The organism is Candidatus Eisenbacteria bacterium (assembly GCA_016235265.1).
GTDB lineage: Bacteria > Eisenbacteria > RBG-16-71-46 > RBG-16-71-46 > JACRLI01 > JACRLI01.
Genome location: JACRLI010000007.1, coordinates 115,344 through 230,686 on the forward strand (window position 1 = coordinate 115,344; position 115,343 = coordinate 230,686).

95 protein-coding genes (2 of these 95 cut by a window edge) are annotated in these 115,343 nt (G+C 70.5%); 69 read left to right on the forward strand and 26 right to left on the reverse strand.

What is annotated here, in order from left to right:
• The 6 genes from HZB25_04045 to HZB25_04070 all read left to right on the forward strand — a co-directional run.
• Positions 1-194, forward strand: partial view of a hypothetical protein gene (locus HZB25_04045; GenBank protein MBI5836397.1) — the 3' end only. It extends 1,225 nt beyond the left edge of the window; 194 of the gene's 1,419 nt are visible here — the last part of the coding sequence; its start codon lies beyond the left edge, outside the window; it ends in the stop codon at positions 192-194.
• An 82-nt stretch (positions 195-276) separates the two neighbouring features.
• Positions 277-909, forward strand: a complete 633-nt coding sequence (locus tag HZB25_04050) for a hypothetical protein (GenBank protein MBI5836398.1) — start codon at positions 277-279, stop codon at positions 907-909.
• Positions 903-2,042: a GNAT family N-acetyltransferase gene (locus HZB25_04055; GenBank protein MBI5836399.1), complete on the forward strand. Its 1,140-nt coding sequence runs from the start codon at positions 903-905 to the stop codon at positions 2,040-2,042. The genes HZB25_04050 and HZB25_04055 overlap by 7 nt, the downstream gene beginning before the upstream one ends.
• A 25-nt stretch (positions 2,043-2,067) precedes the next feature.
• Positions 2,068-3,054: an NAD(+)/NADH kinase gene (locus tag HZB25_04060; GenBank protein MBI5836400.1), complete on the forward strand. Its 987-nt coding sequence runs from the start codon at positions 2,068-2,070 to the stop codon at positions 3,052-3,054.
• Positions 3,051-3,842, forward strand: coding sequence for a phosphatidate cytidylyltransferase (locus HZB25_04065; GenBank protein ID MBI5836401.1), 792 nt, complete (start codon positions 3,051-3,053; stop codon positions 3,840-3,842). Before HZB25_04060 ends, HZB25_04065 begins: the two co-directional genes overlap by 4 nt.
• An 83-nt stretch (positions 3,843-3,925) precedes the next feature.
• On the forward strand, positions 3,926-4,309 hold the full coding sequence (locus HZB25_04070; GenBank protein MBI5836402.1) for a hypothetical protein: 384 nt from the start codon (positions 3,926-3,928) through the stop codon (positions 4,307-4,309).
• 28 nt (positions 4,310-4,337) lie between these two features.
• Here HZB25_04070 and HZB25_04075 read toward each other — a convergent pair whose 3' ends face one another.
• From HZB25_04075 to pdxH, 3 genes are read right to left on the reverse strand one after another with little or no spacing between them, the layout of a single operon-like run.
• Complete coding sequence (locus HZB25_04075) at positions 4,338-5,705, reverse strand: sigma-54-dependent Fis family transcriptional regulator (protein ID MBI5836403.1); 1,368 nt, start codon at positions 5,703-5,705, stop codon at positions 4,338-4,340.
• Positions 5,702-8,218 carry a hypothetical protein gene (locus tag HZB25_04080; protein MBI5836404.1) on the reverse strand — a complete coding sequence of 839 codons (2,517 nt, stop codon included), beginning with the start codon at positions 8,216-8,218 and terminating at the stop codon, positions 5,702-5,704. The genes HZB25_04075 and HZB25_04080 overlap by 4 nt, the downstream gene beginning before the upstream one ends.
• 58 nt (positions 8,219-8,276) lie before the next feature.
• Positions 8,277-8,876, reverse strand: coding sequence for a pyridoxamine 5'-phosphate oxidase (gene pdxH, locus HZB25_04085; GenBank protein MBI5836405.1), 600 nt, complete (start codon positions 8,874-8,876; stop codon positions 8,277-8,279).
• A gap of 266 nt (positions 8,877-9,142) precedes the next feature.
• On the opposite strand from pdxH, the gene HZB25_04090 reads away from it, so the two are divergent.
• From HZB25_04090 to HZB25_04100, 3 genes are all read left to right on the forward strand, one after another.
• Positions 9,143-10,297, forward strand: coding sequence for a divergent polysaccharide deacetylase family protein (locus HZB25_04090; GenBank protein ID MBI5836406.1), 1,155 nt, complete (start codon positions 9,143-9,145; stop codon positions 10,295-10,297).
• Positions 10,298-10,491: 194 nt separating this feature from the next.
• Complete coding sequence (locus HZB25_04095; GenBank protein MBI5836407.1) at positions 10,492-10,875, forward strand: hypothetical protein; 384 nt, start codon at positions 10,492-10,494, stop codon at positions 10,873-10,875.
• Between the two features lie 893 nt (positions 10,876-11,768).
• Positions 11,769-12,707, forward strand: a complete 939-nt coding sequence (locus tag HZB25_04100; protein MBI5836408.1) for a hypothetical protein — start codon at positions 11,769-11,771, stop codon at positions 12,705-12,707.
• Between the two features lie 801 nt (positions 12,708-13,508).
• On the opposite strand, the gene HZB25_04105 is transcribed toward HZB25_04100, so the two are convergent.
• Complete coding sequence (locus tag HZB25_04105) at positions 13,509-14,240, reverse strand: pyridoxine 5'-phosphate synthase (protein MBI5836409.1); 732 nt, start codon at positions 14,238-14,240, stop codon at positions 13,509-13,511.
• Positions 14,241-14,267: 27 nt separating this feature from the next.
• The gene (locus HZB25_04110; GenBank protein MBI5836410.1) at positions 14,268-14,792 is read right to left on the reverse strand and encodes a DinB family protein; all 525 of its coding nucleotides are present in this window, start codon (positions 14,790-14,792) and stop codon (positions 14,268-14,270) included.
• Positions 14,793-14,965: 173 nt separating this feature from the next.
• On the opposite strand from HZB25_04110, the gene HZB25_04115 reads away from it, so the two are divergent.
• From HZB25_04115 to HZB25_04145, 7 genes are all read left to right on the forward strand, one after another.
• Positions 14,966-16,123 carry a hypothetical protein gene (locus HZB25_04115; protein ID MBI5836411.1) on the forward strand — a complete coding sequence of 386 codons (1,158 nt, stop codon included), beginning with the start codon at positions 14,966-14,968 and terminating at the stop codon, positions 16,121-16,123.
• Positions 16,124-16,130: 7 nt separating this feature from the next.
• A complete protein-coding gene (locus HZB25_04120; protein MBI5836412.1) occupies positions 16,131-16,763 on the forward strand; it encodes a hypothetical protein in 633 nt (210 codons plus the stop codon).
• Positions 16,764-17,033: 270 nt separating this feature from the next.
• Positions 17,034-17,411 (forward strand): transcriptional repressor, encoded by a 378-nt coding sequence (locus tag HZB25_04125; GenBank protein ID MBI5836413.1) that lies wholly within the window; start codon positions 17,034-17,036, stop codon positions 17,409-17,411.
• A gap of 346 nt (positions 17,412-17,757) precedes the next feature.
• The gene (gene secD / locus HZB25_04130; GenBank protein ID MBI5836414.1) at positions 17,758-19,350 is read left to right on the forward strand and encodes a protein translocase subunit SecD; all 1,593 of its coding nucleotides are present in this window, start codon (positions 17,758-17,760) and stop codon (positions 19,348-19,350) included.
• 43 nt (positions 19,351-19,393) lie between these two features.
• Positions 19,394-20,332 (forward strand): protein translocase subunit SecF, encoded by a 939-nt coding sequence (gene secF, locus HZB25_04135; GenBank protein MBI5836415.1) that lies wholly within the window; start codon positions 19,394-19,396, stop codon positions 20,330-20,332.
• Between the two features lie 187 nt (positions 20,333-20,519).
• Positions 20,520-20,984: a hypothetical protein gene (locus HZB25_04140; GenBank protein MBI5836416.1), complete on the forward strand. Its 465-nt coding sequence runs from the start codon at positions 20,520-20,522 to the stop codon at positions 20,982-20,984.
• A 9-nt stretch (positions 20,985-20,993) separates the two neighbouring features.
• Positions 20,994-21,704 carry a class I SAM-dependent methyltransferase gene (locus tag HZB25_04145; protein ID MBI5836417.1) on the forward strand — a complete coding sequence of 237 codons (711 nt, stop codon included), beginning with the start codon at positions 20,994-20,996 and terminating at the stop codon, positions 21,702-21,704.
• On the opposite strand, the gene HZB25_04150 is transcribed toward HZB25_04145, so the two are convergent.
• On the reverse strand, positions 21,705-24,956 hold the full coding sequence (locus HZB25_04150; GenBank protein MBI5836418.1) for a hypothetical protein: 3,252 nt from the start codon (positions 24,954-24,956) through the stop codon (positions 21,705-21,707).
• Positions 24,957-25,059: 103 nt separating this feature from the next.
• On the opposite strand from HZB25_04150, the gene HZB25_04155 reads away from it, so the two are divergent.
• From HZB25_04155 to HZB25_04185, 7 genes are all read left to right on the forward strand, one after another.
• Entirely contained in the window at positions 25,060-25,893 is an 834-nt protein-coding gene (locus HZB25_04155) for a DUF4159 domain-containing protein (GenBank protein MBI5836419.1), read from the forward strand.
• Between the two features lie 47 nt (positions 25,894-25,940).
• Positions 25,941-26,741 carry a PhzF family phenazine biosynthesis protein gene (locus HZB25_04160; protein ID MBI5836420.1) on the forward strand — a complete coding sequence of 267 codons (801 nt, stop codon included), beginning with the start codon at positions 25,941-25,943 and terminating at the stop codon, positions 26,739-26,741.
• Positions 26,742-26,911: 170 nt separating this feature from the next.
• Positions 26,912-30,373 carry a hypothetical protein gene (locus HZB25_04165; protein MBI5836421.1) on the forward strand — a complete coding sequence of 1,154 codons (3,462 nt, stop codon included), beginning with the start codon at positions 26,912-26,914 and terminating at the stop codon, positions 30,371-30,373.
• A 152-nt stretch (positions 30,374-30,525) separates the two neighbouring features.
• Positions 30,526-32,022: a tetratricopeptide repeat protein gene (locus tag HZB25_04170; GenBank protein MBI5836422.1), complete on the forward strand. Its 1,497-nt coding sequence runs from the start codon at positions 30,526-30,528 to the stop codon at positions 32,020-32,022.
• Between the two features lie 89 nt (positions 32,023-32,111).
• Positions 32,112-33,353, forward strand: coding sequence for an asparagine synthetase B (locus HZB25_04175; GenBank protein ID MBI5836423.1), 1,242 nt, complete (start codon positions 32,112-32,114; stop codon positions 33,351-33,353).
• 22 nt (positions 33,354-33,375) lie between these two features.
• On the forward strand, positions 33,376-33,981 hold the full coding sequence (locus HZB25_04180) for a DUF2231 domain-containing protein (protein ID MBI5836424.1): 606 nt from the start codon (positions 33,376-33,378) through the stop codon (positions 33,979-33,981).
• Positions 33,982-33,988: 7 nt separating this feature from the next.
• Positions 33,989-34,495, forward strand: a complete 507-nt coding sequence (locus HZB25_04185; protein MBI5836425.1) for a gamma-glutamylcyclotransferase — start codon at positions 33,989-33,991, stop codon at positions 34,493-34,495.
• A gap of 83 nt (positions 34,496-34,578) precedes the next feature.
• On the opposite strand, the gene HZB25_04190 is transcribed toward HZB25_04185, so the two are convergent.
• A complete protein-coding gene (locus HZB25_04190) occupies positions 34,579-36,720 on the reverse strand; it encodes a protein kinase (protein MBI5836426.1) in 2,142 nt (713 codons plus the stop codon).
• Between the two features lie 90 nt (positions 36,721-36,810).
• Entirely contained in the window at positions 36,811-37,302 is a 492-nt protein-coding gene (locus HZB25_04195; GenBank protein ID MBI5836427.1) for a hypothetical protein, read from the reverse strand.
• Between the two features lie 76 nt (positions 37,303-37,378).
• On the opposite strand from HZB25_04195, the gene HZB25_04200 reads away from it, so the two are divergent.
• The 9 genes from HZB25_04200 (at position 37,379) to HZB25_04240 (ending at position 48,813) form a co-directional block, all read left to right on the forward strand.
• Positions 37,379-37,678 (forward strand): hypothetical protein, encoded by a 300-nt coding sequence (locus HZB25_04200; GenBank protein ID MBI5836428.1) that lies wholly within the window; start codon positions 37,379-37,381, stop codon positions 37,676-37,678.
• A 176-nt stretch (positions 37,679-37,854) separates the two neighbouring features.
• Positions 37,855-38,991 (forward strand): hypothetical protein, encoded by a 1,137-nt coding sequence (locus HZB25_04205; protein MBI5836429.1) that lies wholly within the window; start codon positions 37,855-37,857, stop codon positions 38,989-38,991.
• Positions 38,992-39,159: 168 nt separating this feature from the next.
• Positions 39,160-40,110, forward strand: a complete 951-nt coding sequence (locus HZB25_04210; GenBank protein MBI5836430.1) for a zinc ABC transporter substrate-binding protein — start codon at positions 39,160-39,162, stop codon at positions 40,108-40,110.
• A 4-nt stretch (positions 40,111-40,114) separates the two neighbouring features.
• Positions 40,115-40,939, forward strand: coding sequence for a metal ABC transporter permease (locus tag HZB25_04215; GenBank protein ID MBI5836431.1), 825 nt, complete (start codon positions 40,115-40,117; stop codon positions 40,937-40,939).
• 226 nt (positions 40,940-41,165) lie between these two features.
• Positions 41,166-43,886 carry a carbohydrate binding family 9 domain-containing protein gene (locus HZB25_04220; GenBank protein MBI5836432.1) on the forward strand — a complete coding sequence of 907 codons (2,721 nt, stop codon included), beginning with the start codon at positions 41,166-41,168 and terminating at the stop codon, positions 43,884-43,886.
• A gap of 113 nt (positions 43,887-43,999) precedes the next feature.
• Positions 44,000-44,851 carry a dihydropteroate synthase gene (gene folP / locus HZB25_04225; GenBank protein ID MBI5836433.1) on the forward strand — a complete coding sequence of 284 codons (852 nt, stop codon included), beginning with the start codon at positions 44,000-44,002 and terminating at the stop codon, positions 44,849-44,851.
• Positions 44,841-45,476, forward strand: coding sequence for a hypothetical protein (locus tag HZB25_04230; GenBank protein ID MBI5836434.1), 636 nt, complete (start codon positions 44,841-44,843; stop codon positions 45,474-45,476). Before folP ends, HZB25_04230 begins: the two co-directional genes overlap by 11 nt.
• Before the next feature lie 29 nt (positions 45,477-45,505).
• Entirely contained in the window at positions 45,506-46,318 is an 813-nt protein-coding gene (locus tag HZB25_04235) for a TIGR00159 family protein (protein MBI5836435.1), read from the forward strand.
• Positions 46,319-46,497: 179 nt separating this feature from the next.
• Entirely contained in the window at positions 46,498-48,813 is a 2,316-nt protein-coding gene (locus tag HZB25_04240; protein MBI5836436.1) for a SpoIIE family protein phosphatase, read from the forward strand.
• A gap of 67 nt (positions 48,814-48,880) precedes the next feature.
• On the opposite strand, the gene HZB25_04245 is transcribed toward HZB25_04240, so the two are convergent.
• The 8 genes from HZB25_04245 to HZB25_04280 are packed head-to-tail and all read right to left on the reverse strand — an operon-like array spanning position 48,881 to position 58,854.
• The gene (locus HZB25_04245) at positions 48,881-49,948 is read right to left on the reverse strand and encodes a phosphotransferase (protein MBI5836437.1); all 1,068 of its coding nucleotides are present in this window, start codon (positions 49,946-49,948) and stop codon (positions 48,881-48,883) included.
• Positions 49,929-51,746 (reverse strand): ABC transporter ATP-binding protein, encoded by a 1,818-nt coding sequence (locus tag HZB25_04250; protein ID MBI5836438.1) that lies wholly within the window; start codon positions 51,744-51,746, stop codon positions 49,929-49,931. Before HZB25_04250 ends, HZB25_04245 begins: the two co-directional genes overlap by 20 nt.
• A gap of 25 nt (positions 51,747-51,771) precedes the next feature.
• Entirely contained in the window at positions 51,772-53,235 is a 1,464-nt protein-coding gene (locus HZB25_04255) for a glycosyltransferase family 4 protein (GenBank protein MBI5836439.1), read from the reverse strand.
• Positions 53,232-53,945: a hypothetical protein gene (locus HZB25_04260; GenBank protein ID MBI5836440.1), complete on the reverse strand. Its 714-nt coding sequence runs from the start codon at positions 53,943-53,945 to the stop codon at positions 53,232-53,234. Before HZB25_04260 ends, HZB25_04255 begins: the two co-directional genes overlap by 4 nt.
• Before the next feature lie 8 nt (positions 53,946-53,953).
• On the reverse strand, positions 53,954-55,396 hold the full coding sequence (locus tag HZB25_04265; GenBank protein ID MBI5836441.1) for a PQQ-like beta-propeller repeat protein: 1,443 nt from the start codon (positions 55,394-55,396) through the stop codon (positions 53,954-53,956).
• A 31-nt stretch (positions 55,397-55,427) separates the two neighbouring features.
• Positions 55,428-56,429: a hypothetical protein gene (locus HZB25_04270; GenBank protein ID MBI5836442.1), complete on the reverse strand. Its 1,002-nt coding sequence runs from the start codon at positions 56,427-56,429 to the stop codon at positions 55,428-55,430.
• Complete coding sequence (locus HZB25_04275) at positions 56,426-57,625, reverse strand: glycosyltransferase family 4 protein (protein ID MBI5836443.1); 1,200 nt, start codon at positions 57,623-57,625, stop codon at positions 56,426-56,428. Before HZB25_04275 ends, HZB25_04270 begins: the two co-directional genes overlap by 4 nt.
• Positions 57,622-58,854 (reverse strand): glycosyltransferase, encoded by a 1,233-nt coding sequence (locus HZB25_04280; protein MBI5836444.1) that lies wholly within the window; start codon positions 58,852-58,854, stop codon positions 57,622-57,624. Before HZB25_04280 ends, HZB25_04275 begins: the two co-directional genes overlap by 4 nt.
• A gap of 301 nt (positions 58,855-59,155) precedes the next feature.
• On the opposite strand from HZB25_04280, the gene HZB25_04285 reads away from it, so the two are divergent.
• From HZB25_04285 to HZB25_04295, 3 genes are all read left to right on the forward strand, one after another.
• Entirely contained in the window at positions 59,156-59,461 is a 306-nt protein-coding gene (locus HZB25_04285; protein ID MBI5836445.1) for an MFS transporter, read from the forward strand.
• A gap of 14 nt (positions 59,462-59,475) precedes the next feature.
• Positions 59,476-60,318: an MFS transporter gene (locus HZB25_04290; GenBank protein ID MBI5836446.1), complete on the forward strand. Its 843-nt coding sequence runs from the start codon at positions 59,476-59,478 to the stop codon at positions 60,316-60,318.
• 121 nt (positions 60,319-60,439) lie between these two features.
• Positions 60,440-62,503 carry a hypothetical protein gene (locus HZB25_04295; protein ID MBI5836447.1) on the forward strand — a complete coding sequence of 688 codons (2,064 nt, stop codon included), beginning with the start codon at positions 60,440-60,442 and terminating at the stop codon, positions 62,501-62,503.
• Positions 62,504-62,535: 32 nt separating this feature from the next.
• Here the strand turns inward: HZB25_04295 and HZB25_04300 are convergent, their stop codons facing one another.
• Entirely contained in the window at positions 62,536-63,690 is a 1,155-nt protein-coding gene (locus HZB25_04300; protein ID MBI5836448.1) for an ImmA/IrrE family metallo-endopeptidase, read from the reverse strand.
• A gap of 42 nt (positions 63,691-63,732) precedes the next feature.
• On the opposite strand from HZB25_04300, the gene lpdA reads away from it, so the two are divergent.
• The 6 genes from lpdA to lipA all read left to right on the forward strand — a co-directional run bounded on the left by lpdA (position 63,733) and on the right by lipA (position 70,642).
• On the forward strand, positions 63,733-65,310 hold the full coding sequence (lpdA, locus tag HZB25_04305; GenBank protein ID MBI5836449.1) for a dihydrolipoyl dehydrogenase: 1,578 nt from the start codon (positions 63,733-63,735) through the stop codon (positions 65,308-65,310).
• A 4-nt stretch (positions 65,311-65,314) separates the two neighbouring features.
• Positions 65,315-66,058, forward strand: coding sequence for a lipoyl(octanoyl) transferase LipB (lipB, locus tag HZB25_04310; protein ID MBI5836450.1), 744 nt, complete (start codon positions 65,315-65,317; stop codon positions 66,056-66,058).
• A gap of 122 nt (positions 66,059-66,180) precedes the next feature.
• Positions 66,181-67,263: a thiamine pyrophosphate-dependent dehydrogenase E1 component subunit alpha gene (locus HZB25_04315; protein ID MBI5836451.1), complete on the forward strand. Its 1,083-nt coding sequence runs from the start codon at positions 66,181-66,183 to the stop codon at positions 67,261-67,263.
• A gap of 1 nt (position 67,264) precedes the next feature.
• A complete protein-coding gene (locus tag HZB25_04320; protein ID MBI5836452.1) occupies positions 67,265-68,239 on the forward strand; it encodes an alpha-ketoacid dehydrogenase subunit beta in 975 nt (324 codons plus the stop codon).
• 15 nt (positions 68,240-68,254) lie between these two features.
• Positions 68,255-69,673, forward strand: a complete 1,419-nt coding sequence (locus HZB25_04325) for a 2-oxo acid dehydrogenase subunit E2 (protein ID MBI5836453.1) — start codon at positions 68,255-68,257, stop codon at positions 69,671-69,673.
• Positions 69,674-69,715: 42 nt separating this feature from the next.
• Positions 69,716-70,642, forward strand: coding sequence for a lipoyl synthase (lipA, locus tag HZB25_04330; protein MBI5836454.1), 927 nt, complete (start codon positions 69,716-69,718; stop codon positions 70,640-70,642).
• 79 nt (positions 70,643-70,721) lie between these two features.
• Here the strand turns inward: lipA and HZB25_04335 are convergent, their stop codons facing one another.
• From HZB25_04335 to HZB25_04355, 5 genes are all read right to left on the reverse strand, one after another.
• Entirely contained in the window at positions 70,722-71,108 is a 387-nt protein-coding gene (locus HZB25_04335) for a hypothetical protein (GenBank protein MBI5836455.1), read from the reverse strand.
• A gap of 151 nt (positions 71,109-71,259) precedes the next feature.
• Complete coding sequence (locus HZB25_04340) at positions 71,260-71,820, reverse strand: DUF1287 domain-containing protein (GenBank protein ID MBI5836456.1); 561 nt, start codon at positions 71,818-71,820, stop codon at positions 71,260-71,262.
• Between the two features lie 245 nt (positions 71,821-72,065).
• Positions 72,066-72,695: a carbonic anhydrase gene (locus tag HZB25_04345; GenBank protein MBI5836457.1), complete on the reverse strand. Its 630-nt coding sequence runs from the start codon at positions 72,693-72,695 to the stop codon at positions 72,066-72,068.
• Between the two features lie 22 nt (positions 72,696-72,717).
• Complete coding sequence (locus HZB25_04350; GenBank protein ID MBI5836458.1) at positions 72,718-73,200, reverse strand: DUF1801 domain-containing protein; 483 nt, start codon at positions 73,198-73,200, stop codon at positions 72,718-72,720.
• 3 nt (positions 73,201-73,203) lie between these two features.
• Complete coding sequence (locus HZB25_04355; protein MBI5836459.1) at positions 73,204-73,803, reverse strand: GrpB family protein; 600 nt, start codon at positions 73,801-73,803, stop codon at positions 73,204-73,206.
• Positions 73,804-73,988: 185 nt separating this feature from the next.
• On the opposite strand from HZB25_04355, the gene HZB25_04360 reads away from it, so the two are divergent.
• The 16 genes from HZB25_04360 (at position 73,989) to HZB25_04435 (ending at position 96,713) form a co-directional block, all read left to right on the forward strand.
• Entirely contained in the window at positions 73,989-76,145 is a 2,157-nt protein-coding gene (locus tag HZB25_04360) for a L,D-transpeptidase family protein (GenBank protein MBI5836460.1), read from the forward strand.
• Positions 76,146-76,284: 139 nt separating this feature from the next.
• The gene (locus HZB25_04365; protein MBI5836461.1) at positions 76,285-77,103 is read left to right on the forward strand and encodes a metallophosphoesterase; all 819 of its coding nucleotides are present in this window, start codon (positions 76,285-76,287) and stop codon (positions 77,101-77,103) included.
• Between the two features lie 191 nt (positions 77,104-77,294).
• Positions 77,295-78,929, forward strand: a complete 1,635-nt coding sequence (locus HZB25_04370) for a cytochrome c3 family protein (GenBank protein MBI5836462.1) — start codon at positions 77,295-77,297, stop codon at positions 78,927-78,929.
• Positions 78,930-79,191: 262 nt separating this feature from the next.
• Entirely contained in the window at positions 79,192-79,737 is a 546-nt protein-coding gene (locus HZB25_04375; GenBank protein ID MBI5836463.1) for a DUF255 domain-containing protein, read from the forward strand.
• 145 nt (positions 79,738-79,882) lie between these two features.
• Complete coding sequence (locus HZB25_04380; protein MBI5836464.1) at positions 79,883-80,320, forward strand: DUF2752 domain-containing protein; 438 nt, start codon at positions 79,883-79,885, stop codon at positions 80,318-80,320.
• Entirely contained in the window at positions 80,317-81,084 is a 768-nt protein-coding gene (locus HZB25_04385) for a DUF4234 domain-containing protein (GenBank protein MBI5836465.1), read from the forward strand. Before HZB25_04380 ends, HZB25_04385 begins: the two co-directional genes overlap by 4 nt.
• A gap of 28 nt (positions 81,085-81,112) precedes the next feature.
• Positions 81,113-81,715 carry a 3'-5' exonuclease gene (locus HZB25_04390; GenBank protein ID MBI5836466.1) on the forward strand — a complete coding sequence of 201 codons (603 nt, stop codon included), beginning with the start codon at positions 81,113-81,115 and terminating at the stop codon, positions 81,713-81,715.
• Between the two features lie 19 nt (positions 81,716-81,734).
• Entirely contained in the window at positions 81,735-83,105 is a 1,371-nt protein-coding gene (locus tag HZB25_04395; protein ID MBI5836467.1) for a sigma-54-dependent Fis family transcriptional regulator, read from the forward strand.
• A 146-nt stretch (positions 83,106-83,251) separates the two neighbouring features.
• A complete protein-coding gene (locus HZB25_04400) occupies positions 83,252-84,001 on the forward strand; it encodes a hypothetical protein (protein MBI5836468.1) in 750 nt (249 codons plus the stop codon).
• Positions 84,002-84,175: 174 nt separating this feature from the next.
• Positions 84,176-85,603, forward strand: coding sequence for an aspartate ammonia-lyase (locus tag HZB25_04405; GenBank protein ID MBI5836469.1), 1,428 nt, complete (start codon positions 84,176-84,178; stop codon positions 85,601-85,603).
• A 101-nt stretch (positions 85,604-85,704) separates the two neighbouring features.
• Positions 85,705-86,280, forward strand: coding sequence for a hypothetical protein (locus HZB25_04410; protein ID MBI5836470.1), 576 nt, complete (start codon positions 85,705-85,707; stop codon positions 86,278-86,280).
• 79 nt (positions 86,281-86,359) lie between these two features.
• Positions 86,360-87,598 (forward strand): MFS transporter, encoded by a 1,239-nt coding sequence (locus tag HZB25_04415; GenBank protein MBI5836471.1) that lies wholly within the window; start codon positions 86,360-86,362, stop codon positions 87,596-87,598.
• 85 nt (positions 87,599-87,683) lie between these two features.
• Entirely contained in the window at positions 87,684-88,751 is a 1,068-nt protein-coding gene (rsgA, locus tag HZB25_04420; GenBank protein ID MBI5836472.1) for a ribosome small subunit-dependent GTPase A, read from the forward strand.
• A gap of 361 nt (positions 88,752-89,112) precedes the next feature.
• A complete protein-coding gene (groES, locus tag HZB25_04425) occupies positions 89,113-89,406 on the forward strand; it encodes a co-chaperone GroES (GenBank protein MBI5836473.1) in 294 nt (97 codons plus the stop codon).
• Positions 89,407-89,433: 27 nt separating this feature from the next.
• A complete protein-coding gene (groL, locus tag HZB25_04430; GenBank protein ID MBI5836474.1) occupies positions 89,434-91,068 on the forward strand; it encodes a chaperonin GroEL in 1,635 nt (544 codons plus the stop codon).
• 461 nt (positions 91,069-91,529) lie between these two features.
• Positions 91,530-96,713 carry an IPT/TIG domain-containing protein gene (locus HZB25_04435; protein ID MBI5836475.1) on the forward strand — a complete coding sequence of 1,728 codons (5,184 nt, stop codon included), beginning with the start codon at positions 91,530-91,532 and terminating at the stop codon, positions 96,711-96,713.
• Positions 96,714-96,850: 137 nt separating this feature from the next.
• On the opposite strand, the gene HZB25_04440 is transcribed toward HZB25_04435, so the two are convergent.
• Positions 96,851-98,152 carry a hypothetical protein gene (locus HZB25_04440; GenBank protein MBI5836476.1) on the reverse strand — a complete coding sequence of 434 codons (1,302 nt, stop codon included), beginning with the start codon at positions 98,150-98,152 and terminating at the stop codon, positions 96,851-96,853.
• 213 nt (positions 98,153-98,365) lie between these two features.
• On the opposite strand from HZB25_04440, the gene HZB25_04445 reads away from it, so the two are divergent.
• Complete coding sequence (locus tag HZB25_04445; GenBank protein ID MBI5836477.1) at positions 98,366-100,027, forward strand: hypothetical protein; 1,662 nt, start codon at positions 98,366-98,368, stop codon at positions 100,025-100,027.
• Positions 100,024-100,953, forward strand: a complete 930-nt coding sequence (locus tag HZB25_04450; protein ID MBI5836478.1) for a hypothetical protein — start codon at positions 100,024-100,026, stop codon at positions 100,951-100,953. The genes HZB25_04445 and HZB25_04450 overlap by 4 nt, the downstream gene beginning before the upstream one ends.
• A 151-nt stretch (positions 100,954-101,104) precedes the next feature.
• On the opposite strand, the gene HZB25_04455 is transcribed toward HZB25_04450, so the two are convergent.
• The gene (locus HZB25_04455) at positions 101,105-101,584 is read right to left on the reverse strand and encodes a hypothetical protein (protein MBI5836479.1); all 480 of its coding nucleotides are present in this window, start codon (positions 101,582-101,584) and stop codon (positions 101,105-101,107) included.
• A 105-nt stretch (positions 101,585-101,689) separates the two neighbouring features.
• On the opposite strand from HZB25_04455, the gene HZB25_04460 reads away from it, so the two are divergent.
• The 5 genes from HZB25_04460 (at position 101,690) to HZB25_04480 (ending at position 106,898) form a co-directional block, all read left to right on the forward strand.
• Positions 101,690-102,604 carry a homocysteine S-methyltransferase family protein gene (locus HZB25_04460; protein ID MBI5836480.1) on the forward strand — a complete coding sequence of 305 codons (915 nt, stop codon included), beginning with the start codon at positions 101,690-101,692 and terminating at the stop codon, positions 102,602-102,604.
• A gap of 100 nt (positions 102,605-102,704) precedes the next feature.
• Complete coding sequence (locus HZB25_04465) at positions 102,705-103,397, forward strand: HAD-IA family hydrolase (GenBank protein MBI5836481.1); 693 nt, start codon at positions 102,705-102,707, stop codon at positions 103,395-103,397.
• A gap of 203 nt (positions 103,398-103,600) precedes the next feature.
• Entirely contained in the window at positions 103,601-103,969 is a 369-nt protein-coding gene (locus tag HZB25_04470) for a hypothetical protein (GenBank protein ID MBI5836482.1), read from the forward strand.
• 263 nt (positions 103,970-104,232) lie between these two features.
• Entirely contained in the window at positions 104,233-105,519 is a 1,287-nt protein-coding gene (locus HZB25_04475) for an insulinase family protein (GenBank protein MBI5836483.1), read from the forward strand.
• Positions 105,516-106,898 (forward strand): insulinase family protein, encoded by a 1,383-nt coding sequence (locus HZB25_04480; GenBank protein MBI5836484.1) that lies wholly within the window; start codon positions 105,516-105,518, stop codon positions 106,896-106,898. Before HZB25_04475 ends, HZB25_04480 begins: the two co-directional genes overlap by 4 nt.
• Positions 106,899-107,006: 108 nt before the next feature.
• Here HZB25_04480 and HZB25_04485 read toward each other — a convergent pair whose 3' ends face one another.
• Complete coding sequence (locus HZB25_04485; GenBank protein ID MBI5836485.1) at positions 107,007-107,333, reverse strand: isoamylase early set domain-containing protein; 327 nt, start codon at positions 107,331-107,333, stop codon at positions 107,007-107,009.
• A gap of 434 nt (positions 107,334-107,767) precedes the next feature.
• Here HZB25_04485 and HZB25_04490 point away from each other — a divergent pair, with 434 nt between their 5' ends.
• The 3 genes from HZB25_04490 to HZB25_04500 all read left to right on the forward strand — a co-directional run bounded on the left by HZB25_04490 (position 107,768) and on the right by HZB25_04500 (position 111,409).
• A complete protein-coding gene (locus tag HZB25_04490) occupies positions 107,768-108,799 on the forward strand; it encodes a hypothetical protein (GenBank protein MBI5836486.1) in 1,032 nt (343 codons plus the stop codon).
• Positions 108,800-109,174: 375 nt separating this feature from the next.
• Complete coding sequence (locus HZB25_04495) at positions 109,175-110,650, forward strand: hypothetical protein (GenBank protein MBI5836487.1); 1,476 nt, start codon at positions 109,175-109,177, stop codon at positions 110,648-110,650.
• Between the two features lie 120 nt (positions 110,651-110,770).
• The gene (locus HZB25_04500) at positions 110,771-111,409 is read left to right on the forward strand and encodes a hypothetical protein (GenBank protein MBI5836488.1); all 639 of its coding nucleotides are present in this window, start codon (positions 110,771-110,773) and stop codon (positions 111,407-111,409) included.
• Between the two features lie 68 nt (positions 111,410-111,477).
• Here HZB25_04500 and HZB25_04505 read toward each other — a convergent pair whose 3' ends face one another.
• Complete coding sequence (locus tag HZB25_04505; GenBank protein MBI5836489.1) at positions 111,478-112,296, reverse strand: hypothetical protein; 819 nt, start codon at positions 112,294-112,296, stop codon at positions 111,478-111,480.
• A gap of 308 nt (positions 112,297-112,604) precedes the next feature.
• Here HZB25_04505 and HZB25_04510 point away from each other — a divergent pair, with 308 nt between their 5' ends.
• Both HZB25_04510 and HZB25_04515 read left to right on the forward strand, forming a co-directional pair.
• A complete protein-coding gene (locus HZB25_04510; protein ID MBI5836490.1) occupies positions 112,605-114,563 on the forward strand; it encodes a tetratricopeptide repeat protein in 1,959 nt (652 codons plus the stop codon).
• A gap of 44 nt (positions 114,564-114,607) precedes the next feature.
• On the forward strand, positions 114,608-115,343 hold the 5' end (the start) of the coding sequence (locus HZB25_04515; GenBank protein ID MBI5836491.1) for a S9 family peptidase. It continues 1,262 nt past the right edge of the window; the window shows 736 of its 1,998 coding nt (coding positions 1-736); its start codon is at positions 114,608-114,610; its stop codon lies beyond the right edge, outside the window.

Consider the following 115,343-nt stretch of genomic DNA (forward strand, 5'->3'; position numbering starts at 1 on the left):
GCGATGCGGGCGCGTACTTCACGGTCCAGGAATCCAACTTCGGCTTCCCGCGTCCGGCCATGGTGGCCGTGCGTGATGGCCACGCGCGCCTGCTGCGCCGCCGCGAGACCTTCGAGGACATGACCGCCCGCGACACGGGCTGGGAGACACGCCATGACGAACATCGCGAGCCCGCAGAGTGTGCCACCGCATAGCGCGGCGCCGCGGATTGCAGTCCGCGGCGTTCATCCCGGGGCTTGCGGCAGTAGTCCCGCCACGCGCGGCGACGAACTCGCGGTGCGCCGGCTCGGCCCGGAAGACCGCGCGGGCGCCGCAGCCATCGCCCGCGAGGCGTTTCGCGGAAACCGGTTCTACCACCGCGCCCTGGGCCTGGATGAAGACGCCTTCGCCGCCTACTGGGATGAGTTCATGGCCCTGGCGCTCAAGGACCCCGGCGCGCGGGTGTTCGGCGCCGAGTGGCGCGGAACGCTGTGCGGCGTACTGGTGGCCGCCCGTCACGAATTCCCGCAGGCCGGGGCGGCCGCGGTGTTCCTGCTGACGCTCGCGCGGCGTATCGGCCCACGCGGGCTGGCCCGCTACCTCTGCTTCGTCGGCGCCTACGAGCGCGCCATGCGACGCCCCCGCGCGGAGTGCCGCCTGGAAGCCCGCGGTCTGTGGCTGATGGCCTCTCCGCGCGCCGCGGTGCGCGTGGGACCTTCGCTGATGCGCGCGGCTGTTGCGGCGATGCGCGACGAAGGATGCGTGCTCTACACCGGCTTCGTGGATGCGGACAACGAGGCGCTGCTGGCGTTCTATCGCCGGTTGTACTTCGTGCCCGGAAGGTGCTTCCGGTTCGCCGGCGGATGGGCCGTGATCGTCGAACGGCGCGAGGTATCGTCGCCGGCGAGGCAGGGGGCGCTCCCATGCTGAAGTCGCGCGTGCACGAATCCGTCGCGGATCTCGACCCGCGGCGCTGGGACGCGCTGGGCAGCGATCCGTTCGGCTCCCACGCGACGCTGGCCGCGCTCGAAGTGGCGGGACTTCCCGGGGTGCGCATGCGCTACGTCACCCTGGAGGACGGCGCCGGCCGCTGGTTGGCGGCCGCTCCGGTGGCGCGCGTGGAGGTGGATGCGGGCCGCCTCACGCACGGGCTCTTCCACTCACTGGTGACCGGCGTGCGACGGGTGCGCCCGGGTTTCCTCTACACCGCCCTCATGGTGTGCGGCGCACCGCTTTCAGTGGGCAATGAGCCGGTGCGCACGGCGGCCGGGGCGGACCTGGCGGGGGTGCTCGGCGCGCTCGCAGGCGTGCTGGTGGAACTGGCGCACGAGGCACACGCGCCGTGGGCGGCATTCAAGGAGTTTCGCACCGCCGAGCCGGCCGGCGCGGCCCTCAAGCCGCGCGGCTGGATCATGGCGCCGGGGGAGACCAACTTCGTGCTCGACCTGCGCTGGAGTGCGTACTCCGGCTACCTGGCCGGCCTGCGCAGCGACTATCGCTACAAGGTGCGCAGGTCGGAGCGCGCGATGTGTGCCGCGGAGGTCACCGTGGACCTGGTTCCGCTGGCCGAGGGTTACACCGAGGGCGTGCACCCGCTGTACGAGGCGGTGGTGGATCGCGCCGAGGTCCGCCTGGAGCGGCTCACGGCGCGCTTCTTCCAGGAATTCGGCCGCTCCCACGGCGCCGCCGCGCAACTGCTCCGCTTCCGCCGCGACGGCCGCGTGGTGGGCTGGGTGGCCCTGCTCTTCGACGGGCCCGTGGTGTACGACATGTTCCACGGCATTGACTACGCCGTGAACGCGGAGTGCGACCTCTACTTCAATCAGCTCGCGTGGGTGGTGCGCACCGCGATCGAAAGCGGCTCGGCCGTCCTTTCGATGGGCCAGAGCACCGCGATGGCCAAGACGCGCTTCGGGGCCCGCCCCGACCCGCGCTGGACCGCGGTGCGCAACGCCAGCGGCCCGGCCAACACGCTGCTGCGCGCGGGCCAGGCGGCGCTGTTCCCGACGGCGGCCGTGCCGCGGCGCCGGGTGTTCGCGGAGGAGCCGTGCGTGACTTCGTGATCACGTGCGCGATGACGGAGGGGCCGTGCGCCATCTCGTGATCGTCGGCACTCGCGCGGGTCGCGCACGTGCGGCCGGAATCCACGAGCGTCTGCGCGCGGTCATGGGCGACGACACGTGGATGCTGCTGCTGGACCCCTCTTCCGCGGAAATCCACGCCCTCGTCCGGCTCAATCCCGGTCTCCGCGCGGTGGTGGTGGTGGGGGGCGATGGGACTGTGAACCGGGTGCTGCGCGCGCTGCCCGTGGGCAGCCCGCCGCTGGCGATCCTGCCCGCCGGCACCGCCAACGACTTCGCCTCCGCGCTGGGGGTGCCGCCCGAGTGGCACGAGGCCGCGGAGGTGCTGCGCTCCGGCGTGCTGCGCCACGTGGATCTGCTGACCGTCAACGGCAGGCCCTTCGTCACGTGCGGCGGGCTCGGAGTGGCGGCGGAGGCGGCGGATCGCGTGGCACGCTGGCGCCATGAGTGGCGCGGCGGGAACGCAGGCGCTGGCCCTGGCGCTTCAATCGGCCGCACGCTCGTCGCGGTGCCCGCAGCCCGCGCCCTTGGCGCGCTGGGTTGGATCATCTACCCACTGGCCGCGGCGCGCGAGTTCCTGGGACCTCGGCGCCTCCCGCGCCTGCACCTTTCCTGCGGGGGCGGAACCTGGGAGTCGGAGGCCCTGGCGCTGCTGTTCAGCAACCAGCCCCGCTTCGGAGGGCGCTTCGTGGGCTCGCCGGGCGCCGTCCACGACGACGGATGGATGGATGTGTGCGCCATCGCGGCACCGAAGAGTCGCCTCGGCATGTTCCGTGTGCTGGCGCGCACGCTGCAGGGCCGCGCAGCCGGGCTTCCCGAGGTGTGGCAGGCGCGCGAGACGCGGGTCACCGTGGAGAGCGACCAGCCCGTCCGTTTCTTCGGAGACGGCGAGATCCTGGATGTGGGCACGCGGTTCGTGGTGGAAGTCCGGCCTGCCGCATTGCGGGTTCTCGCCCCGGTCGCGGCGCAACAGGCAATCCGGGAGGCGATGTGATCGCGCAGGTGACGCTGGCCACAGCGATCCTCTTCGCCGCGGGGGCCGGGCTGATGACGCTGGCGGAGCGTGCTCGACACGCAGACGCGGCGCGCGTGCGCGCCGACTGGATCAAGTATGGAGTCTACGTGCTGGTGATCGCCGCGATGCTGGGCGCGGGTGCGTGGGACCGGCGCGTGGCCGCGGCGCTGCTCGCGGCGGTGGCGATTGGCGGAGCGCTGGAACTTCGGGGGAACCTCGCGGGCAGGGTGCGTCGGCCGGACGCGCTCGCAGCCTTGTTCTGCGCGGTGGCGTGCGGCTCCCTCGCGCACCTGGTGATCGGGCCGGCGGCGAACTCGGGAGTGACGGCGGGAGTGATTGGTGAAGCGAAGATGGGCGCGCCGTGGTTCCCCGCCTACGCGCTGGCCATCCTGCTCGTCGCCACCACGGACAGCTTCTCCCAGCTCTGGGGACGGCTGCTCGGTCGCCACAGGCTGTGTCCGAAGCTCAGCCCGGGCAAGACACGCGAAGGGCTGGCGGGAGGATTGGGCACCGCCGTCATCGTAGCCCTGGCGATGGGCTTCCTGGCGCCCGGCCTGGCCCCATGGGCCCGCGTGGCGCTGGGTCTGGCCACCGCCGCGGGTGCCGTCGCCGGCGACCTGGCGTTTTCGTGGATCAAGCGCCAGCTGGGCATCAAGGACTTCTCGTCGTCGCTTCCGGGCCACGGCGGGCTGCTCGACCGCTTTGACAGCCTGCTGGTCGCCGCGCCGGTCTACACTTGGACGCGGTGGCTGCTCGCCGGAAGCTGAGGCGCGGATACCCGGCCGCACGGTCCGAGCCCATGGACTTCGACCCGCGGCAGACACCCCGACCCGATCAGGAGGAGGCCGTCATGAATCCCATTCTCCGGAGCAGCCTGTTTTGGGCACCGCGGGGGCTGTGCATCGCCCTCGCGATGTTCCTGGGCCTGTTTGGCATCGACGTGTTCCAGGGGAGCGCGCCGTTGGCCACAAAACTGCTGGGCTTCGTGATCCACCTGCTGCCCACCTGGATCATCCTGGCGATGCTGGCGGTCGCGTGGCGGTGGGAGTGGGTCGGGGGCGCGATCCTGCTGGCCTTGTCGGCCGCATACGCGGTGTGGGCGCACGACCACCCGAACTGGATCCTGTTGATCGCCGGCCCGGCGGTACTGGTCGGAGTCCTGTTCCTGGTGGGATGGTTCCTCCGCGAGGAGATCCGGGGTCACTCCCGGCGCAAGGCCGTCCCGGGCCAATAGCGCCGTCGGGTGGAATGCCCCGCACAGGCTATAGGCCGAGTTCCTTGATCAAACGATTGAGGAATGTCCGCTGCAACCCCAGCAGCTCCGCCGCGCGCGTCTGGTTGCCGCCGCACTGGGCCAGCGCGCGAGCGATGTGCTCCTTCTTGAACTGCAGCACCGCGTCGTGCAGCGGCAGCACGCCGCCGGGCGCTGCAGTGGCGGGCGGAGCATCCGGATCCGCACCGGCGGCGAATACCTCGGGCGGGAGCAGGTCGGGGGTGAGCGTGTCGGTGCGCGCCAGCACCGCCATGCGCTCCACGGCGTTCTTGAGCTGGCGCACGTTGCCCGGCCAGGCGTAGGAGCGCAGGATCTGCTCGGTGCGCACCGCGAACTTGAGCGGCCCGCGCCGCAACTCGGAGACGTAACGCTCGAGGAACCTGCGCGCCAGAGGCGCGATGTCCTCGGGCCTCTCGCGCAACGGCGGCACGCGCAGGCGGATCACGTTGAGCCGGAAATAGAGGTCCTCGCGGAAGCGGCCGGCCTTCACCTCGGCGTCCAGGTCCCGGTTGGTGGCCGCCACGATGCGCGCGTCCACCGAGAGCGTGCGCGTGCCGCCCACGCGCTCGAACTCGTGCGTTTCCAGGAAGTGCAGCAGCTTGGTCTGCAGCCGCGGGGAGATGTCGCCCACCTCGTCCAGGAACGCGGTGCCGCCCGCGGCGGCCTCCAGGCGGCCCTCCTTGCGCGCCACGGCGCCGGTGAACGCGCCCTTCTCGTGGCCGAAGAGCGTGGACTCGATCAGCTCGTCGGAGAGGGCCACGCAGTTCACGTACACGAACGGCCCGGCGGCGCGCGGGCTCCGGCGGTGAATGAACTCGGCCAGCACCTGCTTGCCGCTGCCGCTCTCGCCGTTGAGGAGCACCGTGGCGTTAGACTGCGCAGCGCGCGTGCCGGTCTCCAGAAGCTCGCGCATCGCCGGCGACTCTCCCTGCACGAAACCGGCGCCCGGGCCGGCGATTCGCTCCTCCAGGGCGCGGTTCACCCGCTGCAGGCTGCGCGTCTCCAGCGCGCGCTCCACCACCGCCTGCAGCATGTCGAAGTCTGCCGGCTTGAGCAGGAAGTCCGAGGCGCCCAGCTTGAGCGCCTCCACCGCGGCCTCCACCGAGCCGTGCGCGGTGAGCATCACGATGTCCGCGGAGCACCCGCCGTCGCGGAGCTGGCGCAGCACCTCCAGCCCGGACATGCCGGGCATCTGGAGGTCGAGCAGCACCAGGTCGAACTCGCGCTTCGCCGCCGCTTCCAGCGCGGACAACCCGTCGGCGGCTTCGGCCGGCGCGTGGCCCCAGAAAGAGAACCGGTCGGCGAGCGCGCGGCGCAGCTGGGCGTCGTCGTCCACGATCAGGACGTGGGCCTTCATGAGTTCTCCCCCCGCGGCGCGTCCGCGTCCCGCAGCGTGCACGTGAACACCGCGCCGCCCTCCGGATGGTTGTCCGCGCTCACCGTACCCTGCATCAGTTCCATGAACGATCGCACCACGTACAGTCCCAGCCCGAACCCGCCCTGTGGCACGTACGGGCTGGGACGTCCCTGCCGGAAGCGTTCGAAGAGCCGGTCGCGCTCGTCTGCGGGCAGTCCCGGGCCGTGGTCGCGCACCGTAAAGCGCTGCGCGCCGCCTGTCACCGGCGCCAGCGCGGCTTCCACCTTCTCTCCCGGAGGAGAATAGCGGATGGCGTTCTCCAGCAGGTTGGCGACGACTTCGTAGAGTTTCTCGCGGTTGGCGAGCGCGGGCGGGAGAGCACCGACCGCCAGGGTGTCTGCGCCAGGAACCGCGGCGCCGCGGGACGGCGGGCCCGCTGCGCCCGCACTTCGCGCCGCCTCGGCGCCGACTTCGATCGTCACCCCGCGCCCCGCGGCCAGCGGCTTCAGCCCCGCCGCCACCTCGCGCAGCAGCTCCCCCACGTCCACCGGGCCCAGCTCCACCTTGGCGGCGCCCAGCTCCAGGCGGCTGATCTCCAGCAGGTTGCCCACCAGCCGTCCCAGCTGGCCCGCGGAGATCCGGATGGCCTCCAGGTATTCGCGCTGGCGCGGTTCGGTGGGGCCGGCCACGCCATCGAGCAGGTTCTGCGCGGACCAGCGGATGGAAGTGATGGGCGTGCGCAGATCGTGCGCCACGCGCGAGAGGAAGTCCGTCTTGAGCTGGTTCAGCTCGTCGAGCCGGCGGTGGGCGGCGGCCTCCTCGGCCACGCGCTGCACCAGGCGGACGCGGTCCAGCGCGGTGGCCGCTTCCGCGGCGGCGCCTTCCACCAGGTCGATGTCCTGCTCGATGTAGCGGCGCTCGGCGCGCTTCTCGCCCAGCAGGACCCAGCCCTGGGGGCGTCCGTCGGTGGTCAGCGGGGCGACCAGGCACACGCCGGCCTCGCGCAGCCGGGCCGGGAAGTCCGGGCGCTCGAGTTCCGGCAGGCTGGTGGAGCCGGCTGCCGCGCGCGGACGGCCCAACCCACCGGCGGCTTCCTCCGCCAGCGACTCGGCGCCCTCCGGCAGCCGTGCGGAGCTGCCCGCCTCGGCGTGCGTGCCTTCCGCCGCGTGCACCAGCACCACCGTCACCCGCGGCTGGAGGTGCCGCTTGAAGAAAGCGCGCAGCATGCGCGCCAGTTCCTCCTGCCCGGAGGCGGCCGGCAGCGCGGCGCGCAGCTGCGCCAGCGCGACCTGGTGATCGTAGCGGATCTTGAAGAAGGTGCGGTCCACCCACAGCCCGATTACGCGGCGCGTGGGCAGGAACAGCAGCACCGCGCTGAGCGCTGCCACGGTGGGCACGTACGGCCTGGCCGCCGGCACCAGCGGGCGGACCGCGGCGCCGGCGAGCGCGGCAAGGGCCGCGTACACCGCGCCCATCACCACCGCGAGCACGGTGTAGAGCAGGCTGCGCCGCAGGATGATGTCAATGTCCAGGAAGCGGTAGCGCACCACCGCCAGGGCGAACGCGATCGGGATGCACAACTCGAAGATGCGGTCCAGTTCGGGGGGCGCCGGCGACTCCGCCCCGAAAAGCCGCGGCAGCGTGCGCAGGAACACGTAGGGCGTGATTCCAGCCATGAACCCCCACACCAGCCACTTCACCTGCTGACGTTCGCGGGTGAGTTCCAGGCGGCGCATGCCGGTGAACAGGAACACGCACCCGGCGGCCACGCACGCCACCAGGAACAGGCGCGACAGCGTCTGCGGCGGCCCGGCCGCGGCCCACGCGGCCGGGCCCGGAGCGCGGAGGTAGGTCAGGAGCGCCACGAACTGCCATGCGACGATGGCCAGCGCCAGGACGGTGAGCCCGGGGACCAGCCACGGCAGGCGGTCCAGCAGCCGCTGGCGGCGCGGGAACGCGAGGGTGAGGTGCACGAAGAAGACCGGCAGAAGCCCCAGCCCGGCCGTCCACAGCAGTGGCAGCAGCGAGTCGGGCCACGGGCGCCCGGTGGGCGGGTGCACCCCGCCGATCAGGATTGCCATCCCGTACAGCAGCGTCGCCCAGTAGAAATCGCGGACCGGAACGTCGCCGGGGGCTCCGCCCTCGGCCGGTGGCCGCGCGCCCATGCGGTGGGCGAACACGAACAGGTTCACCGCGAAGAAGAACAGTCCCACCAGCAGCGCGAGCACGAAGTGGAAGCGGGTGAGTTCGTGGACCAGCGTCACGCGGTGCTCGACGCCGGCGGATTCGATGCGGATGGTGCGGCCGGCGGGCCAGGCCTGGATGTGGAAGTGGAGCTGCGCGGGGGAGCCAACGGTCACGCCTTCGGCGCGCGCGGGATAGGTGAAGGCGGTCTCGAGCAGCGGGGCCGGCAGCTCGCCCAGCGGCCACTGCTGCCGGAACGCCCCCCATAGCCCCACGCCGAGCGCCAGGCAGGAGACCAGGTAGTAGAACCAGCGGCCCCGGTTCTGCAAGGAGGGAGCCCTCGGGGTTGACGCCCCGGCTGCGGCCGCACGGAATTGTCCGGCAGGCCTAGGGGGCGAGGATCTCCACGCGCCAGCCGTCGCCGTCGCGCACGTACAGCTCGCGGTCGTGCAGCCGGCTGATCCGGCTGGTCCAGAACTCGATGCGCGCCGGCTCCAGGCGGTAGCCCGACCAGTACGGCGGGCGCGGGACCTGCTGGCCCGCGAAACGGCGCTCGAACTCCTTCACCTGGGCCTCCAGCTCCCTGCGCCCGGGGATCACCCGGCTCTGCGGCGAGGCCCACGCCCCGATCTGCGAGCCCCGCGGGCGGGTGGCGAAGTAGGCGTCCGCCTCGGCGCCGGATACCAGGGCCAGCGGCCCCTCGATCCGCACCTGCCTGTAGACGGGGATGCCCAGGACCAGCCACGGCAGCCAGAAGAAGCACAGCGAGGCGCGAGGATCGCGCGGCAACCCCAGGCACTTGCGGCTTTCCAGGTTGGTGTAGAAGACGAAGCCCCGCTCGTCGAAGCCCTTGAGCAGGACCATCCGGTTGGACGGCGCCCCGTCCGGGTCCACCGTGGCCAGGGAGCAGGCGGTCGGCTCGCGGCGATGGGTGCGGCGGGCCTCCTTGAGCCATTCACCGAATTTCTCGAAGGGATCGCGGTGCATACCCGGCAGAATGCGGGAGGCCCGCCTGCGGGTCAAGGCAACCGGCACCGGGCCTCCGGGGGCCGCCGCCGCGCTCCTTCCGCGCCGCCGCCCCCTCCGCGCTCCAGCCGTGGCGCTGCGCCCGTCCGCACTTGACAGCACCGCCGCCGCCACCCCAAACTGACTCACCCGGCTCGATGGATCGAGTCGCCCCGCGCGGTTCCGGCGCCGCGCGGCCCCCACCCCAGGCCGGCCCACACTCAAGAGGACTCGCAAGGACGCGCACCATGGGGCGCAGACGTTCCCGTCACAGGTTCCCGGTCGTCAAGTTCGCGCTGACGTGCGTGGCCATCACCGTCGTGGTGCTGGCGGTGCAGCAGGCGTTCCTCTATCTCAAGAGCGACCGCGGCCGCGCGTGGCTGGCGGTGATGCTGCGCCAGGAGCACACGCCGTCGGCGCAGGAGCTGCTCACGCGCGCGGTGCGCACCTCGCTCAAGCTGGTCGGGGCCAGCGACCGCGAGCTTTCGCCCGGCGTGGACAGCGACGCGCTCATCCGCTGGAACCTGGAACTGCCGCCCACGATCTCCCTCACGCAGGCCAACTACGCGCTGTCCCGCGAGGTGGCCTCGCTGGGCGGGCGCGTGGTGGACGCCCTGGAGACGCGCGGCCCGCAGTGCGACACCCTGGAGCTGCGCCTCGGGCTGGCGGGCGAGCCCACGCACCGGGTGGTGTTCGTGGAGCCGCACCGCGCGGGGCGCGTGGAGACGCGCGCGCGCATGGCGCTGCTGCTGGAGGACACCGAGCCCGGGCGCGATGCGCTGCTGGCCGGCTACATGGGCCTGGGCGGCCCGCTGACCTTCGGGGTGCTGCCCGCGCCCGGGGCGCACCGGCGCTGCCAGACAATCACCGCCGGCGGCGGCGAGGTGCTGCTGTACCTGCCCATGGAAGGCAAGGCCCCGCCGGGCGCGAATGAGGCCACCCCCGCGGTGCTGGTGGACATGCGCCCCGACGAAGTGCGGCAACGCGTGGCCGAGAACCTGCGCGAAGTCACCGGCGCGGCCGGCATCGTGAACTACCGCGGCCAACTGGCCACGCAGGACCCGGTGGTGATGCGCGCGGTGATGGAGGAAGTGCGCCGCCGCGGCCTGTTCTTCGTGGATGCCGCCACCAGCGACCGCTCCGCCGCCCAGGCCGCCGCCGTGCAGGCGGGCGCAGAATGCCTCGAAGAGACTGTGCGGCTGGACGCGGCGGGCTCCGGCCCGGATGCCCTGCGCGCGAAGCTCGAGGAAGCCGCCGCCACGGCCCTGCGCCGCGGCTCGGTGGTGGCCATGGGTCGCATGACCCCGGAGCTGCTGGAGGTGCTGCGCAAGGAGCTGCCGCAACTGCGTGCCCGCGGGATCCTCATCGTGAAGGCCTCGGACCTGGCCCGGCTGGGGTCGTAGGGGACGCGCCCACGCTCGTTCCGAGATACGGTTCGATTCTCTCCGGATACACCTGGCGAGCCCCCCGGAACCACGCGCCCGTCCGCATACCCCATCAAGCGATTATCACGCCTCAAGTTCCCGAACCCGCGAACCGCTGGCACAGGAATTAGTACTCACCTCCACGTCCGGCGCGCCCGGCGAAAGGAGGAACCATGAACCCGGTCACCAGGAACATCCTCTTCTGGGCCCCCCGCGGCCTCACCTTCGCCTTCGCGCTCTTCACCTCCATCTTCGCGCTCGACGTGTTCGGGCACGGGACCATCTGGCAGCAGCAGCTGGCGCTGCTGATGCACCTGATCCCGACCTTCGTGCTGCTGATCGTCCTGGCCCTGGCCTGGCGCTGGGAGTGGATCGGCGGGGTGATCTACCTGGGGCTGGCGGTGGCGTACTTCATCTTCCCGCCCAACCACGGCCGCCTGGGCTGGGACGCCTATGCGCTGATCGCCGGGCCGATGATCGTGATGGGGGTGTTGTTCCTGGTGGGGTGGTTTTGGAGGGAAGAGGTGCGCGAGCGCGCAAGCTCTCCAATCAAGTAGACACCTGGGGACCGGGCTCTTCGCCGGTGTGAGGTCGGCCCGTTTTCGGACAGTCCTGAACCAGAATTCGGCCGCCCCTGACGCGGCTTCCTGGCCCTGTTCCGCGAACTCGCCGGGGTCAGGTTCCCGGGCGAGCCGTGCGGCCGACGGTGGTTGTAGTCCATCTGAGGTCGGCCCCGTCCTCGGCCAGTCCTGAACTGGAACTCGGCCGCCCCTGTGGCAGGCTCTCCTGCGCCACCGGCAACACCTACTCCCTACTCCAGCCCCCGACCGAGACGTCGAACCCGCTCTACCGAAACCATATCCAACCCTTGCAACCCGAGGTACGTCGAGACACAATCGCCTAGCAATTGGTTCATCCCGCTGACTCCTCCTCTCGCCAAGAGGAAGAGCCATGGATGAACGAGGGCACATCAATCTGTCAACTCAGCCCCGGGCTCCTGCAGAAAGGTGATAGGAGCCGCTTTTGTGTGTCAGACGATCGCTTCAATGGCCGCGGGGGAATCATGGTCATGTGCAGAACCGCGGGGATCGTGGTCATGCTTGTGCTCATACTCGGCCTCGATGTGTGCCGAGCAGGGCAAAACGCCGGAGCCACTGCCCGCTGCTATTGGCAAGTTGGAATGGGATCCGGGCTTCTCGAGCGCAACTCAACCGCATCTACGGCACAATTCGTGGTTACCGTGCGGGGGGTAACGCACTTTCGTGGCGCCGAGATACAGCTTACGATAAGAGGCTGCAACGGGCCACTTCCACCTGCGTGGCAGATGCAGGATGGCGGCTGCGCAAACGCGGCCGCCGAGCTTCGCCCGGGGGGGTACGGCGGGGCGTTCTACCCAAGTCTTCTGACTTCCGGGGGATCAGTCCCGGCTCTCGCTACCTCGCAACTTGGCATGTATTACCAGTACGCTGACAATCCATGTATCGCCCCCGACAGCACCGGGACCGTGTGGGCTTCCTTCGCTGGCGCAGGAGGTGTGCCGCGGGATGCTCAGCAAGACTACGCTTTGTTCGCTCTCAGGCTGGATCTCAGCGGGGTCTCGACCGGGGGCTGCCGCGGTGATCTGGAAAGCCCTGGCGGTCCCGACGGCGTTGCCATTCGCCCACACTACTTTCTGCCCTGCAACGGAAGGCCTGACCTAGGTTCCGTGCTGGCCTTGGTTGATGACGATGCGGCAATCGACTACATCCCATTCGAGCAGGGCTACGACAATCTGACGTGGTGCGGGAGCCCATGCCCCGATTCGGGCATGGGAATGCCTCCCCTCCCAGCAGCGCTGACTGTGTCAAGCGTCACCCCGGAGGAGCCCACAGCCGACACAAATACCGGGTTCACGGTTCTTGGGTCCGGTTTTCAGGCGCCGCTCCAGGTTGTCTTCTCCGGACCTACAGGCAGGGTCACGGCGGAGACAGCGACCGTTCTCAACCCCAATACCGCGTATGTCGAGCTGATCGTTCCCCGATGGCTTGCTGGATCGGTCGACGTAATCGTTCGAACGGCGCAGGATTCGGCAGTGCTTCGCAAGGCCATCCACTACACGAAGTTCAGGGGCGTACCCGATTCCCTCATTGCCATCCTCCACGCCAAGGCGGCTGATGCAGCCTTGTCAGACTTCAACACGAACGCCCTCCCGAAGCTTCGACAGCAGTTTCCGGATAGGGCGCTCATCGCCCTGAGCAGAGCTGATCTGGGAGCGCCCTCCCACATCGAGCGTACTCCGGACGGCTGGAACGTGTCATACGGCTCACCGAATTCCGGCCCCTTTATTACAGTACATTTCGACATGCAATTCGCCATTCGTCACGTCTACTCGCGCTGGTCTAATGCCTAGCCCGCGCTGTTCGAGACGGCGGCGATTCGATTGCCGTGCGTGGCTAGAACGCATCTCAGGAACACCGGCGCATCAGGATGAAGCTGCAGCCGAGCTGGGCGCCCCGAGGTAGTTGAGAACATTGAATTCGTAGCGCACGAGGATCCGACGGAAGTCCTGAAGCCAAGCGAAGAGCCGCGTGATCTTCCAGCGCCGCCAATAGCGCCGCAGCGGGCGCCCGTCCTCAGCCTTCTCCTGACGCGCGCTTCCGTTCGGCGCGACCAACAGCGTTCTGCCGCACGGGACCCAATGTGTACCCAGCAAACGAGCTTGGCCAGTGAATAGCCAGATTGGGGGATTGCCCATGTACGTCTGCAACAGAAGTGGGGTCGCCACGTGTCGATTGCTTGCTGTAATCGTCCTACTACTAGATACGAGTGGGAGACGAGTGATGCACGATCGGATCGGATTGGGAGGCACGGACGGATTCAGCAGCACATGGTCTGGGAATGGTCTCGACGGAGAGCGTTGCCCGACGGGGATGTACTTCTTGCGCGTGAGGGATGGGAGTGGACGGAGCGAAGTCCAGAAGGCGGTTCTCCTTCACTGAGAGTGAGGCTCTGATGTGCTTGTCTTGCAGAGCCTAGCGTGGAGGGGCCAGCCCCCTTCAGCTATGAGCATCTAAGCAGAAGGAGTTCACGTGACCGAAGGCAGATCACGACGCACCAAAGGGTTATGATTCCTCCGTAGATGTAGTCGCGGCGATCGCAGCAAACTCGGGGTCGACGAAGCCGGGACGGTGTGCTCTCACTCAGCCTAGCTCTACTCCCCCCGGAACATGTCACAGATCGAGCGCATCTCCGAAATCGCGTGCCCCAGGCCCACGAACACCGCGCGGGCCACGATGGCGTGGCCGATGTTCACTTCCTCAACCTGCGGCACCGCGTCGAGGAGCACCGGGAGGTTGCGGTAGTTCAGGCCGTGGCCGGCGTGCACTTCCAGGCCGGCGCGCGAGGCCATCTCGGCGGCGTCGGCCAGCCGGTCCAGCTCCCGCTCCTCGCCCTCCTTGCCGAACACCTCCGCGAAACGGCCGGTGTGCAGTTCCAGGCCGTCCACGCCGGCCTTGCTGCAGGCCAGCATCTGGGCCTCGTCGGGGTCCACGAAGGGGAACACGCGGATCCCGGCCAGCTTGAGCTTCTGCGTCACCAGCTTCACGCGCGCCGCTTCCGCGGTGACGTCCAGGCCGCCCTCGGTGGTGAGTTCCTGGCGTTTCTCGGGCACCAGGCAGGCGTAGTCGGGCCGGATCTCCATCGCCAGCTCCACGATCTCGTCGGCCAGCGCCATTTCCTGGTTCAGTTCGGTGGTGATGATCTCGCGCAGCAGGCGCAGGTCGCGGTCGTTGATGTGGCGGCGGTCCTCGCGCACGTGGACGGTGATCAGGTCCGCGCCCGAGAGTTCGGCCTCCACCGCGGCGGCGATGGGCTCGGGGTCGCGCCCACCGCGCGCCTGGCGCAGCGTGGCCACGTGATCAATGTTCACGCCGAGTCGGATCATGCTCCCCCCCGCATCACCGGGATGCCCTCACTGCAGTTGCTCCGCGAGATAGTCGTACAGGTCCGAGGGGGGCGGGGCGATGCCGCGCATGCGCATGGCCGCCGTGATCTGCCCGCGGTGGTGCGCCTCGTGGATGAGCAGGTGCATGAACACCTGTTTCACCCGGAAGCGGGGCTTCATGTGGAACGGCGCCACGATCTCGCGCTCCAGGCCGGCCGCGTCGAGCTGCTCCAGGTGCTCGCGGGTGTGGCGGCGGACGTCCTCCCACCGGCGCACCGTGGCGGCCGCGTCCGGGTACGCCTTGCGGCCCGGCGGGTCCTGGTCGTCGCCTTCCAGCACGCAGCGGATCCACTGATCCTCGGTGTCCACCAGGTGCGCGAAGAGATCGCGGATGTCCTTGAACTTCCAGGACAGGCCCAGCGGGGCCACGAAGTCGGCGTGGGGCATTTCCAGGAGCGCCATGGAGAAGCGCTCGCGCATGTACTCGGAGTACTCCACCAGCACGCCCAGCGAAAGCTCCCCGGGGTGCGGCGTGGAAATCTCGGGCGACAACGGGCCTCCTCCACCAGGTTGGGTGAGTCCGTCCGGGCCTGTCCCGGCACATTTCGTCAGTCTACCACAGGGGCGCCCCCCGTCGCGGGCATCGCTTCCCGACGGTGAAGGAGCGCCCCCGGACGGCCGATGATCCCCCATACCTTCAGTTGGACCCACGGAGGAGGGACGAGATGCCGAAATCGGACCGGCGCGCCACGGCGGGATTGTGCCGCCTGCCGGCCGTGTGCCTGATCCTGGGCCTGGTGTGCGCGGGACCCCTCGCGGCCCCGGCGCAGGCCCAGGATTCCACTGCCGTCGCCGCCCCCGCGCTCTCGGATGAGGAGCGCGACAGCGCCATCCGCGGCCTGCTCCAGGAGCCCCACGAGTCCCCGGTGGAATTCCATGGCTTCCTCAACTTCGAGGGCTTCAGCTTCCAGCGCGACGCGGCTCGCGACATCCCGTCCTTCGACATTCACAACTTCTTCTTCGCGGCCAAGGCCCCGCTCGGCCGGGACGCGCTCCTGTTCCTCGAGATCGAATACGAGCACGGGTCCACCGTGAAGCTGGACCGCGCCTTCGTGGACTGGAGCCCGCACCCGCTCCTGACCGTCCGCGCGGGTCGCTTCTACGTCCCGGTGAGCCAGGAGCTCACTTGTTACTGGGCCCCGATCCGGCTGATGACCAGTCGGCCCCTGCTGGTGGACATCACGTTCCGCGAATGGTGCGACACCGGCCTCGAGCTCCTTGGCCGGCAGGATTGGTTCGGATACAACATCGGCCTGGTCAACGGCCCCCAGGGGCTCACCGAGTCCGGGATCCCCTTCGGCGACGTGCGCGACAACAACCGGGACAAGGTCCCCTTCGCGAGGCTCAACCTGTACCCGGTGGAGGGGCTGGAGGCCGGAGTGGCATACTCCAGCGGAGCCTACGACAGCCGCGGCGGCCTGAAGTTCCGGCTGGTGGAATTCAATTCGCGCCTGCGCCACGGGCCGCTCGACGTGTGGGTGGAGTACGATCGCCGCTCGGGCGACGACGAGCCTGCGCCGGGAACCCCGGGCTCCGAGCCCGCCTTCAGCGGGGATCCGGCGCGCAGGCAAGGCTACTACGTGCAGGCGGCCTTCGAGGTGCTTCGGCACCGGAAGCTGGTCAACTACCTCAAACCCGTGGTGCGCTACGAGCGAATGGAGGCGCTGGCCTCGGGTACCGGTTCCCGGCGCGTGACCGCGGGCGTGAACTGGTCGCCGGCCCCTCACCTGGTGGTGAAGACAGAATACCAATGGACCAGCGAACTGGGCGGCCCGCGCCTGCGGAACAACGGGGCCATGTTCTCGCTGGTCGCGGACTTCTGAGGTGGGCATGAACTTCCGTAGGGCCACGATGCCGGGCCTGTGTCTCGCGCTTGCCGTGCTCCTGCCGGCCTTCCCGGCGCGCGCCGCCGCGCCCGACGTGCCGCACGCGCAGACGTACCGCGTGCTGGGCGCGCTGCTGCAGTCTTTGCGCGCCGGCGAGCCGCTCGAGCCGATCCGGGCCCATGCCCGCTCCATCGCGCCCCGCCTGGCCCAGCTGGGCTCGAAGTACCGCGTGGACCTGCCCTCCCGCCTCGAGAGCGCCTTCACCAGCGGCAGCCGGAGCGAGGTCATGCGCGCGGCGCTCCTCGCCGGCCTGCTCGAGACGCGCTTCAGCGTGGAGAGCGTGGCGCGGGACGAACTGACCGGATGGCAGGCCGCCAAGGCGAACGCGGCGAGGGCCTTCCAAGCCTACGACGCGATCAGCCCGAGCGCCCGGGCCTTCGACGCTCCGTGTCATGCCGGGGTCATGGACTCGTTCATGGAACTGATCGGGAGCCTCTCGGAGGCGGACCTGACCACCGCTCCGGGCCGGATCGAGATCCCCAAGCGCAAGCTGCTCCGGGGCCTCAACTTCCTCTCGGAGAAGGCCGTCCCGGCGAACGTTCCGGACGCCCGCGGGGGCGGAGTCGCCGCCCCCTGAGTCGCCCGCTTCAAGAGGCTGCCCCGGCCTGGATCCCCCCGCGCGTTACGCTCCCCAGCTCCCTCGTTCCCCGTCCCTCCCGGTCCATCCAATCCTGTCCCGGCTGGAATCGAAACATCCTGCACTTCATCCAATATGTTTATGGTACTTAAGTAGGATTTGTGTTTCACTTCCGAAACCGGACGGAGTAAGCTAAGAAAAGCGACTGGAAGGGGCTGGGTCGCCCCCCGGCTGGTCTGGCGTCACCCACAGCCAAGGAGTCGGAGTACCGTGGAACGGAATACTTCCCAGCGCCGCGCGATCCAGCGGGTCCTTCAGGATGCCGCCAGGCCCATGGGTCCGCGCGAAATCCTGGACGCCGCCCGCCGGCACATTCCAGGCCTCGGCATCGCCACCGTCTACCGCACCATCAAGCGCTGCGTCGAAGAGGGCACCCTCCACCCGGTCGAACTGCCGGGTGAGCCGCCGCGCTACGAGCCCGCCGGCAAGAACCACCACCATCATTTCCGCTGTCGCGGCTGCAACCGGGTGTACGAGGTGCGCGGCTGCCCGAAGAACCTGTCCACGCTCACCCCGCCGGGATTCCGGTTGGAGGACCACAGCGTGGTGCTCTACGGCCTGTGCGTGGAGTGCATGCCGGGCGGTTAGAGTTTTCCACCGCCGCGGGAGGGGGTCCGACCGGGCGTCCTCTCGCGGCGCCCTCGCCCGGGCCACTCCGGTCCGCATTCGCGCCGCCCGCCACCCTCCCCGGCTGCGCAGATCGCCCGGCCCACAGACTGCAACCAGTTGTTCTACAACATTTTAGGCTCTTCCGGGCGGCCTCCGATCCGCCCCGCCGTGGACATTGACCCCGAAGCCTTCTTCCTGCTAGTATTTAGCGTTTGCGTCGGCGCGCGGATGCCCGGCGTGAGGTCGCCGTACGCGAAGCCCGGGCCAGGACGGTTCCCCGCGCCCCGGTCCGCGTTTCGCTTTTCGTGGTCTGTATGGAGGTCGGATGCGTTCCCTCGGTAATTGGCGCTTGCTGCTGAGCGTAAGCGTCGTGTTGGCGTCCCTCGCCTATCTTTACCCCAGCTTCCAGTATCACTACCAGTTCACCGACGCACAGCGGAGGATGACCACCGACCCGAAGGTGAACAGCGTCCGCGACAACGCCATCCACCTGGGGCTCGACCTGCAGGGCGGGATCCACCTGGTGCTCGAGGTGGACGCGTCCAAGCTCGGCAAGGCCGAGGCGGCCGACGCGGTGGACCGCGCCATCGAGATCATCCGGAACCGCGTGGACCAGTTCGGCGTGGCGGAGCCGCTGATCCAGAAGGAGTCGGGCAACCGGATCGTGATCCAGCTGCCCGGGATGAACGACCCCGAGCGCGCCAAGGAACTCATCGGCCAGACGGCGCTGCTCGAGTTCAAGCTGGTCCGCACCGCCCCCGAGACGCAGCAGGCGCTCGACAAGGTGGACGCCTACTTCAGGACCCGCCAGGCGCTGCTCCCGCCCAGCACCACCGGCAAGCCGGCGTCCGTGGACTCCATGACCACCGGCCACGCCCTGACCTCCATGGCCCAGGCCGGCGAGAAGGGCGCGGTGTTCTTCGCGCAGGTGGACCTGCAGCGGGCCCAGGCGCTGGTGGAGATCGCACGGCGAGACAGCGGCCTGTTGGGAGACACCGACCTGGTGTGGGGCGAGGAGAACGACGCCAGCGCCGGCATCACCGGCCGCTACCTCTACGCCGTCAAGCGCGAGGCGGAGCTGACCGGCGGCATCGTGGCCAACGCGGTGCCCAAGATCGGCCTCGAGGCCAACAACCCCACCGGCTGGGGCGTTTCGCTCACGCTCACCAGCGTGGGGCGCAACCAGTTCAGCACCACCACCGGCCGCTACGTGGGCCGCCAGCTGGGCATCGTGCTGGACAACAAGGTGCGCAGCGCGCCGAACATCCGCGAGCGCATCCGGGGCGACGCCTCCATCACCGGTAGCTTCACCGACAAGCAGGCCAAGGACCTCGCGATCGTGCTCAAGGCGGGTGCCCTGCCGGCCCCGGTGAAGATCATCGAGGAGCGCTCGGTGGGGCCGACGCTGGGCTCCGACTCCATCCGCAGGGGTTTCATGGCCGCCCTCGTGGGTGCCCTGCTGGTGACCTTCTTCATGCTGATCTACTACCGCGCCTCCGGCGTCATCGCGGTGCTGGCGATGATCGTGAACGTGATCATCCTGATGGCGTTCATGCCGCTGCTCAAGCAGACGCTCACGCTCCCGGGCATCGCGGGGATTGTGCTCACCATCGGCGTCTCGGTGGACGCCAACGTGCTGATCTTCGAGCGCATCCGGGAGGAGATTCGAAACAAGAAGACGATCACCGCGGCGGTGGTGGCGGGCTACAACCGGGCGTGGGTCACCATCCTGGACGCCCACGTGACCGCGTTCCTGAGCTCGCTGTGCCTGTTCATCTTCGGGACGGGGCCCATCAAGGGCTTCGCCGTCACCTTCTCGGTCGGCCTCGTGGCCAACCTGTTCACGGCCGTGTTCATGACCCGCTACGTGTTCGACGCGATGACCGCGCGCCGGCGGATGGACACACTCAGCATCTAACCGAGGGCGTACTTGGGCGCCCGTGGGCGCGAAGGGTTGACTCATGCTCCAGATCTTCCATAACACGAACTTCGATTTCATGGGCCGGCGGAAGTTCGCGTACCTGTTCTCCGCCACCCTGATCGTGCTCTCCACGGTCTCGCTCGTGCTTCACGGCGGGCCCCGGCTGGGCATTGACTTCACCGGCGGCACGCTGATGCAGGTCCGCTTCGCGCAGACGGCGCCGATGTCCGACATCCGCTCCGCGGTGGACGAGGCCGGCTTCACCGGCACCGAGCTGCAGGCGATCAACAACACCAACGACATCATGATCCGGATCCACCAGCGCGAAGCCGGCGCCGACCCGTTCGGCCGCGTGAACCTGGCGCTGCAGAAGAAGTTCCCGGGCAACAAGGTGACGCTGCTGCGCCAGGAGAACGTGGGCCCCAAGATCGGCAAGGAGCTCGGCACCAAGGCGATGCAGGCCATCTGTTTCTCGCTGGGCATGATCCTGATCTACATCGCCATCCGCTACGAGTGGAAGTTCGCCCTGGGCGCGGTGCTGGCGCTGGCCCACGACGTCTACATCACGCTGGGGCTGATCTCCATTTTCGACAAGGAGTTCACGCTCACGGTGATGGCCGCGCTGCTCACCATCGCGGGCTATTCCAACAACGACACCATCGTGGTGCTGGACCGTATCCGCGAGCGCGCCAAGGTGCTCCGCCGCGAGGCGCTGGCCCACGTGATCAATCTCTCGGTGAACGAGACGCTGTCGCGGACCGTCATCACCTCCCTGACGGTGACGCTGGCGGTGCTGGCGCTGTTCCTGTTCGGCGGCGAGGTGATCCACGACTTCTCCTTCGCCATGCTGGTGGGCGTGGTGTTCGGGACGTACTCGTCGGTGTACGTGGCCTCCGCCCTGGCGCTGGACATCACCCTGATGCGCATGAAGGACACCACCGTGGCCTCGGGCGGGAAGAAGGCGCCGGCGAAGGGCTAGGCCGGGCCGGTTCCAGGCGAACGGGCCGCACCCCCGCGGGTGCGGCTCTTCGCATTTCGGCCCGTCGATCCCCATACCCGCCCCGTTCCCGCCGGTGATACCATGGATGGAGGGACGGAAGCCGCCCCGCGGATGTACCGCCGGGATTTCCCGCCCGCCGGTCGCGGCGCCCACCTGGGAGGTCGCCATGAAATTCTGCGTACAGTGCAACGAGGAGTTCTCGGCCCTCGAGCCGGCGTGCCCGACGTGCGGCTCGAAGGGGCTCGACCAGGACTTCCTGCTGGGCATTCCCGCGCCGGGCGAGCCGCTGGAGACCATCGAGGACTGGAAGGTGGTGCTGCGCTCCGGCGATGAAATGGAAGCCCACCTGGCGAAGGGCTTCCTCGAGGCGCAGGGTATCGAGACCATCCTCTACCCCGACGAGGGTGCGACCGGGCTGGAGCGCTTCGGCAATCCCGGGCTGGGCGTGAGCGCGGTGGGGCAGAGCCACCGCGCGTTTCCGTATCCCCAGACGATCCACCTGCTGGTGAGCCCCGAGAGCGCCGACACCGCGCTGGAATCGCTGCGCGACCTGCGCGCCCACCCCGGGCGCGTGGAGGCCTCGGACGCGGAGGTCGCGGAGAGCGTCGGGACCGAGGCCGCGGAGGAGTAGGCGGTCCGCATGTCCGACCCCTCCCGCGGGGAACTCGACCGCATCCGGACGCTGTACGCCGCCGACTTCGACATGGAGTCCCGCGGACCTGAAAGCCCGTGGCACCCGCTGAACCCGGTCTCGATCTACTACCGCCACGCGCAGGAGCGCGCGATCGCCTCCGTGTTCCACGAGTGCGGCCTGGATCCCCGGGGCCTGCGCGCCCTTGATGTGGGGTGCGGCTCCGGGGGCTTCCTGCGCCACCTCGTCTCGCTCGGCGCGCGACCCGAAGACCTTTGCGGCGTGGACCTGCTTGAGGCGCGCGTGCGCATCGCGCGCCGGGTATGCCCGCAGGGCATGCAGCTGCACGAGGGAAGCGCGGACTCGCTGCCCTGTTCCGACGCGAGCTTCGACCTGGTGAGCCAGTTCACGGTGTTCTCGTCGGTGCTGGAGGACGGGCTGCTGGGCAGGATCGCCGCGGAGGCGCTGCGGGTGTTGAAGCCGGGAGGCCACCTGCTGTGGTACGACCTGCGGCGCGGCAACGGGACCACCACCCGGGGCTTCGAGACGCACCACGTCGCCGCGCTATTCCCCGGCTGCGAGGCCCGTGCGCTGCGCGCGCTGCACTCCCCGGGCGCGATGCGCCTGGCTCCGAAGGTGCCGTTGCTGCTGGATCTCCTGGACCGCGTGCAGGCGCTGCCGAAGACGCACTACCTGGCAATGCTGCAGAAGCCCGGCTGACTAGGGCAATACCACGATCCGTTTCGCCACCGGGGCCCCGCCGAAAGCTCGTGCCGAGAGGAAGTACACTCCCGCGGGGATCCGCGCGCCGGGACGGTTCAACTCCCCGGAGACTTCCACCGCCCCGGTAGCCGGCCCGTCGTGCAGGCGCGCCGCGCGCCGTCCCGCGGTGTCGAAGAGATCCACCACCAGGTGCGCCGACCCCCGGGGCACTTCCACCCGCGCCCGCAACGTCCCCCGCGTGGGATTGCCCGAGAGCAGCCGTATGCGGGGCCCCGCGCCCGGCCCCGACCCGTCGTCCACCGCGGTCACCGCTTGATTCAGCACGGTGGCCCACTCCACGGCACCCAGGTGGCCGTCGCCGTCTCCGCAGGGAGCCTGGATGGACAGCGCCCCGCCGTCGGGGCTGCCGTAGCCGGCGAAGACCACCTGGAACGACGGCGGCGCCGAGCCGAACACGCCGCGCACGTCCACCTGGCCCTCAAGGTACGCGCCGGCGGCCTTCTGCAGGCCCGCCGAGACCTGCGCGCCCGCGGCGTTGAACCAGCCCACCCAGTTGTTGGAGTCCTCGTTGGCCAGCAGCAGGTCGTAGCGCGCCACGGTGCCCGTCTTGGCCCACGGCGCGGGCTTCACCACGCCGCTGTCCCCGCGGGAGACGAACACGAAATGGTCCAGCCCGGCGGTGGCGCCCACCGCGGGCACCGCGACGTAGAGGTAGCTGCCGTCGTAGTCGGCGTACAGGGAGCGGCCGCCGCAGGTGGCGACGGGGGTGAGGCCCGCGTCCAGGGAGCCGTCGATCACGTGCGGCGGCGAAGTTGCGCCGCTCACCGCAACGTGCCAGTCGGCGCCACCGTTGTTGTCCCAGGTGCCGGCGCCGTTTCGGAACACGAAGTCCACGCTGGTGGCGGTGGGGGGGATGGCATAGGTGTACGTGAACCGGCTGTTCGCGGCGTCCCAGCTCATCGCGGGATCCGGCGAGACCACCTGCGTCCAGCCGCTGTGCCCGACATGGATGTACACAGGGTTGGTGTTGTCCGGAAGAGAGCCCGGCACCGCGTCGTAGGTGACGGTCACAGTCCCGCCGGCCACCGGGCTCGACGGAGTCCAGGTGACCGCGGGATTGGACGGCGGCGCCACCCCGTTGCCCACGAACACGTGCTGGATGGGACTTCGCCGCACGTTGCCCAGCCCGTCCACCGCCTCCACGTAGTAGTCCACCAGGACGTCGCTCAAGCCGCTCACATGCGCCCAGTATTCGTCGGCGATGTGCGTCGGCAGCACCGAGAAGTTGATGCTGGGGTCGTTGTAGACGTTGCCCGTGGGCATGGCGCGGCGGGTCATGCCCACGGCCGACCACGCGCCCACCGAGGGGCCGCCGGCGTAGGTCATGTGGTCCGCGTTCACCACGGGGGAGGCGCCGCCGGAGGCGGTGCGCAGCATCAGCCTCACGGTGTCCACGCCGCTCACGTCGTGCACGAATGTCCACACGTGGAAGTCCTGGGTCATGTCGGCTCCCGCGCCCCCCGGGTACTTCCACAGTGAGCCGCCACCCTTGCCGCCGGGGTTCCACGGCAGTCGCTGCGGCAGCCACACCGTGGGCGCGGTGTGGTCCACCCCGCCGGCGATCACCGGGTCGGCGTGCTCCACCGCGCGGTTGGCGGCCAGCGTGGGTTTGATCTCGAAGTCCAGCGCGGTGCCGTAGTACATGTAGCCGCTCTCGTGGCCGGCGAGCAGGAAGTGCCACGCCTTCTCCACCGCGGTGGTGCCCGCCTGGGTGGGGTCGGCGACGCGGGCCGGGTCGGGCGCGCCGGCGATCTGTTCGGCGGTCAGCACGCGGTTCACGGCCGCCGTGAGCACCGCCCAGTTGCGCTCGTCCTCGGCCCAGCCGTTCGGGATGTCGAAGGCGCCCGAGGCGCTCACCAGGGGCCAGTTCCAGTTGATGAACTGCGGCGAGCCGAAATCGCCGTCGGCGTTCACCCAACCGCCGTCCTCCACGTGCACCACGTCGTCCGCGGCGGGCGGGTAGTCGGCCAGGTACTGCGCCACGGTGCTGGGCCGGTAGCCCTGTGCCGCGGCCGCGTGCGAGAAGCCGGTGACATTGTCGTTGAAGTACGAATACCCGCCGGCCCACGCGTTGTCACCGTCGTGGGCGAACAGCACCAGCATCGGCTTCGCGGGATCGTTGTGGGAGGCAATGGCGTCGATTTCGGAGGTGCCGTAGGTGCCGTAGCCTTCGTTCCACGACATCCCGTTGGCGGCGGGCACCACCACGAGGCTGGAGACCGCGCCGGTGGCCGGGTCGGTGTACTGCGCGCGGTGAGGCCTGAGCCCGTAGGGCACCGGAACACGGGTGGTGACGCCGCGGCTGATGGTCTGCGAGTAGTAAAAGCCCTGTGCCGGGTTGCGCTGGTCGGCCTTGTTGGGCGGGTCGCAATTGTCCTGGTTGGCCTGGTAGGGATAGTCCGCACAGGCGCGGGCGATGTGCACGTCCGGCACCACGCTCCACTGGACCCCCTCGGAGGCCAGCACCGGGATCAGCCGCTCGCTGAAGCACATCTCGGCCGGGAAGAAGCCGGTGGAGAGCGTGGGGCTGCCCCACGCGGTGGCCATGATGGCCTTCTGCGCCTGGATCATGCGGCGGAACACGGTCTCGTCCAGCAGCGGGCTGACGGGGTGGTGGAACCCGACGATCACCGGGTCCAGCTTCCGCTTGCCTCCGCCGGTGGTCCAGCCCATGGCCTCGCGGCAGGGCTGGTACCAGTTCGGGGCGTAACGCCCGCCGTTCCAGCCGGCGCCGCCCAGGCTGGACACGTTCTGGATCAGCGACCCCGCGAAGGACACCTGCGCGCCGGCGTCCGGCAGGTCCCACAGTTTGGAGATCGCCAGCTTCGGGTAATCCTGGTAGTCGTGCACCCGGTCGTCGCTGTTGAAGATGGAGAACACGTCGCTCTGGCCGTGACCCAGCGAGATGGTCTCGTACGCGAACTCGTAGGCCGAGCCGTTCCACGTGCTCCGCTCCGGCCAGTAGACCGGCTGGTGCATGTGCCAGAGATAGGTGGTGTGGATGGGGCCGGCGAGGGCGGAGGCGGGGAGGAGCAGGCCGAGGCCGGCAAGGACCGCCAGCATGGATGCCGCGGCCAGGGCGGACAGCGCGCCCGCGAAGGCCCCGGCGGCCCCGGCGGGTGCGACAACCCCGGCGGCCCACGCGGCGGGCCGGCCCCGCCAGGCTGCGGCACAGGATGCGAGCGTCATGACGCCGACATTATATCACCCGGGCGGACAACGCCCAAGCCGGGCCGCGGTTCTGAAGGTGCGGGACGTTGCGCCTTCCACCACTGGCCCCTAGAATCGAGCGATGAAGGTCCACCCGAGCCCGAAGACGATCCGCGCCGCGACCGGCCTCATCCTGGCCGCGCTCGCCTCGCTCGCCCTCGCCGCGCCGCTGGCCGCGCAGTCCCCGGCCCCGGGCGCGCAGCCCGCGAAGCCGCCGTCCCGACCGCAGCCGCGGCAGCAGCCGCGCGGCATCCCGCTGCCCGCGCCGCTTCCTCCCGGTCGCGTCCAGCCCGGGGCGCGCCAGGTCACCGCCTCGCCCGAGGGCTTCGCCATCGCGCAGCTCAAGTACGGCGGGGGCGGGGACTGGTACGCCGATGAGACCTCCATCAGCGCGCTGCTGGAGGCGTTGAAGGAGCGAACCGCGGTGAAGGTGGCGCGCTCGGAGCGGGTGGTGGTTTCGGCCGGCGACGAGCAGCTCTTCAACTTCCCGTTTCTCTACATCGTGGGCCACGGCAATATCAAGTTCACCCCGCTTGAAGTGGAGCGCCTGCGCGCCTATCTCACCGGGGGCGGATTCCTGTGGGCCAACGACGACTTCGGCATGGATCCGTCGTTCCGCCGCGAGCTGAAGCGCGTCATGCCCGGCGACTCGCTGGTGGAACTGCCGTTCGACCACGAGATCTACAGATCGTTCTACAAGATCGAGGGCGGCCTGCCCAAGATCCACGAGCACGACGAGGGCCCGCCCAAGGGCCTCGGCCTCTACCACGGAGGCCGGCTGGTGGTGTTCTACGACTTCGACACCGACATCGGCGACGGCATCGAGGACCCCGAGATGCACAAGGACCCGCCCGAGAAGCGGGAGGCGGCGATGAAGGTGGCGATCAACATCGTGATGTACGCGCTGACGCACTGAGCAGGGCCACGGGCCGCACCCCGACGAGGCCGAGAGAGAGGTCCCCCATGCCCATCCCCATCCACCAGGTGGACGCCTTCACCGCGGAGCCGTTCCGCGGCAACCCCGCCGCCGTCTGCCTGCTTCCCGCTCCTCGCGACGAGGCCTGGATGCAGGCGGTGGCCGCCGAGATGAACCTGGCCGAGACCGCCTTCCTGGTGCGCCGCGCCGACGGCTTCGACCTGCGCTGGTTCACGCCCGAGGTGGAAGTGGACCTGTGCGGCCACGCCACGCTGGCCAGCGCGCACATGCTGTGGGAGACGGGGCTGCTGAAGCCGGGCGAGCCGGCGCGGTTCCACACGCGCAGCGGTCTGCTGACCGCCGAGCGGCGCGGCGAGGAGATCGAGCTCAACTTCCCGTCCACCCCGCCGCAGCCGGCGGACCTTCCTCCCGGCCTGGCCGAAGCTCTGGGTGCCACGCCGAAGTACACCGGGAAGAGCCGCTTCGACTACCTGGTCGAGGTGGCCACCGAGGCGGAGGTGCGCTCGCTCCGGCCGGACCACGCAAAGGTGGCCCTGGCGAAGGTGCGCGGCGTGATGGTGACCGCGGCCGCCTCCACCGCGGGCTTCGATTTCGTGTCGCGCTTCTTCGCGCCCGGCTCGGGCATCGCCGAGGACCCGGTCACCGGCTCCGCCCACTGCTGCCTGACCCCGTTCTGGTCCGCGCGGCTGGGGAAGACGCAGATGATGGCGTGGCAGGCGTCGAAGCGCGGCGGCGCTTTGCGGGTGACGCTGGACGGAGACCGCGTGCGGCTGGGCGGGCGCGCGGTGACGGTGTTGCGCGGGGAATTGCTCCAAAGGCTGCGATGACGGGTGATCCCCCGTTCCGCATCATCCGTAGTACACTGGTGAGACCCCGTCCCGGCCGGCCCAGACCTTCTCCGGGCCGCCGGGGGCCGCCACGGTACCCCCGACACCTGAAAGCACCGTCCCACCTGCAACCCCATGCCGGGTACAGGCGTCCAAGGACTGAGGCAAACATGGGATTCACCGACAGTTACCGTCTATTCCTGGGCTGGCTCCGGCGGGAGCGCTCGCGGCACCTGGCCGCGCTGGCGCTCCACGGGCTGGTGCGTTTCCTGGCGGTGGCGGGCCTGGGCTGGCTTCTGGCCATCACGCTGGGGCTGCTGCCGCTGCCGGCGGTGCCACTGCTGGGCGCCGCGCTGGCGGTCACCCTGGCGTCCCTCGTGGGCAACCTGGCGCTGCCGCTGCTTCGCGCGCCCGGGCTCAGGGGGTTCGCGCGGCGGGTGGACCGGGCGTTTCCGGAGCTGAAGGACCGGACCATCAATGCGCTGGAATTGGGCGGGCAGATGGCGGAGGTTTCCGGAAGTGAATCGTCGCGCGGCGATTCCCCGGGGCGTGAATCTTCAGGCAGCAAGCTGCCCGACCTGAATTTTGAGCCGGCGTTCGTGGCGGCGCTGGTCGAGGATGCGCGGCGGCGGACCGGCGTCCTGGCGGTAAGCCCGGCACTTGCGCCCCGGGGGCGGGCGCGGTGGGCGGGCACGCTGGGCGCGGTCGTGGCCGTCACCGCCGCACTCCTGATTGTCTCCCCGGACCGGTTCGGCGCCTCCGCGCGCCGGCTGCTGCACCCCTCGCAGGGACGTCCGGCCTTCGGGCTGCGCGTGCTGCCGGGCGACGTGACGGTGCGCCCCGGCGAGGACGTGCCGATCACGGTGCTGGTGCGCGGCACCACCGCGGCGGCGAGACTCCAGATTCGCGGCGATTACGAGGCGTGGCGCGGGTCGGCGATGGAAGCGCACCCCGGCGCACCGGGCGACTCCGGCTGGGCCCGCCTGGGTGCCACGCTGGCCGGCGTGCAGCGCAACATGAGCTATCGCGTCGAGGTGGACGGCCACCGCTCGCCGGTCTACAACATTCGGCTGCAGGAGCCGCTCTCGGTGCTGTCGTTCCGCAAGCGCCTGGAGTTCCCCGCGTACAGCGGCCTGCCGTCGCAGGAGATCAACTCGGCCACCGGCGAGCTGGACGCGCTCAAGGGCACGCGCGCCACGCTGGAGATCGAGACCAGCGGCGACGTGGCCGCCGCCTTCCTGGTGCGCGGCGCGGTTCGCACCGCGCTGGAGCCGGTGGATCACCACCATTTCCGCGCCCGCCTGCCGCTCATGGAATCCGGCGAATACCGGGTGCGGCTGGAGGAGAAGGGCGGGCTTGCGGTGGAAGCCGGACCGTACGCGCTGAACGTGGTTCCGGACGAGGCGCCGCGGGTCACCATCGAAGAGCCGCGCACCAGCGGCTACTTCGAAACCGACTTGCACCTGCCGGTCGCCGCGCGGGCTGCCGACGACTTCGGCCTGTCCCGCGCCGAGCTGGTGGTGGAGGGCCCGGAAGGCCGTCACACCCGCGTGAACCTGCCGCTCGCCGCCGCCGCCCGACAGGCCGACCTGGCGCTGGACTGGGACGCCTCGCCGCTCAACCTGGGCCCGGGCGAGGGGGTGACGCTGTGGGTGGAGGTGCGCGACAACGACGCCGTCTCCGGCCCCAGGAGCGCGCGCAGCGAGACGCGCGCCTTCCGCATGCCCACGCTGGCGGAGATGTTCAAGCAGGCCGACGAGGAGACGCGCGAGCACATCGACGACCTGGCCGAGGTGAAGCAGCAGCAGCAGGACCTCAAGAACAAGCTGGAAGAGGCCACCCGCTCCCTGAAGCAGGCCGACGGGATGTCGTGGGAGAAGAAGAAGGAGCTGGAGTCCACCGTCGCACGCCAGAAGGAGCTGCTGGACAAGATCACGAAGACCAGCGAGGAGATCCACGAGTCGCTGGACAAGATGGAGGAGCGCAACACGTCCCGCGAGGAGCTGCAGCGCAAGATGGAAGAGCTGCGCGAGCTCATGAAGCAGATGGACGGCGAGGATCTGCGCAAGATGCTGGCGAAAATGCAGGAGGCGCTCAAGAAGGCCAATCCCGAGGACGTGAAGCGCCAGCTCGAGAACATGAAGATGTCCGAGCAGGACCTGGTCGCGGCCATCGAGCGCACCATCCAGGCCCTCAAGCAGATGCAGAAGGTGGCCCAGCTCAACGCCGCCGCGAAGCAGGCCGAGGAGATCGCGAAGAAGCAGAAGGCGGTGGCCGACCAGCAGGAGAAGACCGAGCAGCGCCAGCAGCAGGGCAACTCCGAGGAGAAGCAGCAGGCCGCCCAGGACTTGAAGTCGCTCTCCGAGAAGCAGGGCGACCTCAAGAAGCAGACGGAGGAGCTGGCGAAGACGCTCGAGGGCCTCAAGAAGGAGCTGCAGGAGCAGTCCCGGCCCGCCGCGAACAAGATCGACCAGGCCCGCAAGGAGATGCAGGACAACGCCCGGCCGCAGATGGAACAGGCCCAGCAGCAGATGAGCCAAACCAGCCAGATGCCCCCGTCCGGCCAGAGCCAGAAGGCGGGCGCGAAGCGCAAGCCTTCGCGCGCCGCGCAGGAGTCCATGCAGCAGGCGGCGCAGTCGTTGCAGCAGGCCCAGAAGCAGATGGAGCAGGACAGCAACGAGGAGCTGGCGGCGCGCGTGCGCGCGGCCGCGCACGACCTGGTGGGCATCTCGGGCCGCCAGGAGGAGGTGGCCGGGGGAGCGGAGACGCCCTCCGAGCTGGCCCGCCAGCAGCAGTCGCTGGTGGACGGCACCGCCCAGGTGGCCGACCAGCTGCACCGCGCCGAGGAGCAGTTCGGACCGCTGCCGCCGGCCATCGGCAAGGGCATCGGCGACGCGCTGGGCCGCATGAAGAACTCGCGCGACGCCTTCGAGAAGGGCAACAGCTTCGCCGGCCGGGCCCAGGGCCAGGAGGCCATCTCGTCGGTCAACCGCACCGTGCTCGGCATGCTCGACGCGGCGAAGTCCATGTGCAGCGGCGGCAAGAGCGGCGGCGGCAAGCCCAAGCCCGGCCCGCAGCAGCAGATGAGCGGCCTGTCCCAGATGCAGCAGCAGGTGAACCGCGGCACCGAGCAGATGCTCCAGATGAGCCGCGGCGGCCGCCAGAAGGTCCAGCAGGGCGACCGTCCCGGCGAGAGCTCCCAGGAGATGGCCTCGCGCCTGGCCGCCGAGCAGGAGGCGGTGCGCAAGGGACTCGAGGACGTGATGCGCGAGGAGATGCAGCAGAAACGGTTGCTGGGCGACCTCTCCGACGTGGCCGACAAGATGAAGAAGATCTCCGAGGACCTGGCCAACAACCGGACCTCCGAGGAGACCGTGGACATGGAGAAGAAGATCCTCTCGCGGATGCTCGACGCGCAGCGCTCCATCAACCGCCGCGAGCGCGACCCCCAGCGCTGGTCGCGCCCCGGCGGGAACGTGGCTCGCGTGGCCCCGGGGGCCCTGCCCCAGGGCCTGCTCCAGCGCACCCAGCGCGCCGGCGCCGACCTGCTGCGCGACCGCAAGGATCCCGTGCCGCGCGCGTTCCTGCCCGCGGTGGAACAGTACTTCCGCAGCCTCCCCACGCCCCGGTGACCATGCGCGTTCGACTCGCGGGGGGAATCCTCTCCGCCCTCGGGGCATGGGCTCTGCTGTCGGCGTGGCCCGCGGGAGCCGGTGCGGAGGATCGTCCACCGGCCGCGCAGGCGCAGCCGGCCCCGCCGCCGGTGATCCGCCGCAATCCCGTCATGACCCAGAACGACATTCTGCGCGCCGAGTCACTGCTCATGGTGCGCCAGTACGAGCAGGCCTACCCGCTCTTCCAGCAGCTCCACCGCGACCTGCCCGAGGACGGGCGCGTCACCGAGGGCTTCGTGCGCACGCTGATGCCGATGCGCAGGTGGGCGGAGCTGGAGGGGCTCATCATCGAGGAGCGCGAGCGGCGCAGTTCCGCCGTGCTCTACGGTCGCGAGCTGGCGCTGGCCTGCCGGGCGCTGGGCCGTCCGGAAGTGGCCCTGGAGGAGGTCCTGGTCACCTGGGTGGCCTCCCCCGGCGACGCGCAGCTGCGCATGATCGCCGACACGCTGCTCATGGAGGCCAACTACTCCGGGGGGGCGCTGGCGGTGGTGCGCAACGTGGCCCGCAAGGCCCCGCGACACGCCGAGTTGCGCATGCTGCTGATGGATGCGCTGATGCTCTCCGGCCAGGGCGGGGAAGCCTGCCGCGAGGCGCTCGCTTTCGACCGCGAGACCAACGGGGCGGGGCGCACGCTGCTGGAGATCGCGCGGCGCGCGGCCACCGCGCGGCCCGAGGAATCGCTGCGCGCGGCCGAGACTGCCATCCGCGAGTTCCCCAACACGCCCACTTCGCGCGAGGCGCGCGTGGTGCGCGCCGGCGTGCTGCGGGACACTCCGCGCTGGTCCGAGGCGCGCAAGGACCTCGAGGCGCTGGCGGCCGAGCCGGCCGCGGGCGCGGCGGGCGTGTCCGCGCAGGCGCTGCTGGCCGAGGCCGACCTGGCCCGCGATCCGGAAGCCGCCCGCGCCCGCGCCCGCGCGCTCGCCGAGCGCCACCCCGAAGCCGCCGAGGCCGCCGCGTGGATCGAGGGCGGGAGCTACTACCACCAGCGCCGCTTCGCGGAGGCGTGCGCCGCCTACTGGCGGGTGGCGGTGACCACCCGCGACCTGGAAGCCCGCAAGCGGGCCCTGTGGAGCCGCGCGGAGAGTTTCTTCTTCGCCACCGAGTGGGACTCGGCCACCGCGGCGTACCGCATGGTGGCGGGCCTGTTCCTGCGCGACCCGCGTGCCGACGAGGCCCTGGCGCGCATGCTGCTGATCGCCGACGCCACCGAGGAGGGCGACTCCGCGTTGCGTGCCTTCGCCGGCGCGGCCTACGAGGCCACGCTCAATCCGGCGGCTGCCGAATCGCTGTTCGCGGGCATCCACGCGCGGCATCCGCGGGAGGTGGCGGGCCTCGAGGCGCTCTACCAGCGCGCCGAGCTGCGCCGCCGGAAGGGCGACCTGCCAGGCGCGCTGACGTTCTACGCCGTGTTCACCGACACCGCGTTGAAGAGCCCGCGCGCCCAGGAGGCGCTGTTCACCGCCGCCGAGATCTGCCGCGTCAACACCAGGGACAGCAGGCGCGCGCTCAGCCTGTACTCCGACGTGGCCGCGCGCTTTCCCGACTCGTGGCTGGCGCCCGACGCGCGCAAGTGGGTGGAGAAGCTCTGCCGGGAGCTGGGTTCGTGAGGCCCGGGCAAGGGGATGAGAGCCCTGCGCGGGCGGGCGGGTCCGACCGGCCGGCCGCCCCGCGGTTCGGCGCGCGCACCCGGGCACTGATTTTCAGCGTGTTCCTGCTCCTCCCCGCGCTCCCCGCGGCCGCCGCGGTGCTCGTCCCGATGGACGACCAGCAGGTGGACCACCTGAAGGCCTACGGCCTGGCCTACTGGATTCTGCAGCAGGAGCAGCGCGTGGACTGGCTTCTTAACTACCGGGGGGGATCCTTCCTGGTGCCGGAGGAGTTCACGGGGCTGCTGCGCGAGGCGTCGCTGCGCGGGGTTACCGTGGAATCCGCCACCGCGGCCGACGTGGCGCAGATCCAGGCCACCATCGCCGAGAACAACATGGAGTCGGTGAAGCTGGAAAAGGCCCCCCGGGTGGCGGTGTACGTGCCGCCCAACACGCTGCCCTGGGACGACGCCGTCACCCTGGCGCTCACCTACGCGCAGATCCCCTACGTGTCGCTGTGGGACGAGGAAGTGCTGCGCGGCGACCTGGCCAAGTACGACTGGCTGCACCTGCACCACGAGGACTTCACCGCCCAGTACGGCAAGTTCTGGGCCGGCTTCCGCGACGCCCCGTGGTACCACGAGCAGGTGGATGCCAACGAGGCCGTGGCGAAGCGGCTGGGCTTCCGCAAGGTCACCGAGCTGAAGCACGCGGTGGCGCGGAAGATCCACGCCTACGTGGCCGCCGGCGGCTTCATGTTCGCCATGTGCTCGGCCACCGACACCTACGACATCGCGCTGGCCACCGAGAACACCGACATCGCCGCGGACATCTACGACGGCGATCCCGCCGACCCCGCGGCCCAGCAGAAGCTCGACTTCACCGGCACCTTCGCGTTCCGTAACTTCCGCCTGGAGATGAACCCGCTGATCGCCAACACCTTCTCGGACATCGACTGCACCCAGGAGGTGATGCTGCGCGGGCCGGACAGCTACTTCACGCTGTTCGAGTTCTCCGCCAAGCAGGACCCGGTGCCCACCATGCTCACGCAGGACCATGTGAACGCCGTGCCCGATTTCCTGGGCCAGAGCACCGCGTTCCGGCGCCGCACTCTCAAGCCGTACGTGACGGTGCTGGCCTCGGTGGAGAACACCGACGAGGTGAAGTACCTCCACGGCCAGTACGGCCGCGGCACGTTCACCTTCTTCGGCGGGCACGACCCGGAGGACTTCCAGCACCAGATCTACGATCCGCCCACCGACCTGTCGCTGCACAAGAACTCGCCGGGCTACCGGCTGATCCTCAACAACGTGCTGTTCCCGGCGGCGGAGAAGAAGAAGCAGAAGACGTAGGATGAACCCTGGAGGGAGATCCGTGAACACGCTCATCCCGAACCATCCGGCCTTCGTCCACTTTCCCCTGGGGCTCCTGGCCGGGGCGTTCGTGTTCGAACTGCTGGGCCTGATCTTCAAGCGGCAGTCGCTCCACGACGCGGGGCGCGCCGCCCTGTTCCTGGGCGCGCTGGGCGCCCTGGTTTCCGTGGCCACCGGGCTGGCGGGCGAGGAGCTCCTGGGCGAGCCACAGCCGCCGCTGCTGCACGATCTGATCGAGCGGCACGAAACACTGGCGTTCATCACCGCCGCGCTGGCCGTGGTGCTGTGCATGTGGCGCATCGCCGTGCGCAAGCGCTACCGGGGGAGCACCCGCGCGCTGTTCGTGCTGGCGCTGGCGGTGCTGTGCGGGGTGGTCCTGTACACGGGCCACATCGGCGGGAAGATGGTGTACGAGCACGGGGCGGCGGTCACGGTGGGCAGGCGCGCGTTCGGCTCCCCGCCGCTGCCCGCGGAGAGCCTCCCGGCGCCCACGGGGAGCCCGGCGGTCGAGGAGCGCCGGTCACCCGCGACGAGTCCCGCGGCCGGCGCGGCCGGATCCACGGAGAAGCCCGCGGCCGCGCCCGAGGGCGCCACCACCGGCAAGTGAGGTCGCGATGAGAACGCACGCCACCCTCTTCCAGGCGGTCCTGATGATGCTCTACTTCGCGTACGGGTCGAACATGAACTGGCCGCAGATGCAGAAGCGCTGCCCGGGCGCGAAGTTCCACTGCGTGGCGAAGCTGCCCAACCACCGGCTGGCGTTCCCGCGCACGTCCGTGACCTGGCAGGGCGGGGGGGTGGCCGGCGTGGTGGCCGACTCCGGGCACGCGGTGTGGGGCGTGGTGTACGAGTTGACGCAGGCCGACCTGGACAGCCTGGACGGGTACGAGGGCTACAAGGAAGGGCGCGCCGGGAACCAGTACACCCGGGGCACGGTCACGGTGCTCGACCGCGGCCGGGAGAAGAAGCCGCTGGAGGCGCTCGTCTATCACGCCGTCCCGACGGGAAGGCACTTCGCGCCCGGCGCGCGGTACAAGAAGACCATCGTGGACGGCGCGAAGCACTGGAAGCTGCCGGAACTGTACCTGGAGGATCTCGAGAAGATCGAGGTCGCGAAGTAGGTGCGGGCGGCGTGGGCCGGGCCGACGCCTCCGCCGGGGCGGGCCGACGGCGCCGCCCGGCGGGCGGGCGAGGTCACGTCGGTTCAGTCCTTCCGGACGATCTGCTCGAACCTCGGATCCCCGTGCAGGGCCGCCAGGTCCGGGTCGCGCCCGATCCAGTCGTGGCCCTGCAGGTTGATGCCATCCAGCCAGCGGTTGAACCGCTCCAACGCGTCCAGCGCCGCGTCCTTCTCGCCCAGCAGGGCCAGCGTGCAGATCCGGTTGTAGGCCACCCGCACATCCTCCGGCGAGGACTGTAGCGCCCACTCGCTCTGTTGCAGCGCCTGATGGGTGTCCCCGTTGCGGGCCAGGCTGACCGCGAGCATGGAGCGGGCGTGTCCCGCCCGCGGGTTGCCCCACACGTACTCCACCAGCCGCTCGCGGGCCTGCCGCCCGGCCCGCGCCGCGTCCTCCGTCCGCCCCAGCGCCGCGTAGCAACTGGGCAGGAACGTGGCCGCCGCGTAGAGCTCGGGGTGGCGCTCCAGCAGTCTCTCGTAGATCGGCAGCGCGCGCTCCGGTTCCCCCAGCGACAGGTACGAGAACGCGGCCCACTCCAGCGCCTTGGGATGGTCGGGGTCCAGCGCCAGCAGCCGCTTCAACGTCTCGAGCAACTTGCCGGGGTCCTGCATGTAGTACACCGTGGACTGGGCGTACAGCGCGTCCACCAGGCTGGGATCCCGCGCCAGCGCCTGCTCCGCGAGCTCGAGGGCCCGCTTCGACGCGCCTGCGTCGCGGAACTGCCACGCCCGGCGCGCGTACACCTCCGCCAGCGCGGCGATGGCCATCGCGAAGTCCGGGTCCCGCGCCAGGCATTCATCCAGCATGGCCTCGGCCCGGCGGCTGGATTCCGGCGTGTCCTGCTCGAGGAGCTGGCGGGCCTGGATGTAGAGCGAGTAGGCTTCCGCGTCGCCGGTGGGCGCCTGGTCCAGCATCCGGCGCTCCTCGGGCTTGAGCGTCACCTGCAGCGCCTCCGCGATCTTGCGCGACACTTCCGACTGCACGTCGAAGAGGTCCTCCAGCGTGCGGTCGAACCGCTCGGCCCACAGCGTGTGGCCGTCCGCGGCCCGGATCAGCTGCGCGCTGATCCGCGCGCGGTTTCCGGCGCGGCGCACGCTGCCGGTGAGCACGTGGTCCACCCCGAGCTCGCGCGCCAGCGTGCGCGGGGGCACCGGCCGGTCGCGGTAGGGCGCCACCTCGGCGCGCGAGGCCACCCGCAGGCCCCCGACACGGGAGAGGTCCACCACCAGGTCCTCCACCAGGCCGGCGGCCAGGAAGGCGTCGTTGCCCTCGGGGCTCATGACTTCGAAGGGCAGCACCGCCAGCCGCGGCGTGGGCGGCGCGTCTCCGGTCGGGGCCGGATCGTGCACCAGGCAGCAGCTGTTCAGGTCGGCCAGCAGGTCCTCGGCCCGCGAGTAGCGGTGCGCCGGGTCCTTGCGCAGCAACTTGAGCAGCATGAAGTCGAGGTCCTGCGTGATGCCCGCGCGCAGCGTGGACGCCGCGGGCGGCTGCACGTTCAGCACCTGGTAGGCCACCGCGTCGAAGGAGTCCCCGTCGAACGGGCGCCTGCCGGTCAGGCACTCGTACAGGATCACGCCCAGGGCCCACAGGTCGCAGCGGTTGTCGGGAAGCTGCCCGCGGAGCTGCTCGGGGCTCATGGTGTGCGGCGTGCCCACCGCGGCGCCGGTCATGGTCATGCCCGGCGCGCCCTTCACCCGGGCCACGCCAAAGTCGAGGATCCGGGGGCCCCGCGGGCTGAGGACGATATTGGCGGGTTTCAGGTCGCGGTGGACAATCCCCAGCGCGTGCACCTCGGCGAGCGCGTCGGCCACCTGGCGGGCGATGGCCATCGCCTCCTCCAGCGGCAGCGGGCCGGCGACCAGCCGCTCCTCCAGGGTCGGCCCCTCCACGAGCTGCATCACCAGGAAGGGCCGGCCGCGCTCCACGCCGGCCTCGTAGACGGTGACCACGCCCGGATGGTCCACGCTCGCCGCCGCCTCCGCCTCGCGCAGCAGCCGCTCCACCGCCTCGGGGTCGGCCGCCAGGTGCGCGGGCAGCAGCTTTACCGCGACCTTGCGCGGCAGCTGGGTGTCCTCGGCCAGCCACACCTCGCCCATGGCGCCCTGACCGAGGCGCTCCAGGAGCCGGTAGTGGCTGATCATCGGGGATTGCGTGGCGGGCGCGCTCATATTGGCCTCAGGATAGCAGGGTGGGGATCGGGATCTATGTGGTTTTGATGAGTGGGGAGGGCCCGGGGGGGCGATCGAAGACCGGGGAAGTTACGATTTCTTCCGCATCGAGCTGACCAGCAGGAACTCGTAGCGGCGCGCGTGCGCGGTGGTTTCCTCGGCGGCCCGGGCGGCGTCGCCCACCACGCGCCACATCCAGCCACTGGAGACCACCAGGGCGGAGACCCAGGTCGCGTCCATCCAGGCCCACGGGGAGCCGGACGTGGCCAGGCGGTGCAGGACCGCCTCGAGGCACACCGCCCACTGCACCAGCAGCACGAACAGCAGCAGCCTGCGCGCCGCGGCGGAGGCCGGAGCGGCGTGTTCCACCTGGAGCGCCAGCGCTTCCAGCCGGGAGCGCAGCGGGGAGGACTGCAGGCCCCGCTCCAGCAGGTCCAGGCGGTCACGATTCAAGTCCATGACGCGTTGATACATGCGCTCCGCCCGGCGGGCCACGGCGAACACCAGGAGCGTGATTCCCACGGCGGCAACGGGCAGCCAGGCGGTCGAGGCGTCGGCGGCCTGGGAGGGCTGAATGTCCATGTCTCATCTTATCGGAACCCCCCCGGCTGAACTTCGGGGCAAACCCGGGGCCCTTTCGCGCATCCAAATACGTGTCATGACGCACGTTTCGAGCCCCGCCCCGAGGCACCTGCCGGCCGTCCTGGCCCGCGTGGCGCTGCTCTCCCTGCTGACGCTGGTCGGCCTGGGGGTGGCGTTTGCCCCGTTCCACCTGCACGCAGGCGACGGTCACTGCAACGCGTGCAAGGACCTCCGGACCGCGACCGTCTCCGGGAATGACACGGCGCCGGTCTGCGAGCCGCTCCCGGCAGTGCGCACCCTCACGCCGCCGCTCCTGCGGGCGGTCGTCTCCGTTCCGTTCGCCCGGCCTCCGCTCCGCGCCCCACCTTCCGCCTGACCCTCCCGGGCCCGGATTCCGGCACCATCGGTCGCGGGCCAACGCCAACGCCATCGCTCACGCTCCCGGAGCCCCCGGGCTCCCGGCCGCCCTGCGCGGGCCGGACCCCTTGAAGCCGGGCTCCCGGTAGAGCACTTCGTTCCCGGTCTTCGACACTTCCCAACGAGGAGTCACCCATGAATCCTGGGTCGCGCCTGGCGCTCTCTGCCTGTTTCCTCGTGGTGTTCGCACTCTCCGCGCCCCCAGCCCGGGCGCAGGACGGCGCCCCACCCCCGCCCGCGCCGGCGGCTTCCGGCAACGCGCTGAACCCCAACCTGAGCGTGATCTGCTGGCTGCAGGCCAACGTGGGCTCGCGCCGCGTGACCGATCCCGCGATGGAACTGCGCGAGGCCGAGATCGGTCTGCAGGCCGACGTGGACCCCTACGCCCGCGCTGACTTCTTCATGTCGGTGGCCGGCGACGGCGGCCTGGACCTCGAGGAAGGCTACCTTACGCTCACACAGCTCCCGGCCGGGCTGGGGCTCAAGCTGGGGAAATTCCGCAACAGGTTCGGCAAGTTCAACATGACGCACGCGGGGGAGACCCCCTTCGCCGACCGGCCGCTGGCCACCGAGGCGCTCTTCGGCGGAGAGGGTCTTTCCTCGACGGGAGTGTCCGCGTCGTACCTGGCGCCGCTGCCCTTCTACGCCAGCCTGGACGTGGAGGTGACCGTGCCGCCCACGGGCGAGTCCGGCGGCATCTTCGCGCGCACCGAGCGGCGCGGCGACCTGCTCTACATCGGGCGCGCCGCCGCGTTCCTGGACCTGGACGACGCCACCAACGTGAACCTGTCCGCCTCCGTGGCCGACGGGCCCACCGGCCCGGAGGCCACCGGCGGCCTGGCCGGGTCGGACAGCCGCGCGCAGGTGTTCGGCGGGGAGCTCACGGTGCGCTGGAAGCGGCCCGCGCGGGCCATCTATCGCTCCTTCACCTGGCAGGCGGAGGGCTACCTGGCGCGCGCCACCGAGAGTGCCGCGCACGCGTACCCGGATCTCCCCGCGCCCGGCAAGGTCACGCGCCGCGGCCTGTTCACCTACGCCGACTACCAGTTCGCGCGCCGCTGGCACGTCGGCGCGCGATTCGACTACGCGCAGACGTTCGCCTCGACCGGCCATCAGACCGGGCAGCTGGGCTTCCTCACCTTCACACCCAGCGAGTTCAGCCTGGTCAGTGCCCAGGTCCGGCGCGTGCGCACCGCTTCGGGCACCGACGACTGGAATGGCTTCCTGAAGGTGACGTTCAACATCGGTCCGCACGGGGCGCACCCGTTCTAGATTGCGAACGCCGCGTGCGTGCGGGGCGCACCCGTTCAAGGCCACTCGCGACGGGCGCGCGTGGCGCACCCATCCCAGGCTTATCGCGACGAGTCCGCCCGCCGCACATCGCGGGGCACCCGTCCAGGCAGCAGACGACGATCCCGGCCATCCGGGAGGAGTGATTCCATGAAGTCCATGCCCAGCAGGCCGGCCACCGTCGCGGCCTTCGCCCTCCTGTGCCTCGCCGCTCCTGCCGCCGCGCCGGCGCCCGCGGGGGCGAAGACGCTCGAGGTGGTCACCACCACCGCGGATCTCGCGTCCATCGCCCGGGAGATCGGCGGCGACCGGGTGAATGTCACCGCCCTCTCCGGCGGCGACCAGGACCCGCACTTCGTGCCCGCCAAGCCGAGCCTGATGGTGAAGCTGCGCCGCGCCGACCTGTTCGTTCAGATCGGCAAGGAGCTGGAGGCGGGCTGGGTGCCCAGCCTGCTCACCGGCGCGCGCAACCCGGACATCCAGCCCGCCACGCCGGGGTTCGTGGACGCATCCGCCTACGTGAGGATGCTGGAGGTGCCCGCCAGCGTGTCGCGCGCGCAGGGCGACATCCACCCGCTGGGCAACCCGCACTACTACACGGACCCGGCCAACGGAGCGCCCATGGGCCAGGCGATCCTGGAGGGCCTGGTGCGCGTGGACCCCGCGAACCGGGCGTACTACGAGGGTCGGTTCGCGGACTTCAAGACGCGACTGGCAGCGTCCGTGGCGCGCTGGAAGAAGCGCGCCGCCGATATCGGGCTCTCCGGGATGAAGGTGGTCACCTACCACCGGTCGTGGCCGTACTTCGCGCAGGCGTTCGGCCTCCAGGTGGTGGACTTCGTGGAGCCCAAGCCGGGTATCCCGCCCACCGCCAACCACGTGGTGGACCTGACCCGGAGGATCCGCGCCGAGGGCGTGAAGCTGATCCTGGTGGAGCGCTACTTCGACCCGAGGCTGGCCGAGAAGATCGCCGGCGAGACCGGTGCGAAGGTGGTGCTGATGCCCTCCTCCGTGGGCGGCGACAGGGAGGCTTCTGATTTCTTCAAGCTGTTCGACCGGGAGATCTCGCTGCTGTCCCAGGCGCTGGGCAGGGGGGCCTGAGGCCATGAACGACGTCCTGGTCCTGATGTCGCTGCCGCTGCTGGCGTGCCTGGCCATCGGCGGGCTGCACTCCTACATGGGGCTGCACGTGGTGCGGCGGGGGGTGATCTTCCTCGACCTGTCGCTGGCGCAGATCGCCACGCTGGGCGCCGCGGTGGCCATGGTGATGGGTCTCGACATACACTCCGGGCCCACCTACTTCCTGAGCCTGGGGTTCGCATTCGCCGGCGCGCTGCTCTTCGCCCTGGCGCGCACCGACGAACGGCGCGTGCCGCAGGAGGCGGTCATCGGCATCGTGTGGGCGGTGTCCTACGCCGCCGTGTTCCTGGTCCTCAACCGCCACCCCGAGGGCGCCGAAGACCTCAAGAACTTCATGGCCGGCGACATGCTGGCCATCTCCACGAAGGACGTGGTGCGCCTCTACGCCGTGTACGCCGGCCTGGGCCTCGTCCACCTCCTGGCACGCAAGCCGCTCATCGCCATCTCCACCGGCCACGATGCTGCCGTGGGCCCTGGCGCGCGCGGGAAGGCGTGGGACTTCCTCTTCTACGTCACGTTCGCCGTGATGGTCACCACCTCGGTGGGCCTCGTGGGAGTACTGCCGGTGTTCACCTTCCTGATCGTGCCCGCCGTGATCGGCTCCCTCTTCGCAGAGTCCTTCGGCCGCCGCCTGGCGATCGCCTGGGCAGTCTCCGCGGTGGTGAGCGTGGCCGGCATGGCCCTGTCGTACAAGTTCGACACCCCCACCTCGGCGACGGTGGTATGCACCTTCGGCGCAGTGCTGCTGGCGGCCGCGGTGGCAAGAAGGCTCATCCCGCAACACGCGTAGGAACCACTCGGCACAATCCTCACCCGCGCCCCGGAAGAGGTCTCCGAGGACCCCGCGAGCGTCGGCGTGGGCAGCCCCCGCCCGCCTGGTGTATCCTGCCCACCGATCCACCCAGCCCCGTCCCGACGCGTGCAACCCATCCCGGTCGCGCCACGTCCCAAGGAACGGTGCGTCCCTGTGCGCGCGGCCCGGGAGGCCGTCCGACCCGCTGACGGGAGTCCCTCACATGCGCCGTAAGTGCCTGGCGCTGCTGCTGGTTTGCGTTCCGGCGGTGGTGCTGTTGCCGTGGAGCCCGTCCGCCCGGGCGCAAGCCACCGGGTCCGCTTCCGACGCGGTTGTCTCCCCGGACACCTCCCTGGCGCGGCTCGCGCCCGCCCTGCCCTCCCTGAAAGCCGTTCGCGCGTCCGGGACCATGCGCGTGGACGGGCGCCTCGATGAATCCTCCTGGTCCTCCGCCACCCCGTTCCGCGACTTCCGCCAGCGCGACCCGCAGGAGGGCCAGCCGGCTTCCGAGCGCACCGAGGTACGGGTCCTGGTGGACGACGACGCGATCTACGTGGGGGCGCGCATGTACGACAGCGAGCCTTCCAGGATCCGCGCCCGCCTGGCGCGCCGTGACGAGGACAGCCAGTCCGACCTGTTCGAAGTGTTCTTCGACACCTTCAGGGACCACCTCACCGCCACGAACTTCCGCGTGAACCCCGCCGGCGCGCTGCGCGACGCGGTGGTGCACTCCAGCGGCGACGAGGACGGCTCGTGGGACGCGGTGTGGGAGGGCTCGGCCACGGTGGACTCGCTGGGCTGGTGCGCCGAGATGCGGATTCCCCTCTCGCAGCTGCACTACAACGCGGCCCGGGATGCCGCCTGGGGCGTGCAGTTCGAGCGCTTCATCCACCGCAAGCAGGAGTTGGACGTGTTCGCCTTCACGCCCAAGAGCCAGAGCGGCGGCGTCAGCCGCTACGGGATGCTCACCGGGCTGGGACCGCTGCCCTCGCGGCGACATCTCGAAATCGTGCCCTATGTATCCTCGCGGGCCGAGTACCGCGACGTGGCCGCCGGCAACCCCTTCCGCAGCGGCAGCGACTACTTCGCCGGCATGGGGCTCGACATGCGCTACGACATCGGGCGCGACCTGAGCGTGACCGCGACGGTGAACCCGGACTTCGGCCAGGCGGAGGTGGACCCCGCGGAAGTGAACCTGAGCGCCTACGAGACGTTCTATTCTGAAAAGCGACCCTTCTTCGTGGAGGGCGCGGGCTACTTCTCCTTCGGCCGCTATCGCAGCCTGAACAACTTCGGGTTCGGCGAGACCATCTATTCCCGGCGCATCGGGCGCCCGCCGCATCTCTCGATCTCGGACAACGGCTACGCGCACGTGGACGAGCCGGACCAGAGCACCATCCTCGGCGCGGTGAAGCTCACCGGAAAGACTCGCGGCGGCTGGAGCCTGGGGTTGCTGGACGCCGTGACCGGCCGCATGCGCGCACGTTTCGTGGACGGCGACGGCGCGCGAGGCGAGTCGGAGGTGGAACCTCCCACGAACTTTTTCGTGGGCCGGGTGCGTCGCGACCTCCGCGACGGCATGACCTCGGTGGGGGTGCTGCTCTCGGCGGCGAACCGCGGGCTCGAGACCCCGGACCTCCGCTCCAGCCTGCGCTCCGCCGCCTACCTGGGCGGAGTGGACTTCAACCAGGCCTGGCACAACCGCGAGTGGTCGCTGGACGGGTTCTACGCGCAGAGCTACGTGCGCGGCAGCGCCACGGCCATCGCCGCCACGCAGCGCTCCAGCGCACACTACTTCCAGCGGCCCGACCAGGGGCACGTGCAGTACGACGCCACGCGCACGTGGCTGAGCGGGTACCAGGGAGCGCTGTCCCTGGCCAAGAACAGCGGCGAGCACTGGCTGGGATCGGTCACCACGCAGTTCATGAGCCCCGAGTACGAATCCAACGACCTGGGCTACGTGACGCGCGCCGACCGCTACACCTTCGCCACGATCATCCTGTACAAGCAGGACCGTCCGGGGAAGGTGTTCCGCAACTACCGCGTCTATCCGTACACGTATCACGCCTGGAACTACGGTGGGAAGCTCATCACCGCCGGATACGCGCTCTCGGCCAACGCGGAACTGGCCAACTACTGGAGCGTGAATGGCACCTTCACCCGGTCCCCCTCCGTGTACAACGACCAGCTCACTCGAGGCGGGCCCATCACGCGGACGGCCAACGGCAATGAGTTCGGGGTCGGCGTGTTCTCGGACTCGCGCAAGGCCTACACGACGTTTGCGGAGCTGTATCACTGGTGGAATGACCGCGGCGGCCACGGGGAGTCCTACGAGGCCGGGCTGAGCGTGCACCCGCGCCCGGGACTGCAGATCACGGTCGGGCCGGAGCTGGACCGCTCGCACGTGCTGGCCCAGTACGTGCAAACCGCACCGGATCCCTCCGCCACGGCCACCTACGGCAGGCGGTACGTGTACGCCACCATTGATCAGACCACGCTGTCGCTCGGCACGCGGGTGAACTGGACCTTCTCGCCGCGCGTCAGCCTGCAGCTGTACCTGCAACCGCTGGTCTCCTCCGGGGCGTACTCCGGATTCAAGGAGCTGCGTGCGCCGGGCACCTTCGACTTCGACGTCTACGGGCAGGACCGCGGCTCCATCGAGCTCGACACCACGAACACCTACGTCATCAATCCCGGCGGCCCCGGCACTCCCGTGGAGATCCGGGTGGACAACCCGGACTTCAATTTCCGCTCCCTGCGCGGGAACGCGGTCCTGCGGTGGGAATACCGCCCCGGGTCCACCCTGTACTTCATCTGGCAGCAGACCCGCGAGGAGACCGTGCCCACGGGCGACTTCAGCTTCCGTCGCGACTTCAAGGCCCTCTTCCAGCGCAAGCCGGACAACGTGTTCATGCTCAAGATCACGAGCTGGTTCGGGGTGTAGCCGCCTCCGGGGTGCACCCGGCCCCCGGGCGCTGGCCCCGGGCGTGCCTCCGCGCGGCGAGTGCCCGCTCCGGGGCGGCCCCCCACCGCCGCGGTTGCGCTACAATCCCCGCCATGACACCCCCCGACCCGGGCGCGTCCAGGCGCGTTCACGCCATCCTGAACCCGGACCGCCCCTTCACCCTGATGGGTGTGGTCAATGTCACCCCCGACTCGTTCTTCGACGGCGGGCGCTACTTCGCGCCCGGGGACGCCATCGCGCGCGGCCTGGAACTGCGCTCCGAGGGCGCCGACTGGGTGGATGTCGGCGGCGAGAGCACCCGGCCCGGCTCGGAGCCCGTGAGTCCCGGGGAGGAGGCCGCCCGGGTGGTCCCGGTGGTGGCCGGGCTTGTCTCACAAGGCGTTGCAGTATCGGTGGATACGAGAAATGTGGAGACCGCTCGCGGGGCCCTGGACGCGGGGGCCACGCTGGTCAACGACGTCACCGGCCTGGCCGATCCGGCCATGGCCGCCCTGGCCGCCGATCGCGGCGCCGCGGTCCTGCTGATGCACATGCAGGGAAGCCCGAAAACAATGCAGAACGCTCCGACGTATGCCGATGTAGTGGCTGAGGTGCGCGCATTCCTCGAAGACCGCCTGCACGCGGCGGAAGCCCGGGGAATCCCGCGCGAGCGACTGGCGGTGGACCCGGGCATCGGGTTCGGCAAGGCGCTCGAGCACAACCTGCGGCTCATCGCGGGCCTGCGCGCGCTGTGCGACCTGGGCGTCCCGGTCGCCGTCGGAGTCTCCCGCAAGTCCTTCCTTGGAGTGGTCACGGGGGCGTCGCCCACGGACCGCCTCGCGGGCAGCCTCGCGGCCGCCGTGTGCGCCTTCCAGAACGGGGCCCGGATCTTCCGGGTGCACGACGTGAAGGCCACGCGCGACGCGCTGGCGACCTCGGAGGCGGTGCGAAGTCATGGGACCTGACCGCAAGACCAGCCACCTGGACCAGGCTTACCTGGCGCTCGAGTCGGAACAGTGGGGGGAGGCCGCGGAGCTGGCGCGCAATGCGCTGGCGCAGGCGGTGCGGACGCGGGAGGAGGCCGACGCGGCGCTGGCCCGGTTCATTCTGGGCACGGCGCTGGTGGGGCCCGAGGATGTCGCCCCCGAGAAGCGCATCGAGGCCCGCGCCCACCTGCAGGCCGCGCTGCCCCGGCTGGAGGCCGAGGACGAGCCCGACCTGGCCGGCCAGGCCTGGTCGCTGCTGGGAAGCCTGAGCCTGCTGGAGTGCCGCGGCGGCGGCCGTGACGCGGCGCTGGTCGAGGCCGATTCCTGCTACCGCCATGCCATCGAGGCCTTCTCCCGGGGCGACTATGCCGCCGGGCGCAGCGGCGCCCTCCACAACCTGGGACTGTGCCTGGTGGCCCGCGCCGAGACCCAGGGCTTGAGCCCGCGCGAACGCGACGTCCACCTGGACCAGGCCATCACTTGCTTCCACGACGCCCTGGAGCTCGAGCTGGAGTACGGCCTGCACGACATGGCCGAGGCCACCGAGGACGAGCGCCGCCGGGCCCAGGGATTCCGCGACGCCGTGCGCGGCTGGGGTATCTGAACCGGCTCGCGGTCTGGTAGACTCCGATCATGTTCCACCTGCACCAGCACTGGTTCCTGGATGTCCTCGACATCCTCCTGGTCGCCTTCCTCTTCTACCGCCTCTTCCTGCGGGTGAAGGGCACGCGCGCGGCCCAGATGTTCGCCAGCCTGATCTTCATCGTGCTGGTGTCCATGCTGGCGCAGTACCTCCAGCTCTCCGCGCTCAACTGGATCTTCAACACACTGAAGACGGTGTGGGTGGTGGCCTTCGTGGTCATCTTCCAGCCCGAGCTGCGCGGCGCGCTGGCGCAGCTGGGGCAGGTGCCCATCCTGTCGCAGCTGTTCCGCGTGGGCCAGCGCGGCGTGCTGCACGAGGTGGCGCGCGCCGTGGAGCAGCTCTCCGAGCGCAAGTGGGGCGGGCTGATCGTGCTGGAGCGCGACATCGGCCTGATGAACTACGTGGAGACCGGCTCGCGGCTGGACGCCCATGTGCGCTCCGAGCTGCTGGTGACCATCTTCACGCCCGGCTCCCCGCTGCACGACGGCGCGGTGATGATCTCGGGCGACACCCTGCTCTCCGCCGGCAGCATCCTGCCCCTCTCGCAGAACCTGCCGCCCGCGCCGCGCATGGGGATGCGGCATCGCGCCGCCCTGGGCCTCGCCGAGGAGACCGACGCCGTGGTGGTGGTGGTGAGCGAGGAGCGCCGGGACGTCTCGCTCGCCGTGGACGGCGAGCTTCGGCGCAACCTCTCGATCGTCGAGTTGCGTGCCGCCCTGCATGGCCTCCTGGGCCGGCGCCGCACCCGCTGGCTGCGGTGGTGGCGGCGGGCGACGAAATCGGAGCCCGCAGCGGTCCGGTAGCCGCAGTCCCGGCCCGGCGATCCAGGGCGAATCCCCGGCTTTCCCGCGCGGTTATCTCCCGGTAACTTCCTTTCGGCAGCGCATTCACGGCAACCCGCTGGCCCCGCCGCACGTCCTTGGATATAGTGGGATGCGCTGTCCCACGGCCACGGCCGACACTCCCCGGAGGATCCCCAGGAATGCCCCTCCTTCTGTGGGGCGCCGCCCTGAGCTTTTCGCTGGGTGCGCTCATCATGGTGCTGGGCGTGGCGCTCTTCCGCGCCGACCCGCGCCAGAGGCTGAACCGTGTCGCCGCGGTGATGCTCGCCTTCGCCGGGCTGGCCTCCCTGGAGGTCGGCGTGGAGCTTTCCGCTCGCGCCGTGAACGCCCCGGTGAGTCGCGCCCAGGCCGACCTCGGCCGCTACATCACCCTGGTGTGGCAGTTTTTCTTCCCGTCGCTGCTGCTGTTCGTGTTGCTCTTCCCCCAGGAAGTGAAGTGGTTCCGGCGTATCCCCTCGGTGGGGGCGCTGATCTTCCTGCCCTACATCATCCACCTGGCGCTGGCGGTGGTGGCGGAGCAGAGCCAGGGGACGTTCTTCCTGCCCAGCCCGCGGGGCTCCTCCGACTGGCTGGGCGGGCCGGTGCGCACCCTGCGCCTGGTGCTGATGCTCTTCTACGACGCACACGTGTTCCTGTTCTCGCTGGTGAACCTGGCCTACGTGGGTGGCACCGCGGCGGTGCTGTGGGGACGCCTCGCGGAGATGCGCAGCCCGAGGCTCAAGGCGCAACTGCGCGTGATGGCCTGGGGCCTGGGGTTGTGCCTGGGCCTGTACGTGCTGGCCGAGCCACTGCCCAACATCTTCGGCATCCGGGCCTTCGTCCAGGGCGGCCTGCGGCCGGCCCTGGTGGCGGTGGCGCTGGCGCTGGGCTCGGGCTCGATCGCCTACGCCATCGTCCGCCACAAGCTGCTGGACGCCGGACTGATCCTGCGGCGGAGCATCCTGTTCCTGCTGCCCGCGCTGGCGCTGTCCATGGCCACCATCCTGGTCTCCGGCTTCGTGAAGGACGTGTTCACCCGGTGGGGCGCGTTCGACTGGCGCCTGGTGGAGCCGCTGCTGCTGGTGCTGGCGCTCTCCACGCTGCAGCCGCTGGTGCAGCGCGTGGAGGACGTGGTGGAGGGCTACCTCGGCCGCGACCGACGGGAGGGGCGCACGGTGCTGCAGGCGCTCTCGCGCGACATCGTGACCATCCTGGACATCCGCGCGCTCGCCGAGCGGCTGGCCGGGTCGGTGGGGGAGTCCCTGCTGGTGGAGCGCTGCGCCCTGTTCCGGCGCGACGGCGTGGGGTTCGTCCCGCTCGCGGCCTATGACAGCGAGAGGCGTGCACAGCCCGGCCGCGAGCTGGCGGGAGATCCCAGGATCACGCGCTGCGGTGAGCTGCTGCTCGCGGAGACTCTGGGCGAGGGGCCCCAGGACCTGCGCGACCTCTCGGACCCGTCCACGCCGGGCTGGCCCGACCGGGTGTCCGCCGAGGCCTTCCGGCTGGCAGCGGGCGGATCCGGGCTGCAACTGTTCGTTCCGGTGGAGCACGGCGGCAACGTCCTGGGGGTGCTGGCGCTGGGCCGCAAGCACACCCGCGGGCGGTTCACCAACGAGGACCTGGCGCTGCTGTCCACGCTGGCCAACCAGACGGGCGCGGCGATGCGCAACGCCACGTTGTACGCCGAGAGCCTGCGCCGCGTGGCGCTGGAGGAGGAGCTGGCGCTGGCCCGCCAGATCCAGACCGGTTACCTGCCCTCCAGCTTCCCGGTCTGGGAGCGCGTGGAGGTGTTCGGGCTGAACCAGCCCTCGCGGGAGGTCGGCGGCGACTACTTCGACGTGCTGGACCTGGGTACCTGCGCGCTCTTCGTGGTGGCCGACGTGAGCGGCAAGGGCGTGCCCGCGGCGCTGATCATGAGCATGATGCAGGCGTCGCTGCGCACCCAGGCCCACGAGCTCCGCAGCGTGAGCGACATGCTGGCGCGCATCAACCAGCTGATGCTCCAGAGCGGCGCCGAGGGCCGCTTCGCCACCTGCTTCCTGGGCTGCCTGGACCTCGGTACGCTGGAGCTCACCTACTGCAACGCCGGTCACAACCCGCCCATGCTGCACCGCGCCTCGGGCCGGGTGGAAACCCTGGCCGACGGCGGCCTGATCCTGGGCTCGTTCCACGACGCCCGTCTCTTCGATGGCTTCACCCGGCTGGCCCCCGGCGACCGCCTGGTGCTCTACACCGACGGCGTCACCGAGGCGGTGGACTCCGCCGGCCGGCTGTTCGGGGAGGAACGACTCGAGGAGTTCCTGACCCGGGCCCCGCGCCACTGGAGCGGCGAGGAACTGGCGGGCTGCCTGCGTGACGAAGTGCACCGCTTCTCCGGCGGCTCCGAGCTGGCGGACGACATGACGCTGATGGTGGTGCAGGTTCCGGTGAAGGCGGGGGAAGGGGTGTTGCGGGAGAAGGTGCCGGTCCCCTCCTGACGCCCCGGGAAGGAACCTGGGAGCGGGGCCCGTGGTGGCCGGGCCGGGCGCCTCCCGGCCGCCCGCTTCAATCCGGATGCACCTCCCGGGCCCTCCCGCGCAGCGCCTCCGCCTCCCGTTCATCCCCCCGCCGCTCCAGCGCGATTCCCGCGAGACGCACCAGGGTCGAGGCGATGAACGCCGGCAGTTCCGCCCACGGGTGGGTGCCGCGCGCGCGGAAGTAGGCCGTGGCGAACAACCGAGAGGAGAGCCGGTACGATTCCGCCCGCTCCGCGTGGCGCAGCGCCTCCAGTTCCAAGTGCGCCACGAAGTTCCCCACGTCAATGGCGGCGGCGCCGGAGGCGGCGTCATCCCAGTCCAGGATGGCCACACCGTGGGGGCCGCCCCACAGGACCTGCCCCGGGTGGAAGTCACGGTGCAGCGGCACGGGGGATCCCTCGACGCCGCGCAGCGCGCGGGGGAGGTGCGAGAAGGCGGCCGCTCCTTCGCCCATCGAGCGCACCAGCACCCCGACTTCCTCCTCCAGCGACCAGGCCCTTCCCGGCTGCCAGCCCGATTCGTGCAGGGACGCCAGCGCCTCGCCCGCCGCTTCCGCGGCGCGCGCCAGGTCCGCTTCGGGCAGCGCCGCGATCGGCTCGCCCGGCACGCCGCCCAGCGCCAGCGTCCGCGCGGCGGGCCAGAAGCCGACCACCGGCGGAACGCGGAACGCCACCGCTCCACGTGCGCTCATCCGCCGCAATTCGCCGTGGCGCTGGGCCAGGCGCTCACCGCGGGCATTGTGGTAGAGCTTGAGGAAGACGTCGCGCTCTCCGCAGGGCCGCCCCGCCGCCTCCGGGTGCGCTCCCGGCGCGACCGCGCGCAGCACCATCCGCCTGCCCGGGCGGTGCTTCACCAGCTCGAGCCGCCGAAGCAGGCATGCCGGCGGCGCCGCGCCGCCACCTCCCGTCGCGATCCACGCGAGCCCGGGGAGGGCGGGGTCCGCGGGGAGGTGGGACACATCCACGGCGGAGCGCGCGCCGCCCGCGACGGCGGAACCGCCCGCGACGGCCCCGGCATCGGCGGCGACGACCGGATCGCCGGTGCGCCTGCCCGCCCGCACCCGGAACTCCCCGGGGCTACCCGACCAGGGTTCCATGGCCCGCAAGCTCGTGATTCACCAGGCGGCGGTACAGGTCACAGGTGCCCAGCAGCTCGGCGTGGGACCCAGCGCCGGCCAGCCGGCCGTCCTCCAGGACCACGATCAGGTCCGCGTTGGCCACGGTCGCCAGGCGGTGCGTGATGAGGAATGTGGTTCGCCCGCGGCTCAGGGCCTGCAGCGCGGCATGCACCGCGGCCTCGCTCTCGGCGTCCAGCCCGGTGGTGGGCTCGTCCAGGATCAGCAGCGGCGCGTCGCGCAGGATGGCGCGGGCCACGGCGAGGCGCTGCTTCTGCCCGCCGGAGAGCGTGGCGCCCCGCTCGCTCACGGCGGTGTCGTAGCCCTCGGGGAGGCTCTCGATGAACTCGTGGATCTGCGCCGCGCGCGCGGCCGCCTCGATCTCGGCCTGCGTGGCCTCCAGCCGCCCGTAGGCGATGTTGTCGCGCAGTGTCCCGCCGAAGAGCATCGGCTCCTGCAGCACCAGGCTCACCTGTTCGCGCACCGAGCGCAACGTGAAGCTGCGCAGGTCGTGGCCGTCCACCGTCACGCGCCCGGATCGCGGCTCGTGGAAGCGGGCCAGCATGCCGACCAGCGTGGACTTGCCGCTGCCGGTGGGACCGACCACCGCCACGCGCGCCCCGGCGGGGACGCGGAAGGACACGTCGCGCACCACCGGCTCACCGTCGCGGTAGGAAAAGCCCACCGCCTCGTACGCCACCTCCCCCCGCAAGCGCGGGGCGAGTGCCAGGCCGGGCCGCTCCTCCGCCTCCGGCTCGGACTCCAGGATGTCGGCCACGCGCTCAGCGCAGGCATGGGCCTTGGACAGGCGGTTGACCAGCACCGCCATGTCGCGGATGGGCCGGTACATCTGCTTCAGGTAGGCGGTGAACACCAGCAGGTCGCCCGGGGTGAGCCGGCCGGCGATCACCCGGTGCACGCCGAACCACAGCACCGCGCCGGTCCCCGCGGCCACCAGCACTTCCACGCCCCGTTGCATGGTGGCCTGGAGGCGGCTGGCGCGCACGCCGGTGTCCAGCACCGCGCGGCTCTCCTCCGAAAAGCGCCGCCCCTCCTCGGCCTCGCGCGAGAACGCCTTCACCAGGGCGATGTGGGCGATGGCCTCGCCGGCGCGCGAGGCGATGGCGCCCTCCCGCCTGCGCTGGCTGCGCGCCGCCTGGCGGATGCGCCGCGAGTAGCGGTGCACCACCCACGCCATGAACGGCAGCACCGAGACGGCCGCCAGCGTGAGCGGGGCGTCCACGAGAAACATCACCGTCAGCATGCCCACGACGAGGGTCAGCCGCCCGGCGACCTGCATGGAGGCTTCCACCAGGACGTCGGAGAGCACGTTGACGTCGCCGGTGAGGCGCACCAGCAGGTCGCCAGTACGACTGCCGCGGTGGAATGCCAGCGAGAGCCGCTGGAGATGGTCGAACATGCGCTCGCGCAGCGAGGTCACGATGCGCTGGCCGGCGCGCGACAGGAAGAACGTCTGGCCATAGCCGAACAGCCCGGACAGGGCGGCGGCGGCCAGCAGGATCCCCGCGGAGAGCAGCAGCAGCGAGTCGGGGGTCCACGCGGCCAGCGGCGCCAGCGGCCCGCGAACCGAGCCGTGCCGGGGCAGCTTCAGCGCGTAGTCGAAGACCAGCTTGAGCGGCCAGGGCTGCAGCAGCTCGCTGGCGGTGAGGCCCACGGACGCCAGGGCCGCCAGCGCCAGGCCGGTGCGCTCGCGGCGCACGTAGGGCGCGAAGTGCGGCCACAGCCGCCGGAAACCGCCCAGGTCGCCCGGGGCGTTCATGCCGCCTCCCTGCCGCGGAAGGTGCTCACGCGTGCCTCGCTTCGCCGGGCACCGCCATGCCGGCCGCCGGCTCCCGGTCGGGTCCGGGTGACCGATCCGCTTCGGCGGCAAGCAGCACGGCTCTGTGGTCGCGCGCCACCACCTGCAGGATGAGCCGGTGCAGTTCCCCGGCGTTGGCGCGCAACTGGAACTTCTCCTCCACCGCGCGGCGTGCCTGGGCGCCCATGCGCGCGGCCAGTGCGGGATCGGTCAGGATCCGCTCCAGCGCCGCCGCCAGCGCCTCGGGCTGGTTGGGCTCCACCACCACGCCGGTCACGCCGTCCTGCACCATCTCCGGGACCCCGGTGACGCGGGTGGAGATCACGGGCGTGCCGGAGGCCATGGCCTCGAGGATCACCGTGGGCAGCCCGTCGCGGTTGCCGTCGGCGGCGACGATGCAGGGCAGCGCGAAGACCGCGGCCCGCCGCAGGTCCGAGGCGACCTGCTCCTGCGGCAGCGCACCGGTGAAGTGCACCCGGCCGGCCAGGCCCAGCTCGCGGGCGCGCGTCTCCAGCGGCTCGCGCAGCGGGCCCTCACCCACCACTCGAACGCGGAAATCCGCGCCCCGCCGGAGCAGCAGCGCGCACGCTTCCAACAAGTCGGCGATGCCCTTCTTCTCCACCAGCCGTCCGATGCACAGGACGGACCCCGGCTCGCGCGCCTCGCCCACTCCGCGAAACCGGTCAATGTCGATGCCGTTGTAGATGCGCACCACCCGCCCGGCGGCCTCGCGGCCGCAGATTCGCTCCAGGTGGCGCAGGTTGTAGTCGCTCACCGTCACCGCGAAGCTCGCCTCAAGCAGCTTGGCGCGCAGGTGGTCCACGTCCAGCCGGTCGAGGTAGATGTCCTTGGCGTGCGCGGTGAAGCTGTAGGTCACGCCCGACAGGCGCGCGGCCAGCATGGACACCTGCGTGGCGCTGGTGGCGAAATGCGCATGCAGGTGCCGGACCTCCCGTGGCCCCGCGTCGCGCACCAGCACCCCGGCCTGCAGGAAACGCTTGAACGCCGGCCAGCTGGCGCGTTCCAGCACGTAGCCCAGCGTGCCCAGGTAGCGGCCCGGGCTGCGCCGCAACAGCGCGAAGTGCGCCGTGGCGATGGGCGCCACCGCGCGCCACGGAGACTGCGGCAGGTACACCACGCGGGCCTTCACCCGGGCCACGGTGTCGTGGCGCGGCCCGGGCGGCGGCGTCTTGAGCGAGTAGATCACCAGTTCCTGGCCGCGGCGCTCCAGCTCCAGGATCTCGTTCACGATGAACGTCTCGCTGAAGCGGGGGAACATCTTCACCACGTAGGCGACGACGGGCAGTCGGTTCGCGGGCGTGCGGGTGTCGGGCGTGCAGGTGTCGGGCGTGCGGGTGTCGGGCGTGCGGGTGTCGGGCGTGCAGGTGTCGGGCGTGCCGGTGTCGAGCGTGCGGCTCCGGGGCGCACGGGTCATGGACGGGCGGCTCACGGCCGGACCTCCGTGAACGTGAGGCTACGGACTTCCGTGGCCGCCTGCACGTGGTTGTCCAGGTGCACCTTCACCCGCCAGCTGTACGTGCCGGGCGGAACCTGCAGGCCGGCATATGGCCCCGCCGTGCCCAGGCCGTTGAACACCGCGGTGGTGAAGTGGCCGCGGGTCGACTCCCACACCGTGGAGTCCGCCGCGTCGCGGATCCGGACCTGGTACCTCGCCCCGGGCTGTCCTTCGGCCTGCACCCATCGAAAGGTGAGCGGGGCGGAGAACGTCGGCGCGGGCAGGGCCGAGGCCGTGGGTGCCGTGGCCGAGCAGCCGAACGCGGTGAGATCCATGGGCGGCAGGCTGTCGCGCTGGTCGGCGGATGCGCGCGTGCGGATCACGCGCACGTACGAGAAGTCGGAGGCCTGCGTCCCGCCGACGCGCACCTCGATCTCCCCCCCGGGCGCGAAACGGAAGCCGTAGTCGCCGGCCTCGTCGGTGCGCACGGAGTCCAGCAGCGTCACCTCGTTCTGGTCGTACAGGCGCACCGGGAAATCGGCCACCGGGCGGCCATGACGGTACACGCGGCCCGCCAGGGCGTAGTTCGACGCGCGGAAGACCAGCGGCGCCTGTCGCGACAGCCCGCATCCCGCCAGCAGCGGCGCGGCGAACGTCAGTGCCAGCAGGGCGGCACGGAAGCGCAGGGTCGGGAGGTCCTCCATGCCGGCTCCTACCGCACCACCGTAAGGCGGCGCGTCACCATCCCGCTGCCGGCGTGGAGCGCGGCCCAGTAGATGCCCGGCGTCGCCAGGCTCCCGGACTCGTCGCGGCCGTCCCACTGGACGCTGCGGGTGAAATTGTCCACGGCGCCGTCGTAGAGGCGCCGTACCCGGCGCCCGTCCACCGAGAGCACGTCGAGCGTGCCGCGGCCTGCCGCGGGGGCGCTGAAGGCCAGTTGCGCTCCGCCCCGCGTGGGGTTGGGTGTGGGCACGGACAGGGCGAGCCGCGCGGGGCCGCGGGTGTCGGGCGCGGCCACCACGGAAGAGCCCAGGGAGTGCAGGCGCCCGTCGAAGGAGCCGAAGTACACCGAGCCATCGGCGTCCACGGCGGGAGAGGAATACACGGGCCCTCCGGCCAGGTAGGTCCACCTGAGAGCGCCGGCGGCCGTGAGGGCATAGAGGTTCCCGTCGGCGCTGCCGCCGTAGATGGTCCCATCCGCTGCCACCGCGGCCGCGGTGCGGACCAGTCCCGTGGCGACGAACTTCCAGTTGATCTTCCCGGTGGCGGGGTCGAGGTCCCAGATGTCGCTGCCCATCGTGATCACCACGTCCCCGCCGGGCGCGATGGCCGGCGCGGAGTACATGGTGTGCTTGGCGTTCACCACCCACTTGAGCGTGCCGTTGGGACGGATCGCGTAGAACAGCCCGCTGGTGGCGCCGATGTAGATCGTGGTGTCCGGCCCCACCGTGGGCGAGGCCAGGTCCACGCCGGAGCCCAGCGCCGCCGCCCACACCACCGTGCCGTCGACGGGATGGAGCGCGTACAGGAACCCGTCGTCGCTGCCCACGTACACGGTGCCGTCCGGTCCGAGGGCCGGCGAGGAGCGCACATTTCCACCCGTGGGGCGGGTCCACTTGAGCGTGCCGTTCGGGTTGAACGCGTACACGTTCTGGTCCCCCGAGCCCACGTGGACGGTGCCGTCCGCGGCGATCGCCGGCGAGGAGCGCACGGTGCTGCCGGCCTTGAACTTCCACTTCAGCATCCCGGTCGGCTCCACCGCGTAGAAGGTGGAGTCCATGCCTCCGATGTACACGGTCCCGTCGGAGGCCACCGCCGGCGAGGAGTACTGCAGCGCGCCGCCGGCCTTGAACTTCCACTTCACCGCCCCGGTGGTGGTGTACACGGCGTACAGCGCGGAGTCCATGCACCCCACGTAGGCCACGTGCCCCGGACCCAGCACCGGCGAGGATCCCCAGATGCTGTCCGGCAGCGCCCGGCTCCAGCGCGGGGTGGGCGCAGCCAGCGACGCGGCGGCGGAGCGGCCCAGGTGGCTGGACGAAGCGTGGTACATGGGCCACGCGCTCGGCGCGGGCTGGGCGTGGGTCGTGCCGGCCAGTACGGCGGCCACCGCCGCGGTCCATATCGCGAGTCTACGGGGCAGCGTCAGGTTCATGAAAGGTACCTCCGGTCCGGCCAGGGGAGATTCAGCGTCCAAGGCGCCCTTGCAGCGCGAGGCGCACGGTGTTTTGACGGTAATCGCGGTAGTCCCGCGTGGAATCGCGGCGCCGGTATTCTTCCGAGAACACGATGCGTACCTCGGGGGACACGTCCCGGGAAACCTCCAGGCGGTAGGTCTGCTCGCGGTCGTGCCGGCGGTAGTTGGTCCCGAACAGGCTCGCCGGGAAATAGTTCCTCACTCCCTGCACGGTCTCGAGCCGGACTTCCACCGGCCCCACGGGGGCCTCCGCGGAGAGCCCCAGGTTGTTCTCGTAGAAGTCGTAGTTGGAGTCGTCCGCGCGGCTGCGCTCGTTCTCGAATCGGATCGCGGCCCGCGTGGCCGGCGCCGGCTCCCATCCCGCGAGGTAGCTCCAGCGGTTGCGCACGCTGGTGCGCCCGGCGTGCGAGGCGTCGAAGCGCTCGCCGCGGGAGCGGAGTTCCAGGCCCGCAACGAGCCCTGCACGCGGCCTCAGCTCCATCTCCAGCACGCCCTCGCGGTCGCGGTAGCGCGCCCCGCCCGTGGCGTCCGGGAACAGCAACACCTCCGGTGAGTACCGCCCACGGGCACGCGCCCTCCAGGCGCCCGCGCGCGCCCGCAGCTCGGCCTCGTAGCGCTCAGCGTTACGCTGCGTCCACTGGTCGTAGCGCTCCGCAGCGGCGGTCAGGTTGAGATCCACGCGGGCCCCCGACGCGCCCCGGGCACGCAGGCCAAGGCCCGCGAGGAGCACGGCGAAGCGGTCGGGGGTGGGGCTGGCCTCTCCGGCAAACAGGCTGGAGGTGTAGCCGCCCTCCACCTGCGTGCGACCGGTGAGCGCAAACGTGGCGGTGGAACCCGCGGGAGGCCCCGCGGCCAGGCTCGCGATCAGGCCCGCGATCAGGCAGGCGCTCCGCCCCGCGGTGACCCGTCCCGCCTGGAGCCGGCGCGCGAGGAACCAGCGCGCCCGGAACCGGCGTGCGGGAAACCGTCGCGCAGCCGCGGCCGGACTCATGACGCCACCCGGCGCGGGGACGCCAGCTCCATGACGATCCGCGCCACCTCGGCGGCGCGGCAGTCCCAGGTGTGGTCCCGCAGGACCCCCGCCCGTGACGCGGCTCCCACCCTGGCTGCCATCGCCCTGTCGGCGTGCAGCTCGAGGACCATGCGCGAGGCGGCTTCCACGTGCCCGGGCGGGTAGAGGAACCCGGTCTCGCCGTGCCGCACGTATTCCGGAAGATCGCCCTGCCGGGAAGCCACCACCGGCAGGCCGGCAGCCTGGTACTCAAACAGCTTCAGCGGTGAAAAGTAGAACGGCTCCAGCGGCGGGTAGGGCGCCAGGGCCACGTCCATCCGAGCCAGGTGCGCGGGCACCTCCGCGTGACCCACGGCGCCGGTGAGCTCCAGCGCGTCGGCAGCCCCGGCGGCGGCCATGGCCTGCTCCAGTTCGGCGCGGGCCGGACCGTCGCCCACCACGAGCAGGCGAACGGCGGGCACCGTGGAGCGGACGCGCAGGAAGATCCGCGCCAGGTCGCTGACGCCGTGCCACGGGCGCAAGCCGCCGCAGAAGCCGAGGGTGAGGGTGTCCCCCGCCGCCTGTCCGTGGCCCGCGACCCGCGGGGGAAGGCTCTCGAAGAGACCGCGCTCCACCGCGTTGGGCATCACCCGCACCCGCGCGGGCGAGGCACCCAGGCTGCACACGTGCCCCGCCACCGCACTGGAAACAGCCAGCGCCACGGAGGCGTGCTCGAAGACGTGCCGTGCCAGGCGCCGGGCGTCGTCGGCGTGGCGCAGGCCGCGGTAGAGCGTCGCCTCGTCCACCAGCGGCGCGTTCACCTCCAGGACCAGGGGCAGCCCCAGCATCCGTGCGGCGTCCACTCCGGCGCGGCCCCACAGCGAGTAGCGTTCGTACAGGAAGTCCGGCTGCCAGCCGAGCGCTTCGCACACCAGGTGCTCGCGGACGTCGCCGTTGCGGCGCAGCGCGGCCGATTCGGGATCGAGGGCGTCCACGTGGCCGGCGGGGAAGGCGCCGACTCGAAAGGCCGGCCCGTCCCCGGCCATCGGGGGCTTCGGCCCCAGGCGCTCGGACAGCACCCGCACCTCGTGGCCCGCGCGCGCCAGCGCCCCGGCCATGGAGCGCAGGTGCACCGAGGCCCCCTTGGAGCCGTAGAGCGGCACGCCGGGGTCCGAGTTCACGTACAGGATCTTCATGCGCTCGCCCTCGCCCCATCCACGGTGTGCGTGTCCCGCACCCCGTCGGGTTCGCGGAGCTTCAGGAGTCGTGCCAGTTCCTGCCGGACCCCCTGGTGGCCGCGAAATTCGAGCGTGGAGGTGATGGGACTGTCCCCGCCGGACAACTCCTCCGAGACCACCCCGAAGAGATGTCCGGGCGTGAGTTCCGCGGGGTGGATCATGCGGACCAGGCCGCGCGAGGCCAGGCGCTGCGCCCGGATCAACTGCTCCATCCGCGGCACCACCCGGGGCACCACCACTGCGCGACGCCGGAGGGAGAGGATCTCGGTCACCGTGTTGTAGCCGCCCATGGTCACGACCAGGTCGGCGGCCGCGAACAGCGAGGTCATGTGGTCGGAGAAGTTCGTGAAGTACACATCCGGCCGCGCCGCGCGCTCGCGGAGCGCCGCCTGCTGCGCGGCCGGCATGGCCGGGCCGGTCACCAGGCAGTGGAGCACGCCGGCGTCCGCGGGGGCGCCCTCCAGGCCGGCCAGGTAGTGATCGAACAACGGGTAGCCGTCCTCGCCGCCGCCGGCGGTGACCACCACCAGGCGGCGCCCCTCCAAAGCCAGCTCGGAGGCCACCGCCTCGCGGGGCAGCAGACCGTTGTATTTCGGCAGATAGCCGACGAAGGCGGTCTTCGCCGCCACCGCCTCCGGAAACTCGTACTCGCGCACGGTGTCGTAGATCCCGCGCTCCCCGTACACCCACACGGCGTCGTAGTGTTCGGCGATGAAGTCCCACAGCCCCTCGCGTTCGTACTCGGCGCGCATCTCGGCGGGATTGTCCAGGATCTCGCGCAGGCCCAGGATGCGAAGCGTGCGGCTGCCGCGCTCCCTCAGGTCCTCCAGGGTGGCCCGCAGCTCGCCCTTGAGCCCGGCGGGGGTCTTGTCCACCAGCAGCACGTCCGGGGCGAAGCCGCGTGTGGTGTCGCGGATCACCGAGCTGCGCATGCGGCGCAGCTCGTCGAAGCCCAGGTTCAGCGAACGCGATTCGTAGGTGGAGTTGCCGCACTTGCGCACCGAGGGCAGCTTCACGTAGTCCACCCGGTCGGGCAGGTGGAATCCCTCCGCCACCGGGGAACCGGTGACGATCAGGGCCGAGAGGGCGGGGTCCCATCCGACCAGGTCCCCGCAGATGCCGAGCGTGCGCCGCAGGTGGCCGAGGCCCACCGTGTCGTGGGAATACGCGAGCAGTCTGAGTGCCATGGTGTCCCGTCGTGTGCGTGAAAGAGCAATCGGGGGTATCGGGGCCGCGGGCTCCCGGAGGCAGGGGGGTGGGCCTCGCCTGTGGACAAAGGTGGGGTTTCGGACGCGTAAGATACCTGGGTCGGCCGGATGAAGCGTGCCTGCCCGGGGCCGTGGGGCGGGAGCGGTGCCGGACGTGGGATCAGTCGGGGCCCGGTCGCGCCGGATGGCACCACTTGTTCCGGAATTCACATGTAGAATCGAGCCTCGGGGCGCGAACCGGGCCGGTCCGGCGGCGCCCACCGGTCCCTGTGGAGACCCGATGACCCGCGACCGCCACATCCTCTACACAGCAGCGTTTCTGCGCGCCGTGGCCACCGGCATGTCCGGGGTGCTGACGGGCATCTATCTCGCCAGGCTGCGCTTCGACCCCGCACAGATCGGGCTGGTGGTCAGCTCCGGCCTGGCGGGCGCGGCGGTGGCCGCCCTGCTGGTCACGCTCGCGGGCGATCGCGTGGGCCGACGGCGCACTCTGGTGGCGTTGGCGCTGCTGGGGGCAGCGGGGGTGGGCGCCACCGCGATTGCGTCGAACGTGACCGTCATGGCCGTGACCGGGGCGCCTCGCTGATCCTCGACCAGGTGGTGCTCCCGGCGACCACCGACGATCGGGGCCGCACGCGGGCCTTCGCCTGGTACAACGTGATGCAGGACGCCGGGCACGCCGTGGGCAGCCTGGCTGCGGGCCTGCCGACGCTGCTCCACGCGGCCGCGGGGGTGCCCGAGCTGGAGTCGCTGCGCGCCGGCGTGGGCGCGTGCGCGGCGGTCTCGCTGGTGACCGCAGCGCTGTACATGTTCCTCTCGCCCGCTTCGGAGGCGCCTCCCACGGTGAAGGCGGTGGCGCTGAGCCCGGAGAGCCGTCGCGTGGTGTGGCGCATCTCGTCGCTGTTCACCATGGATGCGCTGGGTGGCGGGTTCCTCACCGCCTCCCTGCTGTCGTTCTTCTTCTTCACGCGTTTCGGTGTGACCGAGGGTGGGATCGGGCTGCTCTTCTTCGCCGCCCGCGTGGCCAACGCCTTCTCGCACCTGGGGGCGGCGTGGCTGGCGAAGCGCATCGGGCTGGTGAACACCATGGTGTTCACGCACATCCCCTCGAGCCTGCTGCTGCTCACGGTGGCGTTCGCGCCCACCTTCGCGGTGGCCGCGGCCCTGTTCATCCTGCGCGAGGGGCTGGTGGAAATGGACGTGCCCACGCGCCAGTCCTACGTGATGGCGGTGGTGAAGCCGGAAGAGCGCACGGTGGCTTCGGGCGTGACGCACCTGGTGCGGCTGGGGGCATGGGCGGTGGCGCCTGCCGCCGCCGGGTTGCTGATGCGCGGCGGGTCGCTCGCCGGGCCGCTGGTCGTGGGGGCCGGATTGAAGATCGCCTACGATCTCATGCTCTACTTCGCCTTTCGCGGCGTGCGCCCGCCGGAGGAACGGGCGTAGGACAAGGGACGGGAGTCCCCCCGCCCGGCCTCCGCCCGCCCGTGGTATGATCCCTCAGCCGAACGCGAATTCGCCGCTGTGGCCGGCGTCCTTCATCCTTGCATCTGCCCCCGGAGCTGACTTGCGCACCTTGCTACGCACCCTGCTTTGGGCGGCGTTCCTGCTTCCGCTCCTCGCCCCGCCGTCCGGCGGGGCCCGGGTGACGCTGCTTTCGGCGTCCCACCATGACGGGCAGACGTTCCTCACCTGGGCCGCGCCCGCGGGCACGGGCTGGAAGTACCGCGTGTACGCGTCGGATGGGCCAATCCCCACGGGCACCGACCTGCTCTCCGCCACGCCGCTGGGCGAGGTGGGCGACTCCACCTGGTATGACCGCCGGCTTTCCACGCTGCGCGGCTCCCCCTACGCGTTCACCACCGACTCGCTGGCGCCTCCTCTCGCCCCCACGCAGGGGTTGTTCGTGCACACCGTGCCCTCCGACGGAGCGCGCTTCTACGCCGTGACCGCGCGGCAGGGAGCCGACCCCGAGGACACCACCCTGGTGGCCGGCGAGAACACCCTGGCCACGGCGGTGCCGGAGGTCGAGGGCCGGCCCCGCCCGGTGTTCCAGCGCACCGTCTACGAGTGGGTGGGGCCGGTGGACATCTACACCCTGTGGGTCGGAAACGTGGACACACCCCACGCGCGCGCCATGGCCAACCGGCCCAGCATGGCCCACGACTGCGGCGTGGTGCGCGGCGGCGCGCCGCCGACCAACGCGCTCATGGTCTGCACGCACTGGCATGGCGGCGACTTCCTGGCGGCGCTGGGCGGCTCCGGCGCTCCCGGCGAGTGGCGTCTCGGCGTGGATGACTTCATTCCCAACGCGGACAACAACACCTTCTATCACGGCTATCATCAGGACTACGACATCCTCTCCAATGCCAATCCGGTTCCGACCAGCGGAATGGTCGCCGACTACACCATGCGCCGGGTCGAGTTCACCGTGGAGTGGGCGCGCGCGACGCTGCCGGTGGATCTGCTGCGCACTTACGTGATGGGCATCTCCATGGGGGGGTCCTGCGCCCTCTTCCTGGGCTGGGAACGGCCCGACCTGGTGGCTGCCGCCTGGGCGGTGCTGCCGAAGGTGGACTTCTCCACCTTTGAGTGGGCCGGGTTCCTGTGGCAGGGCCAATTGAGCGCCCAATGGGGCTCCCGGGACACCGACCTGCTCGGCACGGACGGGCTGCACGTGTACGACCGGCTGAACTCGGCCTGGATGGCCGCCCGGCACGAGGCGCCCGGCACGCCGCCGGTGTTCACATTCAGCGGCAAGCTGGACTACTACGTGGGCTGGACGGAGAAGATCGCCTACTATCGTTCGATGGGCACCCACCGCCAGGGGGGCACGTTCTTCTGGGACTGGCGCGGACACACCCTGAACGCCACCGCCTACTGGTCGCCCATGCAGAACGCCCGCTACCTGTACCGGTTCCGCACCGACCTCAGTTTCCCGGCGATCTCCATGTGCAGCGCCGACGGCAACCCCGGGAATGGCCGTTTCTACAACGGCGATTCCACGGGCACCATCAACGGTTTCGCGGAGTGGGACACCGCGATCGTGGATTCCGCGACACGCTGGGAGGTGGTGCTGCGCCCGCGCGACCTGGTCTCCTTCAAGGGCCCCGTGCCGGCCCCCGACTCCTTCACCGTGAACGTGACTCCGAGGCGCCTGCAGCGGTTCGTGATCGCGCCCGGAATGGTGTTCCGGTACACCGAGTCGCGAGTGTCCGACGGCGTGGTCACCGCAACGGGCATGACGCGGGCGGACACCCTGGGCCTGGTGACGCTCTACGGTGCAATGGTGCGGCGGGGAGGGACGCGGCTGACCCTGGAGCCTTCGAACGCCGCCGCGGAAGTCGGCAGCGGCGGAGCCGCCGATCGCAGGCGCATCCGCATCGCCCCGTTCCCGAACCCACTGCGCGGGCGCGCGGCGCTGGAAGTGACTTGGCCCACCGCGGGAGCGGCGAGAGTGGACGTGATTTCGGTGGATGGCAGAACCGTGCGCACCCTGGCGAACGGAAGAGCAGCGGCGGGCGGGGAACGCGTGACGATGGACGCGAATGGGCTGGCGCCGGGCGTCTACTGGCTGGCAGCGCGGCAGGGAGCGGAGAGCGCAGCCAGGAAGCTCGTGATCATTCGCTAGGTGGCCTCCTGCCCGCCGCGGTGGATCGAGCCTCACCCCGCGCTGACTGCCGTCCCGTAGTCCTCCTGGTCATCGAACCCGTACGACAGGAGCACCCCCCGCACGTCCGCCAACTCGCAATCGAGCAGCCGCGCCAGCGCCGCGCGTGGCAGCCCGCCGCGCCGGTAGGCGAAGAAGCACAGCCGCGCAAAGCGCTCCGGCGGCTTGGGCGCGCGCAGCCACGAGGCGCCGACCACCTGCCGGTCGATGGCCCGCAGGTGCGAGTCCCGCAGCAGCCGTTCCACGTCCTCGGGGCGCAACCGCCGCAGGCCCTCCAGCCTCCGCAGCACCGTCTCCGACGACACCCCGAAGTCCCGGGCCAGCTGGAACAGGTCCTCGAAGGTCAACCCCGTGGCGGCCTTGCGGCGCGCCAGCAGCCGGTCGAACTCGCTGTGCGGCAGCAGCAGCGTGGAGGCGAAGGTGTTCGCCAGCCGGCTGACCAGCGAAGCCGGCACCTCCGATGGCGCGGAGGGGGGCCACGCGATGAGCCGGAACAGCTCCCGCGCCCCGTGGTAGTTGCGCCGCCACGGGGCCTCCAGTGAGTTGAGCAGGATGCCGTCGCCCGCCGGCCCGCGGGTGCACGCGCTCACGCCCACCGCGGCGATGTCCTCGTACCACACCTTGATCAGGAACTCCTCCTCCAGCAGCCGCAGCAGCGCAAACGCGGGGCGCGAACCCAGGTCCAGCGATCCGGCCACCGCCCCGGCCAGCTTCTCGGCCTGCCACACCGAAGGGTTCTTCCAGTCCCATTCGAAATCGTCCAGCCACTGGGATGCCTCCAGGCCGCACAGATCTTCCACGCGGGCGTAGTCCAGCAACTTCCGGGCGAAGAACGCCTCGATGCGCTTCTGGCGGCTTCCCACGCGGGCCCGGCGCCCGGTCATGGCGCTCCACTGGAGGGCAGGAACCGGCGCGACTTCCGGCCCCGGGCTGAGCAGCGACTCGAGATCCTGGTTGAGGGCGATGGCCAGGGCCTGCGCCTCCCAGGCCCGGACCCCGCGGCGACCCTGCTCGATCATCGAGATGGTCTGGTGGGCCGGGAACCCGCACAGACGCGCCAGCTCCCGTTGGCTCAAGCCGTTGTCAATGCGCATCTTCTGAATTCGATTCCCGAGCTCCTGCAGACGCTCCCGGGTGCTGGGCTGCATGGCGCACCACCTCCTTGACCGCATGCAAGCGGCTGTCATTGAATGTCGCATATTCAGACGACGAATTCAAGATTTTCTTGCCAAACAAATCTGAATCATTTTCTTCTACTTGACATCCGAAGTAGTTGGACAGACCATGATCCCGATGTGGCGGTGCCCGGCGAGAGCCCGGCGCCGCGATGCGGCGGATCCCATTTCCAAGGAGTCACCTTGTCCACTCCCGCCACCTACGACCTCGCCATCATCGGCAGCGGTCCCGGCGGCTACGTGGCCGCCATCCGCGCGGCCCGGCTGGGCCTGAAGACCGCGGTGGTCGAAAAGGCACCCAAGTTCGGGGGCACCTGCCTGCACTGGGGCTGCATTCCGACCAAGGTGCTGCTGCACACCGCCGACCTGCTCCACGAGATCCGCCACGCCGACACGCACGGCATCAAGGTCGGCGCGCCCGCGCTGGACCTGGCCGCGGTGCACAAGCGCAAGACCGCGGTGGTGGACGGCCTGGCGCAGGGCGTGACCGGCCTGATGAAGCGCGGCAAGGTGGCGCTGGTGCGCGGGCATGGCAAGCTGGGCGGCAAGGGGCGCGTCATCGTGAGCGGCGCCGACGGCAAGGCGGTGGAGGAGCTGCAGGCCCGCAACATCATCCTGGCTACCGGCTCGGTGGTGCGGGAGTTCGCGGGCATGGAGACCGACGGCAAGACCGTGATTCACAGCGATCACGCCCTGAACCTGCAGGAAGTGCCGAAGAGCATGGTGGTGATCGGCGCCGGCGCGGTGGGCGTGGAGTTCGCGTCCATCTACAAGCGCTTCGGCGCGGACGTCACCCTGGTCGAGCTGCTGCCGCGCATCCTGCCCATCGAGGACGAGGAGGTATCCGCGGCGCTGCAGGCCGCGCTCGTGAAACAGGGCCTCAAGGTCTACACCTCCTCGAAGGTGCAGAAGGTGGTCAAGACCGGCCAGGGCGCGCAGGTGATCGTGGAGGCGCCGGACGGCAAGACCCAGACCCTCGAGACCCAGGTGGTGCTGGTGGCCATCGGCCGCCGCCCGGTGAGCGAGAACCTGGGCCTGGAAGGCACGGGCATCCAGGTGGAGCGCGGCTTCGTGAAGGTGAACGAGTGCATGGAAACAGGGGAGCCGGGGGTATACGCCATCGGCGACCTGGTGCCCACGCCACAGCTGGCGCACACCGCGTCGGCCGAGGGCCTGCTGGCGGTCTCGCGCATCGCCGGCAAGGAGGCGCACCCCCTCCGCTACGACCACACGCCCAACTGCACCTATTGCCTGCCGCAGGTGGCCAGCGCCGGCCTGACCGAGGCGAAGGCGAAGGAGCGCGGCTTCGACGTGCGCGTGGGCAAGTTCCCGTTCCGCGGCAACGGCAAGGCCTCCATCGTGAACGAACCGGACGGCTTCGTGAAGATCGTGGCCGAGAAGAAGTACGACCAGGTGCTGGGCGTGCACATGATCGGCCCCTTCGTGACCGACATGATCGCCTCCGCCTGCGTGGCCCTGGATCACGAGGCCACCGGCGAGAGCCTGGCGCACGTGGTCCACCCGCACCCGACGCTGTCCGAGGCGGTGATGGAGGCGGCCGAGGCCATCTACGGGCTGCAGACGCACTGGTAGGAACATGAGTTTCGAAACCCGCTGGCTCGGTCGCCTCGGCTACTCGGACGCCATGGAACGCATGCGCGCCTGGGTGGACGAGCGCGCCCGCGGCGAGCGAGCCGACACGCTGTTCACCCTGGAGCACCCGCCGGTGATCACGCTGGGCCGCAACGCCCGCGTGTCGCACCTGCTGGCCACTCCCGAGCGGCTGGGCGAGCTGGGCGTGGAGGTGCACGAGACCACCCGCGGCGGGGACATCACCTTCCACGGTCCCGGCCAGCTGGTGGGCTACGGCATCGTGAACCTGCGCGAGCGCAGGATCGGGCCGGTGACCTACATGCGCGTGCTGGAGGAAGCCTGCATTCGGGCCGCGCGCCGCTACGGCGTGGAATCCGGCCGTCGCGATGGCATGACCGGCGTATGGACGCCCCGGGGCAAGCTGGTGGCGATGGGCGTGCGCTTCGAGCGCGGCGTCACCTCGCACGGCTTCGCGTTCAACGTGCGCACGGACCTCAAGTTCTTCGACCTCATCGTGCCCTGCGGGCTGGCCGGGGAGCCGGTGACCTCGCTGGAACTGCTCACCGGCTCCGCCCCGCCGCTGGAGGAACTGGGGCAGGTCGTGGCCGCCGAACTGGAGCGGGCGCTGGATGAGGCCGCCGGGGCCGCGGCCGGCCTGGATGCCCGCGCCGCGGAGGCCGAGCCCGGGGGTGGGGCAGGCACTCTTGCCGGCCGGGAATCGTCCGCCCCCGAAGAGACCCTGAAATGACGCCGCGCCCGCCCGCCGGGCCCGCGGCACAAGGCAAGTCCGCCGCCGGCAGGGCCGGCGCCGCTCCGCGCGCGACGCGCGCGCGTTCGGCCGCCGGAACTTCCGCCAGCAAGGAGGAATCGTTGTCCTCGACCACCGTCAGCGCCGGGAAGGCCGATCCCGGTGCCGTGTCGCGCGACGTCGCCCTGCAGCTGTTCCGGGTGATGAAGCTCACCCGGGAGACCGACGACCGGCTGGAGCGCAAGCTCTACCGCCAGGGCAAGATCGTGGGCGGCTGCTACGTCGGCCGCGGCCAGGAGGCCATCCCCATCGGCTGCGTGATCGCCCTGGAGCCGGACGACGTCATCTTCCCCACGCACCGCGAACTGGGCGCGTTCATCGCGCGCGGCATGTCGCTGACCACGCTCTTCGCCCAGTACCTGGGGCGCGCCGACACCCCCACGCGCGGCAAGGACGGCAACGCGCACATCGGCGACATGAGCCTGGGGCTCATCAACTACGTCTCGCACCTGGCCGACAGCGTGCCCATCGCCGCGGGCGCGGCGTGGGCGTTCAAGGCACGCGGCGAGAAGCGCGTGGCGCTGAACTTCCTCGGAGAGGGCTCCACCAGCCGCGGCGACTTCTACGAGGGCGTCAACTTCGCGGCCATCCACAAGCTGCCCGCGATCTACGTGGTGAACAACAACCAGTGGGCCTACTCCACGCCCACGCACCTCCAGATGCCGGTGGCCAACGTGGCCGACCGCGCGCCGGCGTTCAACATCCCGGGCGTGATCGTGGACGGCAACGACGTGGAGGCGGTGTACCTGGCCGCGCTCGAGGCCTGCGCCCGGGCGCGCCGCGGCGACGGCCCCACGCTGATCGAGTGCAAGACGTTCCGCATGACCGGTCACTCCGCGCACGATGACGCCGGCTACGTGCCCAAGGAGCAGTTCGAGCTGTGGGCCCGCAAGGACCCCATCCAGCGCATGGAGCGGCGCCTGCGGGAGCGCGGTTGGGTGGACGACGCCGCGATCGCGGCCATGGACGCCGAGATGAAGAAGTCGGTGGAGGCGGCGGCCGAGACCGCTCTCGCCATGGCCTACCCCGACGGGTCGGAGACGCTCGAGCGTGTCTTCGCCGAGCCCCACCGGGTGAAGGACGTGTTCCCCTGGCGGCACACCGACGAGTACAAGGCCATCGAGATCAAGAAGGAGAAGCCCTGACATGGCGGCCACGACCTACCTGGAAGCCATCCGCCAGGCGATGTGGGAGGAGATGGAGGCCGACCCGCGGGTGTTCTGCATCGGCGAGGACATCGGCATGTACGGCGGCGCGTTCCGCGTCACCGCCGGCTTCCTGGAGAAGTTCGGCCCCGGGCGCGTGGTGGACACGCCCATCGCCGAGTCGCAGATCGTGGGCAGCGCCATCGGCGCGGCCCTGATGGGCATGCGCCCGGTGGTGGAGATGCAGTTCATGGACTTCGTCTCCTGCGGCTTCGACCAGATCACCCAGTTCGCGGCCACCAACCGGTACCGCTGGAACGTGCCGTGCCCCATCGTGGTGCGCGGGCCCTCCGGCGGCGGGGTGCACGGCGGCCCGTTCCACTCGCAGAACAACGAGATGTGGTTCGCGCAGACGCCCGGCCTCAAGGTGGTATGCCCGGCCACGGCCTACGACGCCAAGGGCCTGATGAAGGCCGCCATGCGCGACGACGACCCGGTGCTCTACTTCGAGCACAAGTACCTCTACCGCCGCATCAAGGAGGAACTGCCCTCGCACGATTTCACCGTGCCCATCGGCAAGGCCGAGGTGCGCCGTCCCGGGCACAGCATCACGCTGGTCACCTACGCGGCGATGCTCTACACCGCGCTGGAAGCGGCCGAGGTGCTCAAGCACGACGGCATCGAACTGGAAGTGATCGACCTGCGCACCATCAGCCCGCTGGACAGCGACCGCGTGGTGGAGAGCATCAAGAAGACGCACCGCGTGATCATCCTCCACGAGGACCAACGGTTCGGCGGCATCGGCGGCGAGCTCAGCGCGCGCATCGCCGAGGACGCTCTCGAGTACCTGGACGCGCCCATCCGCCGGATCACGCCGCCGGACACGCACGTCCCGTATTCGCCACCGCTCGAGGAGGCGTTTCTGCCGAACGCGAAGGATGTCGTCTACGTCGCCCGCCAGCTGGCGCGGTATTGAGGAGAACGCAGCCCTATGAGCACGAAGATCGTCATGCCGCAGATGGGCGAGTCCATCGCCGAAGGCACGATCACCAAGTGGCTGAAGAAGGTCGGCGACAAGGTGGAGCGCGACGAGCCGCTGTTCGAGATCTCCACCGACAAGGTGGACTCGGTGATCCCCGCGCCCGCCGGCGGCGTGCTGCTGAGCATCGCGGTGCAGGAGGGCGAGACCGTCGAGATCAACACCGAGGTGGGGCTCATCGGCGAAGCCGGTGAGGCGGCCGGAGCCGCGCCGGCGAAGGCTGCCGCGCCTGCGCCCGCTGCCGCGGCCGCTGCGCCCGCTGCGCCCGCTGCGTCCGCTGCGTCCGCCGCGGCCGCTGCGCCAGCTGCGCCCGCGGCCACCGCACTGGTCGCCGCTGCGCCCACCGCGCCCCGGCCCGCGGCCGGCCCCGTGACGCAGAAGCGCGACGAGGGCGGTCGCGTGCTCACCTCGCCGCTGGTCCGCAACATGGCCAAGGAGCAAGGGGTGGACCTGGCGCAGGTGCCCGGCACCGGTTACCAGAACCGCGTGACGAAGGAGGACGTGGAGCGCTTCGTGAAGAGCGGGGCGCCCGCCGCCGCGGCGTTGGCCGCCGGCCCGGTCGCCGCTGCGCCTGCCGCGGCCGCGCGTCCCGCCGCCACGGCTGCCGCCGGCGCCCACGCCGCCGCGGGCTCCTATACCGCGTTCGAAGTGCCGGTGACGCCGCTGCCGGGCGACGTGTGGGAGCCGCTGAACCACGTGCAGAAGCGCATGGCCGACCACATGTGGCGCGCCAAGCAGCTCATCCCGCACGTCACCACGGTGTTCGAGTTCGACGTCACCAGGATCGTGGAGATCCGCAATCGCGAGAAGAAGCGCTTCGAGGCCGAGACCGGCACCAAGCTCACCTACATGCCCTTCTTCGCCAAGGCGGTGGTGGAAGCCCTGAAGAAGATGCCGCTCATGAACGCCTCGCTGCAGGGCGACCAGATCGTCTACCACCGCGAGGTCAACCTGGGCATCGCCGTGGCGCTGGACTGGGGCCTGATCGTGCCGGTGGTGCGCAACGCCGAGGAGAAGTCGTTCCTGGGCCTGGCGCGCTCCATCGCCGACCTGGCGACGCGCGCGCGCGGCAAGCAGCTCAAGCCCGAAGAGATCATGGGCGGCACGTTCAATATCACCAACCCCGGTGTGTTCGGCAGCCTGTTCGGAACGCCGATCATCGCGCCGCCGCAGTCCGGCATCCTGGACCTGGGAGCGATCAAGAAGCGCCCGGTGGTGGTGGAGAGCGAGGCCGGCGACTCCATCGCCATCCGCCACATGCAGTACGTGGCCGTGGCCTTCGACCACCGCATCATGGGCGGCGCCGAGGCGGACAAGTTCATGAACCTGATCAGGGAGCGGATCGAAGGCTGGAGCGAGTCGATCTACTAGCACGGCAGGCATTCATGCCTGCCCCGCGACGATAGGACTGCAATGGCAACCACGATCCAGATCGAGACCCCGGATACCCCGGAAGCGCCCCGACAACGCCGGCCCGAGTGGCTCAAGGTCTCCGTCCCCGGGGGCGAGGGCTACACGCGGGTGATGGACCTGGTGAAGACCCACCGGCTCCACACCGTGTGCCAGAGCGCGCGTTGCCCCAACATCGGCGAGTGCTGGGGGCGGGGCACGGCCACGTTCATGATCCTGGGCGAGGTGTGCACGCGGCACTGCCGCTTCTGCTCGGTGATCAGCGGCCGGCCGGAAGGCTACGACCTGGACGAGGCGGAGCGCGTGAGCGACGCCATCGAGCGGCTGAAGCTGCGCCACGTGGTGGTGACCAGCGTCACCCGCGACGACCTCAAGGACCACGGCTCCGAGGTGTACCGGCGCATGATCGTGCGCGTGCGCGAGAAGAGTCCCGGGACCAGCGTGGAGCTGCTGATCCCCGACTTCCGCGGCCACCGCGAGCCGCTGGAGCGCGTGCTCTCCGCGTTCCCCGACATCCTGGGCCACAACGTGGAGACCGTGCCGCGACTGTACCGGCGCGTGCGCCCCGGCACGCAGTATCCGCGCTCGCTGGGCGTGCTGAAGATGTCGAAGGAGATCGCGCCCGCCGTGAGGACCAAGACCGCGCTCATGGTCGGCCTGGGAGAAGAGCCCGAGGAGGTGAAGCAGGTGATGCGCGACGCCCGCGGGCACGGCGTGGACATCTTCACCATCGGGCAGTACCTCCAACCCACGAAGGACCACCTCCCGGTGGAGCGCTTCGTCCATCCCGACGAGTTCCGCATGTACAGGGAGTTCGGGCTGCGCGAGCTGGGGTTCCGGCATGTCGTGTCCGGACCGCTGGTGCGCTCGAGCTACCGGGCGGAGGAGCAGGCGGAGGTGGCGGGGACGGCGGGGGAGATGCCGGTGTAGCGGCGCGTCTCGATTCCCGCCTCTCGCTTTCCGCCTCTCGCTTCCCGCGCCTTGCTCCCCGCGTCCTGCTGCCCGCCCCCTACGTCTTCTTCTGTACCCGGAAATTCACCGTGCCGCTGGCGTCCTGGTAGGTCACGCGGATGGTCCACGTGCCCGCGGTGTCCGCCGTGGTCTCGAACGTCCCATTTTCCGCAAGCGAACGCGAGTAGACCTGCCTGCCGTCGTGCAGCAGCGTGAGCGTCATGGTCCCGCCCGTGACCGAGGTGGCCTGGTTCACCACGGCCACCGGTCCCGTGACCGTCCACGCGTACTCCAGCACGCCGGTGTAGCCTTTCACGTTGCTCACCTGGTATTCGAAACTGTCCGTGTTGTTGTGGACCTGGGGCTGGATTCCGGGGGAGTTGCAGCCGCAGAGGATCAGGGCGAGGGCAGGCAGGAGCATGCAGATGCGGGCGAAGCGGGTCATGGATGGCTCCTCCAAGGTCTGCGGGCGAAGTCACGGGGGGTTGCTTGGGGGTTCACTCAAGGCTGGCAGTTGGGGGAGAGGGCGTCAAGCCCGGCGCGCGGCGAGTCAATCCAGGCCGACTCCGGAAGCGCGCTGATGGGAGGCGTGTCGCTCATTCCGAGCCGTAGCGGTAGTGCCCGGTGATGGGGTAGGCAAACAGAACGTCCTCCACCTCGGGTCCGCGGCCGATGTTGTGCACCACCATGGGGACCCCCGCACGGGAGTTCTGGTCAGTCACGATACCTATGTGCGGCAGGTTGCCCGGCAGCCTCCAGGTCACCAGGTCCCCAGCGCGGTACGCACGGGCCGCGTGTGTAATCGGGAGTTCGGCACCCGCGCGACGAAAGAACGTCTGTAGATTCGGCACGCGGCGATGGTCGATGTTCGAGTCCGAAGCTCTGAGTCCCCAGAGCCGTGGGTACGAATCGAAGGCGAGCTGCATGTCCTCGTGGACCTTCACCTGGAGGTCGATACCGAGCTTTCTGTAGGCCCGGACGATGAGGTCGGTACAGACACCGACGGTCTCGGGCACGTCCCCGCCGGGATAGTCGATTCGGCGATAGGTGCCGTCGTAGCTGACGGTGGCGCTCGTCTGGGCGACCGCGGCGGCAACCAACCGTTGCGCCTGTGCCTCCGTCAACGAGCGCCCGTGACCCAGCGCGGGTGCGGCCATGAGAAGGAAGGCCGTCGCGCAGTACCTGATCACCCTCACTCGGGAGTCCCTCTCAGTTCCGCTCAACGAGAATCCGTTCGCCCTTGGTCAGAAGTTCGGCCGCCCAGTCCAATCCGATCGCTCCCGGTACTCATCCACCGCAAGCCCTTTGCGAAGCTGGGCCGGCGTGCCGGCTCCCCGGGGATGTTCCCGGCCCGCCGGTCTGGGACATGAATCCGGACCTCGCCACGAGCGTCAGGCTGTCGTCAGCCGCCATCCGGTACGCCGTCGAAGAAGTCAATGAGCCCGGTCTCCAGCGAGTACTCCGCGCCTACGACGAGGAGCCCCTCCTTCTGGATCAACTGCTCGAGGATTTCGGATCCGTGGCGCAGGTGGTTTGCCGAGACGCGGACATTGGCACGCACGGCATGCCTCACCAGGGCATCCGCGTCGTGCCTGAGGTCCGTCGCCAGCAGCGCCTCTACGGATGGCCGAACGCGGTCCACGATCGACCGCAGATTCCGCGACTGTCCGTCCGACGGCTGCTGAAGTTCTTCCAGGGTAGCCAGAACAGCCCCGCACTGGGAATGCCCCAATACCACCACGAGCCGTGTGCCGAACCGAGCTGCGGCGAACTCGACGCTGCCGACTTGCGAAGAAGCGACGATGTTCCCGGCAACCCGGATGACGAACAGGTCGCCCAGGCCCTGGTCGAACACGATCTCCGCCGGCACCCGCGAGTCGGAACACCCGAGAATGATCGCGAATGGCTCCTGGCCCCCGGCCAGCTCGTTGCGACGGCTCTGGCTCGCGAACGTGGCGCCGGTCAACTGGCCAGACGCGAAGCGGCGGTTCCCCTCTCGCAGGCGATCGAGCGCTTCCCTTGCCGAGATCATCGACGTTCCGTCCCCGTCCGGCTCACGTCCGCCCGCGGCCCCGTGCCTTCGGGGCTCCGGACCGGAGATTCTCCGCGACCGCGGCCCGGATCAAGGCCACGAACGCCCTGGCATGGAGTGTCTCTCCCTCCCGGATGTCGATGGCGCGACGCGTGTTCCCATCAAGGCTGGAGTTGAATAGCCCCCGAGGGTCCGCCAGGGAGGCGCCCCGGGCGAAGGTCAGCTTGACCACCTGCTTGTAGGCCTCCCCGGTGCAGACGATCCCGGCGTGGGACCATACGGGCACCCCCAGCGGGTTGCTGGGCTTGATCCACTTGCACTCTTCCATGATGTCCGGGTCCGCCTCGTGGACAAGGCGGCGAACCTCCGCCAGGGTCTCGGCGCGCCAGCCACCCAGGGACCGGATCCGTTCGTCAATGAGATGAGAGGCCGCCCTTGCGGTCCCGGGCTCCGTATTCGCACCGGGCTTGGCCTTCGGCTCACTTCTCTTAGGTCGTGACGCCACGGTTCATTCTCCGACTATTTGTGATGGCTGACGAAGGTGTTGCTTCGCTGCTTCGGTCACCCTGACGATGAACTCCGTCTTGCCCTGCGTGTATGCAGCGCGGTCATGCGTCCAGCTGGAAGCCAGGCGGCGCTTCAGTGCCTCGTAATCCCGGGCCACTTCCGGGTGCCCGATCAGATAGTCGCGAAACAGCAACCGATCCCAGTGGGTGGTGAAGTGGCTCTCCACCATGTGGATGTGATGTGTGCGGCCCCCCGTTCGCGGATCCCGCTTGATGAACCACGCGTAGAAGGGCGGGCCGTCGTCGCCGTGCGTCGGACGCCAGAAGTACTCGTAGCCTCGCGACTCCAGCGCCGGCACGATCCGGACCCCGACCTCCCGCAGGTCGGTCACCTCGACGAGCATGTCCACGATGGGCTTCGCGGCAAGCCCCGGCACCGCTGTGCTGCCAAAGTGCTCGATTCGCCGGATGAGTTCGCGCGACAGGCAGGACAGCAGGTGTTCCGACTCCTGACGGAAGAGCTCCGGCCAGGCAGGATCGTATGGCGCGATTGCCACTTCCTCGCGCGTGACCCGCTGAACCCGCTGCTCTGGTGTCTCCATGTGCTTCCTCATGGGCCCAACGTGTCAATTCAGTGCCAACTCACTCGAGAATCCAGTGACGCGATCATATTCATTTGCGGAGGGCACCCGCAAGCCTGCTCAAGGACCCGCAGGAGGGCTCCGGCCGCAGGATTCACCCGGTGCCGCGAAGGTCTCCGCGGAGCGGCATGGGAGAGTCCCGCCGCATGCTGTATCCTCACCCCGCCATGAATCCCGATCCCGTCCTCGCCGCCCGCCACCGCGCCCTCGCGATCGCCGCCCTGGCGCGCCCGGCCACGCCATTCACGGAACTGCCACCGCGCCTCCTCGTCGTGGACGTGGAGCGCCAACGTCTGGGCCTCCTCGACGGCGGCCGCCTGCTCGCCGAGTACCCCGTCTCCACTTCCGCGAAAGGCATCGGCTCCCGCGAGGGTTCCAACCAGACGCCGCCGGGATGGCATCGCATTTCGAACATGATCGGCGCGGGCGCGCGCACGGGAACGGTCTTCCGCAGCCGCGAGGCGACGGGGGAGACGTGGCCTGGAGCAACCTCGGGAGGCGCCCGCACCGCGACCGGAACCGCAACCGCCCCCGCAGCGGCCGCCACTACCGTCCCGTCCGCCGACGAAGACCTCGTCCTCACCCGCATACTCTGGCTCGACGGCCTCGAGGAGGGCGTGAACCGCGGCCCGGGCTGCGACTCGCGCGACCGCTACATCTACATCCACGGCACCAACCAGGAGGGCCGCATCGGCGAGCCGGCCTCCCACGGCTGCGTGCGCATGCGCAACGCGGACGTGACGGAACTGTTCGACCTGGTGCGCGAGGGCGACCCGGTGGTGATCGCGGAAGCTCCCGCAGCATCCGGCGACCGTCTGGGCCTGGGGCGCCTGCACTTCGCCGGCGTGGGCGGCAGCGGGATGAGCGCGCTGGCGCAGCACGTGGCCATGCGCGGCGGGCGCGCCAGCGGCAGCGATCGCAGCTTCGACCGCGGCCTGAACGCGGACGCCCGCGCGAAGCTGGAGCACCTGGGCGTGGGGATCTTCCCGCAGGACGGCAGCGGGGTGTCCGGCGCAGCCAGGCCAGCGCGCGAGCCTGCCGCAATCGCCAGCCCCGGCGCGGCGCAGTGCAGCGCCGTCGTCTGCTCCACCTCCATCGAGGAGCTGGTGCCGGATTTCGCCGCGGCCCGCCGCCTCGGCGTGCCCATCCTGCACCGCTCGGAGCTGCTGGCGCACTTCGTCGCCTCGCAGCGCACCATTGCGGTGACGGGCACCAGCGGCAAGTCCACCACCACGGCGATGATCTTCGAGATCCTGCGCGGCGCGGGGCGCGACCCGTCGGTGATCACCGGCGGGGAGCTGATCGCGCTCCAGGAAGGCGGCCTGTGGGGCAATGCGTATGCGGGCGCGAGCGACCTGCTGGCGATCGAGGCCGACGAGAGCGACGGCTCCGTGGTGCGCTACCGTCCCGCGGTGGGGGTGGTGCTGAACCTCCAGAAGGACCACAAGGAAATGGACGAGGTGGCCGCGATGTTCCGCGCGTTCCGCGCGAACGTGCGCGAGGCGCTGGTGGTCGGGGAGGCGGAGAATCTGGCGGAACTGGTTCGGACGGACATGGCGGCAACCCGAGCGACGGGCGCGACCGGAACCGCGCCCGCGCTCGAAGCGGCGACCGGCGGCAACGCGGCGCCCCCCACCACCATCTTCGGCTTCGGCCCCGCCGCGCACGTTCGCGCCGAGGACATCGAGGAGACCGCCACCGGCTCCACGTTCCGCGTCGCCTCCACGCGCTTCACGCTGCCGGTGCCCGGACGGCACAACATCGAGAACGCCCTGGCGGCCATCGCCGCGTGCCGGGCGGTGGGTGTGCCGCTCGAGGCCATGGCCGCTCCGCTCGCCGGATTCCGCGGCGTGGCGCGGCGCTTCCAGTCCCTGGGCTCGAAGCACGGTGTGGAGGTGGTGGACGACTTCGCGCACAACCCGGCCAAGCTGGCGGCTTCGCTGCGCACCGCGCGGCGCCGGGCGCGGCGGGTGCTCGCCGTGTACCAGCCGCACGGCTACGGGCCGACGCGCTTCCTGCGCCGGGACTTCGTGGATACCTTCGCTGCCGAACTGGGCCCGGACGACCGCCTGTGGATGCTGGAGGTGTTCTACGCCGGCGGCACGGCCACTCGGGATTTCTCCGCCGCCGAGATCGTGGCCGAGATCGCCGCTCGCGGTGTGCGCGCCGAATTCGCGGATTCGCGCGAATCCCTGGTGGAGAGGTTGGCGGCCGAGGCGCGCGAGGGCGACCTGGTGCTCGTCATGGGTGCGCGCGACCCCTCGCTCACGGAACTGGCGCGCGACATCATGGGTCGCCTGTAGGGCCCGCGCCCCGTGCGGGGCCCGCACCGCGGCCGAAATCGCACCCCCGCGCCATTGTCCGCGCGCCGCGCCGTGCGCCGCGTCCCTGCCCCGAGGTTCGCAGATTGCCGCAAACGCCTCCGCCTCCTATTCTTTCCCCATGCTCATCCTCTACACCTCGGACCTGCACGGCGAGCCCGGACTCTACGAGCAGCTCTTCGCCCACGTGCGGCGCGCGCGCCCGCACGCGGTGCTGCTGGGCGGGGACATCACGCCCACGCACTTCGGCCCCGAGGGGCCGTCCATCCAGCGGAAGTTCCTCGAGGGTCTGCTGGAACAGTTCGACCGGTTCGCGGACTCGCAAGGCACGCACTTCTACTTCATCTTCGGCAACGCCGACTGCCGCGCGAACTGGGCGTGGCTGGAGTCGCAGGAGCGTCCGCACGCGGTGCCGGTGCACGGCCGCGCCGTGGAGCTGGAGAAGGGGCTGCTGCTGGCCGGCTACAACTACGTGCCGGTGACGCACCTCACGCTCAAGGACTGGGAGAAGCGCGACCTGCGCGAGACCGGCGGAGAGCGCTGGGAGGGCATCATCACCCACGAGGACGGGGTGCGGCACGTGGACCTGCGTGAGGGCGACCCGGACGACAACCTGGCGCGGGACTTTGCCGCCCTGGCGGAGCGCATCGACGGCGCTCCGTGCATCTGCGTGCTGCACTCGCCGCCCAGCGACACGCACCTGGACATGATCCACACCGGCCGGCACGTCGGCTCGGTGGCCGCGCGGGAGTTCCTCGAGCGGACCGCGCCGCGGCTGGCGCTGCACGGTCACATCCACGAGTCCCCGCGGGTGAGCGGGCGGCAGATGGACCGCGTCGGTTCCACGCTCTGCGTCAACCCCGGCCAGAGCCCGGGCGGCACCCTGCACGCGATGTTCTTCGACCCGGACGACCCGGAAGCCACGCTCCGCCCCGCGTGACGGCCGGCCGGAACACCCGTCTTCCGGGGGTCCCGGCGATGCCGGGATCATCTGCTTGACAATTATCCCACAAGAGCAATAACTCAACGTGACGCAGCCCTCCGTGAGGGGCACCACCTATCCGGCACCCCGGACCGGAATACGCTTCCCATCGGCCGTCCGCACGTACCGTGCGTAGGGGAGGGATTCCCGTGTCATCCGTGCGCGCCAGGGTCGGCGCCCACCGCATCCTTGCATCGCTTTCTTGTGGGCTGTCCGCACTCATCCTGCTGATCGCCGCCGCACCCGCGGCGGCCGTGGACCATCCGGAAACCGGCAACACCGCCTGCATCAAGTGCCACAATTACTCCGCTGTCGGCATCGAGTCGCTGGAGCAGGAGACCTCGCTCCCGCACGACTCGTTCGTGTGCCTGCGATGCCACGAGATGCACAGCTGGAGCGGCAACCTCCAGTTGGTGCGCGCCACCATCAACACCCCCAACTCCGGCCCGCGCGCGGTGCTGTTCCGCTCGCACACCGGGACGAACTCCTTCGCCGACGGCGACGGCACGTACAACGGGGTGTGCGAGGTGTGCCACACGCGCACCTACTATCACCGCAACAACTCGTCCGGCGACCATTTCCACAACGCCAGCACCGACTGCACCGCGTGCCACCCGCACCCGTTCTTCCACCCCACGGGCGGCACGTGCCTCGACTGCCACAACCGGACGCAGCCCTTCCTGGCCGGCGACTACCGCCGCCAGGTCGTGGTGGCCGAGGGCGTGGGGGGCGACTTCATCCTGCCCAGCCACCACGTCACCGACGGCTCCACCACGCAGGTGGTCTCGGCCTCGGATTGCGTGGTGTGCCACGACCAGTCGCAGCACCGCTCCTTCACCGGCGGCGTCGGCGTGCTGCTCCGGGACGCCGACGGCGGCGCCCCGATCGGGTTCGACGGCACCGCCGCCTCGCTGGAGGCGTTCTGCGTAAACTGCCACGACGGCGGGCACGCCGCGCCGTTCCTGGACGGGCGCCCCGCCGTCAACGTCGCCGGGATGTGGGCGGGCGCCACGCACCACACCGCCGGCGTGACCTGTGCGCAGTGCCACGGCAACGGGCACGGCAACCCCAACGCGAAGATGCTGCTGGCGGCCACCGCCCTGCGCGACAACACCACCTACAGCACCTTCGCCTACTCGCTGTGCTGGATGTGCCACTCGGAACAGAAGATCATCAACGGCACCAACAGCTTCGCCCAGCTCCACAAGAAGCACGTGGTGGAGAAGAAGGCTCCGTGCACGGCCTGCCACAGCGGGCATGGCGCGCAGGACGCCGGAGAGCCCGGCCAGGTCAACTTCAGCTACGCGCTCGCCAACGGCTTCGACCTGCAGATGATTGACGGCAATACGCCCAGCACCGCCTTCCATGTTTCGGGTGACGACAGCAAGGGCTACTGCTACCTGCGCTGCCACGGCCAGGATCACAAGCCGAAGTTCTACGACCGCACCGGGATGCTGCCGCTCGTGAAGCACACCGAGGGCGAAGAGCCCGGGGACACTCCGGTGGCCCTGCACCTGCGCGCGCTGGCCAACCCCGCCCGCGGCCAGGCCTCGTTCGTGGTGGAGGCCTCGGGCATGGGCCTGACGCAGACCACGCGCCTGACCGTCTACGACGTCGCCGGCCGCATCCAGCAGCAGTTCGACGTGGCCCCCTTCGCCGGACGCCGCGTCATCCGCTGGGACGGCAGCGACCGATCCGGGCGCCTGGTGCCCAACGGGGTCTACCTGGCGCGGCTGGAGACCTACGCCGGAGCCCAGGTGTTCCGGCTGATGTTCATGAGGTAGGGCGTTTCGACCTGCCGCCGGCGGCACGTCAGGCGCTCTCGCCTGCCGAATCCGCCTCCGCCCCGCGTCCCCCTGGCGCGGCAACTGCCAGCGGCCGCCCCGATTCCGGGGCGGCCGCCGCGCATCCACCATGGTACAATTGTCCGGCGTGGCCGCCGTGCGGCGCCCGGCAGCCGGGCACCACCGGCGCGGAGCAACTTCCGGCCCCCGCCGGGCATCCAACCAGTACACGCCTCCGAAGACACCCAAGACTGGAGATCCCATGGAGTTCCAAGCCGGCCGCCGCCCGACATTCCGCATCCGACGCACCGCATCCCTGCTGGCGTTGGCCGTCCTCGTGTGCACCGCCCCCCGGATTGCCTCCGCCGACCCCGCGCCCAAGGCCGAATCGCTCAAGTGGCTGCCCTACGAGGTGGCCGTCCAGGAGGCCGCGAAGTCGAAGAAGCCCATCCTGGTGGACGTGTATACCAACTGGTGCGGCTGGTGTAAGCGCATGGACGCCACCACCTACAAGGACGCCCGGGTGATCGAGGACCTCAACCGGGACTTCGTCATTGTGCGCCTCAACGCCGAATCCGAGCGCCCCACGACCTACAAGAAGCAGCCCATGACCGAGCAGCAGATCTCCCGGGACGTCTTCGGGGTCTCCGGCTTTCCCACCACCATCTTCCTCGACGCCGACCAGGGTGTGATCGGCCCTTTGCCCGGGTACGTGCAGGCCGCCGAATTCCACAACATCCTGCGCTATATCGGCGGCGGCCACTACAAGACCATTAAGTACTCGGAGTTCAAGGCCAGGAAGCTCTAACTCCCCGTTCCCCTGCTTGACCGCCCGCCCCGCCGCACCAATAATCCCCCCGGGCCGTTTCCGGGGCGTCGCTTCCCGGAAACACCATCCAGCCCATCTGCGTAAGTGATTGCAGGGCGGCCGGGACGGCCGTTGCGGGGGATCCATGAAACTGGCGCTGGAACGCGCACCGAGGGAGGCACTCGCCGAGCAGGGCGTGCTGGGGCTCACGGCCCTGACCGCCCTCATGGCGGCGCGCCTCGTGGACGCCGGCGGACGGGTCGCGGGCCTGCCGCTGTTGAGGTGGATCCCGGCCTGTCCGCTGCACCAGTGGACCGGCATGGACTGCCCCACCTGCGGCATGACGCGCAGCTTCGTGGCGCTCGCGCACGGGCAGCTGGACCGATCGCTCCACTTTCACCCGCTGGGACCGGTGCTGTTCGCCCTTTCGGGCGCGGCCGGACTGGCGCTCCTCGGGGGCTGGGCCGCTTCTCGGTCCTGGCGCCTCGATCTCTCCCAAGGGGAACGGGGCCTGCTGCTTGGCGGCGCGGTCGCGGTCCTGGCGGGCACCTGGCTGCTGCGCCTCACGGGGGTGTTCCGATGAGCTGGGCCGAGAACCTCCGCCGCGTCCACATGCGGCGGTCCGAGAGCGACTACAAGTTCGACTTCGCGCTGAACCTGCTGCTCACGCTGCTCACCTGCTTCCTGTGGGGCTTCGTGGGCTGGTACCGCATCGTGCGCCGGCGCGACCTGCATTTCACCCGCTCCGCGGACTTCACCGCCTCCGCCGTGGCCGCGCTGGCCGAACGGGCGTACGCCACCGGCCGGCGTGCCCAGGTGGAAAGCCACCTGCGCTCCCTGGACGTGATCTCCCGCGACCTCCGGGCGCAGGCGCGCGAGCGCGGCGCGCTGATCTGGACGCTGCTGGGCATCCTCACCGCAAAGGTGTCGTTCCTGATCATGTTCTACTTCCTGGAGGAGGACTACCGCCGACAGGAGCAGACCGAGATCGAATTCGCCGGCCACCTGGGTGAGGCGATGCGCATTCTCGACCTGCCGTGCACGTACGGGGCGTTCCAGCCGGTCGTGCGCGAGCGTTCCTACGCGCTGTATCTCCTGTTGACCATCTTCACCTGCGGGCTGTTCGGCTTCTACTGGTTCTACAAGGTGAACTACGAGGAAAACGCCCACATGGATTCGCACGCCATGTGGGAGTCGCAGGTGATCGGTTGCCTGGCCGGGCCGCAGCACGGTGCGCCCATGCCGCCGTACGGCCCCGGGCAGCCGCCGTACGCGCCCGCGCCCCCGATTCCGCCGGCGCCCTACACGCCGCCGGCTCCGTATACGCCCCCTCCGCCGACGGCCTGAGCGGCCGCCGAAAGGAAGCCCTGTGCCCGTGAAGGACTGGCGTTACGCCGCGCTGGATCTGGAAACCACCGGCCTGGAAGTGTCCGAGGGCCACGAGATCCTGGAGGTGGCCGTGGTGGGCTTCTCCGCCGCGGGCATCGAGGAGCGCTGGTCCACGCTGGTGAAGCCGACCATTCCCATTCCCCCGGACTCGGCGCGCGTGCACGGCATCCGCGAGGCCGATGTGGCCGGCGCGCCCGCGCTGGCCCAGGTGATGCCGCTGGTGGAGGCGAGGACGGCCGGGCGGATCTTCGTCATCCACAACGCGCCGTTCGACCTGGAGTTCCTCACCGCCGCGTGCGCCCGCATGGGGCGGGAGCCAATCGACCGGCCGCTCATCGACACGCTGACCGTGTCGCGGCGCGTGTTCCCCGAGGCGCAGGCGCACTCGCTCACCGAGCTGGCGACGCGCGTCGGCGTGGTGCCCGAGGGCGCGCACCGGGCGCTGCCCGACGCGGTGACCACGGCCAACGTGATGCTGGCGCTGCTGCGGCGCGCCGAGGCGCCCGGCGCCACGCCGCTGCTGGATGAGGCCGCCGTCGCCCGCATCGAGCGCCGGCTGGCCGAGGCGGCCGCCCCCGCCGCGGGCTGATCTCACCGACGGATCTTCCATGAACGACAATCCCGCGTTCCGCCCGTCCGTCCTGGTCGTGGACCAGGACGTGCCGGCCACGCGTGCGCTGCTCGCCGCAATCCAGGATTCCGGCGGCATGAGCACGCTGTGGGCCCGCGACGGCGAGGCGGGCTACAACATCCTCGAGGACACCGAGGTGGAACTGCACGCGCTGGTGTGCGAGCTGAAGGCGCAGCGCATCGACGGCATGCGCCTGCTGCGCGCGGGGCTCAAGCGCCACCCGGAGATGTGCGTGGTGCTGATGTCCGAGGGCGGGGACCTGGCCGCGGCCACCGCTGCGGTGCGCGCCGGCGCGACGGACTTCATGGCCAAGCCACCCGACGTGGAGCGGCTGCTGGCCACGCTGCGCCAGGGTGTTTCGAGGCAGCAGCTGCGCGTACAGGTGACCGCGCTGCAGGAGCGCCTTTCGGACCGCTACGGTTTCGAGCGGGTGGCGGGCAGGTCGCGCGCGGCGGCGGGCATGCTGGATCGAATTCGCCAGGCCGCCGGCAGCGCCGCCCCCATCCTGCTGCAGGGCGAGGCGGGCGCGGGCAAGTCGCTGCTGGCGCAGGTGGCGCACCACAACTCGCTGCGGCGCGACGAGCCGTACGTGACGGTGCAGTGCTCGGGCCTGCCCGAGGCGCTGGTGGAGGAGGAACTGTTCGGGCGGGCCGCCGGCCGCGGCGGCCCCGAGCGGCGCGGGCGGATGGAGATCGCCGCGCGCGGCAGCCTGTTCCTGCACGACGTCGCGGACCTGGCGCCGCGCACCCAGGCCCGCCTGCTCCGGGCGGTGCGCGACGGGGCCTTCGAGCGCGTGGGGGACACCGAGACGCGGCGCGCGGAGGCCCGCTGGATCTCCGCCACGGAGCGCGACCTGGTTGAGGAGGTGCGCCGCGGCCGCTTTCGCGACGACCTGTACGCCGCGCTGGCGGTGGCGGTGATCAAGGTGCCCGCGCTGCGCGAGCGTCCCGAGGACATCCCGCTGCTCACGCAGGCGCTGCTCGAGGAGTTGAACCGCGCCCACGGCCGCCAGGTCACCGGCGTGACCCGCGGCTGCATGGACCTGCTGATGCAGTACCCGTGGCCGGGCAACGTGAGGGAGCTGAAGACGGTGCTCGAGGGAGTGGTGGTGTTCGTGGAGGGCCGGCGCGCGCTGGAGGCGGGCGACCTGCCCGAGCACCTGCGCGACCGTCCGCCAGCCCCGCGCGACTTCCGGGTGCGCGTGGGCATGTCGCTCGCGGAGATCGAGCGCCGCGCCCTCCAGGAGACGCTGGCCGCCTGCGCCGGCGACAAGCCGCGCGCCGCGAAGATGCTGGGGATCGGGCTGCGGACGCTGTATCGGAAGGTTAAGGAGTACGAGATCCCATGACCGGTGCACACTGTGGCCGCACCGCCGCGAGCCCTGCGGCAGGCCCGTTCCGCCCGTTGCATGAACCGGCATTCACGGCCGTCCTGGCGCTCCTCCTGCTGTTGGCGGGCGCCACGGGATGCACCCCGCTACGAAAGGGCCTCGCCGTGCTGCGGTCCACGAGCGGTTTCCGCCCGCTCCCGGAGGAGCCGCGGGTGCGCTGCGAGCCCGGGGCGGAGCCGCTGGGACGCCAGGCCGCCGCCGCGCTCCCCAGGGCGGTGGCGGTGGTCGAGAGCGCCCAGTGCGCCGTCTTCGCGAGGCCGGTCGTGGTGTACGTGTGCGCCGACTCTCAGAGCTTCCGACGCCACACGGCCTCGTCCGTGGGTGGGGGCGTCATGATCCTGGGGCGGCTGTTCCTCTCTCCCAGGCTGGCCCGGGCCCCGGAACGGGTGCCGCGGATACTCACCCACGAATTGTCGCACCTGCACCTGGAGCAGCGCGCTGGAGCGCGGGTCTTTGCGGGGGACTTCCCCGCGTGGTTCACCGAGGGGTTGGCCACCTGGGTGTCCGCCGGCGGAGGAGCGGAGAACGTCTCCGAAGCCCAGGCCCGGCAGGCGATCCTCGAGGGCAGGTGCATGCGGCCCGACCTCTCGAACAGCCTCCTGCGTCCGCAGGACGCATCCACCTACAGGCTGGCGCCGCACATGTTCTACCGCCAGGGCGCGATGTTCGTGGGATACCTCGCCGGGAGGGATCCACAGGGATTCCGGAAGTTCCTGGCGGCCCTCGAAAGCGGCTCGCGATTCGCCCCGGCCTTCCGGGGGGAGCTGGGTCTCGATTCCGACGATGCGTGGAGCCGGTTCGTGGAGCAGTTGCGGGCCGAATCTCGCAAATCCCCGAGCCCGACCGCGCACTGAGGTCCGCGGGTCTGAGCCCGTCTGCGAAAGCCCGCACGCCGGGGTCCCCGCGCGTGGAAGCCCGCGGGGCAGAACGCCCGTCACGCCCCCGCGACACCCCTCCCACCAGCGTGCTATCCTGCCTCCGAATCCGGCACTTTCGGCGATCACAATTCAGCAAAGGAGCGACCGGCCATGGCCGCCACGCGCATCGAGAAGGATTCCCTGGGCGAGATGGAAGTCCCCGCCGACGCCTACTACGGCGTGCAGACGGCCCGCGCGGTGCGCAACTTCCCCATCAGCGGGCTGAAGCCGTTCCCCGAGTTCGTGGATGCGGTGGTGCGCATCAAGCACGCCGCCGCCACGGTGCACGAGAAGCTGGGCACGCTCACCCCGGAGCGCGCGAAGGCCATCCGCGCGGCCGCCGACGAGGTGCTCTCGGGCAAGCTGCGCGACCAGTTCGTGGTGGACGTGTTCCAGGCGGGCGCGGGCACCTCGCACCACATGAATGTGAACGAGGTGCTGGCCAACCGGGGCCTCGAGTTGATGGGCGCGGCGCGCGGGGACTACAAGACCCTGAATCCCAACGACCACCTGAATCGCGGCCAGAGCACCAACGACGTCATCCCCACCGCGATCCGCCTCGCCGCGCTGGAGGCCGCCGCGCCGCTGCGCAGGTCCCTGGCGCTGCTGCACGAGGAGCTGAAGAAGAAGGGCGACGAGTTCGACGGCATCCTCAAGTCCGGCCGCACCCACCTGCAGGACGCGGTGACCTGTCGGCTGGGCCAGGAATTCCACGGCTGGGCGGTGATCTTCCTGGACCACGGCTGCCGGCTGGAAAAGGCCCTGGACGAAGTGCGCGAGCTGGGCATCGGCGGCTCCGCCGCGGGCACCGGGCTCAACACCGACCCCGGCTACCGGCCGGCCGTCTGCGAGGAGCTCTCGAAGCTCACCGGTGAGAAGTTGCGCCCGGCGCGTAATCTGATGGCGGCGATGCAGAGCATGGCGCCGTTCGTCTCGGTCTCCAGCGCGCTGCGCAACCTGGCGCTGGACCTGGTCAAGCTGGCCAACGACCTGCGGCTGCTCTCCTCCGGGCCCAACACCGGGCTGGCGGAGATCGAGCTCCCGGCGGTGCAGCCGGGCAGTTCCATCATGCCCGGCAAGGTGAACCCGGTGATGGCCGAGATGACCAACATGGTGTGCTTCCAGGTGATCGGCAATTCCACCGTGGTGGACTACGCCTCGCAGGCCGGCCAGCTGGAGCTCAACGTGATGATGCCGGTGATCGCCTACGACCTGGTGTTCTCGCTGCGCATCCTGGGCACCACCGTGGACGCGCTCGCGCAGCGCTGCATCCGCGGCATCACCGCCTCGCCCGGGCGCTGCCTGCGCTACGCGGAGGGGAGCCTCTCCATCGTCACGGTGCTCAACCCGCACATCGGCTACGCCAGGGCGGCCGATGTTGCCAAGACCATGCTCAAGACCGGCAAGACCGCCCGCGAGATCCTGCTGGAGCAGAAGCTGCTCGAGCCCGCCAAGGTGGATGAGGTGCTGCGGTTGATGCCCATGACCGTGCCGCCCGACGCCGAGGCGAAACCCGGTACGAAGCCGCACTGGGCCTGAGGACAGACGGCCGCGCGCCCCGCAACGGGAGCGCGCGGAATGGTGCGCATGGCCGCGCGCCCGCCCCCCAAGCGTCCCTTGAATGGGAAAGGAGCCCAACCATGAGACGTCCCCTCGCAATGCTGATCCTCGCAGTCCTGGCGCTGACCACGCTGGCCTTCGACGTGGCCGAGGCCCGCCGCGTCGTGGTGCGCCGCGGTGGCCCGCGCCATCGCCGCACCGTGGTGGTGGTCCACAAGGGATTCCCGCTGCGGCGCACCCTGCCGCAGGTGGTGGTGCGCGCGCCGCGGGCCGTGTGGAAGATCGCCACGCCAGCGGTGTTCCTGGCGCCGGTGGTTTGGGCCGGAACGGTGGTTGCGCTGCCCGAGCCGGGAATGCTGGTGTGGGAGGACAAGGAGAGCCTGGACCAGGAAGACGACTGGACCGAGTTCTCTCTCAACGCCGACAGCCGCGGCACGGCGCTGTTCCTGCAGGTCGAGGGCCGGGTGCAGGCCGAGTTCGCCGAGGTGGTGTTCGGCAACGGGGAATCCCAGGTGGTGGACTTCGAGTCGCGCACCTGGAAGCCGGGCATCTACCAGCTCCTGGACTTCAAGGACGGCCGGACGGTGGACCACGTCCGCATGGTGGCCCGCGCGAAGAGCGAGGACGCCGTGGTGATCCTCCGGCTCCAGAAGTAAGGGGGCACCGCGGCTCCCGGCCGCGGCCCACTCATTCCCCCCGACCGGAGCGGAGGAACCGCTGACGCAACCCGCCCTGTTGTGTGAAGCGCCTCGTCCCACCGCGGTGCACTACCGGATCCTGGTGGCGGCATGGGCCGGGTGGACGTTCGACTTCTACGACCTGATGCTGCTCACCTTCCTGGAATCGGCCATCTGCGCCGATTTCGGGCTGGTGGGCGCACAGCGGCTGACGCACTGGGCCCAGCTGCTCAGCGTGTCGCTGCTGGCCACCGCCGCGGGAGGAGCGATCTTCGCGGTTCTGGGGGATCGCTTCGGGCGCCGGGCAATGATGCAGTGGTCCATCCTGACCTACAGCCTCGGCGCGTTCCTGTGCGGGATGGCCGGCGGGATCGTGCCGCTGGCGCTGGCGCGGGTGGTGACCGGCCTGGGCGTGGGCGGGGAGTGGGCGATGGCCCACACGCTGGTGGCGGAGACGTTTCCGCCGAAGGTGCGCGGCCGGTTCGGGGCGCTGGTCCAGACCGGCGCGCCCATCGGGGTGGGCCTGGCGGCGCTGGCCGGGAGCTTCCTGGCGCCGAAGATCGGCTGGCGCGCGGTATTCATGATCTCGGCGCTGCCGGCGCTGCTGGTGGTCTACATCCGCGCGCACATCCCGGAGTCGGACCTGTGGCAGCGGGCCCGCGCGCGGGGCGGCACTGGCGCGGGCCTCGCGCTGCGCGCGCTGGTGGCCCGGGGCATGCGCGGCCTGGCGGCGCGGGCGCTGCTGCTGGCCACGTTCAACATGAGCGCGTACTGGTTCACCTACATCTGGCTGCCCGGCTACCTGGTGCACCAGCGGCACATGAGCATCGCGCGGTCCGGGTTGAAGGTGCTGGTGGTGGTGTTCGGGGAGCTGCTGGGTTACGCCTCGTTCGGCTGGGTTTCGGACCGCGTGGGCCGGCGGCCGGCGTTCACCCTCTATGCGATGATCATGGCGCTGGGCCTGGCGATGATCACGCTGCAGTGGGACCTCATCGAGCATCACCCCGGCTGGCTGTTGTTCTTCCTGGCGCTCACCGGGTTCGGCACGGGCACCTGGTCGAACTTCGGCCCCATGTTCTCCGAGTTGTTCCCGACGGTGCTGCGCGCCACCGCCACCGGCACGCTGTTCAACGCCGCGCGCGGGGCCCAGTTCGCCGCGCCCCTGGTGATCGCCGCGATGGCCGCCCGCTGGGGCCTGGCCGGCGGCATCTCCCTGGGCGCGGGCTTCGCGGTGCTGGCGGGCCTGTGGGTGTGGACCTTCCCCGAGACGCGCGGACGCGAGCTGCACCGGGAGTAGCGGCCGCGGCGCGGGCCGCACCATGGGCCACCGCCGCACCGGCGGGAAGATCGAAACGGCGGACCGAAAGGACGAAACGAGAAACGTGCACGACCTCGCGACCCTCGGCTGGACTTCTTTCTTCCAGGACCAGCTCGACCCCGCCACCGACGCGGGGCTGGTGCCTGCGCGGGTGATCGAGGAGCAGCGCCGCCGCTGCCGCCTGCTGGCGGAGTCCGGTGAGTTGGAGGGGGAGGTCACCGGCCGGATGCGCCACGAGGCGCAGTCGGGCGGCCTGATGCCGGTCACCGGCGACTGGGTGCTGGCACGCGTGGCCGACGCCGGGCGCGCCGTGGTGCAGCGCGTCCTCCGCCGCCGCACGCAGTTCTCGCGCCGCGCCGCCGGCAAGCGCGAAGAGGAACAGATCGTCGCCACCAACGTGGACGTGGTGTTCCTGGTACAGAGCCTGGACCGCGACTTCAACGCGCGGCGCATCGAGCGCTACATGACGCTGCTCTGGGAGAGCGGCGCGCAGCCGGTGGTGCTGCTCAGCAAGTCGGACCTCTGCGGCAACCCCGACGCCTTCGTGGGCGACGCCGTGGGCGTGGCCTCGGGCGCGCCGGTGCACGTGGTGAGCGCGGTGGATGAGGGCGGCCTCCTGCCGCTGGACCCGTACCTGGCGCCTGGGCGCACGTGCAGCTTCGTGGGCTCTTCGGGCGTGGGCAAGTCCACCATCGTGAACCGGTTGGCGGGCCAGGAGCTCATGCCCACCGGCGGTCTGCGCGCCGACGGACGGGGCCGCCACACCACCACCACGCGGCGCATCCACGTCCTGCCCGGGCGCGGGCTGCTGCTGGACACGCCGGGCATGCGCGAGATCGGCCTGTGGGAGGGCGAGCTCGGCATCTCCCAGGCGTTCCCCGAGATCGAGCAGCTGGGTGAGAAGTGCCGCTTCCGCGACTGCAGCCACGAAGCCGAGCCCGGCTGCGCGGTGCGCCACGCGGTGCAGGCCGGCGACATCCCCGAGAGCCGATACGAGAGCTTCCTCAAGCTGCGCGCGGAACTGAATTTCGAGGCCCGGCGCGCGGACCCCGCGCTGCGGGCGGAAGAGCGCCGTCGCTGGCGCGCCATCCACAAGTCCCAGCGTAGCCGCCCGGACAAGCGCGAAGTTTGAAAAACCTCCGTTTCAATCTGAAACCCACACCCCTCACCGAGCGTTTCAAGAGGCGACCTTTCGTGCCAAAAGGGCAAAGAGGGGCCTGTTCTTCAGTCTTGGAAGGCCTTGATTTGTCAATTTGGCACTGCATGATATTTTATTTATTTGCTTGGCTTTCGCATATGTTTGTGACGAAGTTCACTAACTATTGAAGTGTCCCGGCACGGAGATTGCCCTACACTGGGGATACTGAATGCCAGCCAGCCCGGCTCTGCCGGGCCCGGATGTTGGTCCGGCGCGACGTCGCCGCACAGCAGGCCCGCGCCGGGCGTCAGCACAGTCCAACGGAACCCTGGAATCAAGGGAAAGGAGCAGCACCATGCACGTGAAGCCTCTGGCCGATCGGATCCTCGTGAAGCGTCTCGAGGAGGGTGAGGTCAAGAAGGGCGGGATCATCATCCCGGACACCGCCAAGGAGAAGCCCCAGGAGTGCGAGGTCGTGGCCGCCGGCCCGGGCCGCATGACCGACGAGGGCAAGCGCATCGCCATGGAAGTGAAGAAGGGCGACCGCATCCTCATCAGCAAGTACTCGGGCACCGAGGTCAAGATTGACGGCGCCGAGTACCTGATCATGCGCGAGGACGACGTCCTGGCGATTGTCGCCACCAAGTAGGTTCACCTACTCCGAGGAGGAAATTCCATGGCTGCCAAGCAGCTGTTGTTCAGTGACAACGCCCGCCAGAAGGTACTGGAAGGCGTCGAGATCCTGGCCAAGGCGGTCAAGGTCACCCTGGGACCCCGCGGCCGCAACGTGGTGCTCGACAAGAAGTGGGGCTCGCCCACCGTCACCAAGGACGGCGTGAGCGTGGCCAAGGAGATCGAGCTCGAGGACCCGTACCAGAACATGGGCGCGCAGATGGTGCGCGAGGTCGCCAGCAAGACCAGCGACGTGGCCGGCGACGGCACCACCACGGCCACCGTGCTCGCCGAGTCCATCTTCCGCGAGGGGCTCAAGAACGTGACCGCCGGCAGTTCGCCGATGGCCATCAAGCGCGGCATCGAGAAGTCGGTCGAGGCCATCGTGGCCGAGCTGAAGAAGCTCTCGAAGCCGGTGAAGGACAACAAGGAGATCGAGCAGGTCGCGGCCATCTCCGCCAACGGCGACACCTCGATCGGCAAGATCATCGCCGAGGCGATGGAGAAGGTCGGCAAGGACGGCACCATCACCGTCGAGGAGGCCCGTTCCATTGACACCACGCTGGACCTCGTGGACGGGATGCAGTTCGACAAGGGCTATGTCTCGCCGTACTTCGTGACCGAGAAGGACACGATGGAGGTGGTCCTCGAGGACGCCTACATCCTGCTCTACGAGAAGAAGCTCTCCAACCTCAAGGACCTGCTCCCGCTGCTGGAGAAGGTCGCCCAGAAGGGCAAGCCGTTCCTGATCGTGGCCGAGGACGTCGAGGGCGAGGCGCTCGCCACCCTGGTCGTCAACAAGCTGCGCGGCATCCTGAGCGCGTGCGCCGTGAAGGCCCCGGGCTTCGGCGACCGCCGCAAGGCCATGCTCGAGGACATCGCGATCCTGACCGGCGGCAAGCTGATCACCGAGGACATCGGGATCAAGCTGGAGAGCGTGAAGGTCGAGGACCTCGGCCGCGCCAAGCGCATCACCATCGACAAGGAGAACACCACCATCGTCGAGGGCGGCGGCAAGAAGGCCGACATTGACGCGCGCAAGGAACAGATCAAGCGCGAGATCGAGGACTCCACCAGCGACTACGACAAGGAGAAGCTGCAGGAGCGCCTCGCGAAGCTGGCCGGCGGCGTGGCCGTGATCAACGTCGGCGCCGCGACCGAGACCGAGATGAAGGAGAAGAAGGCCCGCGTCGAGGACGCGCTCCACGCCACCCGTGCCGCGGTGGAGGAGGGCATCGTCCCGGGCGGCGGCCTGGCGCTCATCCGCTCCATCCCGGCGCTGGACAAGCTGACCGGCCTGAGCCACGACGAGCAGGTGGGCGTGAACATCGTCCGCCGCGCGCTCGAGGAGCCGCTCCGCCAGATCGTGAACAACTCCGGCAAGGAGGGTTCGATCGTGGTGGAGACCGTCAAGAAGGAGAAGAAGGCGGTGGGCTTCGACGCGGACAAGGAAGCCTACGTGGACATGTTCGAGGCCGGCATCATCGACCCGACCAAGGTCACCCGGTGCGCGCTGCAGAATGCCTCCAGCGTGGCGGCCCTGCTGCTCACCACCGAGTGCCTGATCACCGAGATCCCCGAGAAGAAGAAGGCCCCCGCGGCCCCGGGTGGCGGCGGATACGGCGGCGAGGACTTCTAGGCGACGATCGAAGGTGCAGGGCAGCCACCCAGGCCCGCCCCGCGCCAGGCCAAAGGACCAACAACCTCACGCCGGGCAGGCAGAAATGCCTGCCCGGCGTGTTTCCCCGCGAGACCCCCCTGGAGTCCGACCCGGCCAGGTTGTGATTCCTCTCCGCAGTCTGCGACCAACCATGTGAGGGGCGCCCGCCGGGCCCTCCCGGTTCCCCGGATTGACTTGCGGGATCAAGGGCCCCCGGACGTTGTTGCGAAGACAAACGCAGCACGTAACCAGTCATAATTCATTGATGAAACGAAGATGTGAGTTGATACTTATTGTCCATCCATCACCCATGTGTGGCCCCGGCATCGACCGCACCTTCTGGCATCCCGGGCCGCACCGTCACCTGTCCGACATGTGGTCCTCCCCGGCGTGGACCGCGGGACCGGAGGCAAGGCGAGACTCTCACCCGGAGAGACGTCATGAGGCCGTCCATCAGGTATTCCGCGCCCCTGATACTGCTCCCGCTCCTGGTCCTCTGCCCCCGGCCTGCCTCCGCCTACTGGGCCGGGGATCCCACGGTGAACCACCCCGTCACGATCATGTCGGGGGATGACACCGGCCCATCCGTGGCCATGGACCGGTACGGTTCCTACTACGTGGCGTGGCGGAACACCGGCGGCATCTACGTTCAGCGGTTTCTCCCTTCCGGCGACCGGGCTCCGATGTGGCCGGCTGGCGGGGTGCAGGTCGCCAGCGTCCCGTTTCCCGGCGTGGTCAAGGTGGTAGTGGGGGACTACTGGGCCACCGTGGTGTTTCAGGATATGAATCCGCTTACGCTGCAGGATGTCAGGCTGGTGGCGCAGCGGGTGGATTCGACGGGAGCGCTGCCCTGGGGCTCCACAGGCGTCGTGCTGGCCGAGGAGCCGAACGGTGGCACCCACGGCCCCGTACTCACGAACTTCACGGATCTTCAGGCGGTTCCGGATGGAAGGGGGGGAGTCATCCTCTGCCAGGCCGGGATCCAGCAGCACGACTATCCCTCGGCCCCCTCGGACACCACCTCCTGGATTGACGTCGCGGCCTGCGATGCGGACGGGGTCCCCAGCTCGATGCGGATCGAGCAGCGGCAGCGGTACGGGGGCTCCCCCCTGGACAAGAGGGATCAGCCGAGACTCATCGAAGGCGGCCCCGGAAAGGCAATTCTGGCGTTCCGTGCCCGCCGCCCAGGCGACGGTGGGCACGACCTGCTCGCGCGCGGCATCCTCACCTGGACCTCCATGGGCGTCGGCTCCGTCGTCACCGAGTGGGCGTCCAATACGACGGTCTGTTCCGCGGCCGGTTCCCGCTCCCTTCCGAGCGTCGCGGGCGACGGCCTCCACGGCGTGATCGTCGCGTGGGAGGATGGACGGTCGAGTCCCTCCGCCGTCTTTGCGCAGCGCGTGGACAGCCTGGGCACGCCGCAGTGGGCGGCAGACGGTGTGGCCGTGTGCCCCGCGTCGGGCGCCCAGACCCGGCCCGCCGCGGTCCCGGACGGTGCCGGCGGCGCCATCGTGGGGTGGCTCGATCACCGCAGCGGAACGCACGACGACGTGTACGCACAGAGGCTCGGCGCCGCGACCGGCGGGGCGCTGTGGGACCCGGGCGCGGTCGCCACCGGTGTGGCCTCCTCCACCAAGTCGTCCCCGGTGATGGCCGCGTCCCTCGCGGGATCCGCGCACCTGCTCTGGGAAGACTCGCGGAACGGGGCCGGGGATATCTACGGCGCCTTCGTGAATACGGATGGAGCGGTCGCCGGGTCCAGCGGCGGCTCGCCGGTGTGCACGGCAGCCAACAGCCAGCACAGTCCCGCGCTGGCGGTTGGGGCCGACGGCCAGGCGGTAGCCACCTGGGTGGACCACCGCAGCGGCACCAACGACGACCTGTACGCGGCCCTCACTGCGCCGCCGGTGATCACCGGTCTCTACCTGGCAACCTGCGGCACGGCGGGAGTGTCACGCAGCATCCTGGGCCACAACTTCACCGGTGCCAGCGAGGTCCGGTTTGCCGGGAACCTCTCCCCGGGCTTTACGGTGGTGAGTGACAGCGTCATCACTGCGACCGTGCCCGCAGGCGGCGGCCCCGGTTTCATCACGGTGGTCACTCCCGCGGGCACCGCCGGAGGACCGGGCGTGCCTGCCAGCTACTTCTACACGCTCGGCGTGACCTCCATCAGTCCCACCGGGGGGCCGGTGGGGACCACGGTCACCATCCAGGGGTTCTTCGATCTCGGTGCGATGAGCGTGGAGTTCTTCTCCGGGGTCCCGGCCGTGTCCACCGGCGATGAACACACCATCACGACGACCGTTCCCGCGGGTGCGCGCACCGGAGTCCTTCAGCTTGGGTGCTACTGCGATACTACCGTGTTGGCGGTTGGGTACCTGTCCTCCACGGATACCTTCACGGTGGCCCCGGTGGTGGATTCGTTCGCGCCGGCATCCGGCTTCGTGGGAACGACCCTCCAGGTGAAGGGACGCAACTTCCTCGGCGCCTCCGCGGTGAACTTCAACGGGGTGAGCGCCAGCTTCAGCGTGGTGAACGACGATTCACTCACCGCAACGGTGCCGGCCGGTGCGACGACCGGGCCGATCACGGTGAGCCATGGGAGCTGGTCCGGTTCGAGCTCCACGAGCTTCACGGTGCTCGTGCCACCGACGATCGCGCTGTTCGTCCCGGCCGCCGGCCCGGTGGGCACGAGCGTGAAGGTGCGCGGCACCATCCTCGACGGGGCCTCCTCGGTGACGTTCAACGGCACGGCGGCCGCGTTCACGATGGACTCCTCGACGGTGATCACCGCCACGGTGCCCGCGGGGGCCACGACGGGCCAGATCGCGGTCACCACGCCCGGGGGAACGGCCACCAGCTCGGGCAGCTTCTTCGTGGGCAGTGCGCCCACTGTGAGCAGCTTCTCGCCGGGCGGGGGACCGGTCGGGACGTCGGTGACCATCGGCGGCACGAACTTCGTCGGCGCGACCGAGGTGCGGTTCTACCTCGTGGCGGCGACCTCGTTCACGGTGAACAACGCCACGCAGATCACGGCGACGGTGCCCGCGGGTGCGACGACAGGGCCGATCCGGGTCGTGAACCCGGTCGGCACGGGCACGAGCGCCGACAGCTTCTTCGTGGGGAGTGCTCCCACGGTGGCGAGCTTCTCACCGACTTCGGGCACCGCAGGCACGTCGGTCACGGTGACCGGCACCAACTTCACCAGTTCCACCGCGGTAGCCTTCAACGGCAGTTCGGCGTCGTTCACGGTGGACAATGTGACCCAGATCACGGCGACCGTTCCCGGCGGGGCCACGACCGGTCCGATCAGCGTGACCAACCCGGCCGGCACCGGCACCAGTGCGGGCGGTTTCTTCATCGGGAGCGCACCCGTGGTGAGCAGCTTCGCGCCGACGTTTGGCCTCCCGAGAGCCTCGGTCACGGTGACCGGAGCCAACTTCACCGGAGCCACAGCGCTGTCGTTCAATGGGACGTCCGCCTCGTTCTCAGTGAACACGTCCACGCAGATCACTGCCACAGTGCCTGGTGGAGCCACGACCGGCCCGATCAGCGTGACCAACCCGGCGGGAACGGGATCCAGCGCCAGCAGCTTCTTCGTGGGCAATGGGCCCACGGTATCGAGCTTCTCGCCGACTTCCGGCACGGTGGGAACATCGGTCACGCTGGCAGGCACCAACTTCACCGGGGCGAGTTCGGTGGCGTTCAACGGCACCGCTGCCTCGTTCACCGTGAACTCGGACGTGTCGATCTCGACCACGGTCCCGGGCGGAGCCACGACCGGACCGATCTCCGTCACGAACCCCGCCGGCACCGGCGCCAGCGCTTCCAGCTTCTTCGTGGGCACCGCGCCCGTCGTGTCCCTCTTCGTTCCCGCCGGCGGCCCGGTGGGGACCAGTGTGAAGGTACGCGGCTCCAACTTCACCGGTTCGACCTCGGTGACCTTCAACGGCACCAGCGCCACATTCACCGTGGATTCCTCGACGGTGATCACGGCCACGGTTCCGGTGGGAGCCACGACGGGTCCGATCGCGGTGACCAACCCCGCCGGGACCGGCAGCAGCGGTTCGAGCTACTTCGTGGGCAGCGCCCCGACCATCTCCACGTTTTCGCCCCCCTCCGGCCTGGCCGGGACCAGCGTGACGATCACCGGCACGGGCTTCACCGGGGTGACGGCGGTGGCGTTCAACGGGACGTCCGCGAGCTTCACGGTGAACAGCGCCACGCAGATCACGGCGACGGTGCCCGCGGGAGCCACGACCGGTCCCGTCAGCGCCACCAACCCCGCGGGCACGGGCACGAGCAGCCCGAGCTTCTTCGTGGGCTCCCCGCCCACGATCAGCTCCTTCACGCCCGACCACGGCACGGTGGGCGCCAGCGTGGTGATCACCGGGACGAACTTCACCGGGGTGAACACGGTGGTCTTCTGGAACACCATCCCGGCCAGCTTCACGGTGAACAGCGCCATCCAGATCACGGCGACGGTCCCCGCGGGGGCGACGACCGGCGTGCTCTCCGTGAACAACCCGGCGGGGATGGCGTTCAGCGCCACGAACTTCCACCTGCCGCCCACGCTGACATCGTTCAGCCCCTCGTCGGGCCCGGTCAACACGACGGTGACGCTGACCGGGACGAACTTCACGGGCGCCACCGGGGTGACGTTCAACGGCACACCGGCGACGATCTACAGCGTGACCTCCAACATCCAGATGACGGCGAGGGTGCCGGTGGGAGCCACGAGCGGGACGATCGCGGTGACCACGCCGGGGGGCACGGCCACGAGCGCATCGAGCTTCACGGTGACGGCCGGGCCGGCGATCACATCCTTCCTTCCGCTCTCGGGGGTGGTGGGCGCCTCGGTGACGATCAACGGGGTGAACTTCACGGGGGCGACGGTGGTGAAGTTCGGCGAGGGAGCCTACGCCAGCTTCACCGTGAACTCGGCCACGCAGATCACGGCGACGGTGCCTCCGGGGGCGCGCACGGCGTCGATCACGGTGGTCACGCCCGCGGGCACGGCCCTCAGTTCGGGCAGCTTCACGGTGACGGTCCCGCTCGAGGCCCCGTTCCTGGCCAGCTTCACACCGGCGTCGGGTCCTCCGGGCACGCAGGTGACAGTGAACGGGGGAGGCTTCCTCAACCCGCCGCGTCCGATCACCCAGGTGTGGTTCGGGGGGAAGGCGGCGTCGAGCTTCACGGTGCTGGGGCCGCTTCAGCTGAGGGCGGTGGTGCCCACGAACGCTCCCCTGGGGGCGGTCGCGGTGGCGGTGAGCAACTCGGCGGGCACGGGAACGACGTCGAGCCTGTTCCTGGTGACGGTCCCGACGGACGTGGAGAGGGTGCCCGTGGCGCTGGCGCTGGAGGCGCCGCGGCCCAACCCGAGCCGCGGAGAGGTGGACCTGTCGTTCGGACTTACGCGCTCGGGAAGGGTGGAGCTGGCGGTCTACTCGGTATCGGGGGCGCGGGTGAGGCAGCTGGTATCCGAGGACCGGGAACCCGGGGCACACACGACCCACTGGGATGGCCGCGGCGACCTGGGCCAGCCGCTGGCGTCCGGGGTGTACCTCGTTCGAATGGAGGCCGAGGGAAGGCTGCTGAACCGGAGAATCGTACTGATGAAGTAGAACTCCCGGCGGCAGGAGCGGGAACAACGCGGGGCGGTCGGCGGTTCACGCCGGCCGCCCCGCTACACGCCACGGCACGATCCTCTTCCCGGGCGCAGGCGATCGAGCCGTGTGGGGAGCATCCACGCCCGTCCGCCCTACGGTTCCGCCTGGTCCGCCCCCAGCAGCTGCAGCGCGCGCTCGATGTCCGGATCGGCCCCGGCGCGCACGTCGATCTGCCGCCACTTCACGAAGTTCGTGGGCACCGCCCCGCGGCCTTCCAGCGGCAGGCCGTCGGCCGCGAACAGCGCCGCGGTGGGCAGCTCCAGGAACCAGCCCTGCGCCGCACGCAGCGCCGCGGACAGCCCTCCGCGCCCGGCGGTGATGCGCCCGATCACCCGGCCGCGCTTCTGCTCGCGGAACCACCGCGGAATCAGCTCCGCGAAGCCCGCGGTGCCCTCGTCGGCCAGCACCACCACCTCTCCGGAGTACGGCTTCTCCACGGGCTGCACGCGCAGCACCAGCAGTCCGCGCTCGCTCAGCGTGGGATGGAACAGCCACGGCGAGCCGGTGCTCTCGGCGGTGCCGCGCGGGTACTTGACGATCATCGCCCGGCCCAGCGTCTCGAGGCCGCGGCGGTTGGCCACGAAACCGGCGTTGGAGGACTTCTCCGCGAACTGCGACAGCAGGGCCAGCACCGACACGTCGGCGTCGGCGCAGCCGCGCACGTCCAGGATCAGGTCCGGGAACTTCGACACGTGCTGCATGGCCGTGTCCACCACGGTGGGGTCGTGCAGGCGGCTCACGCGCAGGTAGCCCACGCGCTTCGCGTACACGGTCCAGCCCAGGTCGGACTCGGTGGAGGAGAAGCCGTCGCGGCGCACCGGCTGGCTCCACTCCACGCCGTCGCCGGTGCGCACGCGAAGCGTGAGCATGGAGCCGCGCGCGCCGGGCAGGTCGCTCTCGTGGGTCACCAGGTAGTCGCCCTTGAACAGGCCGGCCTTCTCGCAGTCCGAGCCCGGCTGCACCGCCACCACCACCACGCCGTCCACGGTCTGGCGCACGCGGAAGGCGGGAGTGAAGTCGGGCGCACGCCCCTCGCGGTAGAACCGGCAGCCGGAATAGCGCAGCTCGGCGAGAAGGTCGCGCACCTGGCGCTGCACGTCGGCGGAGGCCCCGGCGGCCACCAGTTGCGAGCGCCGCCACGCGGACGTGGAGTCCAGCGGTGCGTGATTGAATTCCGGGTCGAAGAAACTGGCGCGGATGGTGGCGACGGCCGAGTCGAAGACGGCGATGTCGTTCAGGGGCGGCTCGGTCGCAACGGCCGTCGGGCTCGCCCCGGCCGTGCCGGGTGCGGACCTCCCCTGTGCCGCTGCCGAACCGCCCTGCGCGACCGCCCAGCCGGCCATGCAGCTGCAGGCCAGCGCGGTCGCCGCCAGGATTGCACGAAACACAGCCATGGCGGGCCGGGTCGGTTTGGGAATCGCGGAGGGGTGCGGTGGGAAGACCGGGTGGCTGGTCACGAGCGAATGGTAGCCCCGGGGGATGGCGGGTGCAAGCGCCGGTTGCGGGGGTACTGTGGCGGGCGGTGGCCCGCCACGAGGCACGCGTCCGGCCACCCAGCCCGGCCGTCCCCTTTGACTTCTCCCGCCGCCGTTGTTAGCTTCCCATGGATGTCCACCCGAACCCCGGGGACGGCCGCCTTCGCCGCCTTCCTCCTCGCCCTGGCGCTCTGTCTCGCCCTGTCTTCCGGCGCGGCCTCCGCCATCCAGGTCCGCGGCCTGCGGGCGGAACCGTCGCGCTTCTCGCCCAACGGTGACGGGCTGCGCGACACCTGCTACGCGCTCTTCTCGGTGGACGACACCGCCGACGTCGTGGCGGTCTCCATCGGCGGATCGCTGCACCTGCCCCAGAACGCGCGAACCCTCGTCCTGAACGGCCCTGTCGGACCCGGGGACGTGAGCATCCCCTGGGACGGCCGCAGCGACCTGGGCAGCGTGGTCCCGGAGGGCGACTACGTCCTGCTGGTGCAGGCCCGCCGAGGCGGGTCGTGGAGCGAGCCGGTGTCGGTGGCGGCCACGGTGGACCTCACGGCGCCGGGCGTCACCAACGTGAGCATCCAGCCCAACCCGTACGCGCCGCTGGCCCCGGGCAGCGTCCCGCCGCAGCGGGCCGTGGTGCGCTTCGACGTCTCCAGCTTCGACACCTCGCGCGCCGGCGGCGACCGGGCGCTGGCGTGGATCGAACGCATCCCGGGCCTGGCGCAGGATTTCGACGACACGCTGGCCGTGGCGCGCAGCGTCTCGGGCGACACCGTCACCTTCACCGCCGCGTGGACGCCGGACGCCAGCATGAATCGCGACGGCGTGCACACGGTGCACCTCGAGACGTTCGACGCCGCCGGAAACCGCGGCGGCGGCGGCTTCTGGTCCCTCGACTACGCGTTGAGCGGGCCGGCCCTGCTGTTCTCCAACCTGCCCGCCCCGACGAGGATCTCCGGGGAGATCTTCTACACCTACCTTACGGCGTACCCGGACAGCATCCGCTGCACGGCGGTGGACCGTCACGGCGTGGACTCGCTGCGGGTGCGCTTCGGTAGCGGGCCGTGGAAGTACGCGGCGCTGGGCCCGGCCGGCGCCTGGGCGGTGGCCTTCCCCGACACCTCCGACCCGCTGCACAAGGAGGGGCTGCTCACCTTCGACTACGCGGCCATCAGCCGCGTCGGCTACGTGACCACGGGCTCGCGCACGCTCAGCATTGACGTCTCGTCCCCGGTGCTCACGCTCACCTCGCCCGTGCCCGGACGAGTGGCCCGGTCGCTGCTGGTGATCTCGGGCACGTGTCCCGCCACCGACACGCTCTACACCACGCTGCAGCCGTCCACCGGGGGCACGCTGAAGTTCCAGAAGCTGGTCACCGGCGGGGTGTTCAAGGATTCCCTGCGGCTGGAGCCGGGTATCAACTCGTACACGATCCGGGGCGGAGACAAGGCCGGCAACCGCTCGGCGGTGCTTTCCGGCTCGGTGGAGTTCTCGATCGCCGCCGGCATCACTGCTCCCGAAGTGTTTCGGGCGGGCGACGCGTTCCTGGCCCAGCTCGCGCGCTCGGGGCAGAGCCTGGAGGTCCGCATCTACCGGCCCGATGGGAGCTTCGTGCGCCGCCTGTTCACCGATCGCTCCTCCGACCTGCTGGGCCTGAGCTACGAGTTGTCCTGGGACCTCTTCAACGAGAGCCAGGTGATGGTGGGCCGTGGACCGTACCTGTGCGTGGCACGCCTGGGCTACCGCGACGGCTCCTTCGAGACCCGCCGGCTGGCGGTGGTGGTGATGCCATGACGCGCCGCCTGCTCGCCGCGGCCCTGCTCGCCGCATCCCTGTCGCTCCCCGCCGCGCCGGCGCCGGCCCAGGACCGGACCACCGTGTTTCAGATGGATGCGCTCGACGCGCGCGCCTTTGCCATGGGCGGCACGCTGGTCACTCTGCCGCGCGACGAAACCGCGCTGCGCTGGAACCCCTCGCTGCTGGTGTTCATGGAAGCGCCGGGCGTGACCGCGGGCTACTCCACGCCGGCGTCCGGGTTCGGGGCCTCGCACACCGCCGTGGCGGGGGCCCTGCTCATCGGGCGCGAGCTGCCCCACCTGTCGCCGGGCGTGCACGTTCGCCGCAGCGCGGCGGGAGCGTTCCTGATGGGGGGCGGGTTCGACCTGTCGGAGGGCGCGCGCTGGTCCGAGACGCAGGTGGGCGCGGGCTACGCGTACGCGATCGCGCCCTACATCTCGGTCGGCGGCACGCTGCGACTGCTGGGCAACAGCACCGCCGCCGCGGGCGCGTCGGTGTCCGGCTACGCCGTGGACGCGGGCGTGGCCGTGCGGCTCACGCGCACACTGGACCTGGGCCTTGGCGCGCGCAACCTGATGAGCACCGTGAAGTGGAAGGACCTGGGAGTGAGCGAGGCGCTGGCCAACGTGTTCGCGGTGGGCCTGGGGCTCAATCTCGGCGGCCTGCGCTGCGAAACGGGAATGGAGGCGTCGTCCTCCCACGCGGCGGTGCTGTGGACCGGGGCGGAGGCGGATTTCCTGGATCACCAGTTGAAGGCCCGCGGCGGGATGCGGATGCACCTGGGCTCGGAGCCGCGCGCCGTCCCGACGCTGGGGGCCGGCTTCGCCCGCGGCCGCCTGCGGGTGGACGTGGCCGGCGCCTTCGATGCCACCGAGGCCCTGGGCGTGACGCGGGCGTTCTCGTTGGGCTACCGGTTCAAGTAGGCCGGATCGCCCCGGGCGGCGCGAACCCCGGCGGCGGCGGCGGATCGGAAGTCAGCGGGCCCGGCGTCGCCGGGCCCGTGGTGTTTGGGACTCCCGTGGTGGGACCGGCTGTCGCCAGGAATGGACGCCGCCCTGCGCCGGCCCGCGCAACTCAATCCTGCGACCTGCGCCCCGCCGCCAGGTCCGGGTTGAACGTGTGGTAGCGCGCCGGCGGATCCGAAACCCCGAGCGGCGCACGGGAATCCAGCGATTTCATGCGCACCCGGTAGAACAGCACCGTGTCCACCGGACGGCGCAGCGCCGGCCTGCCGCTCGCGGGGGCCTGGTGGACATGCTGCGTGGTCCCGTCACCGCGCGGAAAGTCCCCGTTCTCGGCGACCAGGCTGTCGCGCAGCGAGTCGGGGTGCGGACCATAGTACAGGACGTCGGTGGACGCCTGGTCGGTCTGCCACGTGAACACCAGGTCCACGACGCGCTGGGCCCTCGCGACGGTGGTGTCCTCGATCACGCCGATGGTCGCAGGGGTGAGCTGCGGAGGCTTCGGCGTGGGCGTGACCACCGTGCTGTCGCCGCAGCCCCAGGCGAGGGCGGCGAGAGCCAGGACGGCGGATATCAGGAGAAGACGACGCATGCAGGTCCTTTCGGCGGACAGTTGGGTACCGGCTGGAGGGGCTCCGCGGCGGGGTCCGAGGGCATGCCCCAAGGATAGCCCGCGGGGGCTCGCGGGACAACCGCGGTGACCTTCCACCGGGGAGACTTCCGCGCCCGCCTGGAATCCGGCGCGCCGGTGCTGCTGGACGGCGCGCTGGGCACCGAACTGGAGCGGCGCGGCGTGGACTGCGCGCCGCCGGCGTGGTCGGCGCGGGCCATTGATGCCGCGCCCACCACGCTGGCCGAAATCCACACCGAGTACGCGCTGGCCGGAGCGGAAGTGCTCACCGCATGCACCTTCCGCACCCACGCGCGCGCACTGGAGCGCGCGGGGATCGCCGGGCGCGACCGCCTGCTCACCCAGCTTGCCGTGGACCTCGCGCGCGAGGCCGCCGGCAACGCCGCGCACCCGGTGTGGGTGGCCGGCTCGGTGGCCCCGCTGGAAGACTGCTTCCACCCGGAACTCGCTCCCTCCGAGATGGAGATGGAGGCGGAGCACGCTCGCCACGCCGCGAATCTGAGGTTCGCCGGCGTGGACTTCGCCGCCCTCGAAACCATGGGCACCGCGCGCGAGGCCGTGGCGGCGCTGCGTTGCGCGCGGGAAGCGGGGCTGGCGGCGGGCGTGAGCTTCGTGCTGCGCGATCCCGAGCACCTGCTGGGCGGGCACGACCTGGGCGACGCGGTGGCGCGGGTGGCGGAACTGGGCCCGCTCTACGTCGGCGTGAACTGCAACGCGCCCGGGCTGAGCACCGGCGCGCTGCGGCAGGTGCGCCGCCACTGGGACGGTCCCGCCGCGGTGTACGCCAACCTGGGGCGCGCGGCGGACGCCAGTACGTGGCGGCCCGGCGGCGATCCCGCCGATACGCAGCGCTTCCGCACCGCGGCGCGCGCGTGGGTGCGGGAGGGGGCGCGGATGATCGGCGGCTGCTGCGGCACCGCCCCGGCGCTGATCGCGGCGCTGCGCAGGGACCTGCGCGCGGCGGAGCGGGGCAGGCAATAGCACGGGGCCGAAGCGTCCCCGGAGACGACGACTTCCCTGGAGGCGGCACGGCCGCCCCGAAGAGCGACCGGCGGCACGGCCGCCCCAACCCGGAGACGACATGATCCGTGCGGTGTTCCTGGACGCGGCCCACACCCTGATTGATCCGCACCCTCCCAGCGCCGAGGTGTACGCAGAGATCGGCGCGCGCCGCGGCTACGCCGTCACGGCCGCCTCCCTGCGCGACGCGCTGGCCCCGCTGTGGTGGACCATGCGCGCCGAGAAGAACCGCGCCAGCGCGATCTCCGGGACCAGCGAGGAAATGGAGCGGGCGTGGTGGCGCGAGGTGCTGGACCGCGCCTTCCACGAGGCCGGCGAGCCGCGCCGCGTGGACGGGGACACCTTCGACGAGATCTTCTCCCACTTCGCGCGCGGCGACGCCTGGCGCCTGTTCCCCGACGTGCGCCCCGCAGTGGAGGCGCTGCGGGCCCGGGGCCTGAAGCTGGCGGTGCTCTCCAACTTCGATTCGCGCCTGCGTCCGGTGCTCGAAGACCACGGCCTCACCGGGTGCTTCGACGACCTGTTCATCTCCAGCGAGGTCGGCTGGGAGAAGCCCCACCCCAACATCTACGCCACCGCCATGCGCACCCTCGGCGTGACCCCGGAGGAATCGCTGATGGTGGGCGACGACTGGGAGCACGACGTGGAGGGGCCGACCGCCGTCGGAATGCGCGCGCTGTGGCTGAAGCGGGGGGGGAGGCCCGACGCGCGACCCTCGATCGGGAGCCTGGAAGAGGTGGCGGCCGGCCTGTAGGGCGGCCCACCGTGCCTGCCACTCCCATCGGCCGGACAGCCCCGTCCCCCCAATCCGGCCCCGTCCCGCCCAATACCCCTAAAGAACCGTGCCCCAAGCTCCGATATCCCCCGCATTACCCGGACCGCGCCGCGCCAAGGGCCACGCGCCCTGGATGCCTCGGTTGGCCGTGGCCCTTCCGGAAATGAAGAGGAGCCCTCGCGATGCAGAACAAGAACACGTGGAAGTTCGTGACCCCCTCGTTCGTCGCCTCGAAGAAGTTCAAGGGCATCAAGACCCCGAACCAGGTCAAGAAGTTCGCCGTGAAGAACGACGTGTTCTGCGGCTGGTTCAAGAACACCGGCAGCAAGACCAAGCACTTCCTGGTCGAGTTCACTTCGTTCCAGAAGGCCTACAAGAACAACACTCCGACCTTCGGCAAGATTACGAAGATCACGAAGACCGCGGCCAAGGCCTACGGCAAGAAGACCTCGGTGAAGAAGACCTACAAAGCCAGCACCAAGCCCCACCGCGGCTTCACCAGGAACTACTCCCGCAACTACACCAAGACCTACTCCCGCCGGGCGGCCTAGCGGTCCGGACGCGCGCCGGGCTGGCGCCGGCGCGAGAGCGTCCCGGGACGCGAACTCTCCCGGTTGCAACCGCGCCTCGCACCAGGGGCGGCGCCGCAAGGCGCCGCCCCGCTTGCTTGCCGGCCGCGTGGAACCCTGTGCCCGCAGGCGGGGAACGTCGCCCCGCGCGCGGCGCAAAGCCGCCGCCGCGTTTGCCCGGCCCATCCCCGCATGGTAGGCTCGGGCCAGTCTCGGAGCCGCCCACCCAACCCCCCGGAGAATCCATGACCCGCCCCGCCGGGCTTCAGTTTCCCATCGCCACGCAGCGCCTGGACAACGGGCTGACCGTGGTCCTGAGCGAGGACCACGGGGCGCCCATCGTGGCCACCAACCTGTGGTATCACGTCGGGTCCAAGAACGAGCCGGCCGGCAAGACCGGCTTCGCGCACCTCTTCGAGCACATGTTGTTCGAGGGCAGCCAGCACGTCCCCGACAAGTCGTTCATCCCCACGATCCAGCGGCTGGGCGGCGACGTGAACGGCTCCACCGGAACCGACACCACGAACTACTACGAGACCGTGCCGTCCGAGCACCTGCCGCTGGCCCTGTGGCTGGAGAGCGATCGCATGGGCTGGCTGGTGCCGGCGATGAACCAGGAGAAGCTCGACAACCAGCGTTCGGTGGTGAAGAACGAGCGGCGCTGGCGCTACGAAAACCAGCCGTACGGACTCTGGCTGGAGAACTTCCTGGAGCTGGCCTACCCCGAGGGGTATCCGTACCGCCATCCGGTGATCGGCTCCATGGAGGACCTGGACTCCGCCTCGCTGAAGGATATCGAGCGCTTCTTCACCACGTACTACACGCCCGACAACGCGGTGCTCTCCGTGGTGGGCGACTTCGAGCCGCGCGAGGCGCTGCGGCTCGTGGACCACTACTTCGGCTCCATCCCGCGCGGCCCCGGCAAGCCGCCGGTCACGGCCACGTTCCAGGGACAGCACGGCGAGCAGCGGCGCACGCTGCGCGACAAGGTGCAGCTGGCGCGGGTGTTCCTGGGCTTTCATGCGCCGGCCATCACCGAGCCGGACTTCCACGCGGCCATGGTGCTCACGGACGTGCTCTCGGCGGGCAAGTCGTCGCGACTGTACAAGCGGATGGTCTACGAGAAGCAGATCGCCCAGCAGGCCACGTCCTTCCTGTACCCGATGGAGCTGACCTCGGTGATCTTCCTGGAGGCGTCGGGCAAGCCGGGCGGCACGCCGGAGGTGCTGGAGGACGCCCTGCTCCGCGAGATCGAGGGGCTCAAGAATTCGGCGCCGCCGGAGCGCGAGATGGAACGCATCCGCAACCAGATCGCCACGCACCACTACTACGCGCTGCAGACAGTGAACGGCCGCGCCGACCAGCTCTCGGAGTGCGCCATCCACTTCGGCGACCCGCGCCGGCTGCTGACCGAGGTGGACCGCTACCTCGCCGTGACCGCGCGCGAGGTGCAGGAGGCGGCGCACCGCTACCTGCGCCCGGAGAATCGCACCGTGGTGACCTTCGTCCCGCAGGAAGGAGGCGCAGCGTGAGCGTGCAGCCCGGGTCGCACGTGAGCCGCACGCGGCCGCCGGAGCCGCTGCCGCCCAAGCCGTACCAGTTCCCGCGTCCCGCCGTCGCCAAGCTGGCGAACGGCCTGGAGGTGTTCGTCTCCACCCGGCGCCACCTGCCGCTGGTCTCGGTGCTGGTGGGCGTGGGCGCGGGCGGCAGCGCCGATCCCATCGGGAGGGAGGGCCTCGCGGTGATGACCTCGCGGCTGCTCACCGAGGGGGCGGGCCGGCGCGGCGCCGCGAAAGTGGCCGAGACCGTCGAACAGCTCGGCGCCAGCCTGGATGCCAGCGCCGGCTGGGAGTTGAGTTCCATCCGCCTCGCGGCGCTCTCCGCCCACCTGGGGCCGGCCCTCAACCTGATGGCCGACGTCACGTTCCGCCCGCGCTTCGACCCGGTGGAGGTGCAGCGGGAGCTGAACCAGCGGCAGGCGGAGATCCTGAGCGACCGGGACAATCCGCGCAGCGTGGCCGCCGAGCGCAGCGCGCGGTTCGTGTACGGACGGCACCGCTACGGGGCGCAGCTGGCCGGCGACGAGGACTCGGTGGGCGCCCTGGGCGCGCCGCAGCTGCGCGCGTTCCACGCGCGCCACTTCCGCGCCGGCAACGCGTTCGTGGTGCTCGTGGGCGACGTCACCCCGGAGCGCGGCGTGAAGCTGGTGGAACGCGCGTTCGGGGAGTGGCAGGACGGGCGGCCGAGGCGCGTGGACGTGCCCGCCCCGCGCCGTCCCGGGCCCACGGCGGTGCGGCTGGTGGACCAGCCCGGCGCGGCGCAGTCCGAGATCCGCGTGTCGCAGCCCGGAGTGGCCCGCACCCACCCCGAGTACTTCCCGCTGCTGGTGCTCAACGCGGTCCTGGGCGAGGCCTTCGGCTCCCGGTTGTACTTCAACCTGCGCGAGAAGCATGGTTACACCTACGGGGTCAGCTCCTACTTCAGCATGCGCCGCGGGCGTGGCCCGTTCGTGGCGGGCGCCGGGGTGCACACGCCGGTCACCGCGAAGGCGGTGCGGGAGTTCCTGCGCGAGATGCGCCGCATTCGCGACGACGCGCCGAGCCGGCAGGAGATGAGTGACGCCAAGGGCTTCCTGGCGGGCGGCCTGGCGGTGGAGCTGCAGTCCAACGGCAGCGTGGCCGACCGCGTCGCCGAATCGGTGATGTACGACCTGCCCGACGACTACATGGACACCTACCGCGACTGCATCCACGCCGTCACCTCCGCCGACGTGGTCCGCGCGGCGAAGCGGGTGATTGATCCGGACCGCATGGTGGTGACCGTGGTGGGGGACGCCGCGAAGGTGCGACGGGACCTCGAGAGGCTGCTGCCGACGAAGATGTACACCCCGCTGGGGCGCCCCCGGAAGTAGTCCCGGGAGGCCAGCCCGGAAACCCGGGCCTCCAGTCCGCCCCAACACCGAGGGCGGCCCTTCGGCCGCCCTCCCGCGCTTCGATCCCGACGCTCCTCCCGGATGGTCTCAGGGCCCGGCGGTCGCCTGGGCGCGCCCGTGGGAAACCCCCTTCGACGACTCCGGCACCACGACGACCGAGTTCTCGCTGCCCCACAGGTTGGGGACGTACTTGTGAGCATAGTCGTCGTTGTACCATGCGGCCCCGACCTTGAACTTGTACTCGTACTCCCCGGGGGTGAGCCTGAGCTCCAGGGTGTGCGTGGAGTCGGGAGTGCGCAGCATCGGGTGGGACTCCTCGTCCCAATCGTTGAAGTCGCCCACGAGACACACCTGCTGATCGGTGGCATGCAGGAAGTTGAAGCGCACGATTCCGTTGGGAAGGAACTGGACCATGGGAGACCTCTCAGTGCGGCGCTGTCGTGGGCACGCAATCCGCCGCGAACGTCCGTGACTTCCATCATGCGCCGCGCAGGTCACAGGGTCAAGCGGCGCGGTCCACAATCCACCCTGGATTCGGCGATTCGGCCCCGGGAGCGCTCCCGATGGGCCGGCCGCGGCGCATCCCACCGTCGCGCTCCGGACGCGAGGGCCCTGGCCCTCCGGGAACGGGATCTCCTGCCCCCCTTGGGACCCTTCCGCGCCGCCCCGGGCCCACCCGCCGCACGCCTCACGTTGTGCTACATTGATGACGATAATGAGCGGTGTGGCGTGGGATTCGCGCGAGAGTGCGCGGCGGAGACCACGTGGCCCCGGGCTTGCACTACCCGGGGTTGTGCATGGCGGGCACCCCCGCTTCCGCGCGGCATTCGTGCGTCCCAGGAGGAATCGTGATCCGGTCGAAGAGCTTCATAACTCTTGCACTTGCGGCCGCGCTCGTCCTTGCCGGCTGCGGCAAGGGCATCAACGGCCCCGGGGACGGGGGAAACGACGGCAACGTCGGCTGGATCCGCCAGAACAGCGTCACGGCCAATGACTTGCTGGCCGTCTCCTTCTCCGACACCTCCAACGGCTGGGCGGTGGGCTGGTTCACCATCCTTCATACCACCGATGGCGGCCGCACCTGGTCTCCGCAGACGCAAAACGCAGCGCGCCAGGGTGCGTTGTTCACGGGGGTCAGCTCCCCCGACAGCAGCCACTGCTGGGTGGTGGGGGCCGACGGCAGCATCCAGGCCACTTCCGACGCGGGCAGGACCTGGAGGCTCCAGGACACCGGCCTCGCCGGCAGCAGCCTCTACGGCGTGGCTTTCTCCGACACCACCAACGGCTGGGCCTGCGGGCGCCGCTCCGGCGCCGCGGGCGCCGCGATCCGGTACACGCAGAACGGCGGCGGGATCTGGGTGAACGGAGATGCCACCGGCATCCAGGAGTTGCGCGCCATCAGCGTGTCGAAGCCTTACAGCTTCCGCGTGGTGGCGTGCGGGCTGCTGGGCACGGTGGCCACGTCCGTCAACGGCGGCGTGAGCTGGATCCGGTCCCCGTCCACCGGCACCACGCAGATGTTGCAGGGTGTGGCGATGCTGCCCGGCAACGGTCTCTCGGTGCTGGCCGGCGGCGTGCCGGGCATCGGCGGCATCCTGCGCACCTTCGATGGTGGCGACACCTGGCAGCCGAGCCAGTCGCTTCCCGCCGGGGTGCAGGTGAACGGCCTCGACATGGCCTCCTTCAACGTGGGCTGGATGGTGGGGACGAGCTCCGCCCATTCCGAAGTGGCCCGTACCAGTGACGGCGGACTCTCGTGGCTGTCCCAGTTCGTGAACTGGGGGCTGCCGTTGAACGGCGTGTGCGCGGTCAATTCCAACTACGCCTGGGCGGTGGGAGACCAGGGGGCAATCTTCTTCACCCGGACCGGGGGGAACTAGGCCCGGCCGGTCGCGCCGCGCACGGTCGGGCAGTCTCGCGGGGGATCGCGCCGGGGTCGTCCGGCTGCGCCGGATCGATCCCCGCCGCGATCCCTGCGGGCATTCTCCTCCCACGGTCGCCCCTATCCACTTTGGCGGTCCCTCGCGTACATTGACCCCATGGTGACGCGTCCCGTTCCGGCTGCCAGGCGGCGGCCCGCCTGCGATTCCCGCCCTCCGGCCCCCGCCCGTTCCGCGTGTGTTTCCGCGGCCATCCTCGCCGCGCTTCTGGCGCTCTTCCCGGCTGCCGGTCCCGCGCCGGCCGCGCCCGTCACCCCCGCGGACCTCCCGCCGCCCATTCCGACCCGGGGACTCGACCGGGAGCCCGCGCTGGCCGTGTTCATGGACCAGCTCGACGCGGCGTGGCGCTCGCTGCTCCTGAACCAGCGCCGCTGCGAGGTGGAGCCCATGGACCCGGACACCTGCGACCCGGTGCGCTGGAGCCAGGCCGCGAGCGAATTCCTCTCCAACCCCGACTACGTGGACGTGGTGTGGCACCGCCGCGGCCGGGTGAAGGACGCCGCGCTGGCCCTGCGCCTGAACCGGGCGTGGCCGCCCGTGCTGCGCGCGGTGTTCGACCAGGAGCCCTACCTGCACCAGGTGGCCGATCCGCTCACCGATACCGTCGCCACGTTCAAGGCGGCCGTGGGTGGGGTGCTCGTCACCCGCGAGCAGGCCCGGGAGATCATGCGCCACGACGAGGATCGCGTGCGCCGGCGCGACGCATTCGAGAGCGGCGAGCCGCTGTCTCAGAAGCTGGCCCCCGACCTGCGCGAGCTGATCCGCCGCCGCAACCTGGTGGCCATGCGCTACGGCTACGACGGCTACGTGCCGCTGGCGCTGGAGTGCGAGGGCCTGGATCCGCGCCGCATCGAGGCGTTCGAGGACAGCCTGGAGGCCCTCACCCGCGGTCCCTATCACCGGCTGGTGGAGCGCATCCGGTCCCGCATGGGCGTGTTCCAGCTCCACCCGTGGGACCTGACCTACGGCCAGGGGCTGCTGGACGTGGTCGCCGACACGACCATCCGCGGCGACCAGGCCGCCCTGCGCCTGGGCTCGTTCATGGCGGGCCTGGGCTTCAACCCCGACCTGCTGCCCATCCGGGTGTACTTCAAGTCGCGCTATCCATACAGCGCGCGCTGTGTGGCGGTGGATCCCCCGGCGGACGTGCGGCTGCTCGCCAACCCCCGCGACGGCCTGGGCGGGATCATCTCGGTGTTCCATGAGAACGGCCGGGGGCTGCAGGAGAAGTACCTGGCCGACCCGCGGCCGTCCACGCGCGACCTGCCCGAGACGTGGCGCGAAGCGCTGGGCAACCTGTTCGCGGGCTTTCCCGCCGAGCCCGAGTGGCTCTCGGGAGCCGCGAACCTGCCGGACTCCTCCGCGCAGGCCTGCCGCCGCCGCTGGCTGGGTGCGCGGCTGCTTTCGGTGCGCAGCCTGCTGATGCTCTCGCGTTTCGAGCGCGAGTTGTACCGCGACCCGGCGTGCAACGCCGACAGCCTGTGGCGCGCGTACAACGAGAAGTACCTGGAGGTGGAGGGGGCCGAGCCGACGCTGTGGGCCTCCGAAACCCCCATCCTGGTGCAGCCGCTCTCGGCCACGCGCCACCTGGCGGCCGAGGCCGCCGCGGCGCAACTGCGCGCGGCCGCGCGACTCAAGTGCGGCCTGCCGGAAGGCTCGTGCCTGGGGAAATACCTGGAGCAGGAGGTGTATACTCCCGCCGCCACGAAACCCTGGGCGGAAGTGCTGCGGGAAGCCACCGGCTCAACCCTGGGCGCCGGCGCGCTGGCGAAGGAGCTGGCGGGCCCGTGAACGGCCGCGGCGCGCGACGGCGCCCGGCCTCCGGCGGATCATGCAGGTGCGGAGGGCCGCCCACGCGGCCGTCCGCGACACCCAGCGGGGGGCGCCGCGTCGCGCCCCCGGAGGACACGCGTGCGGGAAGAAGATGACGACCGCGAACTGGACGACCTCGACGACGACGCCCCGATTCCCGGTGACGTTTTCGACGAGGATGCCGAACTGCCCGGCGGCGGCGAGCTGCCCGGCGGGGACGAAGGTGGGGACGAAGGTGCCGGCCCGCGCCTGATCCTGGTGGATGGCGAGGCCGTCATCCGCGGCTCGGCCTCGCTGAACGAGGCCTGGGCGACCGACCGCGCCAGCGCCGTGCTGACGCTGGTGAACCTGCTCAGCTGGGCCATGGCGCACCAGGGCGCGGACTTCATCCTGGTGGTGGACGAATCCTGCCGCGCCGACGACGTGGACGTGGCCGCCGCCGGCCTGGCCCAGCGCTGCCCCGCTCCGGGCCAGACCGTGAGCGAAATGATGATGTTCCTCGCCGAGAGCTCCCGCGCGGAGGGCCGCCCCACCACCGTGGTCACCTCCGACGTGGAGGTGGTGCGCTTCGCCGCCCTCGAGGGCATCCAGTCCAACCTGGCCGACCTGTTCGCCGCCAGCCTGGTCGGCGGGGCCACGAAGGAGGACGACGAATTCCAGAAACCCCCGGGCCTCACCCCGAAGGAGAGCCGGGAATGGGACGAGTTCGTGGCGAAGTGGAAGCGGGGACGCGCCTGAGAATGGAAGAGCGGCCCGCCGATTCCCCGGCAGGCCGCTCCGCCCTGGATTCCACCGTGTCTCCTCGGCTATGCCCCGCCCTTCGACACCGGCACCTTCACACCGCTCTGCAGCACCAGGTTCACCTTCTGCCCGGCCGGCAGCTCCACGGGCTTGCCGCGCGCCGCGACCGCCGCACCGCCGCCCACGACCGCGCCGATGGCCGCGCCCTTCTTGGTGTTGCCCGAGATCTTGCCCAGGATGCCGCCGATGACGGCCCCGGCGCCCACGGTGGCCACGTCGCGCGTGGTGGTGCCGCCGGCCTCGAATGTGTCGGGCTTGGCGTCAATGTCCACGGCCTCGCCGCCGGAGAGGGCGAACTTGTCGTAGGACAGGATCAACTTGGCCTTGGTCTTGCCGCGTTTCGCCGGCTCGGCGTAGACCACGTGGCCCAGGACGCGGGTGCCGGCGGGCAGGACCACCCTGCCGTCCAGGGAGACCGGCGCGGCCAGTTCCGCGGTGAACGTGTCGCCTTCCTTGCTGGTCTCGCTGGAGAGCGCCGCGGTCAGGCCCATCTCACCGGCGTTTCCGGCCGGGATGTCGGCGTAGGTCACCTTCGGGGGCGCGGGGGTCCCCGAGCCGCCCGAACCGTCGCCCCGGGGCGGCCGGGGCCGGTTCCTGCCGCCGGAGGCCGCCGGCGGGGGCGGGATCGCGCCGCCACTCAGCCTCTCGGACTCGCGCTCCCGGTCCGACATGCTCACCGCGCTGTCCCTGGCCGCGGCCATGCTGTCGGCCACGGCGGCGGAATCGGCCGCGGAACCGGCGGTGGTGGAATCTTCCTTCTTGCCGCAGCCGGCCACGGCCAGCAGGGCCAGGGCGCCGGCCAACATCCAGACACGTGCTCTCATCAGGCACCTCCTTCGTGGAGAATCGGGACGCACTTCGGGTTCCTCTCAAATGTAGAGGCCGTGTCCGCGAGGTGGCAAGTGCGGATCCCCGGCCCGCCATCGAAGCCGTAAGATTCTGGGGCAACGTACGATACTGGAAAGTGACCGCCCCCGCGAACGTGGGGTGGTCCCCGCGCGGGGGGCCGGGAGGCTATACTCCCCGGCACGCTCGGGGCGCATCCGGCGCGGCAGTCGAAAGGCCGGGTTGGGTGCCTGCCTTACCGTTTGGATGCACCGCCGGGGCGGAAGACCCTGTACGCCGGGGGCCCATGTCGCCGCTTTCCACGCCGTTCGACATCAGCAGGCTCCGCCAGCTGGCAGCCCGCAACCGCAACCAGGCGGAGGCGGCCGAGCGCGCATTCCGCTGGCTGGGATGGGCGGTGCTCTTCGCGGCGGCCCTGTGGTTGTACCTGCCCTCCGTGAGCGCCGACATCGTATGGGACGACGCCGCCCGCATCGGCCTGGCCGCCGCCCCCACGGGTCAGCCGTACCGCGACGTGGTGCGCTTCGATCGCGAGCTGGGCGAGGGTCCCGAGCGCTACCGCCCGCTCACCCAGCTCTCCCTGCGGCTGGACCAGCTGCGCGGGGGCGGGCCCGCGCACTATCACCTGACCTCCGTGTTGCTCCACCTTCTCAACATCGTGCTGCTGTTCTTCTCCGCGCGCGCGATGCAGCTCACGCGCGGGGCGGCGTGGCTGGCGGCGCTGTTCTTCGCCGTCTACCCGCTCGGCATCCACGCCGTGGGCCACGTGGCGGCGCGCGAGGAGGTGCTGGCGCTGCCGTTCATCCTGGGCGCGTTCCTGCTCCACGCCTCGGGGCGCTGGCGCTACCAGCCGCTGGCGGTGCTGTGCTTCGCCCTGGCCCTGCTGGCGCGGCCCGCGGCCGCCGGTGCGGGGCTGCTGTTCCTGGCCCGCGAGTTGCGCACCGGCCGGAGCTGGCGCGTGGTGCTGGCGCGGATGATCCCCTACGCGGCGATCGGCGGGGTGGTGCTGCTGGTGGTACGGCAGCACTTCGGCAGCCTGGGTTTCATGTCCGCCCGGGAGGGGCAGCCGCTGGACCTGCTGCGCACCGGCGGCGTGGCCTTCTACGACCTCTTCCAGCTGATGCTGCGGCCGTTCGTGCGCAGCGAGCCCTCGGTCCTGAGCTTCCGCGCGGAGAACCTGGTGCCGTGGGTGCGTGGCTGGGCCGAACCGCGAATGCTGGTGGGGATCGCGTTCCTCCTGGGCTACGCGGCGGCCACCTGGCTCACGCTGCGAGGCCGGGGTCGCGCCTTCGTGGCACTGGCCGCGCTTCCGGCGCTGTGGATGCCCCTGGACAGCCTGTTCTTCGGCCGCGCCTTCGACCTGTCCCGCAACCTCTACGCGCCGTCGGCGGCGTTCGTGATGCTGCTGGCCCTGGTGGTGGAGCGCGCCGGGTTCGAGCCGGGCGCCGGCCACCTGCGGCGCGGGCTGGTCAGCGGGGCGGCGGCGGTGTTGCTGCTCTCGTTCCTGGTTGCGGGCCAGGCGCGCCTGGCCGTGTGGCGGGACGAGGGCAACGTGTACCTGGAGGCAGTGAACCGCTACCCGTCGGTCGCCGCCTTCCATGCCGCCTACGGCACCTGGCTGGCCCGCAGCGGGGATGAACTGCCCGCGGTGGACGAGCTGCGCCACGCCACCGAGATGGAGCCCACGCTGGCCGCCGCGCACTACAACCTGGGCCTGCTGTACCTGTCGCTGGCGCGGAACGGCGAGGCCGCGGTGGTGTTCCAGCGCGCGGCGTCGCTGGATCCGAAGGACGCCGGGGCGTGGTATCGTCTGTCGCTGGCCGAGCGGCGAAACGGCAACATCGAGGCGGCGCTCGGCGCGGCGGAGCGCGCCATCTCCCTGGACGGCCGCCGCGCGGAGTACCGGCTGGCGCTGTCCGCGGCCCGGCTGGACTACGGCGACCTGGCCGAGGCGGAGGCCGAGGCGCAGCAGGCCATCGTGCTGGATCCGCGCGCCTGGGGCGGCTACACCGCCATGGCGCACGTGCTGCGCCGGGCCGGCCGCCTGGAATCGGCCGTCACCACCGCCGATCGGGCGGTACGGTTGGATCCGCGCGCCCCGGAGGCGCTGCTGGAGCGGGGCCGCTGCCTGGCAGCCGCCGGCCGGGTCGCGGAGGCGCTCGAGGACGTGGAACGCTACCTCCGCCTGGAGCGCCGCCCGGACCGCGCGGCGCTGCAGTTGCGCGAGGATCTGAAGAGGAAGTAGGCGCCCATCCCCGGCTTCGCCGGGCCCGGCCACACGGAGACCGCATGCCCAGGAAACGCCCCATGCAGCTCGAGGACCTGTACCGCCTGAAGGCCGTCGGCCGGGTGAGTCTCTCGCCGGACGGCAGGCGCGTGGCCTTCGAACTGAAGCGCTTCGACGCCGCGGAGAACCGCAACTTCACGCAGCTGATGCTGGCCGAGGTGGACACCGGCGTGGTGCGCCCGCTCACCCAGGGCAACCACAACGACACCCGCCCGCGCTGGTCGCCCGACGGCCGCTCGATGGCCTTTCTCTCGGACCGCGGCAAGCCCACCTGCCTGTGGGTGCTTCCCATGTCCGGCGGCGACCCCCGGCGAATCACCGACCGCGACGGTGACGTCCATGACTTCGCGTGGTCCCCCGACGGCCGGCGCTTCGCCTTCACCTACCAGCCGCTCACCGCGAAGGAGAAGCTGGAGCGGGACGGGAAGGCCGATGAGCTGAAGAAGCGCCCGCAGTTCAAGCACGTCACCCGGCTCTTCCACAAGCTGGACGGCGCCGGCTGGTGGAATGGCGAGTACACCCACGTGTGGGTGGCGCCGGTCGCGGGAGGCCGCGCCCGCCAGGTCAGCTCGGGACGGCACGACGACGCGGAACCCCGCTTCAGCCCCGACGGCCGGCTGGTCTCGTTCGTGTCCAATCGTTCCGAAAACGCCGACATGAACCAGGAGAACGCGGACATCTACGTGGTGCGCCCCGCGGGCGGCCCGGTCCGCAAGCTCACCCGGGCGCAGGGAGGCG

Bases quoted from the DNA above. Each gene is read 5' to 3' on its own strand.
- HZB25_04055 (MBI5836399.1), top strand. From the start codon at position 903: ATGCTGAAGTCGCGCGTGCACGAATCCGTCGCGGATCTCGACCCGCGG.
- HZB25_04070 (MBI5836402.1), top strand. From the start codon at position 3,926: ATGAATCCCATTCTCCGGAGCAGCCTGTTTTGGGCACCGCGGGGGCTG.
- HZB25_04075 (MBI5836403.1), bottom strand. From the start codon at position 5,705: ATGAAGGCCCACGTCCTGATCGTGGACGACGACGCCCAGCTGCGCCGC.
- pdxH (MBI5836405.1), bottom strand. From the start codon at position 8,876: ATGCACCGCGATCCCTTCGAGAAATTCGGTGAATGGCTCAAGGAGGCC.
- HZB25_04090 (MBI5836406.1), top strand. From the start codon at position 9,143: ATGGGGCGCAGACGTTCCCGTCACAGGTTCCCGGTCGTCAAGTTCGCG.
- HZB25_04095 (MBI5836407.1), top strand. From the start codon at position 10,492: ATGAACCCGGTCACCAGGAACATCCTCTTCTGGGCCCCCCGCGGCCTC.
- HZB25_04100 (MBI5836408.1), top strand. From the start codon at position 11,769: ATGTATTACCAGTACGCTGACAATCCATGTATCGCCCCCGACAGCACC.
- HZB25_04105 (MBI5836409.1), bottom strand. From the start codon at position 14,240: ATGATCCGACTCGGCGTGAACATTGATCACGTGGCCACGCTGCGCCAG.
- HZB25_04115 (MBI5836411.1), top strand. From the start codon at position 14,966: ATGCCGAAATCGGACCGGCGCGCCACGGCGGGATTGTGCCGCCTGCCG.
- HZB25_04120 (MBI5836412.1), top strand. From the start codon at position 16,131: ATGAACTTCCGTAGGGCCACGATGCCGGGCCTGTGTCTCGCGCTTGCC.
- secD (MBI5836414.1), top strand. From the start codon at position 17,758: ATGCGTTCCCTCGGTAATTGGCGCTTGCTGCTGAGCGTAAGCGTCGTG.
- secF (MBI5836415.1), top strand. From the start codon at position 19,394: ATGCTCCAGATCTTCCATAACACGAACTTCGATTTCATGGGCCGGCGG.
- HZB25_04140 (MBI5836416.1), top strand. From the start codon at position 20,520: ATGAAATTCTGCGTACAGTGCAACGAGGAGTTCTCGGCCCTCGAGCCG.
- HZB25_04145 (MBI5836417.1), top strand. From the start codon at position 20,994: ATGTCCGACCCCTCCCGCGGGGAACTCGACCGCATCCGGACGCTGTAC.
- HZB25_04150 (MBI5836418.1), bottom strand. From the start codon at position 24,956: ATGACGCTCGCATCCTGTGCCGCAGCCTGGCGGGGCCGGCCCGCCGCG.
- HZB25_04155 (MBI5836419.1), top strand. From the start codon at position 25,060: ATGAAGGTCCACCCGAGCCCGAAGACGATCCGCGCCGCGACCGGCCTC.
- HZB25_04160 (MBI5836420.1), top strand. From the start codon at position 25,941: ATGCCCATCCCCATCCACCAGGTGGACGCCTTCACCGCGGAGCCGTTC.
- HZB25_04165 (MBI5836421.1), top strand. From the start codon at position 26,912: ATGGGATTCACCGACAGTTACCGTCTATTCCTGGGCTGGCTCCGGCGG.
- HZB25_04170 (MBI5836422.1), top strand. From the start codon at position 30,526: ATGACCCAGAACGACATTCTGCGCGCCGAGTCACTGCTCATGGTGCGC.
- HZB25_04185 (MBI5836425.1), top strand. From the start codon at position 33,989: ATGAGAACGCACGCCACCCTCTTCCAGGCGGTCCTGATGATGCTCTAC.
- HZB25_04190 (MBI5836426.1), bottom strand. From the start codon at position 36,720: ATGAGCGCGCCCGCCACGCAATCCCCGATGATCAGCCACTACCGGCTC.
- HZB25_04195 (MBI5836427.1), bottom strand. From the start codon at position 37,302: ATGGACATTCAGCCCTCCCAGGCCGCCGACGCCTCGACCGCCTGGCTG.
- HZB25_04200 (MBI5836428.1), top strand. From the start codon at position 37,379: ATGACGCACGTTTCGAGCCCCGCCCCGAGGCACCTGCCGGCCGTCCTG.
- HZB25_04205 (MBI5836429.1), top strand. From the start codon at position 37,855: ATGAATCCTGGGTCGCGCCTGGCGCTCTCTGCCTGTTTCCTCGTGGTG.
- HZB25_04210 (MBI5836430.1), top strand. From the start codon at position 39,160: ATGAAGTCCATGCCCAGCAGGCCGGCCACCGTCGCGGCCTTCGCCCTC.
- HZB25_04215 (MBI5836431.1), top strand. From the start codon at position 40,115: ATGAACGACGTCCTGGTCCTGATGTCGCTGCCGCTGCTGGCGTGCCTG.
- HZB25_04220 (MBI5836432.1), top strand. From the start codon at position 41,166: ATGCGCCGTAAGTGCCTGGCGCTGCTGCTGGTTTGCGTTCCGGCGGTG.
- folP (MBI5836433.1), top strand. From the start codon at position 44,000: ATGACACCCCCCGACCCGGGCGCGTCCAGGCGCGTTCACGCCATCCTG.
- HZB25_04230 (MBI5836434.1), top strand. From the start codon at position 44,841: ATGGGACCTGACCGCAAGACCAGCCACCTGGACCAGGCTTACCTGGCG.
- HZB25_04235 (MBI5836435.1), top strand. From the start codon at position 45,506: ATGTTCCACCTGCACCAGCACTGGTTCCTGGATGTCCTCGACATCCTC.
- HZB25_04240 (MBI5836436.1), top strand. From the start codon at position 46,498: ATGCCCCTCCTTCTGTGGGGCGCCGCCCTGAGCTTTTCGCTGGGTGCG.
- HZB25_04245 (MBI5836437.1), bottom strand. From the start codon at position 49,948: ATGGAACCCTGGTCGGGTAGCCCCGGGGAGTTCCGGGTGCGGGCGGGC.
- HZB25_04250 (MBI5836438.1), bottom strand. From the start codon at position 51,746: ATGAACGCCCCGGGCGACCTGGGCGGTTTCCGGCGGCTGTGGCCGCAC.
- HZB25_04260 (MBI5836440.1), bottom strand. From the start codon at position 53,945: ATGGAGGACCTCCCGACCCTGCGCTTCCGTGCCGCCCTGCTGGCACTG.
- HZB25_04265 (MBI5836441.1), bottom strand. From the start codon at position 55,396: ATGAACCTGACGCTGCCCCGTAGACTCGCGATATGGACCGCGGCGGTG.
- HZB25_04270 (MBI5836442.1), bottom strand. From the start codon at position 56,429: ATGAGTCCGGCCGCGGCTGCGCGACGGTTTCCCGCACGCCGGTTCCGG.
- HZB25_04275 (MBI5836443.1), bottom strand. From the start codon at position 57,625: ATGAAGATCCTGTACGTGAACTCGGACCCCGGCGTGCCGCTCTACGGC.
- HZB25_04280 (MBI5836444.1), bottom strand. From the start codon at position 58,854: ATGGCACTCAGACTGCTCGCGTATTCCCACGACACGGTGGGCCTCGGC.
- HZB25_04285 (MBI5836445.1), top strand. From the start codon at position 59,156: ATGACCCGCGACCGCCACATCCTCTACACAGCAGCGTTTCTGCGCGCC.
- HZB25_04300 (MBI5836448.1), bottom strand. From the start codon at position 63,690: ATGCAGCCCAGCACCCGGGAGCGTCTGCAGGAGCTCGGGAATCGAATT.
- lpdA (MBI5836449.1), top strand. From the start codon at position 63,733: ATGTCGCATATTCAGACGACGAATTCAAGATTTTCTTGCCAAACAAAT.
- lipB (MBI5836450.1), top strand. From the start codon at position 65,315: ATGAGTTTCGAAACCCGCTGGCTCGGTCGCCTCGGCTACTCGGACGCC.
- HZB25_04320 (MBI5836452.1), top strand. From the start codon at position 67,265: ATGGCGGCCACGACCTACCTGGAAGCCATCCGCCAGGCGATGTGGGAG.
- HZB25_04325 (MBI5836453.1), top strand. From the start codon at position 68,255: ATGAGCACGAAGATCGTCATGCCGCAGATGGGCGAGTCCATCGCCGAA.
- lipA (MBI5836454.1), top strand. From the start codon at position 69,716: ATGGCAACCACGATCCAGATCGAGACCCCGGATACCCCGGAAGCGCCC.
- HZB25_04335 (MBI5836455.1), bottom strand. From the start codon at position 71,108: ATGACCCGCTTCGCCCGCATCTGCATGCTCCTGCCTGCCCTCGCCCTG.
- HZB25_04340 (MBI5836456.1), bottom strand. From the start codon at position 71,820: ATGGCCGCACCCGCGCTGGGTCACGGGCGCTCGTTGACGGAGGCACAG.
- HZB25_04345 (MBI5836457.1), bottom strand. From the start codon at position 72,695: ATGATCTCGGCAAGGGAAGCGCTCGATCGCCTGCGAGAGGGGAACCGC.
- HZB25_04355 (MBI5836459.1), bottom strand. From the start codon at position 73,803: ATGGAGACACCAGAGCAGCGGGTTCAGCGGGTCACGCGCGAGGAAGTG.
- HZB25_04360 (MBI5836460.1), top strand. From the start codon at position 73,989: ATGCTGTATCCTCACCCCGCCATGAATCCCGATCCCGTCCTCGCCGCC.
- HZB25_04365 (MBI5836461.1), top strand. From the start codon at position 76,285: ATGCTCATCCTCTACACCTCGGACCTGCACGGCGAGCCCGGACTCTAC.
- HZB25_04375 (MBI5836463.1), top strand. From the start codon at position 79,192: ATGGAGTTCCAAGCCGGCCGCCGCCCGACATTCCGCATCCGACGCACC.
- HZB25_04380 (MBI5836464.1), top strand. From the start codon at position 79,883: ATGAAACTGGCGCTGGAACGCGCACCGAGGGAGGCACTCGCCGAGCAG.
- HZB25_04385 (MBI5836465.1), top strand. From the start codon at position 80,317: ATGAGCTGGGCCGAGAACCTCCGCCGCGTCCACATGCGGCGGTCCGAG.
- HZB25_04395 (MBI5836467.1), top strand. From the start codon at position 81,735: ATGAACGACAATCCCGCGTTCCGCCCGTCCGTCCTGGTCGTGGACCAG.
- HZB25_04405 (MBI5836469.1), top strand. From the start codon at position 84,176: ATGGCCGCCACGCGCATCGAGAAGGATTCCCTGGGCGAGATGGAAGTC.
- HZB25_04410 (MBI5836470.1), top strand. From the start codon at position 85,705: ATGAGACGTCCCCTCGCAATGCTGATCCTCGCAGTCCTGGCGCTGACC.
- groES (MBI5836473.1), top strand. From the start codon at position 89,113: ATGCACGTGAAGCCTCTGGCCGATCGGATCCTCGTGAAGCGTCTCGAG.
- groL (MBI5836474.1), top strand. From the start codon at position 89,434: ATGGCTGCCAAGCAGCTGTTGTTCAGTGACAACGCCCGCCAGAAGGTA.
- HZB25_04435 (MBI5836475.1), top strand. From the start codon at position 91,530: ATGAGGCCGTCCATCAGGTATTCCGCGCCCCTGATACTGCTCCCGCTC.
- HZB25_04440 (MBI5836476.1), bottom strand. From the start codon at position 98,152: ATGGCTGTGTTTCGTGCAATCCTGGCGGCGACCGCGCTGGCCTGCAGC.
- HZB25_04445 (MBI5836477.1), top strand. From the start codon at position 98,366: ATGTCCACCCGAACCCCGGGGACGGCCGCCTTCGCCGCCTTCCTCCTC.
- HZB25_04450 (MBI5836478.1), top strand. From the start codon at position 100,024: ATGACGCGCCGCCTGCTCGCCGCGGCCCTGCTCGCCGCATCCCTGTCG.
- HZB25_04455 (MBI5836479.1), bottom strand. From the start codon at position 101,584: ATGCGTCGTCTTCTCCTGATATCCGCCGTCCTGGCTCTCGCCGCCCTC.
- HZB25_04465 (MBI5836481.1), top strand. From the start codon at position 102,705: ATGATCCGTGCGGTGTTCCTGGACGCGGCCCACACCCTGATTGATCCG.
- HZB25_04470 (MBI5836482.1), top strand. From the start codon at position 103,601: ATGCAGAACAAGAACACGTGGAAGTTCGTGACCCCCTCGTTCGTCGCC.
- HZB25_04475 (MBI5836483.1), top strand. From the start codon at position 104,233: ATGACCCGCCCCGCCGGGCTTCAGTTTCCCATCGCCACGCAGCGCCTG.
- HZB25_04485 (MBI5836485.1), bottom strand. From the start codon at position 107,333: ATGGTCCAGTTCCTTCCCAACGGAATCGTGCGCTTCAACTTCCTGCAT.
- HZB25_04505 (MBI5836489.1), bottom strand. From the start codon at position 112,296: ATGAGAGCACGTGTCTGGATGTTGGCCGGCGCCCTGGCCCTGCTGGCC.
- HZB25_04510 (MBI5836490.1), top strand. From the start codon at position 112,605: ATGTCGCCGCTTTCCACGCCGTTCGACATCAGCAGGCTCCGCCAGCTG.